Annotated in this window: 97 protein-coding genes and 3 tRNA genes (1 of these 100 running past the window's edge); 59 read left to right on the top strand and 41 right to left on the bottom strand. The window is 69.1% G+C overall.

What is annotated here, in order from left to right:
• Positions 1–103: 103 nt before the first annotated feature.
• Together rfbD and rfbA are read left to right on the top strand one after the other, a co-directional pair.
• Positions 104–994: a dTDP-4-dehydrorhamnose reductase gene (rfbD, locus tag ACPCJR_RS00005; RefSeq protein ID WP_391515005.1), complete on the top strand. Its 891-nt coding sequence runs from the start codon at positions 104–106 to the stop codon at positions 992–994.
• A 15-nt stretch (positions 995–1,009) separates the two neighbouring features.
• Positions 1,010–1,900: a glucose-1-phosphate thymidylyltransferase RfbA gene (gene rfbA / locus ACPCJR_RS00010; RefSeq protein WP_391515006.1), complete on the top strand. Its 891-nt coding sequence runs from the start codon at positions 1,010–1,012 to the stop codon at positions 1,898–1,900.
• A 9-nt stretch (positions 1,901–1,909) separates the two neighbouring features.
• Here rfbA and ACPCJR_RS00015 read toward each other — a convergent pair whose 3' ends face one another.
• From ACPCJR_RS00015 to ACPCJR_RS00025, 3 genes are all read right to left on the bottom strand, one after another.
• Positions 1,910–2,545, bottom strand: coding sequence for a hypothetical protein (locus ACPCJR_RS00015; RefSeq protein ID WP_391515008.1), 636 nt, complete (start codon positions 2,543–2,545; stop codon positions 1,910–1,912).
• Positions 2,546–2,682: 137 nt separating this feature from the next.
• Positions 2,683–3,213 (bottom strand): GrpB family protein, encoded by a 531-nt coding sequence (locus tag ACPCJR_RS00020; protein WP_391515010.1) that lies wholly within the window; start codon positions 3,211–3,213, stop codon positions 2,683–2,685.
• A gap of 14 nt (positions 3,214–3,227) precedes the next feature.
• Positions 3,228–4,682 carry a multicopper oxidase family protein gene (locus ACPCJR_RS00025; protein WP_391515012.1) on the bottom strand — a complete coding sequence of 485 codons (1,455 nt, stop codon included), beginning with the start codon at positions 4,680–4,682 and terminating at the stop codon, positions 3,228–3,230.
• Between the two features lie 167 nt (positions 4,683–4,849).
• Between ACPCJR_RS00025 and ACPCJR_RS00030 the strand changes: the two genes are divergently transcribed.
• From ACPCJR_RS00030 to fdhF, 10 genes are all read left to right on the top strand, one after another.
• A tRNA-Leu gene (locus ACPCJR_RS00030) sits at positions 4,850–4,934 on the top strand.
• Positions 4,935–5,076: 142 nt separating this feature from the next.
• Positions 5,077–6,513, top strand: a complete 1,437-nt coding sequence (gene tig / locus ACPCJR_RS00035) for a trigger factor (protein WP_391515014.1) — start codon at positions 5,077–5,079, stop codon at positions 6,511–6,513.
• Between the two features lie 131 nt (positions 6,514–6,644).
• The gene (locus ACPCJR_RS00040) at positions 6,645–7,271 is read left to right on the top strand and encodes an ATP-dependent Clp protease proteolytic subunit (RefSeq protein WP_108940305.1); all 627 of its coding nucleotides are present in this window, start codon (positions 6,645–6,647) and stop codon (positions 7,269–7,271) included.
• Positions 7,272–7,527: 256 nt separating this feature from the next.
• Positions 7,528–8,799 (top strand): ATP-dependent Clp protease ATP-binding subunit ClpX, encoded by a 1,272-nt coding sequence (gene clpX, locus ACPCJR_RS00045; protein ID WP_060769918.1) that lies wholly within the window; start codon positions 7,528–7,530, stop codon positions 8,797–8,799.
• A 267-nt stretch (positions 8,800–9,066) separates the two neighbouring features.
• The gene (gene lon / locus ACPCJR_RS00050) at positions 9,067–11,490 is read left to right on the top strand and encodes an endopeptidase La (RefSeq protein WP_391515016.1); all 2,424 of its coding nucleotides are present in this window, start codon (positions 9,067–9,069) and stop codon (positions 11,488–11,490) included.
• A 138-nt stretch (positions 11,491–11,628) separates the two neighbouring features.
• A tRNA-Val gene (locus tag ACPCJR_RS00055) sits at positions 11,629–11,704 on the top strand.
• 267 nt (positions 11,705–11,971) lie between these two features.
• Positions 11,972–12,769, top strand: coding sequence for an FkbM family methyltransferase (locus ACPCJR_RS00060; protein ID WP_391515018.1), 798 nt, complete (start codon positions 11,972–11,974; stop codon positions 12,767–12,769).
• Between the two features lie 540 nt (positions 12,770–13,309).
• Positions 13,310–13,621, top strand: a complete 312-nt coding sequence (locus ACPCJR_RS00065) for a hypothetical protein (protein WP_391515019.1) — start codon at positions 13,310–13,312, stop codon at positions 13,619–13,621.
• A gap of 60 nt (positions 13,622–13,681) precedes the next feature.
• A complete protein-coding gene (locus ACPCJR_RS00070; RefSeq protein ID WP_391515021.1) occupies positions 13,682–15,400 on the top strand; it encodes an NAD(P)H-dependent oxidoreductase subunit E in 1,719 nt (572 codons plus the stop codon).
• 49 nt (positions 15,401–15,449) lie between these two features.
• Positions 15,450–18,419 (top strand): formate dehydrogenase subunit alpha, encoded by a 2,970-nt coding sequence (gene fdhF, locus ACPCJR_RS00075; RefSeq protein WP_391515023.1) that lies wholly within the window; start codon positions 15,450–15,452, stop codon positions 18,417–18,419.
• A 271-nt stretch (positions 18,420–18,690) separates the two neighbouring features.
• Here fdhF and egtD read toward each other — a convergent pair whose 3' ends face one another.
• From egtD to ACPCJR_RS00095, 4 genes are all read right to left on the bottom strand, one after another.
• The gene (gene egtD / locus ACPCJR_RS00080) at positions 18,691–19,629 is read right to left on the bottom strand and encodes an L-histidine N(alpha)-methyltransferase (RefSeq protein ID WP_391515024.1); all 939 of its coding nucleotides are present in this window, start codon (positions 19,627–19,629) and stop codon (positions 18,691–18,693) included.
• Positions 19,626–20,642: a class I SAM-dependent methyltransferase gene (locus ACPCJR_RS00085; RefSeq protein ID WP_391515026.1), complete on the bottom strand. Its 1,017-nt coding sequence runs from the start codon at positions 20,640–20,642 to the stop codon at positions 19,626–19,628. Before ACPCJR_RS00085 ends, egtD begins: the two co-directional genes overlap by 4 nt.
• A gap of 2 nt (positions 20,643–20,644) precedes the next feature.
• Entirely contained in the window at positions 20,645–21,400 is a 756-nt protein-coding gene (gene gntA / locus ACPCJR_RS00090; protein WP_391515027.1) for a guanitoxin biosynthesis heme-dependent pre-guanitoxin N-hydroxylase GntA, read from the bottom strand.
• Between the two features lie 275 nt (positions 21,401–21,675).
• Entirely contained in the window at positions 21,676–22,272 is a 597-nt protein-coding gene (locus ACPCJR_RS00095) for an urea carboxylase-associated family protein (protein WP_331286640.1), read from the bottom strand.
• Between the two features lie 183 nt (positions 22,273–22,455).
• On the opposite strand from ACPCJR_RS00095, the gene ACPCJR_RS00100 reads away from it, so the two are divergent.
• Positions 22,456–24,507 carry an OPT family oligopeptide transporter gene (locus ACPCJR_RS00100; RefSeq protein ID WP_391515029.1) on the top strand — a complete coding sequence of 684 codons (2,052 nt, stop codon included), beginning with the start codon at positions 22,456–22,458 and terminating at the stop codon, positions 24,505–24,507.
• A gap of 193 nt (positions 24,508–24,700) precedes the next feature.
• Positions 24,701–24,776: transfer RNA gene (locus ACPCJR_RS00105), tRNA-Ala, on the top strand.
• 537 nt (positions 24,777–25,313) lie between these two features.
• Here ACPCJR_RS00105 and ACPCJR_RS00110 read toward each other — a convergent pair.
• From ACPCJR_RS00110 to ACPCJR_RS00150, 9 genes are all read right to left on the bottom strand, one after another.
• Positions 25,314–25,982 (bottom strand): hypothetical protein, encoded by a 669-nt coding sequence (locus tag ACPCJR_RS00110; RefSeq protein WP_391515031.1) that lies wholly within the window; start codon positions 25,980–25,982, stop codon positions 25,314–25,316.
• 40 nt (positions 25,983–26,022) lie between these two features.
• Positions 26,023–26,244: a hypothetical protein gene (locus ACPCJR_RS00115; RefSeq protein WP_391515033.1), complete on the bottom strand. Its 222-nt coding sequence runs from the start codon at positions 26,242–26,244 to the stop codon at positions 26,023–26,025.
• Between the two features lie 101 nt (positions 26,245–26,345).
• Positions 26,346–27,302, bottom strand: coding sequence for a hypothetical protein (locus tag ACPCJR_RS00120; protein WP_391515034.1), 957 nt, complete (start codon positions 27,300–27,302; stop codon positions 26,346–26,348).
• The gene (locus ACPCJR_RS00125; protein WP_391515036.1) at positions 27,302–27,706 is read right to left on the bottom strand and encodes a hypothetical protein; all 405 of its coding nucleotides are present in this window, start codon (positions 27,704–27,706) and stop codon (positions 27,302–27,304) included. Before ACPCJR_RS00125 ends, ACPCJR_RS00120 begins: the two co-directional genes overlap by 1 nt.
• 38 nt (positions 27,707–27,744) lie before the next feature.
• A complete protein-coding gene (locus ACPCJR_RS00130) occupies positions 27,745–28,026 on the bottom strand; it encodes a hypothetical protein (protein ID WP_391515038.1) in 282 nt (93 codons plus the stop codon).
• Positions 28,027–28,297: 271 nt separating this feature from the next.
• Positions 28,298–28,972: a recombinase family protein gene (locus tag ACPCJR_RS00135; RefSeq protein WP_391515040.1), complete on the bottom strand. Its 675-nt coding sequence runs from the start codon at positions 28,970–28,972 to the stop codon at positions 28,298–28,300.
• Between the two features lie 624 nt (positions 28,973–29,596).
• Positions 29,597–29,935, bottom strand: coding sequence for a hypothetical protein (locus ACPCJR_RS00140; RefSeq protein ID WP_391515042.1), 339 nt, complete (start codon positions 29,933–29,935; stop codon positions 29,597–29,599).
• A gap of 1,045 nt (positions 29,936–30,980) precedes the next feature.
• A complete protein-coding gene (locus ACPCJR_RS00145; RefSeq protein ID WP_391515043.1) occupies positions 30,981–32,357 on the bottom strand; it encodes a DUF6538 domain-containing protein in 1,377 nt (458 codons plus the stop codon).
• 401 nt (positions 32,358–32,758) lie between these two features.
• Entirely contained in the window at positions 32,759–33,505 is a 747-nt protein-coding gene (locus tag ACPCJR_RS00150) for a glucose 1-dehydrogenase (protein WP_391515045.1), read from the bottom strand.
• Positions 33,506–33,612: 107 nt separating this feature from the next.
• Here ACPCJR_RS00150 and ACPCJR_RS00155 point away from each other — a divergent pair, with 107 nt between their 5' ends.
• The gene (locus ACPCJR_RS00155) at positions 33,613–33,969 is read left to right on the top strand and encodes an ArsR/SmtB family transcription factor (RefSeq protein WP_391515047.1); all 357 of its coding nucleotides are present in this window, start codon (positions 33,613–33,615) and stop codon (positions 33,967–33,969) included.
• Positions 33,970–34,009: 40 nt separating this feature from the next.
• Here ACPCJR_RS00155 and polA read toward each other — a convergent pair whose 3' ends face one another.
• Positions 34,010–37,150, bottom strand: coding sequence for a DNA polymerase I (gene polA, locus ACPCJR_RS00160; protein WP_391515049.1), 3,141 nt, complete (start codon positions 37,148–37,150; stop codon positions 34,010–34,012).
• A 478-nt stretch (positions 37,151–37,628) separates the two neighbouring features.
• Between polA and ACPCJR_RS00165 the strand changes: the two genes are divergently transcribed.
• Positions 37,629–38,009, top strand: a complete 381-nt coding sequence (locus ACPCJR_RS00165; RefSeq protein ID WP_391515050.1) for a hypothetical protein — start codon at positions 37,629–37,631, stop codon at positions 38,007–38,009.
• Between the two features lie 178 nt (positions 38,010–38,187).
• Positions 38,188–38,694 (top strand): cupin domain-containing protein, encoded by a 507-nt coding sequence (locus ACPCJR_RS00170; RefSeq protein WP_391515052.1) that lies wholly within the window; start codon positions 38,188–38,190, stop codon positions 38,692–38,694.
• A gap of 24 nt (positions 38,695–38,718) precedes the next feature.
• Here the strand turns inward: ACPCJR_RS00170 and ACPCJR_RS00175 are convergent, their stop codons facing one another.
• Positions 38,719–39,903 (bottom strand): YihY/virulence factor BrkB family protein, encoded by a 1,185-nt coding sequence (locus ACPCJR_RS00175; protein WP_391515053.1) that lies wholly within the window; start codon positions 39,901–39,903, stop codon positions 38,719–38,721.
• Positions 39,904–40,114: 211 nt separating this feature from the next.
• Here ACPCJR_RS00175 and ACPCJR_RS00180 point away from each other — a divergent pair, with 211 nt between their 5' ends.
• The gene (locus ACPCJR_RS00180) at positions 40,115–40,831 is read left to right on the top strand and encodes a hypothetical protein (protein ID WP_391515055.1); all 717 of its coding nucleotides are present in this window, start codon (positions 40,115–40,117) and stop codon (positions 40,829–40,831) included.
• Between the two features lie 123 nt (positions 40,832–40,954).
• Here ACPCJR_RS00180 and nfi read toward each other — a convergent pair whose 3' ends face one another.
• The 4 genes from nfi to ACPCJR_RS00200 form a co-directional block, all read right to left on the bottom strand.
• Positions 40,955–41,617 carry a deoxyribonuclease V gene (nfi, locus tag ACPCJR_RS00185; protein WP_391515056.1) on the bottom strand — a complete coding sequence of 221 codons (663 nt, stop codon included), beginning with the start codon at positions 41,615–41,617 and terminating at the stop codon, positions 40,955–40,957.
• Between the two features lie 22 nt (positions 41,618–41,639).
• Positions 41,640–42,737: a redox-regulated ATPase YchF gene (gene ychF, locus ACPCJR_RS00190; RefSeq protein WP_391515058.1), complete on the bottom strand. Its 1,098-nt coding sequence runs from the start codon at positions 42,735–42,737 to the stop codon at positions 41,640–41,642.
• A 79-nt stretch (positions 42,738–42,816) separates the two neighbouring features.
• Positions 42,817–43,458: an aminoacyl-tRNA hydrolase gene (gene pth / locus ACPCJR_RS00195; RefSeq protein ID WP_391515060.1), complete on the bottom strand. Its 642-nt coding sequence runs from the start codon at positions 43,456–43,458 to the stop codon at positions 42,817–42,819.
• A gap of 106 nt (positions 43,459–43,564) precedes the next feature.
• Entirely contained in the window at positions 43,565–44,251 is a 687-nt protein-coding gene (locus ACPCJR_RS00200) for a 50S ribosomal protein L25/general stress protein Ctc (protein ID WP_391515062.1), read from the bottom strand.
• 219 nt (positions 44,252–44,470) lie between these two features.
• Here ACPCJR_RS00200 and ACPCJR_RS00205 point away from each other — a divergent pair, with 219 nt between their 5' ends.
• Positions 44,471–46,012 carry a phosphomannomutase/phosphoglucomutase gene (locus ACPCJR_RS00205; RefSeq protein ID WP_391515063.1) on the top strand — a complete coding sequence of 514 codons (1,542 nt, stop codon included), beginning with the start codon at positions 44,471–44,473 and terminating at the stop codon, positions 46,010–46,012.
• 15 nt (positions 46,013–46,027) lie between these two features.
• Here ACPCJR_RS00205 and ACPCJR_RS00210 read toward each other — a convergent pair whose 3' ends face one another.
• Positions 46,028–46,507: a pilus assembly protein N-terminal domain-containing protein gene (locus ACPCJR_RS00210; RefSeq protein WP_391515065.1), complete on the bottom strand. Its 480-nt coding sequence runs from the start codon at positions 46,505–46,507 to the stop codon at positions 46,028–46,030.
• A 353-nt stretch (positions 46,508–46,860) separates the two neighbouring features.
• Between ACPCJR_RS00210 and ACPCJR_RS00215 the strand changes: the two genes are divergently transcribed.
• The 9 genes from ACPCJR_RS00215 (at position 46,861) to ACPCJR_RS00255 (ending at position 55,964) form a co-directional block, all read left to right on the top strand.
• Entirely contained in the window at positions 46,861–47,043 is a 183-nt protein-coding gene (locus tag ACPCJR_RS00215; protein ID WP_391515067.1) for a Flp family type IVb pilin, read from the top strand.
• A 171-nt stretch (positions 47,044–47,214) separates the two neighbouring features.
• Positions 47,215–47,754, top strand: a complete 540-nt coding sequence (locus tag ACPCJR_RS00220) for an A24 family peptidase (protein ID WP_391515069.1) — start codon at positions 47,215–47,217, stop codon at positions 47,752–47,754.
• 216 nt (positions 47,755–47,970) lie between these two features.
• Complete coding sequence (cpaB, locus tag ACPCJR_RS00225; protein WP_391515070.1) at positions 47,971–48,753, top strand: Flp pilus assembly protein CpaB; 783 nt, start codon at positions 47,971–47,973, stop codon at positions 48,751–48,753.
• 11 nt (positions 48,754–48,764) lie between these two features.
• On the top strand, positions 48,765–50,255 hold the full coding sequence (locus tag ACPCJR_RS00230; protein ID WP_391515072.1) for a type II and III secretion system protein family protein: 1,491 nt from the start codon (positions 48,765–48,767) through the stop codon (positions 50,253–50,255).
• Positions 50,256–50,293: 38 nt separating this feature from the next.
• A complete protein-coding gene (locus tag ACPCJR_RS00235; RefSeq protein ID WP_391515073.1) occupies positions 50,294–51,040 on the top strand; it encodes a CpaD family pilus assembly protein in 747 nt (248 codons plus the stop codon).
• A 149-nt stretch (positions 51,041–51,189) separates the two neighbouring features.
• Positions 51,190–52,434, top strand: a complete 1,245-nt coding sequence (locus ACPCJR_RS00240) for an AAA family ATPase (protein ID WP_391515074.1) — start codon at positions 51,190–51,192, stop codon at positions 52,432–52,434.
• A gap of 47 nt (positions 52,435–52,481) precedes the next feature.
• Positions 52,482–53,936, top strand: a complete 1,455-nt coding sequence (locus ACPCJR_RS00245) for a CpaF family protein (RefSeq protein ID WP_391515075.1) — start codon at positions 52,482–52,484, stop codon at positions 53,934–53,936.
• The gene (locus ACPCJR_RS00250) at positions 53,933–54,904 is read left to right on the top strand and encodes a type II secretion system F family protein (RefSeq protein WP_391515076.1); all 972 of its coding nucleotides are present in this window, start codon (positions 53,933–53,935) and stop codon (positions 54,902–54,904) included. Before ACPCJR_RS00245 ends, ACPCJR_RS00250 begins: the two co-directional genes overlap by 4 nt.
• Before the next feature lie 88 nt (positions 54,905–54,992).
• Positions 54,993–55,964, top strand: a complete 972-nt coding sequence (locus tag ACPCJR_RS00255; RefSeq protein WP_391515077.1) for a type II secretion system F family protein — start codon at positions 54,993–54,995, stop codon at positions 55,962–55,964.
• Positions 55,965–56,016: 52 nt separating this feature from the next.
• Here the strand turns inward: ACPCJR_RS00255 and ACPCJR_RS00260 are convergent, their stop codons facing one another.
• The gene (locus ACPCJR_RS00260) at positions 56,017–57,135 is read right to left on the bottom strand and encodes an acyltransferase family protein (RefSeq protein WP_391515078.1); all 1,119 of its coding nucleotides are present in this window, start codon (positions 57,133–57,135) and stop codon (positions 56,017–56,019) included.
• A gap of 276 nt (positions 57,136–57,411) precedes the next feature.
• On the opposite strand from ACPCJR_RS00260, the gene ACPCJR_RS00265 reads away from it, so the two are divergent.
• The 3 genes from ACPCJR_RS00265 to ACPCJR_RS00275 all read left to right on the top strand — a co-directional run bounded on the left by ACPCJR_RS00265 (position 57,412) and on the right by ACPCJR_RS00275 (position 60,235).
• Positions 57,412–58,401 (top strand): MaoC family dehydratase, encoded by a 990-nt coding sequence (locus ACPCJR_RS00265; protein WP_391515079.1) that lies wholly within the window; start codon positions 57,412–57,414, stop codon positions 58,399–58,401.
• 7 nt (positions 58,402–58,408) lie between these two features.
• Positions 58,409–59,671 (top strand): MFS transporter, encoded by a 1,263-nt coding sequence (locus tag ACPCJR_RS00270; protein ID WP_391515080.1) that lies wholly within the window; start codon positions 58,409–58,411, stop codon positions 59,669–59,671.
• Between the two features lie 138 nt (positions 59,672–59,809).
• On the top strand, positions 59,810–60,235 hold the full coding sequence (locus ACPCJR_RS00275; RefSeq protein WP_391515081.1) for an organic hydroperoxide resistance protein: 426 nt from the start codon (positions 59,810–59,812) through the stop codon (positions 60,233–60,235).
• Between the two features lie 122 nt (positions 60,236–60,357).
• Here the strand turns inward: ACPCJR_RS00275 and ACPCJR_RS00280 are convergent, their stop codons facing one another.
• A complete protein-coding gene (locus ACPCJR_RS00280) occupies positions 60,358–62,412 on the bottom strand; it encodes an ATP-binding protein (RefSeq protein WP_391515082.1) in 2,055 nt (684 codons plus the stop codon).
• Between the two features lie 293 nt (positions 62,413–62,705).
• A complete protein-coding gene (locus ACPCJR_RS00285) occupies positions 62,706–63,269 on the bottom strand; it encodes a CoA-binding protein (protein WP_391515083.1) in 564 nt (187 codons plus the stop codon).
• Between the two features lie 43 nt (positions 63,270–63,312).
• Here ACPCJR_RS00285 and ACPCJR_RS00290 point away from each other — a divergent pair, with 43 nt between their 5' ends.
• A complete protein-coding gene (locus ACPCJR_RS00290) occupies positions 63,313–63,744 on the top strand; it encodes a PaaI family thioesterase (RefSeq protein ID WP_391515084.1) in 432 nt (143 codons plus the stop codon).
• A gap of 9 nt (positions 63,745–63,753) precedes the next feature.
• Here ACPCJR_RS00290 and ACPCJR_RS00295 read toward each other — a convergent pair whose 3' ends face one another.
• From ACPCJR_RS00295 to ACPCJR_RS00305, 3 genes are read right to left on the bottom strand one after another with little or no spacing between them, the layout of a single operon-like run.
• Positions 63,754–64,686 (bottom strand): DMT family transporter, encoded by a 933-nt coding sequence (locus tag ACPCJR_RS00295; RefSeq protein ID WP_391515086.1) that lies wholly within the window; start codon positions 64,684–64,686, stop codon positions 63,754–63,756.
• A 10-nt stretch (positions 64,687–64,696) separates the two neighbouring features.
• Positions 64,697–65,968 (bottom strand): arsenic transporter, encoded by a 1,272-nt coding sequence (locus ACPCJR_RS00300; protein WP_391515088.1) that lies wholly within the window; start codon positions 65,966–65,968, stop codon positions 64,697–64,699.
• 56 nt (positions 65,969–66,024) lie between these two features.
• The gene (locus ACPCJR_RS00305; protein WP_391515090.1) at positions 66,025–67,341 is read right to left on the bottom strand and encodes an MFS transporter; all 1,317 of its coding nucleotides are present in this window, start codon (positions 67,339–67,341) and stop codon (positions 66,025–66,027) included.
• 344 nt (positions 67,342–67,685) lie between these two features.
• On the opposite strand from ACPCJR_RS00305, the gene ACPCJR_RS00310 reads away from it, so the two are divergent.
• The gene (locus ACPCJR_RS00310) at positions 67,686–69,209 is read left to right on the top strand and encodes a sensor domain-containing diguanylate cyclase (protein ID WP_391515155.1); all 1,524 of its coding nucleotides are present in this window, start codon (positions 67,686–67,688) and stop codon (positions 69,207–69,209) included.
• Between the two features lie 40 nt (positions 69,210–69,249).
• Here ACPCJR_RS00310 and ACPCJR_RS00315 read toward each other — a convergent pair whose 3' ends face one another.
• Both ACPCJR_RS00315 and ACPCJR_RS00320 read right to left on the bottom strand, forming a co-directional pair.
• Positions 69,250–69,678 (bottom strand): BA14K family protein, encoded by a 429-nt coding sequence (locus tag ACPCJR_RS00315; RefSeq protein ID WP_391515092.1) that lies wholly within the window; start codon positions 69,676–69,678, stop codon positions 69,250–69,252.
• A 145-nt stretch (positions 69,679–69,823) separates the two neighbouring features.
• Positions 69,824–70,156 carry a CsbD family protein gene (locus ACPCJR_RS00320; protein ID WP_391515094.1) on the bottom strand — a complete coding sequence of 111 codons (333 nt, stop codon included), beginning with the start codon at positions 70,154–70,156 and terminating at the stop codon, positions 69,824–69,826.
• Positions 70,157–70,449: 293 nt separating this feature from the next.
• On the opposite strand from ACPCJR_RS00320, the gene ACPCJR_RS00325 reads away from it, so the two are divergent.
• The 10 genes from ACPCJR_RS00325 (at position 70,450) to bchI (ending at position 79,180) form a co-directional block, all read left to right on the top strand.
• Positions 70,450–70,809, top strand: a complete 360-nt coding sequence (locus ACPCJR_RS00325; protein WP_391515095.1) for a ComEA family DNA-binding protein — start codon at positions 70,450–70,452, stop codon at positions 70,807–70,809.
• Between the two features lie 138 nt (positions 70,810–70,947).
• Positions 70,948–71,577, top strand: coding sequence for a ribonuclease D (locus ACPCJR_RS00330; RefSeq protein WP_391515097.1), 630 nt, complete (start codon positions 70,948–70,950; stop codon positions 71,575–71,577).
• Positions 71,578–71,793: 216 nt separating this feature from the next.
• Positions 71,794–72,561 (top strand): lipopolysaccharide-assembly, LptC-related protein, encoded by a 768-nt coding sequence (locus tag ACPCJR_RS00335; protein ID WP_391515098.1) that lies wholly within the window; start codon positions 71,794–71,796, stop codon positions 72,559–72,561.
• Complete coding sequence (locus tag ACPCJR_RS00340; protein ID WP_391515100.1) at positions 72,558–73,343, top strand: LptA/OstA family protein; 786 nt, start codon at positions 72,558–72,560, stop codon at positions 73,341–73,343. Before ACPCJR_RS00335 ends, ACPCJR_RS00340 begins: the two co-directional genes overlap by 4 nt.
• A 17-nt stretch (positions 73,344–73,360) precedes the next feature.
• On the top strand, positions 73,361–74,218 hold the full coding sequence (lptB, locus tag ACPCJR_RS00345) for an LPS export ABC transporter ATP-binding protein (protein ID WP_391515157.1): 858 nt from the start codon (positions 73,361–73,363) through the stop codon (positions 74,216–74,218).
• Between the two features lie 504 nt (positions 74,219–74,722).
• The gene (gene rpoN / locus ACPCJR_RS00350) at positions 74,723–76,282 is read left to right on the top strand and encodes an RNA polymerase factor sigma-54 (protein WP_391515102.1); all 1,560 of its coding nucleotides are present in this window, start codon (positions 74,723–74,725) and stop codon (positions 76,280–76,282) included.
• Positions 76,283–76,398: 116 nt separating this feature from the next.
• Positions 76,399–77,016, top strand: a complete 618-nt coding sequence (hpf, locus tag ACPCJR_RS00355; protein ID WP_391515104.1) for a ribosome hibernation-promoting factor, HPF/YfiA family — start codon at positions 76,399–76,401, stop codon at positions 77,014–77,016.
• 211 nt (positions 77,017–77,227) lie between these two features.
• Positions 77,228–77,695, top strand: coding sequence for a PTS IIA-like nitrogen regulatory protein PtsN (gene ptsN / locus ACPCJR_RS00360; protein WP_110352719.1), 468 nt, complete (start codon positions 77,228–77,230; stop codon positions 77,693–77,695).
• Between the two features lie 2 nt (positions 77,696–77,697).
• A complete protein-coding gene (locus ACPCJR_RS00365; RefSeq protein WP_391515106.1) occupies positions 77,698–78,027 on the top strand; it encodes a hypothetical protein in 330 nt (109 codons plus the stop codon).
• Between the two features lie 139 nt (positions 78,028–78,166).
• Positions 78,167–79,180 (top strand): magnesium chelatase ATPase subunit I, encoded by a 1,014-nt coding sequence (gene bchI / locus ACPCJR_RS00370; protein WP_391515108.1) that lies wholly within the window; start codon positions 78,167–78,169, stop codon positions 79,178–79,180.
• A 9-nt stretch (positions 79,181–79,189) separates the two neighbouring features.
• Here the strand turns inward: bchI and ACPCJR_RS00375 are convergent, their stop codons facing one another.
• The 4 genes from ACPCJR_RS00375 to ACPCJR_RS00390 all read right to left on the bottom strand — a co-directional run bounded on the left by ACPCJR_RS00375 (position 79,190) and on the right by ACPCJR_RS00390 (position 82,326).
• Positions 79,190–79,828 (bottom strand): 2,3-bisphosphoglycerate-dependent phosphoglycerate mutase, encoded by a 639-nt coding sequence (locus tag ACPCJR_RS00375; protein ID WP_391515110.1) that lies wholly within the window; start codon positions 79,826–79,828, stop codon positions 79,190–79,192.
• A gap of 140 nt (positions 79,829–79,968) precedes the next feature.
• Positions 79,969–80,772, bottom strand: a complete 804-nt coding sequence (dapB, locus tag ACPCJR_RS00380) for a 4-hydroxy-tetrahydrodipicolinate reductase (protein WP_391515112.1) — start codon at positions 80,770–80,772, stop codon at positions 79,969–79,971.
• Positions 80,773–80,863: 91 nt separating this feature from the next.
• Positions 80,864–81,553: a MarC family protein gene (locus tag ACPCJR_RS00385; protein ID WP_391515114.1), complete on the bottom strand. Its 690-nt coding sequence runs from the start codon at positions 81,551–81,553 to the stop codon at positions 80,864–80,866.
• Between the two features lie 38 nt (positions 81,554–81,591).
• Entirely contained in the window at positions 81,592–82,326 is a 735-nt protein-coding gene (locus ACPCJR_RS00390) for a class I SAM-dependent methyltransferase (protein ID WP_391515159.1), read from the bottom strand.
• A gap of 196 nt (positions 82,327–82,522) precedes the next feature.
• Between ACPCJR_RS00390 and gloB the strand changes: the two genes are divergently transcribed.
• The 6 genes from gloB (at position 82,523) to ACPCJR_RS00420 (ending at position 90,380) form a co-directional block, all read left to right on the top strand.
• Positions 82,523–83,302, top strand: coding sequence for a hydroxyacylglutathione hydrolase (gene gloB, locus ACPCJR_RS00395; RefSeq protein WP_391515116.1), 780 nt, complete (start codon positions 82,523–82,525; stop codon positions 83,300–83,302).
• A 388-nt stretch (positions 83,303–83,690) separates the two neighbouring features.
• Positions 83,691–85,307 (top strand): hypothetical protein, encoded by a 1,617-nt coding sequence (locus tag ACPCJR_RS00400; RefSeq protein ID WP_391515117.1) that lies wholly within the window; start codon positions 83,691–83,693, stop codon positions 85,305–85,307.
• Between the two features lie 213 nt (positions 85,308–85,520).
• Positions 85,521–85,673: a histidine kinase gene (locus tag ACPCJR_RS00405; protein WP_391515119.1), complete on the top strand. Its 153-nt coding sequence runs from the start codon at positions 85,521–85,523 to the stop codon at positions 85,671–85,673.
• Complete coding sequence (locus ACPCJR_RS00410) at positions 85,670–86,659, top strand: site-specific tyrosine recombinase XerD (RefSeq protein ID WP_391515120.1); 990 nt, start codon at positions 85,670–85,672, stop codon at positions 86,657–86,659. The genes ACPCJR_RS00405 and ACPCJR_RS00410 overlap by 4 nt, the downstream gene beginning before the upstream one ends.
• A gap of 182 nt (positions 86,660–86,841) precedes the next feature.
• Positions 86,842–88,026: a GGDEF domain-containing protein gene (locus ACPCJR_RS00415; protein WP_391515121.1), complete on the top strand. Its 1,185-nt coding sequence runs from the start codon at positions 86,842–86,844 to the stop codon at positions 88,024–88,026.
• Between the two features lie 122 nt (positions 88,027–88,148).
• Entirely contained in the window at positions 88,149–90,380 is a 2,232-nt protein-coding gene (locus ACPCJR_RS00420) for a glycoside hydrolase family 3 N-terminal domain-containing protein (protein ID WP_391515123.1), read from the top strand.
• Between the two features lie 106 nt (positions 90,381–90,486).
• On the opposite strand, the gene ACPCJR_RS00425 is transcribed toward ACPCJR_RS00420, so the two are convergent.
• The 3 genes from ACPCJR_RS00425 to ACPCJR_RS00435 form a co-directional block, all read right to left on the bottom strand.
• Positions 90,487–91,689, bottom strand: coding sequence for an ABC transporter permease (locus ACPCJR_RS00425; RefSeq protein ID WP_391515125.1), 1,203 nt, complete (start codon positions 91,687–91,689; stop codon positions 90,487–90,489).
• A 37-nt stretch (positions 91,690–91,726) separates the two neighbouring features.
• Positions 91,727–92,164 carry a DUF4112 domain-containing protein gene (locus ACPCJR_RS00430; RefSeq protein WP_110352772.1) on the bottom strand — a complete coding sequence of 146 codons (438 nt, stop codon included), beginning with the start codon at positions 92,162–92,164 and terminating at the stop codon, positions 91,727–91,729.
• Positions 92,165–92,245: 81 nt separating this feature from the next.
• Complete coding sequence (locus tag ACPCJR_RS00435) at positions 92,246–93,406, bottom strand: aminotransferase (RefSeq protein ID WP_391515126.1); 1,161 nt, start codon at positions 93,404–93,406, stop codon at positions 92,246–92,248.
• Between the two features lie 378 nt (positions 93,407–93,784).
• On the opposite strand from ACPCJR_RS00435, the gene ACPCJR_RS00440 reads away from it, so the two are divergent.
• The 6 genes from ACPCJR_RS00440 to zwf all read left to right on the top strand — a co-directional run bounded on the left by ACPCJR_RS00440 (position 93,785) and on the right by zwf (position 105,741).
• Positions 93,785–94,006, top strand: a complete 222-nt coding sequence (locus tag ACPCJR_RS00440; RefSeq protein WP_391515128.1) for a hypothetical protein — start codon at positions 93,785–93,787, stop codon at positions 94,004–94,006.
• 172 nt (positions 94,007–94,178) lie between these two features.
• On the top strand, positions 94,179–95,573 hold the full coding sequence (locus ACPCJR_RS00445; RefSeq protein WP_391515130.1) for an MdtA/MuxA family multidrug efflux RND transporter periplasmic adaptor subunit: 1,395 nt from the start codon (positions 94,179–94,181) through the stop codon (positions 95,571–95,573).
• A gap of 190 nt (positions 95,574–95,763) precedes the next feature.
• Positions 95,764–98,901: a multidrug efflux RND transporter permease subunit gene (locus ACPCJR_RS00450; RefSeq protein WP_391515131.1), complete on the top strand. Its 3,138-nt coding sequence runs from the start codon at positions 95,764–95,766 to the stop codon at positions 98,899–98,901.
• A gap of 187 nt (positions 98,902–99,088) precedes the next feature.
• Positions 99,089–102,394: an efflux RND transporter permease subunit gene (locus tag ACPCJR_RS00455; protein ID WP_391515133.1), complete on the top strand. Its 3,306-nt coding sequence runs from the start codon at positions 99,089–99,091 to the stop codon at positions 102,392–102,394.
• Positions 102,395–102,407: 13 nt separating this feature from the next.
• On the top strand, positions 102,408–104,063 hold the full coding sequence (locus ACPCJR_RS00460; protein WP_391515135.1) for an efflux transporter outer membrane subunit: 1,656 nt from the start codon (positions 102,408–102,410) through the stop codon (positions 104,061–104,063).
• A gap of 169 nt (positions 104,064–104,232) precedes the next feature.
• Positions 104,233–105,741 (top strand): glucose-6-phosphate dehydrogenase, encoded by a 1,509-nt coding sequence (gene zwf / locus ACPCJR_RS00465; RefSeq protein WP_391515136.1) that lies wholly within the window; start codon positions 104,233–104,235, stop codon positions 105,739–105,741.
• A gap of 111 nt (positions 105,742–105,852) precedes the next feature.
• Here the strand turns inward: zwf and leuB are convergent, their stop codons facing one another.
• The gene (gene leuB, locus ACPCJR_RS00470; RefSeq protein WP_391515138.1) at positions 105,853–106,962 is read right to left on the bottom strand and encodes a 3-isopropylmalate dehydrogenase; all 1,110 of its coding nucleotides are present in this window, start codon (positions 106,960–106,962) and stop codon (positions 105,853–105,855) included.
• Between the two features lie 125 nt (positions 106,963–107,087).
• Positions 107,088–107,408 carry a hypothetical protein gene (locus ACPCJR_RS00475; protein WP_391515139.1) on the bottom strand — a complete coding sequence of 107 codons (321 nt, stop codon included), beginning with the start codon at positions 107,406–107,408 and terminating at the stop codon, positions 107,088–107,090.
• Positions 107,409–107,670: 262 nt separating this feature from the next.
• Between ACPCJR_RS00475 and ACPCJR_RS00480 the strand changes: the two genes are divergently transcribed.
• From ACPCJR_RS00480 to ACPCJR_RS00490, 3 genes are all read left to right on the top strand, one after another.
• A complete protein-coding gene (locus ACPCJR_RS00480) occupies positions 107,671–109,182 on the top strand; it encodes a hypothetical protein (RefSeq protein WP_391515140.1) in 1,512 nt (503 codons plus the stop codon).
• 116 nt (positions 109,183–109,298) lie between these two features.
• The gene (locus ACPCJR_RS00485) at positions 109,299–110,987 is read left to right on the top strand and encodes a thiamine pyrophosphate-binding protein (protein ID WP_391515141.1); all 1,689 of its coding nucleotides are present in this window, start codon (positions 109,299–109,301) and stop codon (positions 110,985–110,987) included.
• Positions 110,984–111,436: a thiol-disulfide oxidoreductase DCC family protein gene (locus ACPCJR_RS00490; protein ID WP_391515142.1), complete on the top strand. Its 453-nt coding sequence runs from the start codon at positions 110,984–110,986 to the stop codon at positions 111,434–111,436. The genes ACPCJR_RS00485 and ACPCJR_RS00490 overlap by 4 nt, the downstream gene beginning before the upstream one ends.
• Before the next feature lie 263 nt (positions 111,437–111,699).
• Here the strand turns inward: ACPCJR_RS00490 and ACPCJR_RS00495 are convergent, their stop codons facing one another.
• Positions 111,700–112,662: a polyprenyl synthetase family protein gene (locus ACPCJR_RS00495; protein ID WP_391515144.1), complete on the bottom strand. Its 963-nt coding sequence runs from the start codon at positions 112,660–112,662 to the stop codon at positions 111,700–111,702.
• A 36-nt stretch (positions 112,663–112,698) separates the two neighbouring features.
• Here ACPCJR_RS00495 and mtgA point away from each other — a divergent pair, with 36 nt between their 5' ends.
• Positions 112,699–112,814: the start of a monofunctional biosynthetic peptidoglycan transglycosylase gene (gene mtgA / locus ACPCJR_RS00500; RefSeq protein ID WP_391515146.1), read on the top strand. The gene runs 643 nt beyond the window's last position; only the first 116 of its 759 coding nucleotides appear in the window; the start codon lies at positions 112,699–112,701; its stop codon lies off the right edge, out of view.

A 112,814-nucleotide genomic window follows, 5' to 3' on the forward strand; every position in this document is an offset into this window, starting at 1 on the left:
TGGTACCTCGACAACGCGGCGTGGTGGCGCCCGATCCGCGAGGGACGCTATTCCGGAGAGCGCCTCGGGCTCGCGGGCAAGAGCGCGTGAGGGGCGCCTGAGCATGGATATCCTGATCCTCGGCGGCGCTGGACAGGTCGGCACGGAGCTTCAGGCTTTTTCCTGGCCCGATGAGGTGCGGGTGCACGCCCCCGATCGCCAGAGTCTCGACATCACCGACGAGGCGGCGCTCGTGGCCGCGCTCGACGCGCGGGCCTACGCGGCGGTGATCAACCCGGCGGCCTACACGGCGGTGGACCGGGCCGAGAGCGAGGTGGCGGCCGCGTGGCGGCTCAACGCGCTCGCCCCGGCGATCCTCGCCGCCGAGACGGCCAAGCGCAACGTCCCGCTCGTCCACGTCTCGACCGACTACGTCTTCGACGGCGCGAGCGAGGGCTTCTACGCCCCCGATGCAGCAGTGAACCCGCAAAGCGTCTACGGCGCCAGCAAGGCCGCGGGCGAGATGGCGGTGCGCACGGGCAACCCGCGCCACGCGATCGTGCGCACCGCCTGGGTGGTCAGCCCCCACCGGGGCAACTTCGTCAAGACGATGCTGCGGTTGGCAAACGAGCGGGACAAGCTGACGGTCGTGGACGACCAGCACGGCTGCCCGACCTCGGCCGCCGACCTCGCGGGCGCCCTCGCCAACATCGCTCTGCGGCTGGCCCGTGACGAGGCCGCGCCGACGGGCAGCTTCCACTACGTCAATGAGGGCGCCACCACGTGGTGCGGCTTCGCCCGCGCCATCGTCGCCGGTTCGGCCGCGCGCGGCGGGCGCTCCGTCCCCGTCGAGGGCATCCCGACCTCAGCCTATCCGACGCCGGCCCGACGCCCGGCCAATTCCCGCCTCTCGACCCGGAGCCTGAGCGACGCCTTCGGCATCGCCCCCCGGCCCTGGGAGGCGGCGCTCGACGACATCCTCGACCGGCTGGTCGGGCCGGTTCGCTCCCACTGACCAGGACGTGTTCGCATGAAGGGCATCGTGCTCGCCGGCGGCTCCGGCACAAGGCTGCATCCGGCCACGCTGGCGATCAACAAGCAGCTGCTGCCGGTCTACGACAAGCCGATGATCTACTATCCGATCTCGGTGCTGATGCTGGCCGGCATCCGCGAGATCCTGATCATCTCGAGCCCTGAGCACCTGGGCAACTACCAGCGCCTGCTCGGCACCGGCGAGCAGTTCGGCTTGCAATTCTCCTATGCGGTGCAGCCGCGGCCCGAGGGTCTGGCCCAGGCCTTCCTCATCGGGCGCGAGTTCGTCGGCGGCGACGACGTGGCCCTGGTGCTGGGCGACAACCTGTTCTTCGGCAACGGCATGAGCGAGCTGCTGGCCAAAGCGCGTGCCCGGGAGAGCGGGGCGACGGTGTTCGCCTACCACGTCGATCACCCCGAGGCCTACGGTGTGGTCACGCTGGACGCTGAGGGCCGCCCGCTGCGGCTGGTGGAGAAGCCCAAGACCCCGGAGAGCCCCTGGGCGGTGACGGGCCTGTACTTCTACGACAATCAAGTGCTCGACATCGCCGCCGCGGTGAAGCCCTCGGAGCGGGGCGAGCTGGAGATCACGAGCGTGAACCAAGCCTATCTGGAGCGCGGGCAGCTGCATGTGGAGCGGATGAGCCGGGGCTACGCCTGGCTCGACACGGGCACGCATGACAGCCTGCTGGAGGCGGGCGAGTTCGTGCGGGTGCTGCAGCATCGGCAGGGACTTCAGGTCGCCTGTCTGGAGGAGATCGCTTACCTTCAGGGCTTCATCGGCCGCGAGCAGCTGCAGGCGCGCGGCGAGCTGTTTGCCAAGACCAAGTACGGCCAGAACCTGCTGCGGCTCGCCCGTGAGGGCCGCAAACCCGACCAGGATTTTTGAGACGACGCTTCAGCGCCCGCCCGGGATGAGCACGGCGCCGGTATAAGTCTCGGCAACCTCGCAGAAGGGGATGCCGCCGGCCGAGAGCACCGCCTCGACGGAGAACAGGGGCTCGCCGGGACCCGGAAGCCCGCCATTCTCCGACGGCCACAACATCGTCAGCGACAGGTTGCGCCGGCTCGGCCCCAGCGGGCGCACGACGTGGCCGAACGGCGCCTGCGAAGTGTCCAGGGCGGCGTTCATCGCCGGTGTCAGGCGCGAGGGCACGTACCAGTTGTCGGCCTCCGAGAGGACGTGGCTGCCGCAGGTGAGCCGCACCCGGCGGTAGCGGACGGGCTCGTCCGCTCCCACGGCCAGCCGTTCACGCCGCGCCGCGCCGGGGGGCTTGTCCGGTCCGGGGACGCGCACGGCGACGATCCGCGGGTCGGGCGCGAGACCCCGCTCGGCGCACCACGCTTCGAGCACGGCGGTGGCGCTCGGCGCGGCGAGGAGGCGGGCGCTCAAGGTTTCGATCAAGGCGCGCGCCCCGGACCCATTCTGCGCCTCCCGGCTCGTCTCGACGGCTCCGGCCGCCTGCGCACGGGCTCTGCCGGCGTCACCCGGCGGCACGGCGGCGCCGAAAGCCGCGAGCCCCACCGTCAGCATCCGTGTCGCCGCCCTGTCCATCCTGCAGCGCAATACGTCGCCGGCCCGGAAAGGTCTACCGCGGCGGCCTTCCGAGCCCCGGTTCTTGTCTCGGCACCGGGGACATTGTCGATCGCTTTCGGGGCCAACGGGGCCCCTCATTCGACCGATCGGAGAACCTCGGCCACGAACGCATCCTTTTGCGCCCTGTAAAGGGCCATCGATCGCGTGTGGTGCCTGAGTTTGAGCGCGTTGTAACGCTCCACGAGGTCACGATCGGCGCGCAGGGCTTGCGCGAAAAGATGGAAGATGTCGAAGGCACCACCCTTTGCCGTGAGCTGAAGTCCGAGGTGCGGGTGAAGGTCCTGATCTTCGAAAGCCGCGAAATCGTCCGTGTGGATCGAGCCCGCGTTGCGGTCGAACGACGCGGCAAGGCGGCCGTTGACCGTGGTGAAGTGCGAAGGATCGACACGCACGACGATGTCGAGATCACCCTTCGTGAGACAGCCGGGAATGGCGGTTGCTCCGATATGCAGCACCTCGGCCGATGCCGGCAGGATGGCGGCGAGCTGAGCCCGCACGCTCTGGAACAGCGCGGTCGCCGCCTGCCGCGCCGCTTCCGGATCGTGGGCCAGAACGAACAGCTCCGTTCGATGCAAAACGCCCCTCGAAACGCCGCTGGGTCTCACCCCACCTCTCGGTCTCACCCCACCTCGAAGCTCGTCCACAGCCCGGTGTCGAACCGCTCCAGCACGGTCGCGCTCAGCAGCCAGCGGCCGGGATTGTCGGCGACGAAGGCGATCTGGGCGCTGCGGCCTTCCGGAATCTGCACGGTGTCGAGCCAATAGGGCTCCCAGCCGTCGTCGAGTTGGTGCAGCAGGCGGAAGACGTGCCCGTGCAGGTGCAGGCTCTGGATGAAGCCGGTATCGTTGCGGATCGCCAGCACCACGACCTGACCGCGCTTGACCGAGAACAGCGGCGCCGCACCCGCCGCACCGCTCGTGCCGTTGACCTGCCAGACCTTGGCCTGATCACCCTGATAGGGCGTCTCGGCGCCCGGCTTGGCCTTGTCCGGCCGGATGCCACCGGTCAGCGCCAGTTCGCGCCGAAGGGCGCTCTGGAGGCGGATCTCGGCGGGCAGGCGCTTGTTCTCGGGGATCGAGCCGATCGGTACCCGGCCGGCCTGCGCCACCGGCTCGCCCGCGGCGGTCAGGGTCGCCAGCGGCAGGCCGGGGCCGATCAGCGCCGTGATCGTGCCCGCCGGGCCGGCCTGGGGTGGCAGGTCGAGCAGAACGTCGTAGCGCGTGCCCGGTGCGAAGGGCAGGGTTGCCTTCAGCGGCTCGAAGGTGTCGGTCGGCTGCCCGTCCACTGCCGCGACATAGGCCTTCAGGCCGTCGAAGCGGATGCGCAGGCTGCGGGCGTTGCAGGCATTGGCCAGGCGCAGGCGCAGGCGGCTGCCCGGCCGCGCCTCGATGCCCTGCGGGATCGGACGCCCGTTGAGCGTCACCACGCTGCCCAGACGCCCGGCCGAGGCGGCGAAGGCGACCTGCCCGAAGGGCTGGAGCGACCCCGCCTCGTCGAGGCGCCAGTCCTGCAGGATCAGCGCCAGATCCTGATCGACCGGGGGCGGGGAGGGCTCCTCCACGATCAGCATGCCGGCGAGCCCCCGACCCGACGGCTCGCTCGATCCGCCGACCACCAGCGGCCGGATCAGGAAACTGCCGGCATCGGGCGGCGTGAACTCGTAGGTGAAGCTCTGGCCGGGCTGGATCGGCTCCTGCGTGACGCCGCCGACGCCGTCCATGGCGTTGCGATTGCGTACGCCGTGCCAGTGCAGCGAGAGCGGCTTGTCGGTCCCGTTCTCGACCCGCAGCCGCACCGCCTCGCCGAGCTTGACCCGCACGACCGGCGGCGCCTCCGCCTCGCCGAGGCGCCACACCGCGGTCTCGGGCGCGGGTTCGGGCTTCAAGCGAATCCGGGCCGGCGCGGCCTTGAGGGGTCTCGGTTCCGGCGACGCCTTCCGGTCGGCCGAGGGAGGGGCGAGCGCCTGGGCCCCCGCAACCCCGGGCATCAGCGCGAGGGCGGCGCTGCCGGCGAGGAGGCCCCGGCGCGAGACGGCGCCCGGCTCGCGCGGGGCCGTCGGGTCTGGCTTTCGCATGGCGTCTCGCGTCCCGGTCCTCATGTGCGGATCGCGTTGTAGACAGCCCCGGCCCCCGCCGCCACCGGGCGCGGCTCGTCGCAAGTTTTTTGCTGCGGGCTCGGACGCACATGCTATAGACGCGCGCTTCGACGGCTCGGGAACCCGAGCCCGTGTCGATGGCGCTCGCGGGCGTGGCGGAACTGGTAGACGCGCTGGATTTAGGTTCCAGTGTCGCAAGACGTGGGGGTTCGAGCCCCTCCGCCCGCACCAAGTCCGCATCAGGATCGGCGCTCCGGAACCCGAATCGGTTCCCGCCGAGGTCCCGCGATCGGGCTGTCCGAACCGGATCAGTCCGAGGCGTCCCGGCACGCGAAGACGAGATTGCGGTTTAAAGAACAGCGGACGAACGACCATGCAGGTGACCGAGACGACCTCCGAGGGGCTGAAGCGCGAGTTTCAGGTGCTCCTCCCCGCGACCGAGCTTGAGGATCGCCTCAACACCGAGCTCTCGAACATAAAGGGCAAGGTCCAGATCAAGGGCTTCCGCCCCGGCAAGGTGCCGGTCGCGCATCTGCGCAAGGTCTACGGCAAGTCCGTGATGGCCGACGTGCTGCAGAACGCCGTCAACGAGGCCAACCAGCAGATCGTCGCCGACAAGGGCCTCAAGCTCGCCCTCGAGCCGCAGATCGAGTTCCCGAAGGACGAGGAGCAGAACATCATCGAGCGCGCGCTCGATGCCAAGGGCGACCTCGCCTTCAAGGTGAAGCTCGAGGTGCTGCCGAGCTTCGAGCTGGCCGACCTCTCCGATGTCTCGATCAAGAAGCTCGTGCTGAAGCCTTCCGACGAGGAGATCAACGAGACCCTGGAGCGCATGGCCAAGGACGGCCGCTCCTTCGAACCCCGCGAGGAGGGCGCCGAGGCGCAGTCCGGTGACCGCGTCACCATCGACTTCGTCGGCCGCATCGACGGCACCGAGTTCGAGGGCGGCAAGGGCGAGGACGTCGATCTGGAACTCGGCTCCAACACCTTCATCCCCGGCTTCGAGGACCAGCTCGTCGGCGCCAAGGTCGGCGACAGCCGTCTCGTGAAGGTCGCCTTCCCGGCCGACTACCAGGCCGAGCAGCTCGCCGGTAAGGACGCCGAGTTCGACGTGACGGTGAAGGTCGTGGCCGCGCCGGGCGAGAGCAAGATCGACGACGAACTCGCCAAGCGTTTCGGCATGGACGACCTGGAGAAGCTGAAGGAAGCCGTCTCCAAGGCCGTCGGCGCCGATTACGAGGCCCAGTCGCGCCGCAAGCTCAAGAAGGAGCTGCTCGACGCGCTCGACGGCAAGTACGCCTTCGAGCTGCCCCCGAGCCTCGTCCATCAGGAGTTCGCCGCCGTGTGGGCGCAGGTCGAGCAGGACCTGAAGAACCGCGGCAAGACCTTCGAGGACGAGGGCACCACGGAAGAGGCCGCCCAGGCCGATTACCGCAAGATCGCCGAGCGGCGCGTCCGCCTCGGGCTGGTGCTTGCGCAAGTCGGCGAGACCGCCGATATCAAGGTCTCGGACGATGAGGTCAACCAGGCCCTGTTCGCTCGGATCCGGCAGTTCCCGGGTCAGGAGAAGCAGGTCTACGACTTCTACCGCAACAATCCGCAGGCGCTCGCCGAGCTTCGCGCGCCGCTGTTCGAGGAAAAGGTCGTCGACCACGTCCTCGGTCAGGTCCAAGTCGTCGAGGAACCCGTCTCCAAGGAGGCGCTTTTCGCCGAGGACGACGAGGGCAACGCCGCGACCGGCGGAGCCGCGACGGACGAGAAGTCGGGCGAGTCCAAGAAAGAGGCGGCGGCCGAGCAGGCTGCCGGCTGATCGCCACCCACCCCCGGCTCCGTGGGCGGGCGGCGATCTGATCAGGCGGCGTTAACGGTCGCCATGTTCGCTGTAACCTTCCGGTGCCCGAGCGATTCGCTCGGGCCCGGATCCCGGAGCCGAGGGCTGATATGAGAGATCCGGTCGACTACTTCCACAATTCGCTCGTGCCCATGGTGGTCGAGCAGTCGAGCCGCGGCGAGCGGGCCTTCGACATCTATTCGCGGCTGCTGCGCGAGCGGATCATCTTCCTCACGGGTCCCGTCGAGGACCAGGGCGCGTCGCTGATCGTCGCCCAGCTGCTGTTCCTCGAAGCCGAGAACCCGAAGAAGGAAATCTCCTTCTACATCAACTCGCCCGGCGGCGTGGTGACCTCGGGCCTGTCGATCTACGACACGATGCAGTTCATCCGCTGCCCCGTCACGACGCTCTGCGTCGGTCAGGCGGCGTCGATGGGCTCGCTGCTGCTCGCCGCCGGCGAGCCCGGCCACCGCTTCGCCCTGCCCAACGCCCGGATCATGGTGCACCAGCCCTCCGGCGGCTTCCAGGGCCAGGCCACCGACATCCTGATCCATGCGCGCGAGATCGAGGCGCTCAAGAAGCGCCTGAACGAGATCTACGTGAAGCATACCGGCCGCGACTACGAGACGATCCATCAGGCGCTGGAGCGCGACAACTTCATGACCGCCGACGCGGCCAAGGAGTTCGGCCTGATCGACGACATCCTCCACAAGCGTCCCGAGCCGGCCGCCGCCTGACCTGAGCGAGGAGCGGGCCGCTGCGGCGTGCGGGGCACGCCGCCGCAGGATGAGGGATCATGCGTCCTTTCGGCGCCCGTTCCGCCCGCCAGGCCGGTTGATCCCGAGGCGGTCGCGTGATTGCATCGGGATTCGAGCGCCTCAATCCCGACGCATCCGCCCGGTGTGACTGTTTCTTTAGGCGGATGCGCTTACATTCCAAGATCGATGCGCGTGCCCTGCTGGCTGGGGCCGCGCCCGCGAACCGGAGACCGATATGAGCAAGACAGGCGGCAACGACTCGAAGAGCACGCTGTACTGCTCGTTCTGCGGCAAGAGCCAGCACGAGGTTCGCAAGCTCATTGCGGGCCCGACGGTGTTCATCTGCGACGAGTGCGTCGAGTTGTGCATGGACATCATCCGCGAGGAATCGAAGTCCTCGCTGGTGAAGTCCCGCGACGGGGTGCCGACCCCGAAGGAGATCCGGCGGGTCCTCGACGACTACGTCATCGGGCAGGACTTCGCCAAGAAGGTTCTCTCGGTGGCGGTGCACAATCACTACAAGCGGCTCGCGCACGCGACCAAGCACAACGACGTCGAACTCGCCAAGTCCAACATCATGCTGATCGGGCCGACGGGCTCGGGCAAGACGCTGCTCGCGCAGACGCTCGCCCGCATCCTCGACGTGCCCTTCACCATGGCGGACGCGACCACGCTGACGGAAGCGGGCTATGTCGGCGAGGACGTCGAGAACATCATCCTCAAGCTGCTCCAGGCCTCCGACTACAACGTCGAGCGGGCGCAGCGCGGCATCGTCTACATCGACGAGATCGACAAGATCTCCCGCAAGTCGGACAACCCGTCGATCACCCGCGACGTGTCGGGCGAGGGCGTGCAGCAGGCGCTCTTGAAGATCATGGAGGGCACCGTGGCCTCCGTGCCTCCGCAGGGCGGCCGCAAGCACCCGCAGCAGGAGTTCCTGCAGGTCGACACCACGAACATCCTGTTCATCTGCGGCGGCGCCTTCGCCGGGCTGGAGCGCATCATCTCCCAGCGCGGCAAGGGCACCTCGATCGGCTTCGGCGCGAGCGTCCAGGCGCCGGACGACCGCCGCACCGGCGAGGTCTTCCGCTCGGTGGAGCCCGAGGATCTGCTGAAGTTCGGCCTCATCCCCGAGTTCGTCGGCCGTCTCCCCGTGCTCGCCACGCTGGAGGATCTCGACGAGGAGGCCCTGAAGAAGATCCTGCAGGAGCCCAAGAACGCGCTGGTCAAGCAGTACCAGCGCCTGTTCGAGATGGAGAACGTCGAGCTGACCTTCCAGGACGAGGCGCTGAGCCTCGTCGCCCGCAAGGCCATCGAGCGCAAGACCGGCGCCCGCGGCCTGCGCTCGATCCTGGAGACCATTCTCCTCGACACGATGTACGACCTGCCCGGCCTCGATTCGGTCGAGCAGGTGGTCATCGGCCCGGAGGTGGTCGAGGGCAAATCGAGGCCGCTCTTCATCCACGGCGACCGCAACAAGGAAGCACCGGCCAGCGTCAGCGCCTGATCGGTCAAGCCTAAGGGCCGCCCGGTTTCGAGCCGGCGGCCCTTTTTCGTTCCGGGGGGCGACCGCGCTTGAAAGCGCCCCCCGCAACGACCACTTCAGGCTCAACGCAGGGCCCTACGCTTCATCCCCCAAAAGGTGCGGGCCCGCGCCACCAGCCGCAAACGATATTCTCCGCTTCCGACCCTTCGCGGCCCGGTCGGCACCTGGCAGGATGCTTGCTCCCCGTGAGGAGCGAATGCCCGGCGTCAACACATAAGGGAAGAACCCATGACCCAGTCGAAATCGCGCCAGCCGGTCGTTCCCGGTTCGACGGGCTCCTATGCCGTCCTGCCGCTGCGCGACATCGTCGTTTTCCCGCACATGATCGTGCCCCTGTTCGTGGGCCGCGAGAAGTCGATCCGTGCGCTCGAGGAGGCGGTGCGCTCGGACCGGCACATCCTGCTCGCGACCCAGATCAACGCCAGCGACGACGATCCGGCCACCGACGCCATCTACACGATCGGCACGCTGGCCTCCGTGCTGCAGCTCCTCAAGCTGCCCGACGGCACCGTGAAGGTGCTGGTCGAGGGCGCCGGCCGCGCGCAGATCGAGTCTTTCGTGCGCTCGGACGAGTATTACGAGGCCCAGGCCCTCACGCTCACCGACGATCTCGGCGACCGCGTCGAGGCCGAAGCGCTCGCCCGCTCGGTGATTTCCGAGTTCGAGAACTACGTGAAGCTCAACAAGAAGATCTCGCCCGAGGTCGTCTCCGCCGTGACGCAGATCGACGAGCCCTCCAAGCTCGCCGACACCGTCGGCTCGCACCTCGCGGTCAAGATCGCCGACAAGCAGGCGATCCTCGAGATCCCCACGGTGGCGCAGCGCCTGGAGCGCGTGCTGTCGCTGATGGAGAGCGAAATCTCCGTTCTGCAGGTGGAGAAGCGCATCCGGACCCGCGTCAAGCGGCAGATGGAGAAGACCCAGCGCGAGTACTACCTCAACGAGCAGATGAAGGCGATCCAGAAGGAGCTCGGCGACAGCGAAGATGGCCGTGACGAGCTGGCCGAGCTGGAAGAGAAGATCGAGAAGACCAAGCTGACGAAGGAGGCCCGCGAGAAGGCCACCGCCGAGCTGAAGAAGCTGCGTCAGATGTCGCCGATGTCAGCCGAGGCCACGGTCGTGCGCAACTACCTCGACTGGATGCTCGGCATCCCGTGGGGCAAGCGCTCGAAGATCAAGAAGGACCTGCTGGGCGCCCAACAGATCCTCGACTCGGATCACTTCGGCCTCGACAAGGTCAAGGACCGGATCGTTGAGTACCTCGCCGTGCAGCAGCGGGCGAACAAGCTTACCGGCCCGATCCTCTGCCTCGTCGGCCCCCCCGGCGTCGGCAAGACCTCGCTCGGCAAGTCGATCGCGCGGGCCACCGGCCGCGAGTTCGTCCGGATGTCGCTCGGCGGCGTCCGGGACGAGGCCGAGATCCGCGGTCACCGCCGGACCTATATCGGCTCGATGCCCGGCAAGATCGTCCAGTCGATGCGCAAGGCCAAGACCTCGAACCCGCTCATCCTGCTCGACGAGATCGACAAGATGGGCATGGACTTCCGCGGCGATCCGTCGGCGGCCCTGCTCGAGGTTCTGGATCCGGAGCAGAACGCGACCTTCAACGACCATTACCTCGAGGTCGATTACGACCTGTCGAACGTGATGTTCGTGACGACCGCGAACACGCTCAACATCCCCGGGCCGCTCATGGACCGCATGGAGGTGATACGTATCGCCGGCTACACCGAAGAGGAGAAGCTGGAGATCGCTCGCCGCCACCTGATCCCCGAGGCGGTCAAGAAGCACGGGCTCGGCGCCGACGAGTGGTCGATCACCGACGACGGCTTGATGATGCTCATCCGCCGCTACACGCGGGAGGCGGGCGTCCGCAACCTGGAGCGCGAGATCTCCAACCTGATCCGCAAGGCGGTCAAGGAGATCCTGATCACCAAGGTGAAGCAGGTCGAGGCCAATCCCGAGACGCTGCCGGAATTTCTGGGACCCCCGAAGTTCCGCTACGGCGAGATCGACGCGGACGATCAGGTCGGCGTGGTGACGGGTCTGGCCTGGACCGAGGTCGGCGGCGAGTTGCTGACGATCGAGGGTGTCATGATGCCCGGCAAGGGCAAGATGACGGTCACGGGTAACCTGCGCGACGTGATGAAGGAGTCGATCTCGGCGGCTGCCAGCTACGTCCGCTCGCGGGCCATCGATTTCGGCATCGAGCCGCCGCTGTTCGAGCGTCGGGACATCCACGTCCACGTTCCGGAAGGGGCGACCCCGAAGGACGGTCCGTCGGCCGGCATCGCCATGGCCACCGCCATCATCTCGACGCTCACCGGAATCCCGGTGCGCCGCGACGTGGCGATGACGGGCGAGGTGACCCTGCGCGGTCGCGTCCTGCCGATCGGCGGCCTGAAGGAGAAGCTGCTCGCGGCGCTGCGCGGCGGCATCAAGACGGTGATGATCCCGGAGGAGAACGCCAAGGACATCGCCGAGGTGCCCGACAGCGTGAAGAACGGCCTGGAGATCATCCCCGTCTCGCGGATGGATCAGGTGCTGCAGCACGCCCTCGTGCGTCAGCCCGAGCCGATCGAGTGGGACGAGCCGCTTCCCTCCAAGACGCCCAAGCGCGACGAGGACGGTGCGGCGGTGATCGCCCACTGACAATCATCCTTCCCGCACTCTGACAGAGCCCCCGGAGCCCCGCTCCGGGGGCTTTTTCACGCCGAGATTCCGCGCGAGGCGCGCGCCCCGGCCTTGCGCAGCCGCGCGCCGTTCCGTAACGCTGCACGGCACCGGTTCGGGCGGTTAGCTCAGTTGGTAGAGCGTCTCCTTTACACGGAGAGGGTCGGGGGTTCGAGTCCCTCACCGCCCACCAACGAGAACAAGGGCTCGCCGTCGGCACGGCTTGCCAGAAGGCTTCGCCCCTCAAGGAATTCGCGTGGAAGCGCTGAGCAGCGCTCTCAAACGCTGTCAACTTGCGCTGACGATTAGCCGACGGATAAGACTTTCCCCCTGCCGAGCAATAAAAGGGGCTGGCTGGGGCTTCCGAGCGTCCCGCTTCTGGCATGCTCTGTCGCCAGGCCACATTTTGTTACGATCAATCTCTGTGTGACAAAAATTTGGTGGATGCAGAAGGCCGATCATGAACACGATCCAAGTCAACTTTGCTGGACGCTCCTTCAGGCTCAACGACCGTGAGGGCGCAGATCTCGTTGCACGTCAGATTGCAGCTGGATCCTACGAGCCTCCGCTGCCGATGTTGATGATGGCAACCCTTCTTCGCGTCGAGGGAATCTTCGTTGATGTTGGTGCGAATTCGGGAGTCTATTCGGTTATGGCCGCGGCAGTCGTGCCGGGGCGTCGCATCGTCGCGTTCGAACCTCTTCCAGATGCGCTTTCTGTTCTCAAGAGCAATTTCGAAATCAATGGTATGGCGGATCGAGTTGAGCTACATGAATTGGCATTGAGCGAAGCTTCGGGCACGGCGAAATTTTACCTGCCAGACCCAGGTCACGGCTTGGTTGAGACGAGCGCGACATTAGAGCCGGATTTTCAGCCGTCGCACTCGACCGTCGAGGTGCCTATCGCTCGATTCGACGATATTTCCATTCCGGACACGATTGGGGTCATCAAAGTCGACATCGAAGGGCATGAATACGCCTTTCTTCGAGGAGCGCGGGAGACCATCTTACGAGACCGTCCCATCATCTTTGCAGAGGTGGTCGGTCCATCGAAGCGTGCGGCCCTCGGCGCGTTTCTGCACGGTGTCGGCTACCTCGATTTCCGTCTCCGTCCAGACATGGCAATCCATGACGGAGAAGTCCTGTTCGACAATGCCGCTTGGAACCATGCTTTTGTTCCGTCCGAAAAGCTGAGTACTTTCAAAAACATTTGTGACTCTTGCAATTTGCAGATGCTCCGGCGCTTTCAGCTTGCTTGAGACATGTGCGTGGCATTCCTGCGAGATGGTTGTATAGCGCGATCGGTATAGGAGTCTGTGACAAGCAGTTTTCTGAGTTGGATCGATGCGCGATAGTTTAGCCAATGATACAAGAAAAATGAAGTTACAGGGTCGGTGCGGGGGTCATGCGACCTCCCGCCTTCCATGGTCCATCCGCGGAATAGCCGGTGTGACCTTACGATGCCTCGCAGGCGGCTATCTCCGGTCATGCTAAGATCCAGACAGCCGTAGCCTGATCGGCGGCCGGACGCGTCGCCGCCAAGCCGGTTTCGCCTTGCGAGCCCGAAACGTACGATCATGGGCTCCGCAGACTCGCACGCCGCGAAAAAACAGGTTTCGGCAGGACCGCCCCGGCTCGGTCCGTCGCGCCGCGCTGGCGGGGTATGTCCTGCGTGCAGATTGATATCATGACAAAGAGGGCTAAAAGCTGCATTATATCGCCTGATCGAAGGCGCTGCACGACAACAATCAGAGCGTGTGCAGCGCGCACGGCTTCATTCATCGAGCGATCGCGTGGGCATGAACATGGACGTGACTCGTTGGGCATCCGCCGTTGTCGACGCCTACGCCGCGGAGGCCAAGCCGCCGCTGACACAGGATCTGATCGATCAGGTCCGCGGCGTCCTTTCGCAGGTCTTGGAGTCCGAGGCCGATCGGCCCTCGCCGGCTCAATGCCTGGAGCGGCTGAACGCAGCGCTCGATGCCTTCGAGGCGGAGCTGCGGGCCGTCGTCGGCCCCCGGGTCGCGTCGCTGGACGATGCGTCGGGGGCGGTGACGATGCGCCATCGCTCCGAGGCCGGGCAGCCCCTGCGTGCCTTCGGCGGCCAGTAGCGGTTCGCGCTGCGCCAATCCCTTCGCCCATCTGCCCCCTTTTGAAAGACAGGTCGCGTCATGAGTGAGGATACGGGGACAGTCCGGCGCTTCGCGCACCCGGGTCGGGGGCGCAATGTCAGCCGCGCCGTGCCCAAGGGACGCCAGGTCGATCCGCAGGCGAAGGTCGAGATCGAAGAGCTGCTCGGCGCCCGCTCGCGCCAGCGCGACCTGCTGATCGAGCATCTGCACCTGATCCAGGACACCTACGGCCAGATCGGTGCCGACCATCTCGCCGCGCTCGCCGACGAGATGGGTCTCGCCTTCGCCGAGGTGTTCGAGACCGCAACCTTCTACGCGCATTTCGACGTGGTGAAGGAGGGGGATGCCGACATCCCCCGCCTGACGGTGCGGGTCTGCGACAGCATCACCTGCGCGATGTTCGGTGCCGACGAGCTGCTCGAAACGCTGCAGCGCGAACTCGCCTCGGATGCGGTGCGGGTCGTGCGCGCCCCCTGCGTCGGCCTGTGCGACCACGCCCCGGCGGTCGAGGTCGGCCACAACTTCCTGCACAGGGCCGATCTGCCCTCGGTGCGTGCCGCGGTCGAGGCCGAGGACACCCACGCCCACATCCCCACTTACGTCGATTACGACGCCTACCGGGCGGGGGGCGGCTACGCCGTGCTGGAGCGGCTGCGCAGTGGCGAGCTGCCGGTCGAGGACATTCTGAAGGTGCTCGACGACGGCGGCCTGCGCGGTCTCGGTGGCGCCGGCTTCCCCACGGGCCGCAAGTGGCGCTCCGTGCGCGGCGAGCCCGGTCCGCGCCTGATGGCGGTCAACGGCGACGAGGGCGAGCCCGGCACGTTCAAGGACCAGCTCTACCTCAACACCGACCCGCATCGCTTTCTGGAAGGCATGCTGATCGGCGCCCACGTCGTCGAGGCGGCGGAGGTCTACATCTACCTGCGCGACGAGTACCCGATCTCCCGCGAAATCCTGGCCCGCGAGATCGCCAAGTTGCCCGAGGGCGGCACCCGCATCCACCTGCGCCGGGGTGCCGGCGCCTATATCTGCGGCGAGGAATCCTCGTTGATCGAGTCGCTGGAGGGCAAGCGCGGCCTGCCGCGGCACAAGCCGCCCTTCCCGTTCCAAGTCGGCCTGTTCAACCGCCCGACGCTGATCAACAACGTCGAGACGCTGTTCTGGGTGCGCGACCTGATCGAGCGCGGCGCAGACTGGTGGAAGGGCCACGGCCGCAACGGCCGCGTGGGCCTGCGCTCCTACTCGGTCTCGGGCCGGGTGCGTGAGCCGGGCGTCAAGCTGGCGCCGGCCGGCCTCACCATCCAGGAACTCATCGACGAGTATTGTGGCGGCATCTCCGAAGGCCACAGCTTCGCGGCCTACCTGCCGGGCGGGGCGTCGGGGGGCATCCTGCCGGCCTCAATGAACGACATCCCGCTCGATTTCGGCACGCTGGAAAAATACGGCTGCTTCATCGGCTCGGCCGCAGTCGTGGTCCTGTCCGATCGGGACGACGTGCGCGGTGCGGCGTTGAACCTGATGCGGTTCTTCGAGGACGAGTCCTGCGGGCAGTGCACGCCGTGCCGCTCGGGCACGCAGAAGGCCCGCATGCTGATGGAGAACGGCGTGTGGGACACCGAACTGCTGGGTGAGCTGGCGCAGTGCATGCGCGACGCCTCGATCTGCGGTCTCGGGCAGGCGGCCTCGAACCCCGTCAGCTCCGTGATCAAGTATTTTCCGGATCTCTTCCCGGAGCCGCGGGCCGTGGCGGCCGAGTAGGCCCCCGGATGACGCCTCCTTCCCCGATGCCAACGCCTGGAGCGGACGCATGAGCAACGGCCCCCAACAGCACGGCAACAAGGTCGAGCAGCCCGAGATCCGCGCCGACGGCCGGCAGGATGCCGGCGGCCCGGCCAATGGCGCGCAACCGAATGCCGGGGGCGCCTACTCGCAGGGCGCCAAGTCCGGCGGTCAGGCCGCACCCGAGCCCTCGGGCCTGTTCGGCATCAAGGATCGCCCGACCGCGCCCGCGACCATCGCCTTCGAGTTCGACGGTCAGCCCGTCGAGGCGCAGCCCGGCGAGACGATCTGGGCGGTCGCAAAGCGCCTCGGCACGCACATTCCGCACCTCTGCCATAAGCCCGAGCCCGGCTACCGCCCGGACGGGAATTGCCGCGCCTGCATGGTCGAGATCGAGGGCGAGCGCGTGCTCGCCGCCTCGTGCAAGCGCACGCCCGCGATCGGGATGAAGGTGAAGTCGGCCACCGAGCGCGCCACGAAGGCCCGCGCCATGGTGCTCGAACTGCTCGTGGCCGATCAGCCCGAGCGCGCGACCTCGCACGACCCGTCCTCGCATTTCTGGGTGCAGGCCGACGTCCTCGACGTGACCGAGAGCCGCTTCCCGGCGGCCGAGCGCTGGACCAGCGACGTCAGCCACCCGGCCATGAGCGTCAATCTCGACGCCTGCATCCAGTGCAATCTCTGCGTCCGCGCCTGCCGCGAGGTTCAAGTCAACGACGTGATCGGCATGGCCTACCGCGCCGCGGACGCCAAGGTCGTGTTCGACTTCGACGATCCGATGGGCGCCTCGACCTGCGTCGCCTGCGGCGAGTGCGTGCAGGCCTGCCCGACCGGCGCCCTGATGCCGGCCGCCTATCTCGACGCCAACCAGACCCGCACGGTCTATCCCGACCGCGAGGTCAAGTCGCTCTGCCCCTATTGCGGCGTCGGCTGCCAAGTCTCCTACAAGGTCAAGGACGAGCGCATCGTCTACGCCGAGGGCGTGAACGGACCGGCCAACCAGAACCGGCTCTGCGTGAAGGGCCGGTTCGGCTTCGACTACGTCCACCACCCCCACCGCCTGACCGTGCCGCTGATCCGCCTGGAGAACGTGGCCAAGGACGCCAACGATCAGGTCGATCCGGCCAACCCCTGGACGCATTTCCGCGAGGCGACGTGGGAGGAGGCGCTGGAGCGCGCCGCCGGCGGCCTCAAGGCGATCCGCGACACGAACGGGCGCAAGGCGCTGGCGGGCTTCGGCTCGGCCAAGGGCTCGAACGAGGAGGCCTACCTCTTCCAGAAGCTCGTGCGCCTGGGCTTCGGCACCAACAACGTCGATCACTGCACCCGGCTGTGCCACGCCTCGTCGGTGGCCGCGCTGATGGAGGGGCTGAACTCGGGCGCCGTCACCGCGCCGTTCTCGGCGGCGCTCGACGCCGAAGTCATCGTCGTCATCGGCGCCAACCCGACCGTGAACCATCCGGTCGCCGCGACCTTCCTCAAGAACGCGGTGAAGCAGCGCGGCGCCAAGCTGATCATCATGGACCCGCGGCGCCAGACGCTCTCGCGCCATGCCTATCGGCACCTCGCCTTCCGCCCCGGCTCGGACGTGGCGATGCTCAACGCGATGCTCAACGTGATCGTCACGGAAGGGCTCTACGACGAGCAGTACATCGCCGGCTACACCGAGAACTTCGAGGCTCTGCGCGAGAAGATCGTCGAGTTCACGCCGGAGAAGATGGCCCCGGTCTGCGGCATCGATGCCGAGACCCTGCGCGAGGTCGCGCGGCTCTACGCCCGGGCCAAGTCCTCGCTCATCTTCTGGGGCATGGGCGTCAGCCAGCACGTCCACGGCACCGACAACTCGCGCTGCCTGATCGCGCTCGCCCTCATCACCGGCCAGATCGGCCGTCCGGGCACGGGCCTGCATCCCCTGCGCGGCCAGAACAACGTCCAGGGCGCTTCCGACGCCGGCCTGATCCCGATGGTCTATCCGGACTATCAGTCGGTCGAGAAGGACGCGGTGCGCGAGCTGTTCGAGGAGTTCTGGGGGCAGAGGCTCGATCCGCAGAAGGGCCTGACGGTGGTCGAGATCATGCGCGCGATCCACGCGGGCGAGATCAAGGGCATGTTCGTCGAGGGCGAGAACCCGGCGATGTCCGACCCCGACCTCAACCACGCCCGCCACGCGCTGGCGATGCTCGACCACCTCGTGGTTCAGGACCTGTTCCTGACCGAGACGGCCTTCCACGCCGACGTGGTGCTGCCGGCCTCGGCGTTTGCCGAGAAGGCCGGCACCTTCACCAACACCGACCGGCGCGTGCAGATCGCCCAGCCGGTGGTCGCCCCGCCCGGCGACGCGCGCCAGGATTGGTGGATCATCCAGGAGCTGGCCCGGCGCCTCGGCCTCGACTGGAACTACGGCGGCCCGGCCGACATCTTCGCCGAGATGGCGCAGGTGATGCCGTCCCTGAACAACATCACCTGGGAGCGCCTGGAGCGCGAGGGGGCGGTGACCTATCCGGTCGATGCCCCGGACCAGCCCGGCAACGAGATCATCTTCTACGCCGGCTTCCCGACCGAGAGCGGGCGCGCCAAGATCGTGCCCGCGGCGATCGTGCCGCCGGACGAGGTGCCGGACGACGAGTTCCCGATGGTGCTCTCCACCGGCCGCGTGCTCGAACACTGGCACACCGGCTCGATGACCCGGCGCGCGGGCGTGCTCGACGCGCTGGAGCCGGAGGCGGTGGCCTTCATGGCACCCAAGGAACTCTATCGCCTCGGCCTGCGGCCGGGTGGGTCGATGCGGCTGGAGACGCGCCGCGGCGCCGTCGAACTGAAGGTGCGCTCCGACCGGGACGTGCCGGCGGGCATGATCTTCATGCCCTTCTGCTACGCCGAGGCCGCCGCCAACCTGCTGACGAACCCGGCCCTGGATCCGATGGGCAAGATCCCCGAGTTCAAGTTCTGCGCGGCGCGCGTCGTGCCCGTGGAGGCAACCCCGATGGCGGCGGAGTAGCCGCCGCTTTCCGTGGATGGACGGTGCGTCATAGCGCGCCGCCCGTCCGCGTGTCGGCCGCCGAGTTGCTCAGTTCCACGCGTTCGGAGCGGAGCCGGGCTCTTACGATTTCCGTCTGATCGCCTCGGGCTCTTTCGTCGTCCTTGCGAGGCGAAGCCGAAAGCAATCCAGGGCTCCGTACCTTCCGGACGGGTCGCGCTCTGGGTCGCTTCGGCTCCGCCTCGCGATGACGCAGAGGGGCGAAGGCCGAGGCGAGCAGCCGGAGATGATCTCACGCCTTCAGCAGGTGAAGGCTGAAGCCGCTGTCGTCGTCGACCCAGAGGCGAACCGGCTCCCAGCCGGCCGCGGCGGCGAGCGCCTGGAACGCCTCGGGCGCGTATTTGTGCGAGGTGTCGGTGCGGATGCTCTCGCCGGCCTCGAAGGTGATCGTCTGCCCGCCGAGCCGGTAGCGGGCCGGCACGCTCGCCACGAGATGCGCCTCGACCCGGAAGGGATCGCCGCACAGGCGCGCCTCATGCCGGAAATTGGTCCGGTCGAAGTCGCTGCCGAGTTCTCGGTTCATCCGCTCGATCAGGTTGAGGTGGAAATCCGCCATCAGGCCACCTGCCTCGCCGTAAGCCCGGAGCAGGCGCGGCGCGTCCCGCGTCGGGTCGGCACCGATCAGGAAATGGCTCGGCCCCAGCGTCTCCCGCGCGCGTTCCAGGAAGTCGCGGGCTTGCTCCGGAACGAAATTCCCGATGGTGGTGCCGGGAAAGAAGCCGAGAAGCGGCCGGGGGGCGGCCCCGTGCGGAAGCTGCACCGGTTTCGAATAATCGGCGCAGACCGGCGTCATCGCCACGCCGGGATAGTCGGGCGCGAGGCGGGCCACGGCCGCCTCGAGATAGGCCCTCGAGATGTCGAGGGCGACGTAGGCGGCCGGCGCGTCGAGGGCATCGAGCAGGGTGCGGATCTTGCGGCTCGCCCCGCTTCCGAATTCCACCACGCTGACCCGCGGCCCGACGAGGGCGGCCACCTCCGTCGCGACCCGCGGCAGCAGCGTCATCTCACGTCGGGTCGGATAGTAGTCGGGATGCGAGCAGATGCGGTCGAACAGGTCCGAGCCGGTCTCGTCCCAGAGGTATTTTCCGGGCAGCGTCTTCGGGCGCCCGGAGAGGCCGCCGAGCGCATCCCGCAGGAACTCGGCGCGCTCGCTGTGGTCCGCGCCGCTCATCGTGCGGCGGGACGGGTGGCGGTGAGGATCACCAGCGCGATGCGCTCGGCCTCGGCATAGCCCGGATCGTCGAGTTCCTCGCCGTACTCGTCCGGATCGAACTCGCGGTAGGACGCGTCGAGCCCGGCCCGGGCGCAGATCGTCTCCGCTTCCGCGCGGAAGCCGTCCTCGCCCTCCACGATCGCCGAGCCGGTGAAGAGGACGAGGCTTCCGCCGGGCGCCAGCCGCTCGGCCGCCGCTTCGACGACGCGCAGGGACAGACCGGCCCCGAGGGGACCGCCGCCGTGGCGATAGGCGCGGCCCCCCGCATCCACCATGAAGGGCGGATTGGAGGTGATCAGATCGAAGGAGCCTTCGACGCCGCGCAGCATGTCGCTGTGGAGGGCCGTGACGTTGTCCACCCCCGCGAGCCGGGCATTGGTCCGCGCCGCCTGCAGGGCCGCCGGATTGATGTCGACGAGGACGATTTCCGCCTCCGGCAGTCGCTTGGCGACCAGGATGCCGGCCGCGCCCGAGCCGCAGCCGATATCGACGATCCGCCGTGGCGCCGGCTGCCCGGCGCGCGTCCGCTCCTCCAGATGTTCGAGCACGGCGCCGGCATAGCGCATGGTGTCGGGGCCGAAGAACACGGCGTCGGCGGCGAGCGGTGGGTAGGCCGCGTGCAGGAACAACTCGTCGTCGAGGCTGGAGAGGCGGATGCGCGCCTTCAGGAGGGGGCCGTCGGAGTCCTCCGACCGGTCGAGCGCGCCCGCCCGCTCCATCAAGGCGGTCAGTTCGGCCGGGATCACGCCCTCGCGGAACGGCCGACTCCAGCCCAGGACGTCCCGCAAGGAGCGCGCGGCTGCGTTCTGGGGTCGCGCATTGACCCGGGCATGGGTCGCCGGCGTCACCGTGGTGAAGCGATAGCCGCTCTCGCGCACCGCGCGGACGAGGGCGAGAAGCGCCTCCTCGCGGCTTTGCGGCTCGGCCTCGTCGCGGTAGGAAGGGCGGGTCCGACGCTCGGCCACGCTCATCCTCAACCCTCCATCTGTCCGGCGACGAACGCGCCCGAGCGCAGGTCGGCGGCGACCTGCTGCGCATCCCATTCGCGCACCTCCTCGCGGCGGTGATAGGGGCAGACCCAATCGTCGGGCACCGCACGGCCGCTGAACTGACGTGCGGCGGAGCGCTCGCCGTGCTGCGCGAGCATCGGGTTGGGCGAGCCGGCCCAGGCCACGTCCCGCTCGACGATCGAGTCGCGCAGGCGTTCGTAGCGCCCCTCCGCCCGCAGGCGTTCGAACTGGTCGTGCAGGTTGAACACCAGGACCGGGCTCTCGAAGCGGCGCGCCTTCCGGCTCGCGCCCGGATGCAGCCCGACGATGAAGAAGCCCTCGCCGCCGAGGCTCATCGAGAAGTGGGAATCGTCCGGGTTGGCCGAGACGCGGGGATCCTGGGAATGGCCGAGAACGCTGTCGCGGTCGGACAGGGACTGCATCCGCTTCCACAGGGCGGCCTCGAACGCCTCCTCGCTGAGGCGGCGCGGGCCCTCGAACACGACGGCGAAGCTCTGAAACAGGTCGCGGCGGGCGCGGTAGCGGCAGATGAAGGCGAGCAGCGCCGGGTAGATCCGCGCATCGTCCCGCTCGGAGGCGATGTCGCCGGCGACCAGAACCTTCATCTGACCGCGGGAAAGGGCGGATTTGGCGCCGACGCAGGGGAAGGGCTGTTGTCGGATGAAGTGCCGGAACCGTTCAGCGAGCGGATGACCGGTGTCGTCGGTAGGCAGCAGCATGACACCTCGTGCGGAGCGGACGAGCGGAGACCGGGCGCCGGACCCTGTGTCCGGTGCCGTGGCGCCCGTGAGAGGAAAGCCGGCTCTTCGGCTGTCGAGCCGGCCCTCGATGAAGATGAACTGCGCGGGGAACCGCATCGCGGTGCCATTGTTCCGCTGGAGCTGGGGATATCCGGAAAGCTACGGTGACGCGCTCATCTGCGCATCTTCTTGATTTGCCGCGACATCGTAGCGCGGACTTTCCCGTGACTCTCCCGGCACCGAAGCTGATGCCGTCAGGACTCGATCTCGTACTGGATCGGCTTGAAGGAGAAGTTGTTCGATTGCGGCGCCGAGCAGGCCGTCAGGCCAATGATGAGATCGGTCTCGGCCACGAAGCTTACCCGGTCGCCGGCCCGGCTCAGCGGCGGCTTCACGGCGATCTCGCCGCTCGTGCCGTCGACGGTGACGTGCATGAAGACGTTGAAGGCGACCGGAATCCGGTCGGGTCCGATGCCGTAGGGCGCGAGTGCCTCGGCGAGGTTGCCGAAGCAGCCCCGGTGCGGGTGTTCCTCGCCGTAGATGATCCGGAAGGTATCGGCCGAGCAGGGCGTGAGCAGGAAATCGTGCCGCCCCACCGTGTCCTCGACGATGCGCAGGAGCACGGTCGAGCGGTTCGAGTAGATCGGGTCGCCCGCCGTGAGGAAGATGCGCGAGGCGTAGTCGATGGTCCGGCCCGAGGAGATCACCTCGTCGAGGTCGTCCCGGCGGAAGGCCACGAGGTCGGCGACCTGCTCGCCCAACGGATCGATGACGGTGAGGCGCTGCCCGCGATCGAGGGTGAAGGCGGCCCCCGAGCGCGGTGGGATCTCGTGGCGCACCGTCTGGCTCATGCGTCGTTCGCTCCTGTTGGATGGCGGGATCGCGCCCGCCCCGTGTCGCGCCGATCCCGGCCGTCAGGCGCGGGACAGGCTTGGCCGCAGATGGCGGCGCGACAGGGGATCGGATGAACCCGCCCTCGGGTTCCCGACAAATGCGAGCGTCCCGCCCCGGGGCGAGACCGGAGAGTTCCGCCCTTGGACGCCCGACCCGACGAACGCTCCTGCCCGCAGGCCGAGGCCGGCCCGAAATCCGGCCGGGATGCGCCGGATTCCTCCCGTCACGGCGCGGAACTGACCCTGCGGGGCCTCCTGCTCGGCGCGGTCATCACGGTCGTGTTCATGACGGCCAACCTCTATATGGGGCTGAAGACCGGCGTCACCTTCTCGACCTCGATCCCCGCGGCGATGCTGGCCATGGGCCTGCTGCGGCTGTTCGGCGGCTCCGGCATCCTCGAGAACAACATCGTCCAGACGCAAGGGTCTGCGGCGGGCACCCTGTGCAACGTCATCCTGGTCCTGCCGGGCCTCGTGCTGATCGGCCACTGGCACGGCTTCCCCTTCTGGGAGACGACGGCGGTCTGCCTCGTCGGCGGGCTGATCGGTCTCGTCTACTCGATCCCGCTGCGGCGCGCCCTGGTGATGGGGGCGGGCCTTCCTTATCCCGAGGGTACGGCCGCCGCCGAAGTGCTGCATGCGGGCGAGGCGGGTGACCGCGGCGGCCTGCGCATCCTGCTCGGCGCGGTGGGCGCGGGCGGGGCGATCGGGCTGGCCACCACCGGCTTCCGGTTGCTGGCCGACGGGCTCCACACCACGCTGGCCGCGGGCCCGGCCCTGTTCCGCCTCGCCACCGGTTTCTCGCCCGCGCTCGTCGGCGTCGGCTACCTCGTCGGCCTCGGCGCCTGCCTCGCCCTGCTCGTCGGCGTGGGTCTGGCCTGGGGCATCGCCGTGCCGTTGCTCACGGCTTTGGGCGACGGTGCGGGCGGGGAGGGGGCGGAGGCTGCGGCCCGGGCGGTCTGGTCGGACAAGGTCCGCCTGATCGGTGCCGGCATCATCGCCGTCGGCGCGATCTGGACGGTGGCCTCCCTCGGCCGCTCGATCCTCGGGAGCATTCGCTCCGCCTTCGGCGCCGCGCAGGGCGGTGGGCACGCCCTGCGGCAGTTGCCGCGCCAGGAGCGCGACCTGCCGATCACCTGGATCGCGGGTTCCTCCCTGCTGCTCGCCCTGCCGCTGGCTTGGCTCTTCTTCCACTTCAGCGCGGGCGCGGAGCTGGGCGGCCTGCGCTTCGCGCTGGTGGCGGTGGCCACCCTGTTCACCGTCGTCTTCGGCTTCCTGATGGCGGCGGCCTGCGGCTACCTCGCCGGCCTGCTCGGCTCCTCTTCCTCGCCGATCTCCGGCATCGGCATCCTGACGACGCTGCTTGCGGCCCTGCTGCTGCCGCTCCTGCTCGGCCGCGCCGCCGGGCCCGAGGGCGAGCGCTTCGTCGTCGCCGCCGCCCTGCTCCTGGCCTCCGTCGTCGTGACGACAGCCTCCATCGCCAATGACAACCTTCAGGATCTCAAGACCGGCCAGCTCGTCGATGCCACGCCCTGGCGCCAGCAGGTCGCGCTCGGGGTGGGCGTCGGCGTCGGCGCCCTGGTGATCGCCCCGCTCCTCGGCCTGCTCTACAACGCCTACGGCTTCGTCGGCGCCCTGCCGCGTGAGGGCATGGACGCCGCCGCGGCGCTGCCGGCGCCCCAGGCCGCCCTGATGACCCAGATCGCCGGCGGCATCGTGCGCGGCGAACTGCCCTGGTCGATGGTGGCGACCGGCGCCGTGCTCGGCGCGCTGCTCGTCGCCCTGGAATCGCGCTTGCGGCGCAGCGGACGCTCCTTCCCGGCGCTGACCGTCGGGATCGGCATGTATCTTCCGCTGGAGGTTGTGGTCACCATCGCCTTCGGCGGGCTCGTCGGGCGCCTCGCCGAGCGCCGCCTGCGCGGAGCGGACGACGAGGCTCGGGCGAGCGGACGGCGCCGAGGCGTTCTGCTGGCCTCGGGCTTCCTCGTCGGCGAGAGCGTCGTCGGCGTGCTGCTCGCCGCGGCCGACACCCTGAGCGGCCGCAGCGCCTCGCTGGGCTTCGCCGGCGGCGCGCTCGGCGGGGCGACGCCCTGGCTCAGCCTCGCCGTCTTCGCGCTGGTGCTGGCCGCGTTCTACCGCATCGCCTCGCGCCCGGACCCGGCCGACGCCCATACGAAGGGCCGCCGTGCCTGAGCTCCGGATCGCGGTGCGCGGGCCGCCGCGACGACGCGCCCGGAGCCGGATGTCGAGGCGGCTCAAAAAGTCGATCGGCCTCGCGAAAAGGGGTTGAGTCCCGCCGATCCTCCGCTTATAGAACCGCCCATCGACGCGGCACACAGCACCGACGCCGACGCCAGAGACCGGAGACGGTCACGGCCAAAATGATGGGGCCTTAGCTCAGCTGGGAGAGCGCTTCCATGGCATGGAAGAGGTCATCGGTTCGATCCCGTTAGGCTCCACCATCATACTTCCCGAGGTAGAATGAGCAGTTGCTAGAGCGACTTAGCTAATACCTCATGGGCGTTGCGTACCTAGCTTCGTACCTGCGCTGCGTACCCCTCAGAAAATCTTCTTAACCATCTGGAACCGCTTCCTGACGTGCACGTTTGATGCGTGAATGGCCGCGTGGAACTCTGGCAGGTAACCCAGAACACTCCCGCCGCCCTTCGTAACGTTGTGCCTGATACTCATGCGGCGATAACCACGGCCTCGCCCCCGACAGTGAGTTAGGGAATACCCGCAACGACATCCGCAGCGTCACGCGAACGTTGCCGATGCCCGGTGCCTACATGAACGGCGGGTGATCCGTTCGGTGTTGCGCGTCCCTTTCCTCGAAGGGAAGCGACCGGTCGCGACCCGGGAGAAGGCTTCGATGCCCCTTCCCAAGGTCACCATCGCAATTAGGGTCGATGTAGGAAACTGCCTCTTCGGCTTCGCTGCGGTCCTGTACGGTCTGGCTGCGATCCTACAGCTACTCCTCTAACCGAGCGGGGCGTCGTTCATTCGGCGCCCCGTTTCGTTGTTCTTACCAGCCGTGGCGCTGTCACCGGAATGTTCGCGAGGATGCGGGTGAACGGGTCGAGCATGACCAGGGCACCGTCCTCACGGAACATCCAGTTGTGCGGAGCGGGGTCCATGTGGAACCTCGGGAACGCGGCTGCGAGTGCGCGGAGGAAACCCGACACGTCGCTCAATCCCACCTTCGCACACCGCTTCGCAAGCGAGTGAGTGAGCCGAGCATCCTGCGCTTCGCCTCTCCAATCCCTACGGTCGATGCCTCGCGCGAGGTTGGCCTTGTACCAGCCGTCCAGGGCACCGTTGAGCCGCACCACAACGTCCAGGCTCTTGGCCCTGATGATGCGCTCACGCGCCCCCTGCGGTGGCTTGTCGAAGCCCGACATGGGTGCGTGAAGGCGGTCCATGGTGGCGACGAAGAACCTTGCCATCCCCTGTCCGTACCAGCGCAGAGACCGCACCACAGGCTTGAACGGCCCCGGCCGGTGGAAGCACCACGCGGCATAGACGGGCCAGGGGTCACCATCAGGGTTCACCCCGACCTTCACCACATGCGGTGAGCCGGGTTTGGCCAGGACGTAGGTGGACGCCACCGCGAGGTCGTCGCTTCCACCGTGTCCGATCAGGTCGAAGCCGCGCCGCTGAAGGCGCATGACGTATCCCAAGGGGCCGAAGCGGGAGACGGGTCCAAACTCAGACATGAGCCTGCCCCTTCCGGCCGTGCTTCGCGCCACGCCATTGGCTGACACCCCGAGCGATCACGGCTCGAAGGGTGGCAGGTACGGTGTCGATCCCCGCAGCGGCTAACATGGCGTCCACCTTCACGGAGGGCGTGATCGGGGAGCCATCCGGCATGGTGGCGAAGAGGATTTCGTGAACGGCCGCGTCAGTGAGCGCGGTGTGGTCGGTGCTCATGGGTGAGGCTCTCTAGATGGAACGGAAAACGGCCCCCGTGAGGGAGCCGCTGGAAGGGGTCGGTGAGTGTCGAGTGGATCGACACTGATCAGCGCGGGCTGTTACCGCCTGCGGCCCATGTCAGAGACCTTGATCAGGCCGGACTTCACAGCCACGCCGTAGGGGATTTCGCCCTTGCCGGGGATGTTCAGGAGGACCGCACCGCGCTCCTGTCGGGCCGTGATGCCGCCCCCGAACTCGGCCTCAAGGATCGAATGGGGGTCGTGAAGCTCCATCGAACCGATGAAGGTTTGATAGAGGGGCACATAGGCCTTGGTGGACCGCTCAAGGCCGTGCTGCTGCATCGCTTCCTTCAGCCCGTTGGGTGCGTGTTCTTGTGCCCATTCAAAGAACCCTTCCGGGTCGGCAGAGCCGAGGCCTGCAACGGCTGAGATCGCTTGAGCGCGGAATTGCGCCATCGTGGCGTCCACTCTCGCCTGCATCTCGCCCGGCTCGATACCAGCCTCCGACGCCGCACGGTTGATGGTGAGCGGGTCAACGGCTCCGGTGCGCACCACGTCCGCGACCGCGCCCACCTGAAGGGACGGCGAGACGGTCTGGGACAGCTCCATCAGGGCAGCTTCAGCCTTCGGGTCGGAGAAGCCTTCGGCGTCATCAACCGGGGCTTCCTGCTCTGGCTGGCGGGACGCGGCATCAACACCGCCCTGCACCTCGACGTAACGGCCATTGCCGTCGAGATGGACCATCCCAAGCTGCTCGGCCATGGCGACAGACACCTCCATACCGTTTGGAAGCGTGATGATGTCTGACGCCTTCACGCCGCCCGTGGACGGGGCGCCGACAGGTGTGCGGGCGCTCGACAGGATGCCGGCACTACCGGACTGCCACTCGGCCGTGTTGAGCCCGTTGGGGCGGGTGGTGACGGCGGGGCCTTCACCGTTGACGGACACCACACCCGGCTGATGCCGGACGGACGGCGGAATGAAGCCCTCGGGAGCGGCGTTGGAGGTGCCGCCCTCGGGAACGGACATGGCTTGGAAGGTGTGAACGGTGGCCATCAGACGGTCTCGATACGGGGCTGGGATGAGGTGATGCGGAAGGCGGCACGACCCTTCAGGCGCTTGCGGCAACGGCCGCCGCCTGGAGCGTGAGTGAGGTTCGTGCTGCGAAGGTTGAGCGAGTTGCCGTCCTTGAACTGGACAGCCGTCCGCTCGAAGTCGCCCGCGATCAGACGGGCCACGTAGATGCTCGGAGAGCCGTCTCCGCTGCCACGGATGCGGACGTAATTGCGCTTCCCGCCTTCGAGCGAGATGAGGCTCCAAGGCGAAACCGGATAAGCCTTCAGGATGCGTGTGAAGTCTTCAAGGTAGAGCCAAGCGGTGACGGGACGGTTAGTGAGAAGGACACCAACGACTTTGCGTCCATCGGGGTCTCTGGTGAAGGTCAGTTCATTGCGTTTCATGGGTAAAGCTCGATTGGTTGTTGCAGGATTGAGGGACGTTATTCGGGACGAGCGAACGGAGACGGCCGATAGGGACGAAGGAGTGGGCCGCTGTCTTTGCCTTCCTCGACGCGGAAGCCTGCGGCCTCGCCTACTGTGGAGGTCAGGCACACCACGTCGGACCCTTCGTGGGTCATGGTAATCGGCTGCTGCGGGAGCACACCTTCGCCCTGGAGGACGCGGGCGGCTGAGAAGAATGGAGTGTAGGAGGTCGTGAGAAGGCGGCCGTCGAGGCGCGCGTGATAGCGCCCCCGTTCAGCCGGGCTGACGGTGATGTTCATGGTCTCGATTGTTGTGTGCGGTGGTGCCCGTAGACGGGCGTTTAGGTGGCTCCGGTAGTCAGGGAGCCGGGAAGTGCTCACGGCCGTTCTTGGCCGTCACCGCACAGACGGAAACAGGGTCTGTGGAGCGGTGGTGATGTGTTCAGGCAATGAGACGCTGAAAGCGGCTAATCGAAAAAGGAAACGCGCCCCTGCGATGATGCAAGGGGCGCGCTGAAACGGCTAATCCTGAAAGCTCTGACACCCTGACTGACGCCAAGATGTCTGGATTTTAAGCAGCGAGCTTCGCCACTACGCGAGAAACCTGCATGGGTGACCACGCGCCACCCTTCGCGGTCGGGATACCGCGCTCGTTCAAGGCGCGTGCAAGGGCACCGAACGAGGTAACACCGGCTCCCTGAAGCTCTGCGATGATCGGGGCGAGGTCATCAGCCCGTGATGCGGCCCGTGCTGCCTGGACGGCTCGACCGGCCGTGCCCTGCTCCTGGGATGGGACATACCCACGATGCCCGCCGAGCTTGGTCCCACGGGCCTTAGCTGCTGCGAGGGCGGCCTTGGTGCGGGCAGAGATCGCAGCGGCCTCATGCTCTGCCACGGCTGCAAGGATGTGGATGGTCAGTCGGTTCGCCTGCGGGAAGTCCACGGCCGTGAACTCGACCCCGCTCTCCATCAGCGACGACACGAAGTGGACGTTGCGGGCGAGGCGGTCGAGCTTCGCAATGATCAGGGTCGCACCGTGGAGACGACAGAGGCGTTGGGCTTCCTTGAGCCTGGGACGGTCGTTGCGCTTACCGCTCTCGACCTCGACCACTTCAGCGACAAGCTGCCAGTTGCCTCCGTTGAGGTACGCCCTGACGGCTTCCCGTTGGGCCTCAAGGCCGAGACCACTCGCACCCTGCTTCGCGGTGCTCACGCGGTAGTAGGCGACGAATTTGCCTTGGATCATCACACCTGCCTCGATGTTCGTTGAGGCGGATGTTATGGCTATGATGTGCCTCGGGTCAAGCGGTAGGTGTCCTCAAAACTGAGGAGACCCCCGCGAGGCACTGGCTCCAAATCTGGATTCAGCGACGTGCATCACGCGCGTGCCACTACCGCGCGCCTGGGCGATACCGTGCGAGCGCCCCCACGCGATACCGCGCGTGCGGCTCATCCGACCCCCGAGGGGGAAACGGGGAAGGCCTAGATCGGAAAGACCCTCTCACATTTTTTCCCCGTACATTCCGACCCCTCATTTCCAGATGTGGGGATGCGTGCCGTTCAGCCCGTTGACCACGGCAATGAGGACGAGGACGCCCAAGGCGATCAGGATGTGACGGAGGGAGATGGAGTTCATTGGGGCGACCCTTGAGCACCGCTGATGTAGGTGGTCGTCATAGGTCCACCTAAAGTGGCTAGTTAACAAGGTACTCTAGGGGTTATGATGATAAGGGTATCAACCTAACAAACTCGTTGAGTGTCTCGTTAAGTAGCAACTTTGGGGGAGCTTCTCCTAGTGGTCCGAGGAATTGGCCACCGGAGCAAAAAGCCCCGGTAGCGTATGCGGTTAGCCGATCCGTGTTCGTTTGGTTCAGTTGAGAGAGGCGGGTCGTTCGAGCCGGCGCAGTGCTCTAGCTCCTCTGATTTCAGCCAAACGGCTCGAAGTGCGCGTGATCTCCTCTGCCGACAACTCTCCCCCTACGGCCTGTTGAGCCATTTCGTTGAGCGCATCGAGTTCGGCCTCTGCCCGATCCAGCTCAGTGTCGTAGTCTTCCAGTTCGATACCCAGCTCATGCGCGTCTGATGTCTGAAGCCCCAAACAGGTCAGAAAGGTTCGCACTCCATTGGTGAACGCTCGCCCTTCGTTGATTGAAAGGCGCACTTCGCCCACCACCTCGTCCAGCACCCTGCTTGTGTCGCTGCCGCTCATAGTTCTGCTCCCATGCGATGGTGAAAAAGCTGCGTTCGCTAGTGGTCCGGGGAATTGCCGTTCCCGGTGTACGGTGACGGCCAAGAACGGCCGCCAGCACCTCGCGGGTAGTTCGGGAGCCGCCAGAGCTTAACGGCCGCTGGCGGTCGCTACCGCACAGCTTCAAGCGGCGTCCAAAGGAGCGAGAGGCTTGCGGGTGAGCCACGCACGCAGGTCGTCCCAATGCCAGTAGCGTTCACCCTGCGGTCCCCGAAGGAAGAACCCGATGGGCTGTACCGTCACAGCGTATGACCCGACACTCACCTCAAGATCGTTCGTGTGGGCGATTACGCCACAACCAAAACCCTGAAACTCAAACCCCCAAAAGCCGCGCTTCGTGTTCATCTGGATTGGCTCCAACCGCCGCTCTCTAGGTTTCGGAGCGTTGCGGTATGAGCAAAGTTATGGCTCGCAAAGGCCTGCGTTTCAATTTCATTGTTTTGTTGACATCACCTCCTGTGTAGAGTTTTATAGAGGCAACAACTATGCATCAGTGAGGAGATAGTCACCTAATCAACGGCAAATCCGACATGTGAGCTGATTATAGGAATTTCTGGCCCCAAGCCACCGCCTAAACATTCGTCCCTGCCGAGTGCGGGCACCGGAGAGGAAGCGGGCCAAGTCGTCCACTGCGACCAGCATCATCATCGCCGGCCTACCGTTCTTGTCGGGTATGGTGGCGTAACCCCATGCCGAGCCACCGAGGTTGCTCTGGCACCGCTGGCGAAGCGAGTTGATGGAGGTTCCGAGCGCCTTCGCGGCGTCCGCTGCTAGGAGCCACACGCGGCCTTGGAAGCTGACAGCACGGAGTTTGAAGCTGCGCTGTGAGCCCCTGATGCCGGGGCTGAAGGTGATAAGGGAGACCGTGAAGGCTCCCGTGTTGTCGGCTGCGCGGAGGATGAGAAACGCTACGTGGGTCGAGCCCGCTTAGCCCTCCCTGCCGGTCGTCCCATGGTCGCCGCCTCGGAGAGCGACTAAGTGCTTTCGAGGCACGTAGCTCCGCCCCTCACTCCTCTTTGAGGTTCGGGAGCGTCACGGCCTCGACGCACAGCCTAGCTTGGGCGATCAGCGGCCCTGCCGAATAACGCCCGAAGGTCATCCCCTTGCGCTTGTGTCCGACCACAGCGGCAATGATGTTCTCGGGTTGTCCGGCTTGCTCGGCCTTCGTGATGAACCAGCGTCGGAAGCTGTGGAAGTTCACCAGGGCGCGACGCTTCCCAGGCACCGTCTCGTCCACGCCCACCTTGCGTCGGTAGAGCGTGAAGGCATTAGAGGCCTTGAAGGACCGCTCACGCTCAGACGTGCCTTTCGAGGGCGGCCATTCGGGGAAGAGGTCATCCTCGGATGCCTTGTCCTTCGTCCTCCGCTCCACGATCTCGGCCAAGGCCGGGTGGATCGGCACTGCCCGCTCCTTCGTCTCCTTCTTCTGCGGCTTGAACACGAACAGTCCGCCCGCGCAGTCCTTCACCTTCAGGTCCACGATCACGTCCAGGCGGGCGCCCGTGAGCGCGCCGATGCGCATGAGGTCGTGGAGCTTCTGCGGTGCCTCCCCCTTCAGTAGCCGGGTGACTTCAACGTCGGTGAACGGGCGCTCTTCCGGTCCCTTCGCGGGTGGCGGGAGGAGCTTGTAGGAGCCGGCCCACACGTCCGTGGTGGTGAGTTCCTGGGCCTCAAGCCACTTCCAGTAGATCGACAGGCGGTTGAGATACTTCCGCAGGGTGGTGGCGTCGCGCCCCTCCGCGAGCTTCGGGAGGTCGTTGGTGAACCGGACGGCCGTCTTACGGGTGAAGGCTTCGATGTTCGGCGGGACGCGGTTCGCCTCGCACCACGTAAGCAGGTACTTCAACGCCCGGTGATCGTCGGCCTTGGTCCGTGCCTTGTTGCCGGACATGGCGACGAAGCGGTCATGGTGGACCGCCACAGGCGTGGCCTCGCCCATCGCCAGGGATCGGAATTGTGCCGCCTGGGCGATCCGTTCGGGTGCGTAGACGGGTTCGGCATCTTCTCCCGGAAGCTGCTCAACCGCGACAGGTCGCCCGAGTAGGACGGCAGCGCGCTCCTCCATGGCGTGGTCGAGGTCGGACACCTCCTCATGTGTCTGTGCCCGCGCTCGCTGTGCGGCGAATGCCAGCGCCTCGCGTGCCAAGGCGTCACCCTTCGTGGCCCCTCCCGCGCCACGTCGAGCCGCGTCAATCTCGGCCTTCAATTCCCCGATCACCTGCCACTTGATCTGGTTCGCTACCGCAAGGCTGTCCGTGTGCAGGGACCGCTTCAGGCGTGTGCCGAGCTTGCCTTGAAGGTCGCGAGGGACGGCAATCGTCACCCGCCACTTGCCACCGTTCTGCTCAAGATACCGCTTGTCCGAGGATGACGGGCGGGGCATCGAAATGGCCTCTGCGTACCTAGGTTCGTACCTAAGATGCGTACTGCCATGTCACTGGAATGTCGATGCTTTGTTGTGGATCAACGGCTTAGGGGGTGCCTTTTGGAGTTCCCGTTAGGCTCCACCATCATACTTTCCCAACTTTGAAGCGAACGCGGTTCGGCATCGTTCATGGAACGATGCGGCGTGACGCTGTCTGCTGCCGAAACGTGCGGCGGGCCTCTGCCATCTCTCGATCATCCTGTACCGTACCGAACGCTGGAACCGCCGGAACGGAAGTGCGTCCGCGATCCGGAGCGCTCGCGCCCCGGACCGAATGCGGCCTTTCGCCGGGCCCGCTCTTCGAGGCGGGGCACGCCCCCGCCCCAGGCGCGTCCCCGCGTTTCGATCGGGCGCCTGCGTCAGCGCAGGCCGCCGCCGACGTTGATGTCCTCTCCGGTCACCCAGCGGGCGTCGTCGGAGGCAAGGAAGGCGACGACCCCGCCGATGTCGTCAGGCTGGCCGGCGCGGCCGAGCGGGGTTTGGGCGACCATCCCGGCCTCCATCTCCGAGCCGGCGATGCCGGCCGTGTGCGTGCCCTCGGTCACCACGTAGCCCGGACTGACCACGTTGACCCGGATCTTGCGCGGGGCCAGTTCGTTGGCCAGCACGCCCGAGATCACGTTCACGGCGCCCTTCGTGCCGCTATAGACCGCCGAGGCCACCGGCTGCACGCTGGCGGCGACCGACGAGATGTTGATGATGCTGCCGCCTTCTCCCAGATGTGGCGTCGCCGCCTGAGTCGTGAGCAGGACGCCGAGCACGTTCACGTCGAAAAGGCGCCGGTAATGCGCCTCCGTTACCTCCTCGATGGATGCGAACTCGTACACGCCGGAATTGTTGACCAGCACATCGAGCCGGCCGAACTGCGCCACCGCCGCCTCGATCAGTCCGCGCGCCTCCGCAGCCTTGGAGACATCGCCCTGCACCGCGACGGCCCGGCCGCCGGCCGAGGTGATCGCGTCGACGACGGCGTCCGCGCCGGCCCGGCTCGACGCGTAATTCACCACGACCGCCGCGCCGTCCCGCGCCAGCGCCTTGGCGATGGCCGCGCCGATGCCCTTCGATGCGCCGGTCACGACCGCGACCTTCCCGTCAAGCTTTGCCATCTGTGCTATCCTGAACTCCGGGACGGCACCGGAATGGCTGCCTTGGTCCCATAGTTCGGGATTTCGGAACTAGCGGAGCGTGCTTCAAGCCCCCACATGGTTGAAAGATGAGGCCACTGGTTCACCCCGCGATTGAGGATGTTCGCCCGGAAGCGATCCTGCACGCGCTGTCCGATCCGTCCCGCGCGGCGATCTTTGCGCGGATCTTGGGCGCGGGCAGCGTTCAGGCCTGCGCGTCCGTCTCCGCGCTCGGCGACCGTGTGATCCCGAAATCGTCGCTGTCGAGCCACTTCAAGGTGCTGCGCGAGGCCGGGTTGATCCGCTCGGAGCGTCAGGGCGTGGAGATGCGCAACCATTCCCGCTGCGCCGAGGTGGAGGCCCGCTTTCCGGGCCTGATCGGCGCGATCATGAGCGCCTACGCCTCGCAGGGATGCGGGGCTGCGGGCGAGACGGAAGGGACGTAGCCGCAGGCCGATCCGTACCTTCAGAGCCGGCGAACGCCGCTCAGTGCGCCTCTTCCCAGTTCCCTGCCGCCCGCGCCTCCACCACCAGCGGCACGCTCAGGGTGAGGGCCGGGGCGGGGGCCTCTTCCATGACGTGCGAGATCACGGGGATCGTCGCCTCCACCTCGTCGTCGGGCACCTCGAACACGAGTTCGTCGTGCACCTGCAGCAGCATGCGCGCGGTGAGCTTCTTTGCCGCGAGCGCGTCCTCCATCCGCACCATGGCGCGGCGGATGATGTCGGCGGCGGTGCCCTGGATCGGGGCGTTGATGGCTTGGCGCTCCACGCTCGCCCGTTCCGACGGGTTGTTGGAGCGGATCTGCGGATAGTGGCAGACGCGCCCGAACAGGGTGGTGACGTAGCCCTTCTCGCGGCAGGAGCGCTTCGTGGTGTCGATGTAGTCGCGGATGCCCGGAAACCGCTCGAAATACTGCTTGATGAAGGCGGAGGCCTCCTCCCGGCCGATGCCGAGCCGGTCGGCTAGGCCGAAGGCCGAGATGCCGTAGATGATGCCGAAATTGATGGTCTTGGCGCGCCGCCGCAGATCGCCGGTCATCTGGTCGAGCGCGACGCCGAACATCGCCGAGGCGGTGGCCGCGTGGATGTCGAGCCCCTGCTCGAAGGCCTCGCGCAGCTGCGGGATGTCGGCCATGTGGGCGAGCAGGCGCAACTCGATCTGGCTGTAGTCGGCCGAGACCAGCTTGTGCCCGGGCGGGGCCACGAAGGCCCGGCGGATGCGCCGGCCTTCCTCCGTGCGCACGGGGATGTTCTGCAGGTTCGGGTCCGAGGAGGAGAGTCGGCCCGTCGTGGTCGCGGCCAGCGCGAAGGAGGTGTGGATGCGGTTGGTCTCGCGGTCCGCATGCACCTGCAGCGAGTCGGTGTAGGTGGATTTCAGCTTGGAGAGCTGGCGCCAGTTCAGGATCTTCTTCGGCAGGTCGTGGCCGGTCTGGGCCAGCTCTTCGAGCAGCGTGGCGGGGGTGGCCCACTGGCCCGAGGGCGTCTTCTTGGCACCGGGCAGGCCCATCTTGCCGAACAGCACGTCGCCGATCTGCTTCGGGGACGAGACTTGGAATTTCTCGCCCGCGTCCTCCTGGATCTCCTCCTCGAGGCGGGCCAGAATCTGCGAGAAGTCGCCCGAGAGCCGGCTCAGCATCTCGCGGTCGATGCGGATGCCCTCCCGCTCCATTCGGGCCAGCACCGGCACGAGCGGGCGCTCCAGCGTCTCGTAGACCGTCACCCGCCGCTCGGCGACGAGGCGCGGCTTCATCATCCGCCACAGGCGTAAGGTGACGTCGGCATCCTCGGCCGCGTAGGCCGTCGCCTTGTCGATCGCCACGCGGTCGAAGGTGACCTTGTTGCGGCCGGTGCCGGCCACGTCGGCGAAGGTGATGGGCTGGTGGCCGAGATGGCGGCGGGCCAGCTCGTCCATGCCGTGCCCGCCTTTTCCCGCGTCGAGCACGTAGGAGATCAGCATCGTGTCGTCGAAGGGCGTCACGTCGAGGCCGTAGCGGCGCAGCACCGAGAGGTCGTATTTCAGGTTCTGGCCGACCTTGAGCGTGCCGGGATCGGCCAGCAGCGGCTTGAGCAGCTTGAGCGCGGTGTCGAAATCGATCTGGTCGGGCTGCCGGTCCGAGGCGTCCGCCTCCGCGCCGCCCCCGCCGAACAGGTCGCCGCCCTTCACCTCCGGCTTGACGTGGGCCAGCGGAATGTAGGCCGCCCGCCCCGGCGCCGTGGCGAGCGAGACGCCGACGAGGCCGGCCTTGGCCGCATCGAGCGCGTCGGTCTCGGTGTCGACCGCGATCACGCCGGCCTCGTAGCTTTCGGCGATCCAGGCTTCCAGCTGCTCGACCGTGGCAATCGTCTCGTAGGCCGCCGTGTCGAACGGCTTCACGGCCTCCGCCGCGCGGGCGGCCACCAGCATCGAGGGGGTCGGCTCGGTGGGGCCGCGCTTCTTCGGCGCCTGATCCGGTAGGTCGAGATCGGCGAACGGGTCGACCTCGCCGGCCTCGGGCGGCGCGGCGCCGTCGGCGCGCTCGGGGGCGGCCGCCGTCTCCGGATCGAGCGGCACGGCATCGCCGAAGAACGGCACCGCATCGCTGCCGCCCGCCGCGTTGGTGTAGGCGTGGGGCTGCGCACCCGGCAGCAGCGCCGGATCGGGTTTCACCGCCTCGGGATCGACGTGGAGCATCTGCGCGATGCGCCGCGTCAGGGTGTTGAACTCCATCGCCTTGAGGAAGCCGACGAGCTTCTGCGGATCGGGCTGCGGCACGCCGAGCTCGTCGAGCGGCACGGGGACGGGCACGCTCTCTTCGAGCGCCACGAGGCGGCGCGAGAGCTTGGCCTGGTCGATGTTGGCGAGCAGCATCTCCCGGCGCTTGGGCTGCTTGATCTCGCTCGCCCGCTCCAGCAACTGCTCCAGGCTGCCGTATTCCTTGATGAGCGCGGCGGCCGTCTTCAGGCCGATGCCGGGCACGCCGGGCACGTTGTCGGAGGTGTCGCCGATCAGCGCCAGCGCATCGCCGATCTGCTCCGGAGTGAGGCCCTCCCACTTGGCGATGATCGCCTCGCGGTCGAGGTTGCGCTCGGGCCGGTAGCCGGGCTTGCCCTTGGCGCCCGATTCGAAGTCGTAGAACCGAATCCTGTCCGAGACGAGCTGCATCAGGTCCTTGTCGGAGGACACGATGATGACCTCGGCGCCCCGCGCCTCGGCCTGGCGCGCGTAGGTCGCGATCAGGTCGTCCGCCTCGTAGCGCTCCAGCTCCACCGCGTGCAGGCCGAAGGCGCGCACCGCATCGCGCATCAGCGGCATCTGGCGCTTGAGGTCGTCCGGCGCGTCGGGGCGATGGCCCTTGTAGTCCGGGAACAGTTCCTTGCGGAACGAGCCCTCGGACTTGTCGAAGACGATGCCGAGGTGGGTGGGCTTCACGCCCGCCGCGCCGTCCTGAAGGAACTGAGCGATCTTGGTGCAGAACAGGCGCACGGCGCCGGTGGGCAGGCCGTCGCTCGGTCGCGTATTGTACTTCTGGTCCTGATTGATCGACTGGAAGTAGGCCCGGAAGATGAAGGACGAGCCGTCGACGAGGATCACCCGGTCCTCGGCGCCCACGGGGGCGGCGGGCTGCGCTTGCGTCTCGTCGGTCATCGGTCGAACAGCCATCGGCGAATACGGAAGGCCCTCGGCAGGGCCCAGGCCGATGCATAGAGCATTTTGGCCCGCCCGGGACATCGCTCCGGCGCCGGGAAATGCCGCAGGTCCCCGGTTCTCTTCGTCCTCCATCGGCCATCCTGCGGGTGGCGCCGCCGAGGAAAGGCCGGACGCGGCGCGGAAATCGGGCCGCATGTGCGATGGTGCACTGCACGGGTCGAGGGTGCCATCGCGTCGGAAACCCGTTGATGCCACAGCCTGATTCGTGGTGCGCATGATGTCGCTGAAACAAATTTCAGGCAAATATCGATCAGTTCGAACTATATCGATGCTGCGCTGCGACAAACTGTGTGTTGTCCCGCGCAGGATCAGCCCCAGATCAGGTCCATCGAAAGACGGGTGGCCGCCGCACCGAGCCGAATGACTGGTTCGGATCTGCCGCTGCATCACCCGCACATCGGAAAAAGGATCGATCATGACGAACCGCAGCAAGCTCACCGCAGCTCTCGCCCTGGCGCTTGGCCTCGCCGCGACCCCGAGCCTCGCCCAGAGCGTCTATTCCGACAGCGCCAGCTACAACCGTGACGGCACGCTCAACGTCTGGGGCGCGCATATCGACCCGCCGCGCGAGCGGGGCGGCCTTCTCGGCGGCGTGGGCAATCTGGTCGGCGGCACCGTCAATGCGACCGGCACCATCGTCGGCGGCACCGTGAACGCGGCGGGCAACGTCGTGGGCGGCGTGGTCGGCGGCACCGCGGGTGCGGTCGACGACGTGGTGACGGGTTCGGTCCGTCGCCCGGCCGGCTACACCGCCTATCAGGAGCGCCCGGTCAGCTACGGCCGCACGGCCTACTGAGATCGGCTTCACCGTTGAGGACGGCCGGACGGCGGGGTGCGAGCCCCGCCGTTCGCTTTTGCGCGCGGCTCGCATCCATTGGCGGACGGAAGGCTGATTTTCACGGCCCGGACAGGTGCGGTAGGATGCGAAGCCGCATGCCGGAGAAGCGTTGCGGCTCTTCAAGGAAGGGACGGAGATGACGCTCGCATCACGCCTGGGCGCCGCGGCGCTCACCCTTGCTCTCGCCGCATCCGTCACCGCTGCCCGGGCGGCGGGCGAAGCGCATGGCGACGGTCCCGGCGCGGTGACGCTACCGGACGGCGCTGCCGTCAAATGGGAGAAGGGGCCTCCCAACCTGCCCGAGGGCACGGAGATCAGCGCGCTTGCGGGCGATCCTGCGAAGCCCGGCCCGTTCGTGCTGCGGATCCGCTTTCCCGCCGACACGGTGATCGCCCCCCATACCCATTCGAAGGCCGAGACGCTGACGATCCTGTCGGGCTCCATCTTCCACCAGCACGGCAGCACGATCGACAGGTCGAAGGGCGCCGAGCTGCGGGCCGGCGGCTTCGTCTTCCTGCCCGAGAAGATGCCGCACGCCCTCTGGACGACGGGCGAACCCGTCGTCCTGCAAGTCAACGGCAGCGGCCCGTTCGGGGTCGATTACCTCGACCCGGCCGACGATCCGAGCAAGGCGAGACACTGAGCGGCAGGGGAGGGGGCGCCGCCGTCAGGCGGAGGCCCCCACCGTGTCGGCCATGCGGGCGTCGCGGGTGCCCAGCGGCTGCGGTTGCCCCACGGTGGTGTCCTCGGCGGTCTGGTGCTCGGTCTCGGCGTTGAGCTGCGCGCCGAGCAGCACGATCGTGGTCGAGAGCCAGATCCAGGTCATGAAGCCGATGGCCGCACCGAGCGAGCCGTAGGTCTTGTCGTAGCTGCCGAAATTCGAGACGTACCACGAGAACAGCAGCGAGCCGGCCAGCCACAGGAACGCGGCCACCGTGCCGCCCGGCGTCACCCAGCGCCAGCGCGGCGCGTCGCGGCTCGGGCCGTAGCGGTAGAGCACGGCCAGCATCACGATGACGATCACGAACAGGATGGGCCAGCGCAGCAGCGCGAGCCACCACGCATCCGCCGAGAGGCCGATGGTCTGGATCGCCACCGGCACCGCGACGATGCCGACCAGCGCCAGCACCACGAAGAGCAGAGCCCCCGCCGTGAAGGCCAGCGAGACGATGTTGAGCTTGAAGAAGCCCCGCCGCTCGCGCTCGCCGTAGACGAGGTTGAGCGCGTCGAAGACGTGCTTGACGCCGCCATTGGCGCTCCAGACCGAGAGGACGATGCCGAACAGGGCGGTGAGGCCGAGGGTGGTGTCGCCCTTCTCGGTGAGCCGCTTCACCTGCTCGGCGACGATGTCGACGCCGCCCGAGGGCAGCACGCCGCGCAACGCATCGATCTGCTGGTTGATGGTCGAGACGTCGGCGATCAGCCCGTAGACCGAGACGAGCGCCGCGATGGCGGGGAAGATCGCCAGCAGCACGAAGAACGTCACACCCGCCGAGACGAGGGTGAGGCGGTTCTCGCCGATATCCGCGTAGGTGCGCTTGAGGATGTCCTTCCAGCCCGCCGCCGGCATCTCCGTCGGCGAATCCGCGGCCCGGCCGCGATGCTGCTCCGTCCGCGCGACCCGGTGGGCGTCGCCGCCCTCGTGGGAGGGCGATTCCCGGCGCGCGCCGTCGCCGCCCGCCCCGTCGCCCTTCGCAGGCCGTGCCGACCCGGTGGAAACCGGCACCCCCTGCCGCCGCGGCAGGGCGACGAGACCGATCAGGGCAGCGCTGAGCGTCAGCGCCCACAGGGTGGGATAGCGCAGATCGGGCGGCGGGGTCGGGACGGGGAGGGCGGACTCGGGTTGGGGCATTGATGGGTCGGCTCCGGCCGCCGCGGGAAACCGCGACACGCTTCAGCAACCGACCGGCCCGACCTGAGGTTCACACGAGCGTGAGCAGCGAGGCTTCGGATTCTTCATGAAAAATCCACATTCGCGCCAAGCTCCCGTCGGAACCGCCCCGTTCGGCCCCTTGTTGATAGCGCATCGGTCGAACGCGACCGCCTCGCTTCAAGAGCCGTCGATGCCTTCGACCCCGCCCCGCTCCGGACGTCGCTTCGCGCTCGTCCTGGCCTCGTCCGCTCTCATCTTCTCCACCGCCGCAGGCGTCCAGGCGCAGGAGGGCGGCTTCGGCGGCCTGTTTCAGCAGCTCTTCGCCCCGCAGCAGGCCGTGCCCGCCCCGGTCGCACCGATTCAGAGTTACGGCGGCGGCGAGGTGAACGAGCGCTACCGCTGGAAGCGGCATCGCAGCGGGGTCGAGCGCAGCCGGCCGAAGGTCCGCTACGCCGCCCTGCCGAAGGCGGGCGCCTTGCCGAAGGACGATGGCAGCGGGATCAGCGGCAAGCAGCCGGTCGATTCCAAGGCGATCGCCGCCAATCCGACGGCCGCACTCCTGCGGGACGAGACCCTGCGCCCGGGCGACATCGTGGTGATGCCCGGAGGCCCCAAAGTGTTCACCGGAAGCGAGGCGAGCGGTCGCGGAGCCAAGCGGGCCCGGCACCGCATGGCCGATTTCGAGGATGTGAAGCAGGCCCGCTCGATCGATGCGAAGACCCGGCGCCAGTTGCTGGCGATGATGGTGCCGCACGGCGCCATGCCGGCCGACGAGGCGCGCAAGGTACTGGCCAAGGCCCGCCGCCTCGCCCCGCGCGAGGATATCGAGGCGCTGAGCCGCCAGGCGCGCGCCGAGACGGGACCGATGCCGACCCGGGTGATTACGCCCTGGCAGACGGCGCGCTGAAACCGGCTCGGATCGTCGCCTCGTAGACCCAGCCGTCATCGCGAGGCGAGGCCGAAGCGATCCAGGTCGCCGCGCACTCCGAAGAGGTCGCTGACGCTCGCGAAGCCGCCGGGGCCGACCCTGTCAGAAATCGCCCGCGGCCCGGTGAGCCAGCCGGATCGGTTCGGGCAAGCGGAACTTCGGGGCGCAGGCCAGCACCAGCGCCACCGCACTCGGAATATCGGCCAGATGGCCCGGCGAGATGAAGAGCGGGTGCTTGGCCGTCCGCGTGCGCACGACCGCGCCGATCGTCTCGCCGCGGTGGACGAGCGGCACCTGCGCGCCCTTCGCCTCGGAAAGCGGCGCGTTGGTGCCCACCAGCCGGGTCTTGCCGACCCCGACCGTCGGGCGCTCCAGCCAGAGACCCATATGGCTGGCGATGCCCATGCGGCGCGGATGGGCCGTGCCCATGCCGTCGAACAGGAACACGTCAGGTTCAGCGCGCAGGCGGCCGAACGCCTCCTCCAGCACCGGGCCTTCCCGAAAGCTCAGGAGACCCGGGATGTAGGGAAACGGCGTCGGCCGCTCGGCCGTGGCCGTCTCGACCACGCGGAAGTCCGGAAAGGTCGCCACCACGATGGCGGCGCGCGAGCGCTCGTTCTTCACGCTGACATCGACGCCCGCCACCAGCCGCACCCCGGCGAGATCGATGGGCCGGTCGGCCACGATTTCGCCGCGTAGCACGCGCTGCAGGTCAACCGCCGCCTCCGGCGTCAGATCCCAGGCGTGGCGCGGATGCAGCTCCAAGCGGCGCGGCCCCGGCTGCCCGTCAGTTGGCGAAGCGGAAGTGCAGCACGTCGCCGTCCTGCACCACGTAGTCCTTGCCCTCCAGCCGCAGCTTGCCGGCATCGCGGGCGCCGGCCTCGCCGTTCAAAGTGGTGTAGTCCTTGAAGGCGATGGTCTCGGCGCGGATGAAGCCCTTCTCGAAGTCGGTGTGGATCACCCCCGCGGCGGTCGGTGCCCGGGTGCCCTTGGTGATGGTCCAGGCGCGGGCCTCCTTCGGGCCGACGGTGAAGTAGGTCACGAGGCCGAGCAGGTCGTAGCCCGCGCGGATCACCCGGTTCAGGCCCGGCTCGGTCAGCCCGACGGCTTCCAGGAAGTCGCCCTGGTCGGCCGCCGGCATCACCGCGATCTCGCTCTCGATCTTGGCCGAGACCACAACGGCGACCGCGCCCTCGGCCTTCGCCCGTTCGAACACCGTCTGCGAGTAGGCGTTGCCCTTGTCGGCATCGCCCTCGTCCACGTTGCAGACGTAGAGCACGGGCTTGGCCGTCATCAGGCCGAGCTGCTGGAACAGCCGCTCCTCGTCGGCCTTCCGCTCCACCAAGCGCGCCGGCTTGCCGTCGCGCAGGAGCGGCAGAGCGCGGTTCACGAGGTCGAGGAACTCCTTGGCCTCCTTGTCCGCCCCCTTGGCGCGCTTCTCCAGCGCCACGACGCGCTTTTCCAGGCTGTCGAGATCGGCCAGCATCAGCTCGGTCTCGATGGTCTCGATGTCGGCGATCGGATCGACCTTGCCCTCGACATGGGTCACGTCGCCGTCGGTGAAGCAGCGCACCACGTGGGCGATGGCATCGACCTCGCGGATGTTGGCGAGGAACTGGTTGCCGAGACCCTCGCCTTTCGAGGCGCCGCGCACGAGGCCGGCGATGTCCACGAAGGTCAGCCGCGTCGGGATGATTTCCTTGGAGGAGGCGATCCGGGCGAGGTCATCGAGCCTGGGATCGGGCACGGCGACCTCGCCCACATTCGGCTCGATGGTGCAGAACGGGTAGTTCGCGGCCTGAGCCGCGGCCGTCTGCGTGAGCGCGTTGAAGAGGGTCGACTTGCCGACGTTCGGCAGGCCGACGATGCCGCATTTGAAGCCCATGGCTGGTCCTAGCTGTCCGTGGTGATCGGTCGGGAGCCGCGCCCGGAAACCCGCTCCATCGGGGTCCGGTGGGCTCGTGTCAATTCGCGTCGCGCGCGTCCTTGGCCTTGGCCTTGCCGGCCTCGGCGGGCGTCTTCACCGCGTCCCAGCCGCGTCCGGCCATGGCGAGATGCACCTTGTTCTGGAAGCTCGCATCCTCGCCCGCCGCGAGCAGGGGGGCGTGGTCGGCGCTGGCCCGACAGAGATCCTCGACCCAGGGCTCCTCCGACTTGGCGAAATCGTTGAGCACGTAGGAATGCACCAGCACCTTGTCGCCGGGATGGCCGATGCCGAGGCGGACGCGGCGGTAATCGTTGCCGCAGAGCGCCGTGATCGAGCGCAGGCCGTTATGCCCGGCATTGCCGCCGCCGAGCTTCACCCGGAGCTTGGCCGGGGCCAGATCGAGTTCGTCGTGCAGCACGATCACGTCGGCGAGCGGAATCTTGAAGAAGCGCTGCGCCTCGCCGACCGAGCGGCCGGATTCGTTCATGAAGGTCTGGGGCTTGAGCAGGATGGCGCGCTCCGACCCCAGCGTCACCTCGGCGGCCTCGCCCTGGAAGCGGCGGCGGAACGGGCTCGCCCGGTGGACGCGGGCGATCTCGTCCACGGCCATGAAGCCGATGTTGTGGCGGTTGCGCGCGTAGCGCGAGCCGGGATTTCCCAAGCCGACGATGAGCCGCATCCGCGCCCCCGATCCCATGCCCCGACAAATGGAAATGCCCCGGCCGGGCGGCCGGGGCATCGATGGATGCGCAAGGAGCGGGCGCCGGGACGGCGCCCGCCGCGGCTCACGCCTCGGTCTCGTTCTTCTCGTTGGTGGCCTCGGCCTCGGCGTCCGCCTTCTCCTCGGCCGACTCGGCGGACTGCGCCTCGGCGATCGCGGCCTCCTCGGCCTCGACCTCGGCGCCGAGCACCGTCGGCGGCAGGACGTTGGCGACCGTGTCGGTCGGCTCGCCGGTATAGGTGCCGGCCGGCAGGCGCAGGTCGGAGGCGTGGATCACGTCGCCGATCTCGCGACCGGTGAGGTCGACCTCGATCGCGTCCGGGATCTGGTCGGGGGCCACGTCGAGGGCGACCGTGTGCAGCGCGACGTTGAGCGTGCCGCCGTTCTTCTTGATGCCCGGCGCCGCGTCCTCGTTCACGAAGTGGACCGGAACGTCGACCGTGACGGTCTGGCCGGCGACGACGCGCAGGAAGTCGACGTGCAGCGGCACGCCGGAGACCGGGTCGAGCTGGTAGTCGCGCGGGATCGCGCGGGTCTTCTTGCCGCCGGCGGTGATCTCGAACACGGTGGTCTTGAAGCCACCGGCGTAGATCAGGGTGCGGGCGCGGATGAGGTCGATGGCGATGGCCTGCGGGGCCTGGTTGCCGCCGTAGATGACGGCGGGAATCTGGCCCTGGCGACGAACGGCCCGGGCGGCCCCCTTGCCGACCCGGTCGCGTGCCACGGCCTCAAGCGTCTTGGTGGCGCTCATGGCGTGATCCTTTTCGAAATGATGGCCTGGGCCAACGACAAAGGCCGCCCGAAGCGGACGGCCCGACCGTTCCCCAGCGCGCCCGTGCCTCCAAGGGTGTCTCGAGGGCGCGAGGCGGCCCATACAGGCAATGGCCCGGCATGGCAATGGTTTTGCGTCCCTGCGCGGGAGGGCTCGTCCGGCCAGGCTTCCCCTGCGTGGCCGGCACGGATAGGACGGATGGCCCACCCCGCCGCGAAGGACCCCACGATGTCCCAGGTGTTTCCCAAGCCGGTTGCGAAGCTTGAGCCCAACACCTTCGCCTTCGAGCAGGGGCCGATGGTCAAGCCCACCGGCTTTCGCGAGTACGACGCCCGCTGGCTCTTCCCGCAGGAGATCAACCTGATGGGCGTGCAGGCGCTGGGGCTCGGTCTCGGCACCCTGATCTTCGAGCGCGGCGTGCGCCCCGACATCGTCACCGGCCACGATTTCCGGGCCTACTCCTCCTCCATCAAGCTCGCCCTCATCGCCGGCATGCAGGCGGCGGGTCTGCGGGTGAAGGATATCGGGCTCGCGCTCTCGCCCATGGCCTATTTCGGCCAATTCGCCCTCGATTGTCCCTGCGTGGCGATGGTCACCGCCTCCCACAACGACAACGGCTGGACCGGCGTGAAGATGGGCGCCGAGCGCCCCATGACCTTCGGCCCCGACGAGATGACCCGCCTCAAGGAGATCGTCACCCGGGGCGAGTTCCGCTACCGCGAGGGCGGCTCCTACGAGTTCGTGGCCGGTTTCGCGCAGACCTATCTCGACGATCTGGTCGCGCGCGCCAAGCCGATCACGCGGAAGCTCAAGGTCGTGGCCGCCTGCGGCAACGGCACCGCGGGCGCCTTCGCGCCCGCCCTTCTGGAGCGGCTCGGCGTCGAGGCGATCCCGCTCGATGTCGAGCCCGATCACAGCTTCCCGCGCTACAATCCCAACCCCGAGGACATGGCGATGCTGCACGCCATCGCCGCCAAGGTGCGCGAGACCGGCGCCGATGTCGGCCTCGGCTTCGACGGCGACGGCGACCGCTGCGGCGTGGTCGACGACGAGGGCGAGGAGATCTTCGCCGACAAGATCGGCGTCATGCTGGCCCGCGACCTGTCGCGGCTGCACCCGAACGCGACCTTCGTGGTCGACGTGAAGTCGACCGGCCTGTTCGCGGCCGATCCGGAGCTGCAGGCGCGGGGCGTGCGCACCGATTACTGGAAGACGGGCCATTCCTACATCAAGCGTCGCGTGAACGAGTTGTCGGCCCTCGCCGGCTTCGAGAAATCGGGGCATTTCTTCTTCAACGCACCGGTGGGGCGCGGCTACGACGACGGCCTGCTGACCGCCATCGCCGTGCTCGAGATGCTGGACCGCAATCCCGGTCAGTCGATGGCCGACCTCTACCGGGCGCTGCCGAAGACCTGGGGCTCGCCGACCATGTCGCCGCACTGCGCCGACGAGGTGAAGTACGGCGTGGTCGAGGCGGTCACCGAGCGCTTCCGGGTGCTTCAGGCGGCGGGCGAGCCGGTGGGAGGCCACGCCATCACCAGTCTCGTGACCGTGAACGGGGTTCGCATCACCACCGACGACGGCACCTGGGGCCTCGTGCGGGCCTCCTCGAACAAGCCGGAACTGGTCGTCGTCGTGGAGAGCCCGGTCTCGGAGGCGCGGCTGCGGGCGATGTTCGCGGCGGTCGACGCCGTGCTGCGCGAGCACCCGGAGGTCGGCGCCTACAACCAAACGATCTGAGGGCCGCGGCGCGCCCTACTTGTTGGCGGTCGCCATGCTCTGGCGCGCCTCGGCCTGCTTGCTCGTTTCCTCGAAATACTTCGTCGCGTCGCCGAGTTGCACCGAGGGCTGGCAGTTCGGCGTGCAGGAGTAGGAGGCGCGATCGAGGCCGCGCTGCACGGTGATGATCGCCGCCTGCGGCGCCTGCACGCTGATGGTCGATTCGGCGAGCATGGCGCCCTTGCCGTCGAGCGCGATCAGGTTGGTGCTGCCGAAGCTCTTTCCCGTCAGCACCACGACGCCGTTCTTCTGCAGGGTGATGTCGGCGATCATCGGATTGCCCACCACCACGGTCTGCGTCTTCTCCGGCAGGCGGATGACCTTGGCGTTGTCGACGAGCACCGAGACGGTGCCCTGCGCCACGGCCTCGTTGGACCGCGCCGGGCCGGCGAGGGCGAACACGGCCACGGCCGCCGAGACGGCCGCGGAGAGAAGGGCAGGGCGCAGGCGGGGCATGGGCGGTCGGTCCGGTCGCGCGGGTGGGTGCGGCGGGCCGCCCCGCATCCCGGAGGCGGTTCCGGAGGCGAGACGGTTATGGTTTCCCGAATGATGCAGGAAAGGGGTGAAGGAAGCGCTAACCGGCCGGTGTTCGGCCGGGCGCGCATGGCGGTCGAACATGCCACAACAAGTCGAGGGAGCCGAGAAACCGACCATTAACCCATGCGCACAAACCCGAAAGCGAGGCCTTGGCTCCGGTATCGGTTTAACCCAAACGCAACGCGTCGGGATTACACCTGAACCCGTCGCCGATCGGGGCCTTTACAGACTTCCGACGGTCACCCAGCATAATCTAGCAAGTGGAGATCATCGTGAAGAACATCACCAAGCGCTTCATCGCCGACGAGTCCGGCGCCACCGCTATCGAGTACGGTCTGGTTGCCGCTATGATGGGCATCGCCGTCGTTGCCATCTTCACGGTGTTCCAGGGTAAGCTGACGAGTGCCTTCACGAAGATGGGTACCGCGCTGGATACCAAGGCTGGCGGAATCTAATAAGGACGGGGATGTCGCTGGCGATAAATCAAGCCGGTGACTGAGGCCAATGGCGGGGGATCGTGCCGGTCGTGCAGTATTAGAAGGACCGGTATGTTGCCCCGCTTTTTTCCGAGCGGTATTTGAATTGTATTCAACCTATGACAAGCAGGTTGAAGCGGATTTGCTCAGGTGGATATCGCGAGGTTTGACGTGTTGAGTTTTGCTGCTTACGGCCTCCTCTGCGTCGTCTTTCCTTTTCTCATGGCCTATGCTGCTGCCAGCGATCTCCTAACAATGCGGATCTCGAACCGCATCACGAGCCTCGTGGTTGTAGGATTTCTACTTCACGCACTCGTATCGGGTATGCCCCTGAACGAGTTTGGGCTCCACCTCGCGGCAGGCCTCTTAACGTTGGTCGCCACCTTCGCCATGTTCGCACGCGGTTGGATCGGTGGCGGCGACGCCAAGCTTGCCGCGGGAACAGCTCTCTGGCTTGGAATCGAGTATCTGGCGGATTATCTCGTCGTAGCCTCCGTTCTCGGAGGCGTATTGACCCTCGCCATTCTCTATGCCCGTAGCTATCCGCTCCCGGCGGTCACGCTCCGGCTGCCCTTTGCTGTGAAACTTCACGATCACCGAACCGGTATTCCGTACGGCATCGCGTTAGCCATTGCCGCCTTGATCGTGCTGCCGAATGCAGTGGGGTCGGAGCAACTTGTCATGATCTGACAAGCTTTCATCACGCACAATACGGCGCAAGGGCTGCCTGTGGGCAGCCTTCTTGCGCTTGCACGCTGGCGTCGAGGCACATCGGCGCCACAGTTCCAGACCGAGAGACAAGGCCGAAATGGGCACGGTGACACAGTATTAACCCTAACTTGACGATTGCCGGTCAAAAGTCGGGATCGGACGGCGACGAAGCCGTCGCCACGGTTCCCACCCGCCATGAAACCAGCCCGTCTCGCCGTCCTAGGCATCGCGATCTTCGCGGGCTGCGGCGCCGCCCTGCTGATGAGCGGGGAAGAGAAAGCACCTGAGCCGGTCGCCCGGGTCGAGCCCGCCGTCACGCCGATCCCGATGAGCGAGATCCTCGTCGCCGCCGCCGAACTGCCCATGGGCCAGACCCTCAAGCCCGAGGATTTGCGCTGGATGCCCTGGCCGGAGCAGGCGATCTCGCCCGGCCTGATCGATCGCCGGGCTGCGCCGAAGGGCCTCGACGAGGCGGTCGGATCGATCATCCGCACGAATTTTTCCGCCAACGAGCCGATCCGGCCGGAGCGTCTGGTCAAGGCGGGCAGCGGCTTCATGTCGGCGATCCTGCCGGCCGGGATGCGGGCGGTCGCGATCACCACCGATACCCGCGGGTCGAGTTCGGCGGGCGGCTTCATCCTGCCCAACGACCACGTGGACGTCATCAAGACCAGCAACGAGGGCAGCGAGCAGTTCGCCGAGACGCTGCTGACGGACATCCGGGTGCTCGCCATCGGGCAGATCGTCCAAGAGAAGGGCGGCGCCAACGTCGTCACGGCCGAGACCGCGACGCTGGCCCTGACCCTCTCCCAGGCCGAAACCGTCACGCTGGCGCAGAAGGTGGGCCAACTCGCCCTCGTGCTGCGCAGCATTCAGGATTCGAACCGCACGGCCTCGGTTACCGAGGAGGAGGACGTGCGATCGGACGGGGCCATGACCGTGGTGCGCTTCGGCGTCGCCCGTCAGCAGCGCCGGTGAGGACAGGACCGATGATGCCCGACAATCGCTTTCGCGGGATCACTCTCGCCCTTCTCGCCGGTGCCTGCCTCGCGACTGCCACACTCACCGGCCCGGCGCTTGCCGAGACCGGACCCTCCGGCGCCTCGCCGGTGCTGACGATCGGTCCGAACGAGGCGGCGGTGTCGCGCCGAGTCGAGCTGAGCAAGGGCCGCTCGCTCATCGTGGATCTGCCGCGGGACGCCAAGGAGGTGTTCGTCGCCAATCCGGCCGTGGCCAACGCCGTGGTCCGGTCCAGCCGCAAGCTGTTCCTGATCGGCATCGACAACGGCGCGACCTCGATCTTCGTGATGGATGGGGAGGGACGCCAGATCGCGGCCCTCGATGTCACCATCGCCCGCGACATCAACATCCTGCGGCAGTCGCTGCTGCAGAGCCTGCCCGGCGGCCGTTTCGACGTGAAGGCGGTCGGGGATTCGCTCGTGCTCTCAGGCAGCGTGAACTCGGCCTCGGAGGCGCAGCAGGCGATTGATATCGCCAACGCCTTCGTTGGTATCGCTTCTGGGGCGGCAACCCGCGGGGCCGTCATCAACAACCTGACGATTCGCAACAGGGATCAGGTGATGATCCGCGTCACCGTCGTCGAGGTGGCGCGCACGGTGCTGAAGCAATTCGGCATCAGCACGAGTGGGAATTGGTCGGCCCTCAATCCCCTTGATCCGACCGGCAACTTCCTCACCAACAACACGGGTTTTCCTCTAACCGGTGCTTATTCACCGAACGGAAACGCGCTCACGGCCTCGGTCCGCTCCGGCAATTTCTCGCTTCAAGCGACGTTGCGCGCCTTCGAGCAGGCCGGTGTTTCGCGAATCCTCGCCGAACCGACTCTGACGGCGATCTCCGGCGAAGCCGCCAAGTTCACCGCTGGCGGCGAGATCCCGGTTCCCTCGAACTGCTCGGTCGGTGCCGTCGCCAGCGCGGCCTGCACCGTTTCGCTCACCTATAAGCCTTATGGCGTCAGCCTCTCGTTCACGCCGGTGGTGCTCGCCGAGAACCGGATCTCGATCCGGGTTGCCACCGATGTCACGGAGCTCGATCCGCAAAACGCCTTCAGCTACAGCCTGAACGGCCGGGTCGTGCCTGTCCCCGCCACGACCCGACGCAACTCGGAGACGACGGTCGAACTCGCCTCCGGCGCGACCATGATGACCGCCGGCCTGATCCAGCAGAAGAGCAAGGGGACGGTCAACGGCCTGCCCGGCCTGATGAACCTTCCCATCCTCGGTGCCCTGTTCCGCTCCCGCGATTACCAGCGCGACGAGACCGAACTGATGATCATGGTCACCCCCTACATCGCGCAGCCCATGGAGGCGCGCCAGGTGCAGCGGCCCGACGACGGCTTCGTCGACGCGCCCGACGGGCAGGCGGTGCTGCTCGGCCGGCTGAACAAGATCTACGGGACGGTCGGCGGCGGCACGCTCGGACCCTCCTATCGCGGCCGCGTCGGCTTCATTGCCGACTGACGACCGACCGACGGCGCCCGAACCAGGATCGAAGTCCGATGTCCAGTCCCTCCCACAGCCGCGCCTCGCGCTTTCGCCCGGCGGTCGCCGTCCTCCTCGTCGCGGGGCTCCTCGGAGCCTGCCGCGCGGACCGCGTCGCCACCACCGGCTCGACCTACCCGATCGACGTGCGCACCCGTCATCCGATCGTGCTGGCCGATGGCGAGCGCACGCTCGACATCTTCCCCACCGGCATCGGCCACATCGATCCCCGGCAGCGCGCCGATCTCGAGGCCTTCCTGACCCAGTACCGCCGCTACGGCCGGGGCGTCCTCCTCGTGGAGATGCCCCGCGGCGTCTCGCCCGGACTGGCCGGCCCGGTCGAGCGTACCGGCGCGGCGATCCGCCACCTCGCCGCCGAGATGGGCGTGCCGGCCCGCGGCCTTCAGCTCACTGCCTACCCGATCGCCAACCCGACCCTGGCCTCGCCTCTGCGCCTGAGCTTCCAGCGCATGCAGGCGAAGGTCGCCGACAAGTGCGGGCTCTGGCCCCGCGATCTCGGCGTCAGTGACGTGCGCGCCGACTGGTCGAACGAGCCAACCTGGAATCTCGGCTGCGCCACGCAGGCGACGCTCGCCGCCCAGGTCGCCGATCCGATCGACCTCGTGCGCGGAAGGCCGGAGGGGCGCATCGACTCGGTTCGCCGCACCCAGGACATCGGCCAGCTGCGCGAGGGCAAGGATCCGTCAACCCAATGGCGGCAGGATGGTCAGACGAACGTCAGCAACTCCGTGAAGAGCAACTGATCCATCGACCCGAGGATCGGCTCCCGGCGCGTCCGACCGAGGATGACGGGCCGGGGCACCATTCCTCTCCGATCGCAACGGGAGCCTGCCCGGCTCTCCCGACCGATTCCCTCTCTGCCGTCACGGCCCCGAACCGGAAGCCACGCGTCATGCCGGATACTCCTGAGGCCCCAGAGCGCATCATCGCACCGGTGCCCCGGATCACGATCCAGGCCTTCTGCGAGGCGCCGGAGACCGCCGCGATGATCGAGGGCGTCGCCACGGACCGGCGGCTGCAGAAGGCGCACGTCAAGGTACAGATGGGCGGCGGTGCCGCGGCCGTCGAGGCCTACCGGCACGCGCCCACGCCCAACGTCATCCTGATCGAGTTCGTGGCCCTGAAGTCGCGCCCGCTCGAATGCCTCGACCAGCTCGCCGAGGTCTGCGACGAGGGCACGAAGGTGCTCGTGATCGGCCACGTCAACGACGTTCTGCTCTACCGGCAGTTCATCCAGCGGGGCGTGAGCGAGTACCTGATGGCGCCGGTCGCGGCCGTGGACCTGATCGCGGCGGTCTCGGACCTGTTCACGGCGCCCGGCGCCAAGCCGGTCGGCCGGACGATCGCCGTCTACGGAGCCCGGGGCGGCAGCGGCAGTTCGACGGTCGCCCACAACCTCGCCTGGACGGTGGCCCGCGAGCACGGCACCGCCACGGTGATCGCGGATCTCGACATCGCCTTCGGCACGGCGAGCCTCAACTTCAACCAGGACCCGCCCCAGGGCATCGCCGAGGCCGTGTTCGCGCCCGAGCGCCTGGACTCCAACCTGCTCGACCGCCTGCTGTCGAAATGCGCCGACAACCTCGCCCTGCTCTCGGCGCCGGCCACCCTCGACCGCACCGTCGACCTGACCGAGCCGGCCTTCGACGCGCTCATCGACCTGCTGCGCCTCGCCGTGCCCTGCATCGTCCTCGACGTGCCGCACCACTGGTCGGCCTGGAGCCGCCGCGTCCTCATCGGCGCCGACGAGATCCTCATCGTCGCCTCGCCGGACCTCGCGAGCCTGCGCAACGTCAAGAACCTGCTCGCCCTGCTCCAGCAGCAGCGCCCCAACGATGCGCGGGCGCGGGTGCTTCTCAACGGCGTCGGCGTGCCCAAGCGTCCGGAGATCGCCGCGGCCGAGTTCGCCAAGGCGCTCGACGTGCCGCTCCAGGCGGTGATCCCCTTCGAACCCGCCCTGTTCGGCACCGCGGCCAATAACGGCCAGATGATCGCCGAGGTCCAGGCCGGCGCCAAGCCCGCCGAGATCTTCTCGGAACTCGCCGCCGCGGTGACCGGCCGGGCCGAGATCCGGCGCGCCCGGGCCAACCTGCTCGAGCCGCTGCTCGCTCGTCTGACCCGCAAGAAGGCGTCCTGACCGTGCGTCCCGATCCTTCCCCTCGATCCCGCTGAGGCTGCGGCGCCATGTTCGGTCGACGCTCCACCGCCGCATCGGCCCCCGCTCCGGTCGTTCCGGTTGCCGGCCCCGCGGTCAAAGCCCCTCCGCCGGTCCTCCAGCAGGAGGTGGAGCGCGCGCGGCCGGAACCGCCGCCGAGCCGCCCGGCCCCGGTGGTGGCGCAGCCCCGGTCGGAGGAGTATTTCCGCACCAAGAGCATGATCTTCGGCGCACTGATCGAGGCGATCGACCTCGCCCAGCTCGCCCGGCTCGACGGCGAGGCGGCGCGCGAGGAGATCCGAGACATCGTCTCGGAGATTATCGGGCTCAAGAACATCGTCCTGTCGATCGCCGAGCAGGAGGAGCTGCTCGACGACATCTGCAACGACGTGCTCGGCTACGGGCCGCTGGAGCCGCTGCTCGCCCGCGACGACATCGCCGACGTGATGGTGAACGGGGCCGACCGGACCTTCATCGAGGTCGGCGGCAAGATCCAGCTCACCTCCGTGCGCTTCCGCGACAACCAGCAGCTGATGAACATCTGCCAGCGCATCGTCAGTCAGGTCGGCCGGCGTGTGGACGAGGCCTCGCCGATCTGCGACGCGCGCCTGCCCGACGGCTCCCGCGTCAACGTGATCGCCCCCCCGCTCGCCATCGACGGGCCGGCGCTGACCATCCGAAAGTTCAAGAAGGACAAGCTCACCCTCGACCAGCTCGTGCGCTTCGGGGCGATCTCGCCGGAGGGCGCGAAGATCCTGCAGATCATCGGCAAGGTCCGCTGCAACGTCGTGATCTCGGGCGGCACCGGCTCGGGCAAGACGACGCTGCTGAACTGCCTCACCGCCTTCATCGAGAACGACGAGCGCATCATCACCTGCGAGGACGCTGCCGAGCTGCAACTCCAGCAGCCCCACGTGGTGCGGTTGGAGACCCGGCCCCCGAACTTGGAAGGCCAGGGGCAGGTCACCATGCGCGACCTCGTGAAGAACTGCCTGCGCATGCGGCCCGAGCGGATCATCGTCGGCGAGGTGCGCGGACCGGAGGCCTTCGACCTGCTTCAGGCGATGAACACCGGCCATGACGGCTCGATGGGCACGCTGCACGCCAACTCGCCGCGCGAATGCCTCGCCCGCATCGAGTCGATGATCACCATGGGCGGCTTCTCGCTGCCCTCGCGGACGCTGCGCGAGATGATCACCGGCTCGGTCGACGTGATCATTCAGGCGATGCGCCTGCGCGACGGCTCGCGCCGCATCACCCACGTCACGGAGGTGATGGGTATGGAGGGCGACGTCATCATCACCCAGGATCTGCTCGTCTACGACGTGCTCGGCGAGGACGCCAACGGCCGCCTGATCGGCTGCCACCGCTCCACCGGGATCGGCCGTCCGCGCTTCTGGGAACGGGCGCGCTACTACGGCGAGGAGCGGGCGCTCGCTGCCGCCCTCGACGCCGCCGCGGCACCCGCGGAGGAGGCCCCGTGAGCGCGCTCAACGCGCCGCTGGCGGCGGGGCTCGCGGCGATTGCCGCGGGCGCGGTCGCCTACGTCTTCCTGCTTCCCCACCTCTCGGGAGAGAAGCGGGCCGAGCAGCGCCGGAAGGCCCTGGGCCAGCCCAAGGTGAGCTTGGCCGAGCGCGGCGCGGCCGCCAACCGGCGCGAACAGGTCGCCAAGAGCCTGAAGGAGATCGAGGCGAAGAAGGACAAGACCAAGGTCACCCTCGAATTGCGCCTCGCCCGGGCTGGGCTCGATTGGACGCGCCGGAAGTTCTACCTCGTTTCCGCGATGACCAGCGTCATCCTCGCCTCCGGGATCTTCGTCGTCTCGGAGAGCCCCTTCATCGCGCTCCTCGCCCTGTTCGCCGGCGGGTTCGGTCTGCCCGCCTGGATGCTCAAGCACCTGCAGAAGCGGCGCATCGCCGCCTTCATCGAGGAATTGCCCAACGCCATGGACGTGGTGGTGCGCGGCCTGCGCTCCGGCATCCCGCTGGGCGACTGCCTGCGCATGATCTCCCGCGAGGCGAAGGAGCCCCTGAAGAGCGAGTTCCGGGTCGCGATCGAGGCGCAGACGCTCGGCATTCCGATGGGAGACGCGATCCTGCGCATGTACGAGCGGGTGCCGGTGACCGAGGTGAACTTCTTCGCCGTCGTCATCGGCATTCAGCAGAAGGCCGGCGGCAACCTGTCCGAGGCGCTCGGGAACCTGTCGCGGGTGCTGCGCGAGCGCAAGAAGATGTCCGGCAAGATCAAGGCGATGAGCATGGAGGCCAAGGTCTCCGCCTACATCATCGGCGCCCTGCCGTTCTTCGTGGCCTTCACCACCTATCTGTCGAGCCCGGATTACACCGCGCTCCTGTGGACGACCGCGATCGGCAAGATCGCCCTCGTGGTCTCCGGCCTATGGATGCTGGTCGGCATCCTCGTGATGAAGAAGATGATCAGCTTCGATATCTGAAGCACCCTCTGCGGACGCACTTTTGGCCGACGATGGCGGGCCGGCTCTCGGCAGCCGGGCCGCGATGGACGGGCGGAATCGAACACCGATGCTGGATGATGTCGTCAACGCCGCGCTCAGCCCCCGCAGCCTCGCGACGGTGCTGATCGGCATCGCCGCGGCGGCCACGGTCTTCACCCTGGTCCAGCCGCTGATCGAGACCGATCAACTCGGCAAGCGCATGAAGCTCGTCAGCGACGAGCGCGAGCTGATCCGCCAGCGCGAGCGCGAGCGGCTCAACAACCGCGTCTCCCTGCGCTCCGAGCCGAAGGCCTACATGAAGCGGGTCGTGGAGCAGCTGGCCCTGAACCGCTGGCTCGGCACGAACACCGCCAAGACCAAGCTGACCATGGCGGGCTATCGCGGCGCCGGGGCGGAGACGGCATTCCTGTTCTTCCGCCTCGTAATGCCGATCGTCCTGACCCTGGGCGGGCTCTTCTACATGTTCGTGCTGGAGGTGCTCGATCAGCCCGTCATCGTCCGGCTCGGCATCGTCCTCGTCGCGGCCTTCGTCGGCTTCAAGCTGCCGGAGGTCTATCTGTCGAACCTCACCTCGAAGCGGCAGGCGGAGATCCGGCGCGGCTGGCCCGACACGCTCGACCTGTGCCTGATCTGCGTCGAATCCGGCATGTCGATCGAGAACGCCTTCCGTCGGGTCAGCATCGAGATCACGAGCCAGTCGGTGGCGCTGGGCGAGGAGTTGGCGCTCCTGACCGCGGAACTGTCCTACTTGCCGGAGCGCCGGGTGGCCTACGAGAACCTCGCCCTGCGCACCGGCCTCGACATCGTGAAATCGCTCACCACGGCGCTGATGCAGGCCGAGCGCTACGGCACGCCGCTGGGACAGGCCCTGCGCGTGCTCGCGCAGGAGAGCCGGGACCACCGCATGACGGAGGCCGAGAAGAAGGCCGCCGCCCTGCCGCCGAAGCTCACGGTGCCGATGATCCTGTTCTTCCTGCCGGTGCTGTTCGTGGTGATCCTCACGCCCGCCGGCATCCAGGCCTTCTCCATGATGAAGTGAGGCGGGCCGGCGCGCCTGCATCGCGCGAGAGGCGCCTCACGTCGGATCGCCGTCAGGGGCGGTTGAGACCGGGGGCGGCCACGCCCGCGACGGGCTCGACGGCCCGGGCCGGGCCGCGCGAGAACAGCCGGTCTCGCAGCCGCATGAAGGGCTGTTCGATCGCGAGCCCGATGACGATCGCGAGCCCGATCGAGAGCGCGTATTTCGCGATCACCACGAGATCCGGGCTGGTGATGCCCGCCATCTCGGCCAGCCGCGGCGTGATCCGGTTGCCGATGCCGTTGTGCCATATGTACATGGGATAGGAATAAAGGCCGATGATCGCCAGGAGCCGCGCCGGCGGCGAGGCGAAGAACCGGTTCCGGCTTCCGTGGATGGCGAGGATCGCGAAGGCGGAGCCGATCGCGGCCAGCGTATAGCCGAAAGCGGCGCGGGCGAGGTCGTCGGTCAGCCAGAATAGGGCGGTGAAGGCCGCCAGCGCCGCGGCGAGGTTGAGGAGGCGCGGGCGCGCGAGCCGGGCGTAGCGGTCCGGAAAGCGCTGCGCCAGGAGCGCGAGGGCGACGCCGAGGGCGAGACCGTCGAGCCGGTACTGCGTCTGGACCTGGAGCGCGTGCGGATCGATTCCCGCGAGCGCCGCGAGGGGACGCAAGAGCCACGTCACCAGAACGATGGCGAAGAGTCCCGCCAGGACGTGCCGGGCGGTCAGGCGCAGGCGCGTCAGGAAGGGCAGGGACAGACCGATCAGAAGGTAGAACTGCTCCTCGACGGCGAGCGACCAGAGGTGGAGCAGCGGCGTCTCGAAGTAGTTCTGGACGTGCAGGAAAACCTGGGGAACGAAGCTCGTCCACGAGCGGTCGGTCAGCACCACCTGCACCGCGAGATAGACGTAGAGGACGGGCCAGAGCCGGAAGGCGCGACGGATCAGGAAGCGCCGGTAGTCGAAGGCCCGCGTCGCGCTCACTTCGCGGATGACGAGGCCGCCGACGAGGAAGCCGCTCAGCACGAAGAACAGGTCGACGCCCGCCCAGCCCATCACCCGGCCCGGGTGCAGCCAGACGTCGCTGACGGCCAGAGTCATGCTGCCACCGTTGAGGTGCCAGCCCATCGCCAAGAGGATCGCGACGCCGCGGATGACGTCGAGCTGGATTTCCCGTGCCTTCCGGTCGAGCATGATCGTCCCTGACCCGGATCCTTCGGCGTCCGTGCGGCGGCGGACGCGCGGGGATCGCCGTTCGCCGTCAGTGTAACGGATCGCGCGCGCCCTTCGCCGAGGGCCACACTACGCATCCTGGCGCAGGGTTAATGGCCGCGCCCCGGTGGGTGGTGTGAGGCCTGGGACGACGACCGGCAAGCCGCCGCCGTCACGGCTGGCCGGCGCCGGCCCGGGATGCGCGCCCGCGTCCGATGCTGTAGCCACGCTCGTCTCCTCTCGCGACGCGCGCTTTCCATGGCCCTGCTCACCCTCGACGATCTCTCCCCCGGCCAGACCTACGAGGCCGGACCAATCCGCGTGACGCGCGACGAACTCGTGGCCTTCGCGCTCGACTACGATCCGCAGCCCTTCCACCTCGACGAGACGGCGGCGAAGGACACCTTCGTCGGCACGCTGATCGGCTCCGGCTGGCAGACGGCGGCGCTCGGCATGCGCCTGCTCGCGCAAGCGCTGATCGCGCGCTCGACCTCGATGGGCTCGCCGGGCATCACGGCCCTGCGCTGGGTCCGGCCGGTCCTGCCGGGGGATTCGCTGAGCGCGACGATCCGGGTCGAGGAGGTGCGCCCTTCCGCCTCGAAGCCCGACCGCGGCATGGCCCGCCTCGCCATGACGCTGGAGAACGGGCGCGGCGAGACGGTGATGACGCAGGACTTCGCCGTGCTGTTCGCCCGGGCGGACGCGGTGCCGGCCCCGCGCACCGTGGAACGGGCGACGGAATCGGGATCGGTGCCGGAGCCCGCGGATGCCGAGCGGCTGCCCTTCCTCGGGCAGGCGGAGATCGGCATGACCCGCGATCTCGGCGCACACCGCTTCGAGGCGGAGGCGATCGTCGCCTTCGCGCGCGCCTACGATCCGCAGGTCTTCCATCTCGATGCCGAGGCCGCCCGCGCCACGCATTTCGGTGCGCTCTGCGCCTCGGGCTGGCAGACCGCCGCCGTGTGGATGAAGCGGCTCAACGCGACCTTTGCCCGGGACATCGCCTTCACCGCCCGTTCCGGACCCGTGCCGCAGCTCGGACCCTCGCCGGGCTTCAAGGACCTGCAATGGCTGCGCCCGGTCTATGCCGGCGACACGATCCGCTACGCCAGCCGCCTCGTGGACCGCCGGGCGTCCGCCTCGCGGCCGGGCTGGGGCATCGCCACCCACCACAACACGGCCCAGAACCAACGCGGCGAGCCGGTCTTCGCCTTCACCGGCTCGGTCTTCTGGCAGTGGGAGCCGTGACGCGCCGATGAACCCGCCTTCCGCCCGCCGCATCCTCACCGCGAGCTTCGTCGGCACCGCGATCGAGTTCTACGACTTCTACATCTATGCCACCGCCGCCGCGCTGGTGATCGGCCCGATCTTCTTCCCCCAGGGCGAGCCCGGCGTGCAGACGCTCCAGGCCTTCGCCACCTTCGCCATCGCCTTCCTGGCGCGCCCTGTCGGCGCCGCGGCCTTCGGGCATTTCGGCGACCGGGTCGGGCGCAAGGCGACGCTGGTCGCCTCGCTGATGATCATGGGGCTCTCCACCGTCCTGATCGGGTGCCTGCCGGGCTACGCGGCGATCGGCTGGTGGGCGCCGGCCCTGCTCTGCCTGCTGCGCTTCGGCCAGGGCGTCGGCTTCGGCGGCGAGTGGGGCGGGGCGGCGCTGCTCGCGGTCGAGAACGCCCCGCCGGGGCGCCGCGCCCTATACGGCATCTTCCCGCAACTCGGCGCGCCGATCGGCTTCATCGCCGCCAACCTGCTGTTCCTCGGACTCAGCGTGTCCTTGAGCCCAGCGGATTTCGAGGCCTGGGGCTGGCGGCTGCCCTTCCTGGCTTCCGCCGCCCTCGTCGGCGTCGGGCTCTACGTGCGCCTCAAGCTGACCGAGACCCCGGCCTTCCGCGCCGCGCTCGAACAGGCGCCGCCGGAGCGGGTGCCGCTCGCCACGATCTTCTCCGCGCATCTCAGGGCGACGCTGCTCGGGACGCTGGCCATGGTGGCGGCCTACGCCGTCTTCTACCTCTCGACCGTGTTCGCGCTGAGCTACGGCACCGCCACGCTCGGCTACCCGCGAAAGACCTTCCTGCTGTTCGAGTGCGTCGCGATCCTGTTCATGGCGCTGGCGATCCCGCTCTCGGGGCTGGCCGCCGACCGCTTCGGGCGAAAGCCCGTCATGCTCTCGGGCCTCCTCGTCACGGCGGGCCTCGGGGCGGTGCTGGGGCCGATGCTGGGCAGCGGCGAGCCCGCCCTCGTGCTCGGCTTCCTCTGCCTCGCGCTCTTCGCCATGGGCTGGATCTTCGGGCCGATGGGCGCGCTGCTGCCCGAGCTGTTCCCGACCCGCGTGCGCTACACCGGCGCTTCCGTAACCTACAACCTCGCCGGCATCGTCGGTGCCTCGGGTGCGCCGCTCGCCGCGCAATGGCTGGTTGGCTGGGGCGGCATCGGCTCCGTCGGGCTCTATCTCGCTCTCGCTGCCGGGATCAGCTTCGCCGCGGTCGCGGCCATGCCGGAGACGGGTCGGGACGGCTGATCGGGCCTCGCGACGCGCCCTGTAAGGAGGCTATGCCAGCGGGCGTCGATATAGATTGCGCACAATTCACATGCGCGCTATCTCTGCCCTACGCCGAACCGATCGGCCGCGTTCGAACCCCGATCACAAGGACAGCCCATGACCGTCGATGTGAAGTACCGCACCACCGCCTCCGCCACGGGCGGCCGCGACGGCTCCGCCCGCACCGAGGACGGCAGCTTCCAGGTTCAGCTCTCGACCCCGAAGGAACTCGGCGGCGCGGGCGGCCCCGGTGCCAACCCGGAGCAGCTCTTCGCGGCAGGCTACTCCGCTTGCTTCCTCGGCGCCCTCAAGGTGGCCGGCGGCCAGCTCAAGCTGAAGGTGCCCGCCGACACGACCGTCACCGCCACTGTCGGCATCGGCCCGCGCTCCGAGGGCGGCTTCGGCATCACCGCCGACCTCAAGGTCAGCCTGCCCGGCCTTGAGCGCGCCGACGCCGAGCGCCTCGTCGAGGCGGCGCACCAGATCTGTCCGTATTCCAACGCCACGCGGGGAAATGTGGATGTCGGGCTGACGCTGGCGTGACGCCCGATCGATGATCGCGGGAGGCCCTCCGTCCGAGGGCCTCCTCTCGCGAGTGACGACAGGGCATCGGATCGCTTGTCGAAGGTGGCGATCCGGGATCGATCGGCCGCGTGTCGGCGAAGCTACGGGGCACCGATGTCTTTGCGGCGGCCTGGCTTGGCCACCGCTTGTAAGGTGCGTGAGAGCTGTTCGACGGAGTAGGGCTTCTGCAGAAGCTCGAAGCCGCTGGTGCCGGTCTGGGCCAGAACGTGGCTGTAGCCGGAAGTCAGCACGACGGGCAGATCGGGATGAAGCCGCCGGATCTCGCGGGCGAGATCGACGCCGTTCATCCCGGGCATCATCACATCGGTGAACACCACGTCGAAGCGATCCGCGTCCTTGGCCAGCTCCCCCAGGGCTTCCGCGGCATTCGCCGCCCAGACCGTGCTGAAGCCGAGTTCCGCCAGGGTCTGCGTGGCGAAGGTGCCGACCTCGACATTGTCTTCGACCACGAGCACGCAGGTGCCGTGACCGTCCAGCACGAGCGTCGGCTCGCTTCCCACCGTCGGCTGGATCTCGCCGGGCGCGCGGGGAAGATAGAGCGTGAAGGTCGAGCCTTGTCCGACCACGCTCTCCACCACGACCTCGCCATGCGACTGCTTGGCAAAGCCGAACACTTGGCTGAGCCCGAGGCCCGTGCCCTGCCCGACCGCCTTGGTGGTGAAGAACGGCTCGAAGATTCGCTCCAGCATCTCCCTCGCGATGCCGCAGCCTGTGTCGCTCACCGAGACCGCCACGAAGGGCCCGGGGACCGCGGGGTGAGCGCGAACGGAGGGCATCTGCTCGACGGCCGCGACGCGAATGGTAAGTTGCCCCTCGCCCTCCATCGCGTCGCGCGCGTTCACCGCCATGTTCACCAGCGCGGTGTCGAACTGGTTCGGATCGGCGTTCACGAGGCATGGGGTTTCGGGCAGCTCGGTCACGACGGTGATGCGCGAGCCGGTGAGCGTACCGAGCATGTCGGAGAGCGCCCGGACGCTGTCGCAGGCTGCGAAGACCTTGGGTTTCAGGGCCTGCCGCCGGGCGAAGGCGAGGAGCTGGCCCGTCAGCTTGGCGGCGCGATCCACGGTGTTGGAGATCGCCTCGATGTAGCGGGCGCGCCGCTCCTCGGCGAGACCGGGGCGCTTGAGGAGATCGGTGGACGACTTGATGACCGTGAGGAGGTTGTTGAAGTCGTGCGCCACGCCGCCAGTGAGCTGACCGATCACCTCGAGCTTCTGCGACTGCCGCAGCACATCCTGTGCATCCCGAAGCTCGGCCTCTGCCTTGAGACGCGCGCTGATGTCGTGCGCTTGGTGGTAGGCGCCGAAGATCGCACCGGCTCCGTCGCGGAGCGGCGTGTAGGTGATCTCCCAGCACGGCTGGCCGAACTCGGCCCGCCCGAACACGGCTTCGACCTTGTACGCCTCGCCAGCCAGCGCCCGGCCCATATTGGCGCGCATCAGGGTGGCCTGCTCCGGGATGAACAGATCGGGAAAGACGTCGCCGATCTTCGTGTAGAAGCCGTTGACCCGGGAGAACTCGTCGTTGTGCGCCTTGTTGAAGGCGATCAGCCGATAGTCCTTGTCGAAGACGCAGATCGGCTCCGCGTGGGACTGAACGATGTTCTCGTAGAGGTCGCGCTCGGCCGTGCGCGACGCGAGTCGCTGATTGGCATCGAGATGGAAGCCGATCAGGTCGGCGAACATCTTGAACAGGCCCACAACCGCGGGTGTGTTCAGCTTGGCGGGCTTCGGATCGATGGCGCAGAGCGTTCCGAAGAACGTGCCGTCTGGCAGCACGATGGGCATCGAGATGTAGCTCTGGAAGCCGTACTTGGCGGGGGTGTGATGTTCGCAGAAGGCCGGGTCCTCGGCGACGTGGTCGATGATGACCGGGACCCCGCTCTGCCGGATCTCGTGACAGATGGTCGTCTCGAGCTCCAAGGCGCCGCCGGGCTTGAGGCCGAAGGCGATGTCGTCCTTGACGGCGCAGGCGACCCAGCGATGCTCGGTGACACGCGCGATGGCGGCAAAGCCCATGCCGGTGCTGCGACACACCACGTCGAGAATCGTGGGCACGGCCGCGATGCTCTCGATCGCGACGATGTCGTTGAGGATGCCTTGAGGGAGCGCCGAAATCGATCTGGGGGTGGTCATGCGGATCAGCGGCCTGAACGATGATCCGCGCGATTCGTCGTGCGGGCCGGCGGGCATGCGGGAAGGGTGAGCACCCCACTCGCCGTCGCGTCGTCGCCTGAAGCGGCCAGAGCGTCGAAGCTGGTCGATTCGGCCGTGCGGGAGCCGTTGCGGGTCGGCGTGTCGGACATGCCGGAGATCTGTCACGCTCGGACGGCACCGTCAAAGGTCGTCGACAGCACAGGCCGGCGCGGTGGCAGCGCTGTGGCGCCGTCGCTGCGAAGGTCCGAAGGAGGCCGGACTTCAGGCGCGGCTCACGTCCCCTCGATCGTCCGCTTCTGCACCCCGCCCCTGGCCATCTGCGGCTTCTTCGCGCTGAGGATGCGGGAATTGACGCCGGTCCAGCCGATCTCCCCGGAGAGCCGGCCGTACTCGATCTTCGGGCAGCGGTTCATGATGACCGTGAGACCCGCCGCCTCGGCCCGGGCGGCGGCCGCGTCGTCGCGCACGCCGAGCTGCATCCAGATCACCGTCGGCGGTTGCGCGAGCGCCAGCGCCTCGTCCACCAGCGGCCCCGCCGCGGCGGAATTGCGGAAGATCTCGACCATGTCGACCGGACCGGCCAACTCGGAGAGCCGCGCCACCACCGGGCGCCCGAGCAGGGTCTGGCCCGCAAGTCCCGGATTGACCGGCGTGACCGCGTAGCCACGCTCGGAGAGATACTTGAAGACGATGTAGCTCGGCCGGGCCGGGTTGGCCGAGGCGCCGACCAGGGCGATGGAGCGCGCCTGCTTCAGGATCGCGCGGATCTGCGCGTCCGGGTAGCGGTCGTGCCGGGTGGCGATTCCATCGGGGGCGCCGTCGAGGGTCGGGATCATCCCGCTCTTGTCCGCCAAGCGCGGGCGTGCTGCAAGGCGCAGCATGAGCGAGACCGTGATGAGCCTGGAGGAGACCGTCGCGTTCCTGGAGCGCGAATTCCCGCAGATGAATGCGGACGGTCGGCACTACCATCTGGAGGCGGTGGGACCGCTCTGCGCGCGGATGCGCCTCGACCATCACGAGCGCCACCTGCGCCCCGGCGGCACCGTCTCCGGTCCGTCGATGATGGCGCTGGCCGATTACGCGCTCTACGCGGCGATCCTCTCCAATATCGGGCCGGTGGCGCTCGCGGTGACGACGAACCTGAGCTTCAACTTCCTGCGCCGACCGGGCCAGGGCGGGCTGATCGCCGAGTGCCGTCTGCTCAAGATCGGGCGCCGGCTCGCCGTCGGCGACGTGGCGATTCGCACCAAGGGTTCCGACGAGATCGTTTGCCACGCCACCGGCACCTACTCGATCCCGCCGGGGCGGTGAGCGGTCGGCTCACGCCACCGAGATCAGCAGGATGCCGCCCACCATCAGCCCGGCTCCGACGAGCCGCCCCGTCCGGGCGCGGCAGACCGGCATGCCGAGCCAGCCGAAATGGTCGATGGCGATCGAGGTCAGGAGGTTGGCCGTGATCAGCAGCCCGTTGAAGGCGCCGGCCCCGACTTTGTCGACGAAGAGCAGCCCGCCGAACACCGCCACCGCGCCCGCGAGCCCGCCGAGCGGCGCCCACCACGGCATTCCGGAGAGATCCTCGCGGGTCGGCAGGGGCCTCGGCCGGATCGCGAAAACGGTCAGGAACACGAAGACGATCGGCACGAAGGAGACGGCTGCGGCGAGCCAGGGATTGACCAGGGCGCCGCGCAGCTGCGCGTTCCAGACGACGCCGAGGGCCTGCAGCGCGCCCGCGCCGAGGACGAAGGGGTAGAGCAGCCGGCCGCTGAGGCCGTGGCCGTCTCCCCCGTCCCGGTCGGGCTCGCCGCGGCTCGCGCGGGCGATCAGGACGATGCCGCCGACCATCAGCAGGCCGCCGAGCCAGGGCAGCGGCTTCCACCCCCCGCCCTTCAGGCCGAACAGGCCGAACGCGTCCAGCGCCAGCGAGGTGAGGATGTTGCCGGTGATGAGGAGGCCGTTGAACGGGCCCGCACCGACCTTGTCGACGAGGGCGAGACCGCCGAACACCGCCACGGCGCCGGCCAGACCGCCGAGCGGCGCGTACCACGGCATCCGGGCGAGATCGTCCGGGGTCGGCAGCGGTACCGGCATCGTCAGGAACAGGATGACGAAGGCGAACACGATTGGCGCGAAGGAGGTCGCCGCCGCGAGCCAGGGATTCACCAGGGCCCCGCGCAGCCGAGCGTTCATGGAATTGCCGAGCGCCTGGAGCGCACCGGCCACGAGGATGAAGGGATAGAGCAGGGCTGCGGTCACGGTCCGTGCCTCAGGGAACGAGCAGGAGGCCGGCGAGCGCCAGCACGAGGGCCGGCGGCATCACCAGCGCGCCGAGTTTCAGGAAGCGCCAGAAGCTCACGTCGATGCCCTCGCGGCGCAGGGCGGTGAGCCATAGGATCGTGGCGAGCGAGCCCGTCACCGAGAGGTTGGGTCCGAGATCGATGCCGATCAGCACCGCTCCGGCGACGCGCTCGGGCACTCCGGCGGCCTGGACGGCGGCGCCCGCGATCAGGCCGGCGGGCAGGTTGTTGACGAGATTCGAGAGCACGGCCACCAGCGCGCCGGCGCCCCAGGCGGTCGCCTCCGGCGCGGCGCCGACGGCGGCCTTGAACCCCTCGGCGATCCGGCCGAGCAGGCCGGTCTTCTCCAGCGCCTCGACCAGGACGAACAGTCCGGCGACGAGCGGCAGCACGCTCCAGGACACGTCGCGCATCACCGTCACGAGTCCGCCGCGCCGCATCAGGAGCACGATCAGCGTCGTGGCGAGGCCCGCGGCGAAGGTCGGCAGGCCGAGATCGCGCCCGAGGGCCGAGGCGGCGATCAGCACGGCGCCCGTCGCGACGATGCCGAGCCCCGCCACGAGCCCGGTGCGGGAGAGGGGCGCGCCCTCGACCTTGGTCGCCACGCTCTGCGCGCGCAGGGTCGGGCCTTGCCTGATCCGCAGCACGGCGTAGGTGGCCGCGATGGCGAGCACCGAGGGCAGGGCGAACAGCGCCAGCCAGCGCGTCAGCGGCGGCATGGCCTCGGCGAAGACGACGAGGTTGGCCGGGTTCGAGATCGGCAGGACGAAGCTCGCCGCGTTGGCGATGAAGGCGCAGATGAAGAGGTAGGGCAGGGGATCGCGCACCTTGGCGGCCCGCGTCGCCGCGTAGACCGCGGGCGTCAGCACCACCGCGCAGGCATCGTTCGAGAGAAACACCGTCACGAGCGTGCCGACGGCGTAGACCAGGGCGAACAGCCGGGTCGCCGAGCCCCGGGCCGCGTGCACCGCGAGGCCGGCGAGCCAGTCGAACAGGCCCTCCTTCCGGGCGACCTCGGACATCAGCATCATGCCGACGAGGAAGAGGTAGACGTCGCCGCCCTTGAGCACCCCCTCCCAGGCGGCGCCGACGGGCAGGAGGCCGAGGAGGACGAGGGCGGCGGCCCCGAGCACGGCCCAGACCGCCTCCGGCCAGCCCATCGGCCGGGTGATGACGCCGAGCGTGGCCAGCGCCGCGATCCCCCAAGTCGCGAGGTGGGGAGTGAGCGCGAAGCCGCCCATCGTCGTCCGGTTCCTGTGGAGGGGTTTTCGCGAGCGTCAGCGGGTGTCGCCGACGGCTACTCGGCCGGCACCGCGAGCGGCGAAGCGGGCGTCGGCGGCTGCGCGTCGGTCGGACGGGGCTCGTAGCCGAGTGTTTCGGGCATGAACAGCAGGTAGAGGGCAAAGCCCGCCCCCGCGACCGCGGCGAGCACGAGGAAGGCCGCCGAATAGCCCACGGCGACGATGATGACGCCGGCCAGCGTCGCGCTCAGCGCCGCGCCGAGGCCCTGGGCGGTCGCCGCCGCCCCCTGCGCGACGTTGAAGCGGCCGGTGCCGCGGGTCAGGTCGGCCACGACGATCGGGAACAGCGCGCCGTAGATGCCGGCGCCGACCCCGTCGAGGCACTGCACCGCCACGAGGTAGAAGGGGTTGTCGGAGAAGGTGTAGAACACCCCGCGCAGGGCCAGCACGCCGAAGGCGGCAAGGAAGATCGGCTTGCGCCCGAAGCTGTCGGCCTTGGCGCCCACCAGCACCGCCATCGGCACCATCACGCATTGCGCGGCCACGATGCAGACCGCGATGAGCGAGGTCGCGTTGTCCTTGCCGACCACCTTCGTCAGCAACTGGCCGACGGAGGGCAGCATCGCCGCGTTGGCGAGGTGGAAGGCGGCGCAGAGCAGCGCGAACAGCATCAGGTGGCGGTTGCGCAGCAGCAGGCTCAGGCCCGAGGGCTGCTCGCAGGTCTGGTCTTCCCGGCAGTCGAGGCCGCGGGCGAGGTCGTCGTCGATCGCCTGCGCCGGCACCATCAGCATCGCGCCGATCGAGCAGGCGGCCAGGATTCCCATGAGCCAGAACACGACGATGGGGCCGAACAGGTAGGCCAGCCCGCCCGCGAGCATCGCCGAGACCGCGTTGCCGGCGTGGTTGAAGCCCTCGTTGCGGCCGATGCGCTTGGAGAACAGCTTTGGGCCGACGATGCCCAGGGTGATGCCCGTCAGCGCGGGCGCGAAGATCGAACCGGCCATGCTGGCGAGCGCCTGCGTGCCGGCGACGAGATAGAAATTCGAGATCCAGGGCAGGACGAGACAGCTCGCGGTGACGGCCAGAGCCGCGGCGATGACGACCCCGCGCTTGTTCCGGGTGCGGTCGATCAGGGCACCCGCCGGCGTCTGCGTCAGCAGGCCGGCAATGCCGGCGATCGTCATCACGAGACCGATCGTCGCCTCGTTCCAACCCTGCTCCGGACCGCGCACGGCGAGCAGGTAGATCGCGAGATAGGGCCCCAGCCCGTCGCGCACGTCGGCAAGGGTCAGGTTGAGCAGATCGAGACCGCGTCGTGCGGCCTGCGACGGCTGCCGCTCGGGATCGGAGGACGGGCGCGCTTCGACTCGCATGGCCGAAATCTCTGGGACGTGGGTCGACGGCCGTCGTCGCTCCGCCGCAAGAATACGGGCAGCCGGACGGCCACGGCGCTAAGTTGCTGCGGCAACCTTCGTTCCTGGCTCGGGCGTTCTTAATCCCGGCCCCTCGATCACGTCTGCGTGCGACGATCGCCGCCCCGTTTCCAGCGGGAGGGTCGCGTTAACCGAGAAGCGTGAGGGGAGGGAGCGTACCGTAGCGGACAAAAGGATCTTTTAGCGCCTTTCGCGGAAGAACGACCCGAGGCGAGGTGGGCGGGACGATGCGCGGAGCGGGCGTCGACGGTGAGGGAGCGGCCGATCGGCTTTGCCTGCCCGACATGCGGGCGCGCCCGGCCCGGACCTGGCTCGTCCTGGGCATCCTCGCGCCCCTCGGCATGCTGGTGCTCTCGGGCCTGATGCTGCTCGACCTGAGGCGGGACGCCTGGGACAAGGCCGAGCAGACCTCCAAGAACCTGCTTCAGGTGATCGAGCGGGACATCGCCCGCAACATCGAGATCATCGATCTTTCCCTCGGCGCGGTGATCGACAACCTCAAGGCCACGGGTGTGGTCGATCTCGATCCGGGCCTGCGCCAGCTCATCCTGTTCGATCGGGCGGCCACGGCGCGGGACATGGGCGTGATGCTCGTCGTCGATGCGAACGGCGACACGGTGATCGACTCCCGCGCCCTGCCCGCCCGCCGCATCAACAACGCCGATCGCGCCTATTTCCAGGCCCACAAGGCGCGCAGCGATCTCGGACTCACCATCAGCCCGCCGCTGGTCTCGCGTCTGCTCGACACGCCGGTGATCGTGCTGAGTCGCCGCATCGACCGACCGGACGGGTCCTTCGGCGGCATCGTCTCGGCGAGCCTCAAACTCTCCTATTTCAGCCGCCTGTTCGACCAAATCGGGCTCGGCCGGGACGGCGGGATCAACCTCTACCTGCGCGACGGCACGCGCCTGATGCGCCACCCGTCCGTGGAGGCCGATATCGGCGCCAACATCGCCGGGGCGCCGACCTTCGAACGTTTCGTGGCGCAGCGCAGCGGCAGCTTTACCGGGCTCTCGGTCCGCGACGGCGTCGAGCGCTACTACGCCTTCACGCAGGTCGGATACTTCCCGCTCGTGCTCAACGTCGCCCTCTCGGCCGCCGAGATCGAGGCGGAGTGGCGGGAGAAGGCCCTGGTGATCGGCTTCGCGGTCCTGTTCCTGTGCGGATTGACCATTCTGCTCTCGCTCCTGTTCGGGCGCGAACTCGGCCGCCGCACGGCGATGCAGGCGGAACTGGCGCGCCTCTCGCAGACCGACGCCCTCACCGGCCTGCCGAACCGGCGCCACTTCGAGGAGGCGTTTTCGCCTGCCTGGAGGACGGCCCAGCGGACGGGCCGGCCGCTGGCGCTCCTCGTGGCCGATGCCGACCACTTCAAGCGCTACAACGACGCGCACGGCCACATCGTCGGCGACGAGGTGCTGAAGGGGCTCGCCGAGGCGCTGAGAAAGAGCTTGCGCCGGCCCACCGACTTCGCAGCCCGCGTCGGCGGGGAGGAGTTCGTCGTGCTGCTGCCGGAGACAGACCGGGAGGGAGCCCTGCAACGCGCCGCGGCGATCCACGCGGCCGTGGCCGGGATCGCCGTTCCGTCGGCCGGAATTCCGGCCGGTTCGGTTACCGTCAGCATCGGCCTCGCCGTCGGGCGCGGCAGCGGGACGATGCACGATCTCTATCGAAGAGCCGACGCGGCGCTCTACGCCGCCAAGGAGGCCGGCCGCGACCGCACGATCTGTGCGCCCGTCGTCGGAGCCGTCGAGGGTGCCCCGGAGGCGTTCGGGCTGCCGACGGCGGCCGGCTCACCCGCACGATGAGGCTTGTGCCGCGCGGATGAGCCGGCCTTGGAGGACTGCGTTACGGGCAGGGATGCCGTGCGCCGTCGTTGCCGAGATACGTCCCGCTGCGCGCATCGTAGGAGCGGAAGCGGCGGGCGCAGGCGGCGACCGCTTCGGGACTCGGGCCGCCCTGCACCACGACCGGAGCGGCCTGCGCCTGCGAATTGGCGATCGCGCCGCCGAGGATGGCGCCGGCCGCCAGACCCGCCACGCCCGCGCCGACCGCGGCGCCCACGCCCGGCCCCCGGCGATAGCCGCCGCGCCAGCCCCGCCCGTAGCCGTGGCGGCCGTAATGGCGGTGCCCGTAGCGGCGGTACTGGCTGTAGCCGGTCGGCAGGTCACCCTTGACCAGAGCCTCGATCGGGCTCTGCGGAGCGGGCGCGGCGGAGGCCGGCGCGGCCGCGAGGAGGGCGGTGACGGTGGCGGCAAGCGCGAGGGTCAGCTTCATCGTGTCGTCGATTCCTTGGTGATCGCCGCCGGTCGGCGGAAGGAGTGGGGACCCGGCCGCTCGACCGGCTCCCCAAGGAACAACGCGCGACCGGCCGGTTCGCATCCGGCGACGTGAGGTCGCCGGATGCGGCGTGCGCCGCGCCTCAGTTGCGCCCGCGCACGAGCAGGCCGAGCCCGAAACCGATCAGTCCGGCCACGAGCAGCGAGGCGTGCGGCCACTCGACGGAGCGCTCATGGCCCTCCTTCAGGGTCCGGCGGCCGCGATCGTAGGCTTCTTCCGCAACGTCGTAGGCCTCGTCGGTGGCGTGGCGCACGGCGTCCTTGGCCTGACCGTAGACGGTCTCCGCGCGGCCCGCCGCCTCCCGCAGCCGGCCCGCCGCCACGTCGTCGCGCGAGCCGCTCAGGCTGCCGACCGCACCCTGCACCTTGCCGCCGAGTTCCCGCGCGGCGCCCGTGATCCTGTCGCTGTCGACCATGGCCTCGATCCTCTCTCGTCCGAAACGTGTTCTGGCGTCCGCCGCGTTCGAGAGGGCGGAGCATCGGCGCGGTCGGCCCTTCGGAGCGGACCGGCAGCGCAGCGGACCACGAACGGATCGCGGGCGAGCTTGTTCCGGGAAAGAATTGCGCAGTCCGTGCATTTCACGGGGGCGCGGTTGCAGCCTGGGGCGTGGCCGGTCTGTTTGCAGGCCGTTCAAACGCGGTTCAAGCGGCCCGCCCTACCCCTAGGATGCCGGTGCGGCGCCCCGCCGCCCGCTGTCGGGAGATCGACATGCGTGCTTCCCTGATCCCCACCCTGACCCTGCTGTTCGGCCTCGCCGCCGCGCCCGCCCTCGCCCAGGCGCCGAGCCCGGCCACCCCGCCGGCCGCGAGGCCCCCGGCCGCTGCCCCGTCGACGGCGCCCGCCGCCACCCCGGATGCGGCCAAGCCGGACGCGAAGGCGGCCCTCATCGACATCAACTCGGCCAGTGCCGAGGAGCTGAGCCAGCTCAAGGGCATCGGGGAGGCACGCTCCGCCGCCATCGTCAAGGGCCGGCCCTACCGGGGCAAGGACGAGTTGTTGCGCAAGAAGATCCTGCCCGAGTCGGTCTATGCTGAGATCAAGGACCGGATCATCGCCAAGCAGAAATAGGCGGGCCGTGCGCCGGGCGCTCCCGCGAGCGCCCGGTTGCGGAGGCGGCCTTTCCGGCCGGGCCCCACGGTGCTACCGCGGGCGCTCACGTCCGTTTGCGTGCCCCCTGCCCGACCCTTCGAAAGCGCCCGCGCGAGAATGTCCGCCGCCAGCCACCGGATCCGCCTCCATCACGGCGACCTTCCCCCCGATTTCGAGCCCGGCGCGGCGATCGCCATCGACACCGAAACCCTGGGGCTCAACCCGCACCGCGACCGGCTCTGCGTGGTGCAGGTCTCGCGCGGCGACGGCAGCGCCGACGTGGTGCAGATCCGACCCGGCGATCCGGCGCCGGAACGGCTGAAGGCGGTTCTGGCCGACGCGGGCGTCGTCAAGATCTTCCACTTCGCCCGCTTCGATCTCGCGGCGCTGTTCAACGCCTTCGGCGTGATGCCCGCGCCGGTCTACTGCACGAAGGTCGCCTCGAAGCTGGCCCGCACCTATACCGACCGGCACGGCCTGAAGGACGTGGTGCGCGAACTCGTCGGCGTCGATCTCTCCAAGCAGCAGCAATCCTCGGATTGGGGCGCGGATACGTTGAGTCAGGCGCAGATCGAGTACGCGGCCTCCGACGTGCTCCATCTCCACGCCGCCCGCGAGCGCCTCGACGCGATGCTCGCCCGCGAAGGGCGCACCGAGATCGCCGGAGCCTGCTTCGATTTCCTGCCCACCCGGGCGAAACTCGATCTCGCGGGCTGGCCGGAGGTCGATATCTTCGCTCATTCCTGACGCGAAACCCGCGACTTCGATCGGGAAACGATGCCGGCTTGCAACGGGGGCGGGAAATGTCTTTGCAGGCAGGATGATTCCGGCCGCTCTTCGTGCGGGGGCGCACGCGGGCGCCGTTGATCCCGGCCGCGAGACGAGGCCATAACTTCGCCACCGCACCGGGGCATCCGGCCGGCAGGGCGCGACCGCAGGTGCGCCGACCCCCTCAGGAACGCGATGCAGGCGGCGGACACCATCCAGACGGAGACGGATCTCCTCGCGCTCGCCGCGAACGAGAACGCGCGCCGCAGGCGGGCGCACGGGCGCGCACGCCGGCACAGCGCGCAGGTGCGGACGCTGCGCCGGGTCATTCCCGTCGTCGCCGGCCTCGCCCTGTTCGGGCTGGCCGCGATCGTGCTCTACGGCCCGCTCTCCGGCAGCATCCCCAACGTCTCGATCGGTCCGATCAGCGTCTCGGGCACCAAGGTGACGATGGAGAACCCGCGCCTGTCCGGCTTCCGCAAGGGTGAGCGCGGTTACGAGGTGATCGCCGACGCCGCGCAGCAGGACGTGCGCAAGCCGAGCATCATCGAATTGCAGGCCATGAAGGGCCACGTCGCCACCGACGACAAGGGCGGGCGCGCCTATCTGGAGGCGCGCGGCGGCGTGTTCGACTCCACCCGTGAATCGCTCAACCTCGAGAACGACATCCGCCTCTGGACCGACAAGGGCGAGGAGATCCGCCTCTCCGTCGCCACCGTCGATTTCAAGAGCGGCAGCCTGCGCTCGTCCAAGGCGGTCACCGTCACGGTCCCCGCCGGGTCGATCGTCGCCGACAGCCTCGACGTGGTCGAGAGCGGCCGGGTCGTGTCCTTCGTCGGCGGCGTGCACGCCGTGTTCCACGGCGAGGAGCCGGGGACGAAGGGGGATGCGAAGGTCGCCGCGAAGGCGGAGTCGGAGCGCATCCGCACCTCCGCGGCCGAACCGTCGGAGCAGGCCCGATGAGCGCCCATTCCGGCCTGACCCGCGGCCGCACCCTCGCGCTCGCCTTCGGCCTCGTCCTCGGCCTGATCCATCCCGGCGCCGGCGCCACGGCGCAGCAGCCGGCCAAGGACGTGGCCAAGGACGCGTCGAAGGAGAAGTCCGCGCCGCTCGGCACCGTCGGCGGCGGCAAGGGCCCGATCAAGATCGACGCCGACCGGCTCGACGTGTTCGACCGCGAGAACAAGGCGATCTTCGCCGGCAACGTCGTGGCGGTGCAGGGCGACAGCACCATCCGCTGCTCGGCGATGACGGTCCACTACAAGCGCGACAAGGACAAGGATCCGGGTAAGGACGCGGCCAAGACCGAGTCCGAGGCCTCGGACGACGCCAGGGCCAAGGCGGTCGATGCGCTCGGCGGCAACGGCATCCGCAAGGTCGAGTGCGCCGGCCCCGTCACGGTGGCCCAGAAGGATCAGGTCGCCACCGGCGACAACGCGGTGTTCGATCAGGTCGCCAAGCGTATCGTGCTGACCGGCAACGTCGTGCTCAGCCAGTGCCAGAACGTGACCCGCGGCTCGCGGCTCGTCTACGACATGGCCAGCGGCCGGGCGAACATGGACCCGGTGGCCGGCGGGCGCGTCTCGGCGATGTTCGTGCCCGGCGAGGGCGGCGACAAGGCGGCTGCCAAGGGCAGTCAGCCGAAGGGCTGTGCCGCGCCGGCGGTGGCGGCCAAGCCCGGTTCCAAGACGACCGAGAAGACGACCGAGAAGCCCTCGATCAAGACGCGGGCGCAGGCGAACTGATCGTGACGCCCTCGGGAATGCCCACGGGCGTGTCGCTCCAGGCGGGCGCCGAGCCGCCGCGCGGCCGGAAGGGCTCCTGGCTCGGTCGCGTGCTCGGCCGCAATCGGACGACCGCGCAGGCCGCCGGGAGCCTCGCCGCCGAGGGCGGCGGTCCGGGCGTCCTGCACGTGCGGGGGCTGCGCAAGAGTTACGGCGCGCGCACCGTGGTCCACGAGGCCGGCCTCACCGTCCATAACGGCGAGGCGGTCGGGCTGCTGGGCCCCAACGGCGCGGGCAAGACCACGATCTTCTACATGATCACCGGCCTCGTGCCGGCCGACCGCGGCTATATCAGCCTCGACGGCCTGGAGATCACGAACCTGCCGATGTACCAGCGCGCCCGGCTCGGCATCGGCTACCTGCCGCAGGAAGCCTCGATCTTCCGTGGGCTCTCGGTCGAGGACAACATCCGCGCCGTGCTGGAGGTGGCCGAGCCCGACCGCAAGGCCCGCGAGCGCAAGCTCGATTCGCTGCTGGAAGAGTTCGACATCGCGCGCCTGCGCAAGTCGCCCTCCATCGCCCTGTCCGGCGGTGAGCGGCGGCGCTGCGAGATCGCCCGGGCGCTCGCCTCGTCCCCGAGCTACATGCTGCTCGACGAGCCCTTCGCCGGCATCGACCCGATCGCGGTCGGCGACATCCAGGATCTCGTGAAGCACCTGAAGCAGCGCGGTATCGGCGTGCTCATCACCGACCACAACGTGCGCGAGACCCTGGGTCTGATCGACCGGGCCTATATCGCCCATTCCGGCCGCATCCTCACAGAAGGCACGCCCGAGCAGATCGTGGCGAACGAGGATGCGCGGCGGCTCTATCTCGGCGAGGATTTTCGCCTCTAGACCATCGTGCTGGATATCGTATCCGGCACGATGGTCTAGCCTCTTGTTTCGCATCGTCTTTTTCCCGAAAGCCGGCGGCCACCTTTCGGGACGATGCTCGAGGCTTCCATCGAAGCCATCCCTTCGCCTGCCTGAGCACGATTCCGGCCGTCCGCCGCCGGGTCGGGAACGCCCGCCGCGTAAAACGCGCGCCGCCGCGATCACCGCTTCTGAACCATGATGGCGGCCGCCCGATACCGCGCAAGGGATTCTTGATCCTGGCGATGGCACGGATCGGAACCGGCTCACGCGGGGCGTGTGGGCCGGCCGGGCCGCATCCGGCGACGACTCTGTGACAATGCTGCCGGCTTGCACGGATTTCGGAGCGGGTGCCACCAATCACGCTTTGACGGAAGGCTCGGCCGGGTCTACACCGGTTCTAGGAGGAAGCAAGAAGCGTGCCGATGCGGCCGGGTGGCTTGCGGCTGGCAGTTCCTTCAGGCTTGTCAGGGGTTGAGCGTCGCCATGAGTTTGATGCAGCGCCTCGAGATGCGCCAGGGTCAGGCCCTGGTGATGACGCCGCAACTGCTGCAGGCGATCAAACTGCTGCAGCTCTCGCAGCTCGATCTGGCAGCCTATGTCGATGCCGAGCTGGAGCGCAATCCGCTGCTGGAGCGCATCGAGGGCGAGGGTGCCCCCGAGCGCGAGGCGCCGGAGGCGTCGTCGGACGGTGACGCCTACGACGGCGCCGGCGAGGGCTACGAGGGCGGCGACGCGCCCGAATCCGAGGCTTGGCTCGCCTCCGAGATGACGCCGAGCCGTGGCGAGATCGAGGGCGACCTCGATACCCGCCTCGACAACGTCTTCGCCGACGAAAACCCCACCCCCCGCGATACGGGCAGCGGCGACATGCTCTCGCTGACGCCCGCGCCCTACGGCAACACCGGCGGCAGCTTCGACGGCGAGCTTCCCGATTTCGAGGCGACGCTGACCGCCGAGACCTCCTTGCGCGAGCACCTCGCGGCGCAGCTCGACCTCGCGACGCAGAACCCCACCGACCGGCTGATCGGCAGCTTCCTGATCGATGCGGTGGACGAGGCCGGCTACCTGCGCGAGGAGATCGATCTCGTGGCCGAGCGGCTCGGCGCCGCGCTCGACGACGTCGCCCGCGTGCTGAAGCTGGTCCAGACGTTCGACCCCCCGGGCGTGGCCGCGCGCGACCTCGCCGAATGCCTCGCGATCCAGCTGCGCGAGCAAGATCGCTTCGACCCGGCCATGCAGGCGCTGGTCTCGCGCCTCGACCTCGTGGCCAAGCGGGATTTTCCGGCTTTGCGGCGCCTCTGCGGCGTGGACGACGAGGATCTCGTCGAGATGCTGTCCGAGATCCGCCGCCTCGACCCGAAGCCCGGCCGGGCCTTCGGCGCCCACGCCGTCGAGGTGCTGATCCCCGACGTGTTCGTGCGCGCGGCCCCCGACGGCTCCTGGCTGGTGGAGCTGAATTCCGAGGCGCTGCCGCGGGTGCTGGTCAACCAGAGCTACTATGCCCGCGTCTCGAAGGGCGCGGTCGCCGACGGGGACAAGGCGTTCCTCTCCGAATGCCTGCAGACCGCCAACTGGCTCACCCGAAGCCTGGAGCAGCGCGCGCGCACCATCCTCAAGGTCGCCACCGAGATCGTGCGCCAGCAGGACGCCTTCTTCCTGCACGGCGTCGCCCACCTGCGGCCCCTGAACCTCAAGACCGTCGCCGAGGCGATCGGCATGCACGAATCCACCGTCTCGCGGGTGACCTCCAACAAGTCGATCGGCACGAGCCGGGGCACGCTGGAGATGAAGTACTTCTTCACCGCGGCGATCCCCGGTGCGGCGGGGGCGGCGGCCCATTCCTCCGAGGCCGTGCGCCACCGCATCAAGCAGCTCGTCGATGCGGAGGCCGCGGACGTGCTCTCCGACGACGCGCTGGTGCAGCGCCTGCGCGACGAGGGCGTCGACATCGCCCGCCGCACGGTCGCCAAGTACCGCGAATCCCTGCGCATCCCCTCGTCGATCGAGCGCCGCCGGGCGCGGATGGCCTCGGCCGCCCGCTGAGCCCCGGGATTTCCGGCGTCGGGCGGTGGGGAGGCCCTGCGCCGGCTCGCCTTCGCGTTGACTTGCCCCGCCCTCTGTCTAACTCTCGGTGTTCGGGAGAGAAAACGGAGACGTCGATGGCGGGTTTGCGGGTGACGGGGCATGGCCTCGATCTCGGTACGGCTTTGCGCGGCCGGGTCGAAGACCGCATGGCGGCGACGCTCTCGAAATATCTCGACCCGCACATGAGCGAGACCTGCACGGGCCACGTCACCCTCCGCCGCGACGGCACGGCCTACCGGACGGATTGCGTGCTTCATCTCGTGACCGGCCTGACGCTCGAAGCCTCGGGCGCGGCGCACGACGCCCATGCCAGCTTCGAGCAGACCGCGGACCGGCTCGAAAAGCGGCTGCGCCGCTACAAGCACAAGCTGAAGGACCACGCCGCATCAGGCCATAACGGCGCCGGCATCGAGGCGGCCTACGCCGTCTTCGCCGCGCCGGCCGAGGAGACCGGCGACGATCTTGAGGACGACGGAGTCGAGGCCGAGGAGGAGGGCGATCACCCGCCGGTCGTGGCCGAGAGCACCCGGACCCTGAAGCGGCAATCCGTCAGCGAGGCGGTGACCGCCCTCGACCTCACGGGCGCGCCGGTCATCGTCTTCGTTCACGCTGGCACCGGGCGCATCAACGTCGTATATCGGCGCAGTGACGGTGCGATCGGGTGGGTCGATCCTCCCGGCGACCGTGGCTGAGGCACGGCCCTCCTTCGGGCCGCCTCGGGCGGGGACAGGGCGTCCTTCATGAAATGCCGGCCGCACCCTTGCGGCCGGGGAAGGCATCCCCGAGATCTTGGAGATCTCGGAATGTCGTGAGGCGCTCTGAGCCGGGGTGTGCACTCCGGAGCCCGCGCCGGGGAACGCGGGACCGCTGGATGGAATCCCGCCGACGAGGCGTTTAGTTTTCATGCCCATGCTCGAATTCCTGAGTCCGGACTCCGTGGTCCCGTCCCTGCGCGTGCGGGACAAGAAGCACGTGCTCCAGGAACTGGCCGCCCACGCCGCCCGCCACCTCACCGGGCTGTCGGAGCGCGACATCTTCGAGACGCTGCTACAGCGCGAGCGCCTGGGATCGACGGGCATCGGCGACGGGGTGGCGATCCCTCACGGCAAGCTCGGCCAGCTCGACCGCCTGTTCGGCCTCGTCGCCCGGCTCGAGAAGCCGGTGGATTTCGATGCCCTCGACGGCCAGCCCGTCGATGTCGCCTTCCTGCTGCTCGCTCCCGAGGGCGCCGGCGCCGAACACCTGAAGGCGCTGGCCCAGGTGGCGCGGCTCCTGCGCGAGCCGGGCATGCTGGAGCGCATCCGCAGCGCCCGGGATGCCACCGCCCTCTACGCCCTGCTGGCCCACGGGCCGACGACGCAGGCGGCCTGACCATGACCGCGTACGGATTGCGCGCCGCCCTCCTCGCGGCCGCGCTCCTCACTCCCGGCAGCCTGCGGGCGCAGAGCGAGGCGGCCTGCGCCCGCGACGTGCTCGTGGCGGGGTCGATGCAGCGGCAGGCGGTCGAACAGCTCGAAGGCGGCGGCGACGACGATGCGAGCCGCTGCCGGGTCTGGCAGCGCCATGTCGAGACGATGCGCCGGATCGCGGGCGTCTACGGGCGCTGCCTGTCCGGCCCCGAACGCACCGAGCGCCTGGGTCAGGTCCAGAGCTCGGAAAAGGAATTTTCGGGTCTGCTGCGCACCCGCTGCCGCGGGATGTGAGGCGAGGGCCCGCGGCGTCGAGCGATTGTCCCGGTTGTGAGAGCCGCGCGGCTGTCCGCGCCGTTCGAATCGTGCATGATCCGCTGATCCTGCCCGCGCGCCGCGTCCGGGCCCATCCGGCCACGGAAGCTGATCGAGCGTGCCTCCCTTTCCCTTCACTGCCATCGTCGCCCAGGAGGAGATGAAGCGGGCGCTGCTGATCGCGGCGGTCGATCCGTCGATCGGCGGCGTCCTCGTCTTCGGCGACCGGGGCACCGGCAAGTCCACGGCGGTCCGGGCGCTCGCCGCCCTACTGCCGAAGATCCGCGCGGTGGCCGGCTGCCCCTATTCCTGCTCCCCCGAGGCACCCGCCGCCGATTGCCCGCATTGCGCGCGGGGGAGGGGCAAGAGCCACATGATCCCGGTGCCGGTGGTCGATCTGCCGCTCGGCGCCACCGAGGACCGGGTCGTCGGCGCCCTCGATCTGGAGCGGGCGCTGACGAAGGGCGAGAAGGCCTTCGAGCCGGGCCTGCTGGCGCGGGCCAATCGCGGCTTCCTCTACATCGACGAGGCGAACCTGCTGGAGGACCACCTCGTGGATCTCCTGCTCGATGTCGCGGCCTCGGGCGTCAACACGGTCGAGCGCGAGGGGCTGTCGCTGCGCCATCCGGCCCGCTTCGTGCTCGTCGGCAGCGGCAACCCGGAGGAGGGGGAGTTGCGCCCGCAGCTCCTCGACCGCTTCGGGCTCGCCTGCGAGGTGACGACGCCGACCGACATCGCCACGCGCATCGAGGTGGTGCGGCGGCGCGACGCCTACGAGCGCGATGCGGACGGGTTCTGCGCCGCGCAAGGAAAGGCCGAGAAGGCACTCCAGAAGACGATTCTGTCCGCCCGCGAGCGCCTGAGCGAGGTGAGCGTGCCCAATGCGGTGCTGGAGAGCGCGGCCCGGCTCTGCCTCGCGCTCGGCACCGACGGCCTGCGGGGCGAACTCACGCTGATGCGCACGGCCCGGGCGCTCGCCGCCCTCGAAGGCGCGGATGGCGTGACGGTCGCGCATCTGCGGCAGGTCGCCCCGAGTGCGCTCCGCCACCGCCTGCGCCGCAATCCGCTCGACGAATCCGGCTCCACGGCGCGCGTGGCGCGGGCCGTGGAGGAGGTTCTGGGGGCGGGCTGAGGCCGGCCCTCAATCGTCCTGGTCGATGTCCTTGTCGAGGACGAGCTTCGACTCGACGGTGGTGTCGGCCTTGAGCTGGTAGACCAGCGGGATGCCGGTCGCGATCTCCAGGCTCGCGATGGTCTTGGTGGTCATGCCGTCGAGGACCATCACCAGCGCCCGCAGGGAATTGCCGTGAGCCGCTACCAGCACGCGCTGGCCGGACATCACCCGCGGCAGGATCGACTGGATGTAGTAGGGCAGCACCCGGGCGGCGGTGTCCTTGAGGCTCTCGCCGCCGGGCGGGGGCACGTCGTAGGAGCGGCGCCACTCGTGGACCTGGGCGTCGCCCCAGCGCTCGCGGGCATCGTCCTTGTTGAGGCCCGAGAGATCGCCGTAATCGCGCTCGTTGAGCGCCTCGTTGCGGATCGTCTCCAGCCCGCTCTGGCCCATCTCCTCGAGGATCAGCGAGCAGGTGTTCTGGGCGCGGCGCAGGTTGGAGGTGAAGGCCACGTCGAACTGCGTGCCCTGGCTCTTGAGCCAGCGCCCGGCGCGGCGGGCCTCCTCGATGCCGAGGTCGGTCAGCTCCGGGTCGCGCCAGCCGGTGAACAGCTTCTTGAGGTTCCACTCGCTCTGGCCGTGCCGAGCGAGGACGAGCAGGCGCTCCATGGGATCGATCTCTCCGGAGGATGGCTGTGCGAGGCCGCCGCCTTGGCCTCGGGACACATGCGCCCGGCCTCTACCAGAGGCCTCGCCGCGCCCCAAGCCCGAGCCTGACGTTCCGCCGAATTCGTTATTCGCAGAGAAGTCTAATCCCGAAGCCCCAGCACGTCGTCCATACCGTAGAGGCCCGGCGGCTTGTCGAAGGCCCATCGCGCCGCCCGCAGGGCGCCGCGGGCGAAGATGGCCCGGTCCTCGGCGTGGTGCGAGAGCGTGATGCGCTCGGAGGGCCCGGCGAAGATCACGCTGTGATCGCCGACCACCGATCCGCCCCGCAGGGTGGCGAAGCCGATATCGCCGGGTCGGCGCGCGCCGGTATGCCCGTCGCGGGTCGAAACCCGGGTCTCGGCGAGCGCGACCCGGCGGCCCTCGGCCGCGGCCTCGCCGAGCAACAGGGCGGTGCCGGAGGGCGCATCGACCTTCATGCGGTGGTGCATCTCCAGCACCTCGATGTCGAACTCTTCGCCCAACGTCGCGGCGACCCGGCGCACGAGGCCGGCCAGCAGGTTGACGCCGAGCGACATGTTGCCCGAGCGCACGAGGCGGGCGTGGTAGCTCGCCGCCTCCAGCCGCTTCAGGTCCTCTTCGGAAAACCCCGTCGTGCCGATCACGTGGACGATGCGGGCCTGGGCGGCGAGTTCGGCGAAGGCGAGCGTCGCGGCGGGCGCGGTGAAGTCGAGCACGCCGTCGGCGGCCACGAAGAGCGGCAGCGGATCGTCCGAGACCGGCACGCCGAGTTCGCCCACCCCCGCGAGCAGCCCCGCATCCCGGCCGAGGGTCGGCGAGCCCGGACGCTCGATGGCGCCGTGCAGGGTGCACCCGTCCGCCTCCGCCACGGCGCGGATCAGCATCCGCCCCATGCGCCCCTCGGCGCCCACGACCACGAGCTTCATGTTGATCTACTTTCCGCTGCGATGGATGGCCGGCTGCAGCCGGGCGCTTGTAGCGCATTCGGCCGCCGGTGGAGCGTCCCGCGCATGACCGTCAGGCCCGGTGCGAGGCGATCAGCGGTCCGAGCACGTCCGACACGCCGCTGACGGTGATCTGCGTGCCGACGCACAGCAGAAGGAAGGCCGAGAGGCGCCCGAGCACCCGTGCCCGCACCGGTCCGATCAAGGTCACGACCCGGTCCGCCGAGCCGTAGGCGAGACGGATCAGGCCGGCGATGGCCATGGCCGCCAGGGAGGCGCCGAGGAAGAAGCCGGCCAAGTCACCCGGCTCGGAGGGGCGGTTGGCGCCCAGAGCGATGGCGACCGCGATGGTGCCGGGCCCGGTGGTGAAGGGCAGGGTGAGGGGGAAGAACGCGACCTCGGCGAGGTTTTCGCCGGCCTCCGGCTCGGCCTCGGCGTGCTTGCGGGCCTCCCGCGCCTCGGGTGCGTTGAGCAGGGTCCAGGCGAAGGCGGCCACGAACAGGCCGCCGGCGATGCGAAGGGCCGCCAGCGACACGCCGAAGAAGTTGAGGATCGGGGCGCCGGCCCACAGGGCGGCGAGCATGACGAGGGCGGCATAGAAGCCGATCCGCCGCGCCAGCTCCGCCCGCTCGGCATGCGAGCGGTCGGCGGTGATCTGCGCGAACATCAGTGCCGAGCCGACCGGATTCACGATCGAGAACAGGCTGGACAGCGCGAGCAGGAAGCTCGTCAGGACGGTCTCGAATCCGATGGATGCCAGCATGCGGGCGCGGCTCGGCAATGTCTGAAGGCGAGGCGGCTTTAGCCCGGCTGACCGGCCGGCACCAGCACCCGGGCGGGCGCCCGGCTCGGCAGGCGGCGCACCTGCCGCACCGCGACCGGCCGGTAGAGCTGCTTGGTCGCGTCGACCACGTGCAGGCCGGCAAACGGCATGGCGAGCCCGGTGCCGAACCGCTCCCAGGCCGCCGCGGTGCCGAGCCAGAAGCGGCTGCGGATCGGCGGCATGTACAGCGTCTCCGCCCAGCCCTCCGGCGAGAACAGCGTGTCGCGCATCAGCCGGGAGAGCTGCGAGCGGCTGTAGGGCTGGCCGTGCCCGAAGGGCGTCGCGTCCCGCCGCGCCCAGACGCCGGTGCGGTTGGGCACCACCAGCACGAGCCGCCCGCCCGGCGTCAGCACGCGCCACACCTCCGAGAGCAGTTCGCTCGGGCTCTCCACGGCTTCGAGCCCGTGGACGAGCACGACCCGGTCGACCGCCGCCTCCGGCAGGGGCAGCATGGTGAGGTCGGCGAGCGCGGTGACCGAGCGCCCGCTGGAAGGCCAGTTCACCACGCCCTGCGTCGCCGGCATGAAGGCCAGGGTGCGCTCGGCGATGACGTGGACGGGACCGAGATAGGGCGTGACGAAGCCGAGCCCGAGCACGCGCAGGCCCGAGACCGAGCCGAGGAAGCCGTGGATCGCCCGGCCGACGACGCGGTGCGTGACGATGCCGAGCGGGCTGGCGTAGAACGCGCGCAAGTCCGTCACGTCGAGGCGCATCGGATGGGGGGCCGGCACGGCTCAAAAGTCCTCCGCGAGGCAGATTTCCGCATCAATGGGGATCGCGGGCGCGTCCGGCAAGCGTTTCCAGCGGACGGGGCGTTCGCGCCGACGCGCATTCCGACCGTTGTCGTCCTAGATGTCGTATCGTTCCCGCCGAGCCGGGCGGGCCGCATTCTTCGCGAAAGGCTCATCGATGGCGAGCGTCAAACCCGAGATCCGTACCTTCCTGTGCCGGAGCGACAACATCGGCGTGCTGATCCGCGATCCGGCGAGCGGCGCCTGCGCGGCGATCGACGTGCCGGAGGCCGCGCCCGTCCTCGCCACCCTGGAGGCCGAGGGCTGGCAGCTCACCGACATCCTCGTGACCCACCGCCACGCCGACCATATCGAGGGCATCCCCGAGGTGGTGGAGCGCACGGGCGCGCGGGTGACGGCGCCGGAGAGGGCCCGCGAGGCTGTCCCGGGTGCCAAGCGCTACGTCGCGGAGGGCGACACCGTGACGGTCGGCGACCTCGTCGCCAAGGTCTGGGAGACGCCGGGCCACTGCGCCGACCACGTGACCTACCACTTCGCTCAGGCCGAGGTGGTCTTTGCCGGCGACACGCTGTTCACCCTCGGCTGCGGGCGCGTGATGGAGGCCGAGCCGCAGGTGCTGTGGCGCTCGCTCAAGCGCTTCCTCGACCTGCCCGACGCCACCGCCGTCTATAGCGGCCACGATTACGTGCTCTCCAACGGCCGCTTCGCGCTGGCCGCCGAGCCGGACAACCGGAATCTCAAGGACCGCGTGGCGCAGGCCGAGCGGCTCGCCGAGCAGGGCGGCTTCCTGATCCCCTCGACCATCGGCGAGGAGAAGGCGACCAACCCCTTCCTGCGCGTGGGCGAGCCGGCGCTCGCCCGGGCCGCCGGGCTCGAGCCGGGAAGCGATCCGGCGGCGGTGTTCACCGCGCTGCGGGCCTGGAAGAACCGGTTCTAGAGCGCTTTCCGACGAAGTGGACACCGGTTCGTCGAAAGAAAGCGCTGCACAACAAAGGCTCAGAGACGCGCCCCGACCCAACGTGGTCGGGCGCAGCTCTAGGGTTCGCGTCCCGGGCCGCGGCTTCATCCGCCTCGGCTCCGGGAACGGGCCGCAGCGGGGGCGGGCGACGCGGCCCGATCCCCGTGATCCGGTCGGGTTCCCGCGGCCCGTCCGATCCCGCGGCGCCCGGGCCTGGAACCGCTGTCGGGGCCGGGTCGGGACGATCATACATTTGATTATGTCACCGGCGGCGATGCGGAAGACTGTCTTCGGCGCGACGCGCGAATCATAAACACCCGGAGGTGCCGAACAGGCAGGCTGATTCTTGAGACGGGACGAGTTGCGGATGTCGTCGGACACCATGGTGGAGCATTTCCGTCACATCCTGCTCTGGCCGCTGCAACTGGTCCCGACGGGCCGGGAACCGATGGCCTGCCACTGGCAGAAGCTCGGGCCGCCCTGGCGCAACCTCGATGACAGGTTCGCCCGCGAGCCCGGGCGATTCCAGGAGCGCCACTACCGGGAATTCGTCTCCTTCCTCCCGCACGTCCAGCACTTCCTCTACGGCGAGGCCTACGAGCGCGAGGCCGGCCGGGGCTACGGCGAGTCGCCGATCCACATCGTCCGCCGCGAGGACGTGACGTCCGCCCGCGTCACGCTCGACGAGGACAGGCCGCCGATCGACCTCGATGTCGTGCACATCGACCTCTACTTCTTCCACGACCTGGACATCGCGCTGCTCTACGTCGAGCTGGCGGCGGAGGGGCTTCCGCTCGCCGTCGCGCAGGATCTCATGTTCCGCATCGGCCGCACCTACCCGTCCGGCTGGGACGAGCAGGGGCGGGCGCTCCATTGCCCGCGGCGCATGGAGTGGCTGGGTGCCGGCGGCGAGACCCTCGCGGCCTCCGATTTCGATCATCGCGAACCCTACCTCGCCGCCGTGTGCCGCGACCGCTCGGCGCGTGTCGCGGCCCACTGGGACTTCCTGATCGCGCCGATCGTCCCGCATCACTCGAAGGCCGCCGGGGCGCTCCGCTACCGGCATCTCGAGGATTACCGGATTCCGGGCATGGGCTTCTTCGCCACCCGAGATCCATCGCAGATCACGCGCACCGACTACGTCCGCCTTGGCCTCAACACCGGTCCCGACCCGTCCGAGGAGCTGCCCTATTCCGACGCCTACCTCGCGCGTTTCGAGGAGGATTACTGCCACGACCGGTTCTTCGATCCGGGGCGCGGCGTGGCCTCGGGCATGCGGCTGACCTGCAGCGGCTGGGGGCTGACCATGGTGACCGGGACGTCGAAGGCCGCGATCGACCCCGAGCGCGGGCTGCTCGGCGAGTTCCGGCACCGCTACTTCCAGCTGTTTCTCATGGCGCGCTTTCAAAAGGCCGCGCTTCTGATGATGGCCGACCGGCTGGCGGTCGCGGTGAACGCCCTCGACATCACCGATCGCCGGAGCGTGGGTCGCTTCGCGCAGGACATGCGCCTGTCGATGGAGAGCTTTCTGCGCTTCAACCACCGCTACTGGTTCCATCAGGCCTCGAACCAGACCCAGGCCAGCGAGATCTTCGGGCTGCTCACGACCAAGATCGGCACGGACCGTCTCTACGAGGATGTCCGGCAATCCCTGGGCGCCATGTCGACCTATCTCGACAGCGAGTCGCTGCGGCGCCAGTCGCGCTTCTTCCTCAAGCTCACCGTGGTGACGATCTGCTTCATGGTGGGCGCGATCACGGCGACGGTGCTGGGCATGAACGTGCTCGATTTCGCGCACGCGACCCATCTCGAAAAGCTCGTCGCCGTCATCGTCGTGTTCGTCGGGGTGCTGCTGCTCACCACCTACACGGTCGTAAAGTCGCGGCGCCTCGCCGCCTTCGTCGATGCCCTCTCGGACGAGCGCATGGCCCTGACGACGAAGGCCCAGGCGTTCCTCGACATCTGGCGCCGGGAGCAGCGCTAGGGCGGAACCGGCCACGCGGGAGACACCGAGGCCGCGCGCAAGCATCGCAGCCGGCGCATGGATGGGGTGCGGCCGACCCGTCGTTCCATTTCCATCGCCGCCTGTGCTCCGGCGGACCTTGCCTTCGGGCCGGTGCCATGGGATCGAGGCCCACGGTTTGCGCATCGCAACACGACCCGCTCGTCCGCGTATCTCGGCGAAAGGCCGGTTCCCTTGCCCACCCTCTTCCGCTTCCTTGCCACGATCGCGATCCTCGCGGGCCTCGTCTTCGCCGGGATGTTCGCCCTGGCGACCTTCGTCGAGCCGACGCCCCGGGAGATGAGCGTCAACATTCCCAGTTCGAAGCTCCAGCCGGGCGGCCGATGAGCGGGGGCGGGTCTCCGCTCCCGCCCGAGCCCCCATCCGGTCCGGCGGAGGATCCGGCGCAGGCCTTCCTCGACATGCTCGCCGCGGAGCGCGGCGCGGCCGCCAACACGCTCGCGGCCTACCGGCGCGATCTCGACGACTATCTCGGTGACCTCGCCCGGCAGGGCGTCGATCCGCTGGAGGCGGAGGCCGAGCAGGTGCGGGCCTACATCGCCTCCCTGGAGCCGCGCGGCTTGAAGGCGTCGTCGGCGGCCCGGCGGCTGTCCTGCATCCGCGGCTTCCACCGCTTCCTCTACGCGGAAGGGTTTTCGGACACCGATCCGACCGCACCGGTCGCCGCCCCGCGCCGGGCCAAGGGCCTGCCGAAGATCCTGTCCGTGGCCGAGGTCGACCGCCTGCTCGCCGTTGCCCGAGAGCGGGCCGAGGCGGCGGGCGAGAACCGGGCCGAGGCTCGCGTCGCCGCGCGGATGCTGTGCCTGCTCGAACTGCTCTACGCCACGGGTCTGCGCGTCTCCGAACTCGTCGCCCTGCCGCGCTCGGCCGCGGCCACGCGCGAGCGCTACCTCGTGGTCAAGGGCAAGGGCGGGCGCGAGCGCCTCGTGCCGCTCACCGACCTCGCCCGCGACGCGATGCGCGCCCATGCCGGCCATCTGCCCGCCGACGGGCCCTGGCTGTTCCCCGCCGAGAGCGAGAGCGGCCATCTCAGCCGGCAGGTCTTCGCCCGCGACCTGAAGGCGGTCGCCGCCGCCGCGGGCCTGCGCGCCGACCGGGTCAGCCCGCACGTCCTGCGTCACGCCTTCGCGAGCCATCTCCTCCAGAACGGTGCGGATCTGCGCATCGTGCAGGAACTGCTCGGCCACGCCGACATCTCGACGACCCAGATCTACACCCACGTCCTCGACGAGCGGCTGAAGGGCATGGTGCGCGACCTGCACCCGCTGAACGATCAGCCGGACATGATTGCGAAGGATGAAAGACAACTATAGAAACCGCCCGAACGGTATCGCCGACCGCTTTATCGGCGGACCGCGAAACGCAATTTTATTCGTTTTGCATTTGAATGCCGACCATTGCCTTTCGCATGCAAGTCGGGTCCCGGTTCGATTTGAGCGGGGTCCGGTGCGGAGGAGACGGCGCGATCTCTTGAGCCCTCCGATCCAGGATCGTCATGCGCCTCGACCTGCCCACGCTCTTCATGATGACGGTCGCCATCGTCGTCACCGTGGGCATTCTCTTCCTGCTGTCGTGGAGCCAGACCCGCCGGGAGCGCGCCCTGGCGATCTGGGGCGTCGCCCATCTGATCGGCGGCATCGCCTCGCTGATGCTGGCCCTGCGCGGCCAGATTTCGGACGCTGTGTCGATCGGTGTCGCCAACGCGCTGATGATCGCGAGCTACGGCCTGATCTGGAGCGGGGTGCGCGCCTTCGAGCGCCGTCCGCCGCTGCTCGGCTGGGCCGCGGCCGGCGGGCTGGTCTGGCTCGCGGCCTGCCTCGTGCCGCCCTTCTTCGCGTCGATCGTGGCGCGCGTCATCCTCGCCTCGGCCATCGCCGGGATCTATTGCGCCCTCGGTGCCGGGACCGTCTGGCGCGGGCGCGACGAGCCGCTGGTCTCCCGCTATCCCGCCTTGTTGCTGCTCGCGACCTATGCCGGCCTCTACTGGATGCGGATTCCGCTGGCGCTCACGGTGCCGCTGCCCAGCTCCGTCTCGATGAACTCACCCTGGTTCGCCATCCTGTGCTTTACCGGCACGCTGTTCTCGGTGGCCATCGCCTTCGTGTTCATGGCGCTGACCAAGGAGCGGGCGGAGCGTGAGCAGCGCCTTGCCGCCGAAACCGATTCCCTGACCGGCATCGCCAACCGGCGCGCCCTGGTCGATCAGGCCGAGCGGCACCTCGCCCTCGGCCCGGCGGCCCTGCTCCTGTTCGACCTCGATCACTTCAAGACGATCAACGACCGCTACGGCCACAATGTCGGCGATGCCGTGCTCTCCGCCTTCTGCCACGTCACGGTGCCGCTCCTGCCGCCCGGCGCGGTGTTCGGGCGGATGGGCGGCGAGGAATTCGCCTGCCTGCTGCCGCGGCACGACGGACGGGCGGCGGCCCGCATCGCCGAGCGGGTCCGCTCCGCCGTGGCCGGTTTCACGCATCCCGACTATCCCGATCTCAAGCTCAGGGTCAGCGTCGGCACGGCGGCCGAGAGCCAGATCGGCGGCAGCCTCGACTACCTGCTCCGCCGGGCCGACGAGGCGCTCTACCGGGCCAAGGATGCCGGGCGCGACCGCGTGATGTGCGACGACGGAGTCGCGGTGCCGACGCGCCGGATGGGACGCCAGGGGCGGGCGACCGCGCGCTGAGCCGTCCACACGAAGCGCCGGGCTCGGGACGCGGGGACGGTCGACGGCCCCGCTTCGTTTCGGGCATGGTCCTCGCCGGCAATCGAGGACGGAGCGGACCGTCCCGAGCGGGGGCGGGTGCGATGCGACGGCTGGTGTCGGGGATGGTCCGAGCGCTCGCGGCCGGCGCCTTCGCCCTCGCCGCGGGGGCGGCCGCAGCCGAACCCGTCGAGAGCCGGATCGAGACGCTCATCTCCCGCATGACGCTGGAGGAGAAGGCCGGCCAGCTCAACCTGATCTCGCACGAGCCGATCCTCGACCTCGACAGCCTCCGCCGGGGCGAGGTCGGGGCGGTCATCAACTTCAACAATGCCGGGCTCGCCGCGCAGGCCGACCGCCTCGCCCGCGCCTCGCGCCTCGGCATCCCGTTGCTCGTCGGTCTTGACATCGTTCACGGCTACCGCACCGTCTTCCCGCTGCCGCTGGCCATGGCGGCGAGCTTCGATGCCGGCCTGCTGCGCCGCGCCGCCGCCGCCCAGGGCCGCGAATCGGCGGCGGTGGGCATCAACTGGACCTTCGCGCCGATGGCGGACGTGGCCCGCGACCTGCGCTGGGGCCGGGTGGTCGAGGGGCTGGGCGAGGATCCGTGGCTGACCGGACGCCTCGCCGCGGCGCAGGTGGAGGGATTCCGCGACGGCGGGATCGCGAGCACGCTCAAGCACTTCGTCGGCTACGGCGCGGTGCTCGGCGGGCGCGACTACGACGCCACCTTCGTGGCCCCGACCGAGCTGCACGACCTGCACCTGCCGCCCTTCCGCGACGGCATCCGGGCGGGCGCCGACGCGGTCATGACGGCGCTGACCGCGCTGAACGGCCTGCCCGCCACCGCCGATGCGAGCCTGATGACCGGTCTGCTGCGGCGGCAGATGGGCTTTTCCGGCCTCGTCGTGGCGGATTGGCAGGCGGTGGCCGGCCTCGTGAAGCACGGCGTCGCCCGCGACGACGCGGAGGCCGCGCGCAAGGCGCTGCTCGCGGGCGTCGACATGGACATGACCAGCGGCCTGTTCCTGCGCCACCTGCCCGAGGAGGTGCGGGCCGGGCGCATCCCCGAGACCGCTCTTGACGCGGCCGTGCGCCGGGTGCTGCGGCTGAAGTTCGGGCTCGGCCTGTTCGACCGCCCCGTCCTCGATCCGGCGGGCGCCGAGGGACGATTGCTGCGTCCCGAGACCCGCGATCTGGCCCGCGCCGCGGCGCGCGCGAGCCTCGTGCTGCTCCAGAACCGCGGCGACGTGCTGCCGATCGATCCCGCCCGCGTGCGGCGCATCGCCGTGGTCGGGCCGTTCGCCGATTCCGCCTGGGATCAGGTCGGGCCGCACGAGGGTGCGGGGCAGGAATGGGACGCGACGAGCGTCCTCGCGGGCCTGCGCGCGCGGGGTGCCGCATCCGGGGTCGAGATCGCGTTCGCACCCGGCTGCGGGCGGGTCTGCGACGGCGGCGACGGCTTTCCCGCCGCGGTCGAGGCGGCGCGCAGGGCCGATCTCGTCGTGGCGGTGATGGGCGAGCCCCGCGATCGTTCGGGGGAGGGCTCGTCGAGCGCTTTCCTGTCCTGGCCCGGCCTGCAGCAGGAGTTGCTCGCGGCGGTCGCGCAGACCGGCACGCCCGTGGCGCTCGTCGTCTTCGGCGGGCGGCCGACCGAACTCGGCCCGGCGCTGGATCGGGCGCAGGCCGTGCTGATGGCCTGGCTTCCCGGCACGGAGGGCGGCCCGGCGATCGCCGAGACGCTGTTCGGCGATGCCAACCCCTCGGGAAAGCTGCCGGTCTCCTGGCCGCGCACCGTCGGGCAGATGCCGCTCACCTACGACACCCTGCCGGGCGGGCGCCCGCACGTTCCGGGGACGCGCTGGAGCATGGGCTACGCCGACGCCTCGCCGCTGCCGCTGTTCCCGTTCGGCTACGGCCTGTCCTACACCCGCTTTGCCTACGGCGAGCCGGAGATCGCGACCCCGCGTCTCGGCGTGGGCGACCGCTTCGAGGCGGTGCTGGAGGTCCGCGCGCCCGTGACCAATCACGGAACCCGGGCGGGGCGGGCGGTGGTCCAGCTCTACCTGAGCCAACCGGTGGCGGCCCGCAGCCGCCCCAGGCGCCTGCTCAAGGGCGTCGCCCTGCTCGACCTCGCCTCGGGCGAGACCGGGATCGCGACCTTCCGCGTCCCGGCGCGCGACCTCGGCTACCACGAGCCGGACGGCACCCTCGTGGTCGAGGCCGGCGCCTACCTCGCCCATGTCGGCGGCGATTCCGTCGCCACCCACAGCGCGGGCTTCACGGTCGAGACCGGCTGGCGCGGCCCGCCGGGTAGCGACGAGGCGCGGCGCTAGACCATCCTGCCGGATATCGTATCCGGCACGATGTTCCAGTCTCTTGTTTCACATCGTCTTTTTCCGAAAGCCGGCGGCCACCGTTCGGGATGATGCTCCGGCGCCTCTACCCGAAGGTCTTCCTCGGATCGAAGGCGTCGCGCACCGCCTCGCCCGCGAAGACGAGCAGGCTCAGCATCAGGGCCACCACGGCGAAACCGGTCAGCCCGAGCCAGGGCGCGTTGATGTTGTCCTTGCCCTGCGCCAGCAGCTCGCCGAGCGAGGGCGAGCCCGGGGGCAGGCCGAAGCCGAGATAGTCGAGGGAGGTCAGCGTCGTGATCGAGCCGTTCAGGATGAACGGCAGGAAGGTCAGCGTCGCCACCATGGCGTTGGGCAGGAGGTGGCGAGTCATGATGCGGATGTTGGACAGGCCGAGGGCACGGGCGGCGCGCACGTATTCGAAGTTGCGCGCGCGCAGGAATTCCGCGCGCACGACGCCCACCAGCGCCGTCCACGAGAACAGGATCAGGATGCCGAGCAGGGTGAAGAAGCTCGGCACGAGGAAGGCCGACATGATGATGATGAGGTAGAGCGTCGGGATCGCGCCCCAGATCTCGATGACCCGCTGGAAGATCAGGTCGGTCCAGCCGCCGAAATAGCCCTGCACCGCCCCGGCGATCACGCCGATGACCGAGGAGAGGGCGGCGAGCACGAGGCCGAACAGAACCGAGATGCGGAAGCCGTAGATGATGCGGGCCAGCACGTCCCGGGTCGCGTTGTCGGTGCCGAGCCAGTGCCACTCGATGTCGCGGCAGCCGAGTTCGCGCCCCTCCGCCTTGACGCCGGCCCGCTCGGCGACCGGGCGGCATTGCGCGTCGTCCAGCATCCAGGTCGGCGGGGAGGGGGCTGCAGTCGGCAGATCCCGCATGAAGGTGTTGTCGGCGTAGGGGATCGGCGGCCACAGCACCCAGCCGTTCGACTCGATCTCCTGGCGCGTCAGCGGATCGCGGTAATCGGTCCGGGCCAGGAAGCCGCCGAACTTCTCGTCCGGGTAGTCGATCAGGACGGGAAACAGCCACTCGCCCTTGTACTGCATCACGATCGGGCGATCGTTGGCGATGAACTCGGCGAACAGGCTCAGCACGAACAGGGCGACGAAGATCACCGCCGACCAGGAGCCCCGCCGGTTGGTCCGGAAGTTCGCGAGCCGCCGCCGGTTCAGCGGCGAGAGGCCGCGGCGGGTGGCGGTCGGCAGGACCTGCATCTGCGGCGCGTTGCCCGGCGCGGTGACGGGCACCGCGTCGAGTTCGGGTCGCAGGTGCTCGTTCATCGGCTCAACCCTCCCGCTCGGGCGGCCGGTGCACGGCTCAGTCGAGCCGGACTGCGGTGCCCTCGATCTCGCTCGGCCGCAAGTTGCCCTTGCGCTCCAGATGGCGGCGCAGCAGGCGCACGTTGCGACGGTTCGCCTTGAAGGCGGCGTCGAGCAGGTCGCCGGCCAGCGGCACCGAGCCGACGGCGCCGTCGAGGGCGACGTTGGCCATCATGCGCCAGACCAGCCAGCGCGGCGCGCCGAGCCGCTTTGCCTCGTAGACGATGTACGAGGCGATCGCCATGCCCGCGATGTCGCCGATGATGGGGACGAGACCGATCACCGCGTCGAGGCCGACGCGGCGGTTGATGCCCGGCAGGAGGAAGGCCGAGTCCATCAGGTGGGCGAGCTGCTCCAGGCGCTGGAGGCTCGCCTCCGTGCCCGTATCCGTGAAGCGGCGGATCTGTGCCGCGCCCTCGGACTCGCGAAAGGCCATGCGGGGTGTGTCGGCGGACGTGCTCATGGGACAGGATGTGGCCCCGCCTTTCCCGTTCCACAAGGAACAGCCGGCCGCGCGCTACCCCGCGCGCACGAGGCCGGCGAGGCGCTCGATCGCCGCGTCGAGGGTGTCGTCGTTCTTGGCAAAGCAGAGCCGGACGAGGTTCGTCACGCCGCCCCGCTCGTAGAAGGCGCTGACGGGGATGCCCGCCACGCCGTGCTCCCGCACCATGCGCTCGCAGAAGGCGGTGTCGCCCTCGCCGAACCCGGCGATGTCGATGCTGAGGAAGTAGGTGCCCGCGCTCGGCAGCACCGTGAACCCGAGGTCGGACAGGCCGCGCGCCAGCCGGTCGCGGGAGCGCCTGAGCCCGGCCCGCATCGCCGCGAAGAAGCTCTCGTCCTTGGCAAGGCCGTAGGCGACCGCCTCCTGAAGGTTGGGCGGCGTGGTGAAGGTGAGGAATTGATGCGCCCGTGCGAGTACGCGCATGAGGGGCTCGGCCGCCATGACGAAGCCGACCTTCCAGCCGGTCAGGCTGAAGATCTTGCCCGCCGAGCCGATCTTGACCGTGCGCTCGCGCATCCCCGGCAGGGCCATCAGGGGCACGTGGCGCCTGCGATCGAAGATCACGTGCTCCCAGACCTCGTCGCAGACCGCGACCGCGTCGTGGCGGCGGCAGAACGCGGCCACCAGCGCGAGGTCCGCCCCCGCGAAGACGGTCGCGCTCGGGTTGAGCGGGTTGTTCAGGAGAACGAGCCGGGTGCGCTCGGAGAAAGCCTCGGCCAGAGCCGCCTCCTCGATCCGGAAATGCGGGGGCTTGAGCGTGACGAAGCGCGGCACGCCGCCCGCGCGGCGCACCAGCGGCAGGTAGGCGTCGTACATCGGCTCGAACAGCACGACCTCGTCGCCGGGCCGGATCAGCGCCATCAGCGCGCCGGCCAGGGCCTCGGTCGCGCCCGAGGTGACCATCACCTCCCGCTCCGGATCGAGATCGAGGCCCTGATGCGCCCGGTAATGCGCGGCGACCGCCATGCGCAGGGAGGGCAGCCCCATCATCGGCGGGTACTGGTTGCTGACGCTCTCCAGCGCCCGGGCGGCGGCGGCCCGCACGTCGTCCGGCCCCTGACCGTCGGGAAAGCCCTGTCCGAGATTGATGGCGCCGTGTTGCCGGGCCAAGCGCGACATCGTCTCGAACACGGTTTCCGGCAGGTCGGCGAAGACGGGGTGCGCGAAGTGATTCATGAAGCTGTCTTTGCCCGCCGGTCGTGCGGCGTCGAGGCTCGGCGCAAGACGGGAGCCGCCACAAGAACTTGGCGCTGCATGGCATCGTCATGGCCCCAGGCAAGAGGCGTCTTGCAGAAACTTGCCGAGGCTCTCGCGGGATGCTTCCTGTAAGGTGCGCTCACGCACATGAGCTTGCGGAATGGGCAGGAAAGCCGGGATTTGCGGGCGAAGCAGGGGGTGACGAATGTTGACGATCATCAGTCGTAAGCGCATGTTCTGACCACGGTCGGACCGGCCGCCGCACTTGAGGGACTTCGCCCCCTCGTCTCGCGAGTGTGGCTGGCCGGTCCGGTCGCAGAATGAAAAAGGCCGCCGCTCGACTCGGCGGCCTTTTTCATGTCCGATCGCGGCCGGCGCGGCGAACGGGCTTGGCATCGGCGGAACATGCGTCTGGGAACCTGTCTGCTTCTCGCGCTCGGCTGCGGCGTCTTCGGCCTGGGCCTGCGTCTCGCGCTGCCGGTGACGCCGGTGGATGCCTCGTTTCGCGAGGTGATCCGCCTCTATCAGCCGCAGGGCGCGGCGGGATCCAGCAATACGCCGGAAACGTCGTCGCCCTAGGAACACCGTATTACCCGGTCAGCCTCGCGGCCGGCTCCGCTTCGGCCCGGCCTCCGTCCGCGAGCGCGCGTCGGCCGGGATCGCTTCACCGCCAAGCCGGGAACGGAGCCACGGGGCTCCCCACGAGCGGGTCCGCGTTTCGGGCTCGGACTTCTGTCGACGAGTGTGAGGGATGAACGAGAGTTCGCCGATACGCAGGGAGACGGCCCGGGAATACAGGGTCGCCGATCCCGTGCCGGCCTCGGTGCCGGTCCGTCGGCGCCGCCGGCTGGGCCGTTGGATGCTCGCGCTCCTGATCCTGGGCGGGGCCGGCGCGGTCGCGCACCGCACCTACGACGCGAGACAGAAGCCCGCCGAGGAGACGGCCCGCGCGCCGGGCCAAGGTGGTCCGGGTCGCGGCGGGCGCCCGGCCGACATGAAGCAGGCGGTCGGCATCGCGCCGGTCACGACCGGCACCATGCCGGTGGTGCTCCAGGGGCTCGGCACGGTGACGCCGCTCGCCACCGTCTCGATCCGCTCGCAGATCAGCGGCTACCTCACCAAGATCGGATTTCGCGAGGGCCAGATGGTGAAGGAGGGCGACTTCCTCGCCCAGATCGACCCGCGCCCCTACGAGGCCCTGCTCGCGCAGTATCAGGGCCAGCTCGCCCGCGATCAGGCACTGCTGCAGAACTCCAAGCTCGATCTCCAGCGCTACCAGACGCTGAACCGCCAGGATTCGATCTCCAAGCAGAACGTCGACACCCAGGCCGCCCTGGTGAAGCAGAACGAGGGCACGGTCGCCGCCGACCAGGCGCTGGTCGATCAGCAGAAGCTGAACCTCACCTACGCCCGCATCGTCTCGCCGATCGAGGGGCGGGTGGGCCTGCGTCAGGTCGATCTCGGCAACTACATCACCGCCGGCTCGACCAACATCGTAGTCGTGACGCAGCTGCGGCCGATCTCGGTGGTGTTCACCCTGCCCGAGGACGACGTGGCGCGGGTGATGCGCCGGGTGCGCGCGGGCGCCACGCTCACCGTGCGCGCCTACGACCGCAGCGACCAGCACGAGATCGCCACCGGCCGGCTCGACACCGTCGACAACCAGATCGACACCACCACCGGCACGGTGAAGCTGCGGGCGATGTTCGAGAACGGCGACGAGACCCTGTTCCCGAACCAGTTCGTCAACGCGCGCCTCACGGTGGAGACCATCGAGAACGCGCCGCTCGTGCCCAACGGCGCGATCCTGCGCGGCACGCCGGGCACCTACGTCTACCTCATGGACGGCGACGAGAAGGTCACCGTGCGCCCGATCAAGACCGGCGAGACCGACGGCGTGAACACGGTGGTGCTGTCGGGCCTGAACGCCGGCGACCGCGTCGTCACCGACGGCACCGACCGCCTGCGCGAGGGCGCGCCGGTGCGGGTCGTCGGGCACACGGCCGGTCCTCAAGCCGCGGGTCCGGCGGCCGTCGCGCCCGGTTCGACGCTTCCCGGGACGCCTGCGGCAGGGGCGACGACGGAGCAGACCGGCAGCGCCGAGGGCAGCCACGAGCGCCGTGGACGCCGGCGGCCGGCGCCGTGATGCGCGAAACGATACACGCAGCGAGAAACCCTCCCCCCCCTGCGGGGGAGGGTGCCCCGTGGATGCGGGGCGGGAGAGGAGCCGGCTCCGAACTCTCCGGTAGCGGCGCTCCCCTCACCCGACCCCCTCCGGGGGCCACCCTCTCCCGCGGAAGGGAGAGGGATGATGTAGCCAGTGCGGAACCGCGGCCATGAACCCGTCCCGCATCTTCATCCTGCGGCCCGTCGCGACCACGCTGTCGATGCTGGCGATCCTGATCGTCGGCGCGGTCTCCTATCTCAACCTGCCGGTCTCGGCGCTGCCCGCCGTCGATTACCCGACGATCCAGGTGCAGACCTTCTATCCGGGCGCGAGCCCGGAGGTGATGACCTCGGCCGTGACCGCTCCGCTGGAGCGGCAGTTCGGCCAGATGACCAACCTCAACCAGATGTCCTCGCAGAGTTCGGCGGGGGCTTCGGTCATCACCCTACAATTCAACCTCGACATCCCCCTCGACATCGCCGAGCAGTCGGTCCAGGCGGCGATCAACGCGGCGGGCAACCTGCTGCCGACCGACCTGCCGGCGCCGCCGATCTACGCCAAGGTCAACCCGGCCGACGCGCCGGTGCTGACGCTGGCGCTGACCTCCGCCACGATGCCCCTCACACAGGTCCGGGATCTGGCCGAAACGCGGCTTGCGCAGAAAATCAGCCAGATCGCGGGCGTCGGCCTCGTCAGCATGGGCGGCGGCCAGCGGCTGGCGGTGCGGGTGCGCTTCAACTCCATGGCGATGGCCGCATACGGCCTCAACATCGACGACCTGCGCACCACGATCGCCAACCTCAACGTCAACACGCCCAAGGGCAACATCGACGGGCCGACCCAGTCCTACGCCATCAACGCCAACGATCAGGTCCGCGACCCGGCGGTCTATGCCAGCGCCATCATCGCCTACCGCAACGGCGCCCCCGTGCGCCTGACCGATGTGGCCGACGTGGTGGAGGGCCCTGAGAACACCCGGCTCGGCGCCTGGGCCGACCGCACCCCCGCGGTCATCCTCAATATCCAGCGCCAGCCCGGCGCCAACGTCATCGACACGGTGGACCGCATCAAGCGGCTGCTGCCGCAGCTCGAGGCGACGATGCCGGCCTCGGTCTCGATCGCCACGCTGACCGACCGCACGACGACGATCCGCGCCTCGGTGCACGACGTGCAGTTCGAGCTGATGCTCGCCATCGCGCTCGTCGTGATGGTGATCTTCCTGTTCCTGCGCAGTTTCTCCGCGACGCTGATCCCGAGCCTGTCGGTGCCGCTTTCGCTGATCGGCGCACTCGCGGCCATGGATGCCTGGGGCTTCTCCCTCGACAACCTCTCGCTGATGGCGCTCACCATCGCCACCGGCTTCGTCGTGGACGACGCCATCGTCGTCATCGAGAACATCGCCCGCCACGTCGAGGAGGGCGACGACCCGTTCGAGGCGGCGCTGAAGGGCTCCCGCGAGATCGGCTTCACCATCATCTCGCTCACCGTCTCGCTGATCGCGGTGCTGATCCCGCTGCTCTTCATGGCCGACGTGGTGGGACGGCTGTTTCGCGAATTCGCGATCACGCTCTCGGCCACCATCGTCATCTCGGCGGTAGTCTCGCTGACGCTGGTGCCCATGATGTGCGCGCGGCTCCTGAAGCCCGTTGCCCACGGCGCCGACACGCCCGCCACCCGCCGCGAGGGCCCGATCGCGCGCATGGGCCGGCGGCTCAACGACGGGGTCATCGCGCTCTACGGCCGGGCGCTGCGGGTCGTGCTCGCGCATCAGGGCCTGACGCTGCTGGTGACGCTCGGCACCGTGGCGCTCACCGCCTGGCTGTTCGTGGTGATCCCCAAGAGCTTCTTCCCCGTGCAGGACACGGGCGTGATCCAGGGTATCTCTCAGGCCGACCAGAGCGTCTCCTACGAGGCCATGGCCGAGCGCCAGCAGGCGCTTGCCGACGTGGTGCTGAAGGACCCGGACGTGGCGAGCCTGTCCTCGTTCATCGGCGTGGACGGGCAGAACGTCACGCTCAATTCCGGCCGCTTCCTCATCAACCTCAAAGCCCGCGAGGCCCGCAGCGCGGATGCGAGCACGATCATCCGCCGCCTCAACGCGGCGACCGCCACGGTGCCCGGCGTGCGGCTCTACATGCAGCCGGTGCAGGATCTGACGATCGACACGGCCGTCTCCGCCACGCAGTACCAAGTGATCCTCGAGAACCCGAATCTCGGCGATTTCGAAACCTGGGTGCCGCGCTACGTCGAGGCGCTTCGCCGCTCGCCGCTGCTCGCCGACGTCACCAGCGACTACCAGGGCAACGGACTGGCCGCCTACGTCACCATCGACCGCGCCACCGCGGGCCGCTACGGCATCACGCCGGCCACGATCGACAACGTGCTCTACGACGCCTTCGGCCAGCGCATCGTCTCGACCATCTTCACCCAGTCGAGCCAGTACCGGGTCATCCTCGAAGCGGACCCGAAGCTGCACACCTCGCTCGCCTCCCTCGAAAACCTCTACCTGCCGTCCTCCACCGCGCCCTCGGGGCAGGTGCCGCTCTCGGCGGTGGCGAAGATCGAGGAGCGCCGCGCGCCCCTGCTGATCGGCCATCTCGGCCAGTTCCCGGCCACCACCGTCTCGTTCAACCTCGCCCCGGGCGTCGCCCTGGGACAGGCGGTGGACGCGCTCGACGCCGCGCGCAAGGCCATCGACCTGCCGGCGAGCTTCAACGTGGTGCCGCAGGGCTCGGTCATCGCGTTCCAGACGGCGCTCTCCAACGAGCTGTTCCTCGTCTGCGCGGCGATCATCACCGTCTACATCGTGCTCGGCGTGCTCTACGAGAGCTTCATCCACCCCATCACCATCCTCTCGACCCTGCCGTCCGCCGGCATCGGCGCGCTGCTCGGATTGATGTGGTTCGGGCTCTCGCTCGACATCATCGCGATCATCGGCATCGTGCTCCTGATCGGCATCGTGAAGAAGAACGCGATCATGATGATCGACTTCGCGCTCCAGGCCGAGCGCGAGGAGGGCAAGACGCCCCGCGACGCGATCTACGAAGCCTGCCTGCTGCGCTTCCGCCCGATCCTGATGACGACGCTCGCCGCCCTGTTCGCGGCGGTGCCGATGATCGTCGGCTCCGGCGTCGGCTCGGAGCTGCGCCAACCGCTCGGCATCGTCATCGCCGGCGGCCTCATCGTGAGCCAGGTTCTGACGCTGTTCACCACCCCCGTCATCTATCTCGCCTTCGACCGGCTGGAGCGGCGGATCACGCGGCGGCGGGAGCGGGACGGGCTGGCGCCGGGCGGGGCGGTGCCGTGACGGTGCGGACAAGAGGTGAGGCGCACAAACCCTCCCCCCTCTGCGGGGGAGGGTGCCTGCGGAGCAGGCGCGAGAGGGGAGCGCCGTTTCCGGAGGGTGCGGAGTCGGCCCTTCTCCCGACCCCCTTCGGGGGCCACCCTCTCCCGCAGAGGGGGGAAGGTAGCGCTCGTCTTGAGATGTTCATGCCATGAACCTCTCCGAACCGTTCATCCGCCGCCCGGTCGCGACGACGCTGCTGACCATCGGCCTGCTCCTGGCCGGCATGTTCGCCTATGTCCGCCTGCCGGTGGCGCCGCTGCCGCAGGTCGACTTTCCGGTCATCCTCGTCCAGGCGCAGATGGCCGGCGCCTCGCCCGAGACCATGGCCACCACCGTGGCCGCGCCGCTGGAGCGGCGGCTCGGGGCCATCGCCGACGTCAACGAGATGACCTCGACGAGTTCGACCGGCACCGTGCGGATCGTCCTGCTGTTCGGCCTCAACCGCGACATCGACGGCGCCGCCCGCGACGTGCAGGCGGCGATCAACGCCGCGCGCGCCGACCTGCCGACCTCGCTGCGCACCAACCCGACCTACCGCAAGTTCAACCCGGCCGATTCGCCGATCCTGATCCTGGGGCTGACCTCCGGCACCCTGACGCCGGGCCAGCTCTACGATTCCGCCGCGACCATCGTGCAGCAGCGGATGAGCCAGATCGAGGGCGTCGGCAACGTCGATATCGGCGGCTCGTCGCTGCCGGCGGTGCGGGTCGAGCTCGATCCGACCGCCCTGTTCCACTACGGCATCGGCCTGGAGGGCATCCGCGCAGGGCTCGCCTCGGCCAACGCCAACTCGCCCAAGGGCGACATCGTGGCCGGCGAGCGCCGCTACCAGCTCTACGCCAACGACCAGGGCCGGCAGGCCTCCGACTACCGCGACATCGTCGTGGCCTACCGCAACGGCGCCGCCGTGCGGCTGGCCGATGTCGGCGAAGTCGTCGACTCGGTCGAGGACAAGCGCAATCTCGGCCTCGTCGACGGCAAGCCCGGCGTGATCCTGTTCATCTACAAGCAGCCGGGCTCGAACGTCGTCGAGACGGTGGAGCGGGTGCGCGCGGCGATCCCGCAGGTGAAGGCGGCCCTGCCCGGCGACATCGACCTCAACATCTCCGGCGACCGCTCGGCCACGATCCGCGCCTCGCTGGCGAGCACCGAGGAAACGCTGGTCATCGCCATCGGCCTCGTGATCTTCGTCACCTTCATCTTCCTGCGCTCGTGGCGGGCGACGCTGATCCCGGCGGTGGCCGTGCCGATCTCCATCGTCGGCACCTTCGCGGCGATGTGGCTGCTCGGCTACTCCCTCGACATCCTCTCGCTGATGGCCCTCATCATCGCGACCGGCTTCGTCGTGGACGACGCCATCGTCGTGCTGGAGAACATCCAGCGCCACATCGAGGCCGGCATGCCGCGGGTCGAGGCGGCGCTGACCGGCGCCCGCGAGGTGGGCTTCACCGTGGTCTCGATGAGCCTGTCGCTCATCGCCGTGTTCCTGCCGATCCTGCTCATGGGCGGTATCGTCGGCCGCCTGTTCCAGGAATTCGCGGTCACGCTGTCGATGGCGATCCTCGTCTCGCTCGTGCTCTCGCTCACGACGACGCCGATGATGTGCGCGCTCCTCCTCAAGCCCGAGGCGCAGGCGCACGAGGGCAAGCGCCCGAACTGGCTGCTGCGGGGGCTGGAGGGCGGCTTCGAGGCGCTGCTGCGGGCCTACGAGCGGACCCTGCGCATCGCGCTCCACCATCGCCGCCTGACCGCGCTCAGCGTCTTCATCGCGATCGGGCTCACGGTCTACGGCTACGTCATCGTGCCGAAGGGCTTCTTCCCCGATCAGGATACCGGCCAGCTCATGGGCGGCATCCAGGCCGACCAGCGCATCTCGTTCCAGTCGATGAAGGACAAGCTGGAGCGGGCGAGCGCCATCGTGCAGGCGGACCCGGCGGTGGAGAGCATCGTCGGCTTCACCGGCGGGCGCGGCACCAACTCGGCCAACGTCTTCGTCGGGCTCAAGCCCCTCGGCCAGCGCGATTCCATCGAGAAGGTGATGAACCGGCTGCGGCCCAAGCTCGCCCAGGTGGCGGGCGCGCGCCTGTTCCTCTTTCCCCGCCAGGATCTGCGCATGGGCGGCCGGCAGAGCTTCGCCCAGTACCAGTACACGCTCCAGGGCGACACGGCGGAGGAACTCTACGCCGCCTCGCCGAAGCTGCTCCAGGCGCTTCAGAAGCGCACCGACATCTTCGCCGACGTGACCTCCGACCAGCAGGAGGGCGGGCTGGAGAGCCGCCTCGTGATCGACCGGCCGACCGCCTTCCGCTACGGCATCACGCCCGACCAGATCGACAACACCCTCTACGACGCCTTCGGGCAGCGTCAGGTCTCGACGATCTACAACCCTCTCAACCAGTACCACGTGGTGATGGAGATCGCGCCGCGATACCTGCAGAACCCGGAGGTGCTGAAGACGATCTACGTCTCGACCACGGGCGGCCGGGCCCGGGGCTCGGCCACCACCAACGCGGTGGCCGGCACGGTCGAGGGGGGTGGCACCACGACGGAATCGACGACCGCGACCTCCACCACCGACACGGCGGCGACGCTCGCCGCCGATTCGGCGCGCAACGCCGCCGCGAACGCCATCGCCGCGAGCCGGGGCAGCGCCTCGTCGAGCGCGCCGGTGTCGAGCGCCCGCGAGACCATGGTCCCGCTCTCGGCCTTCGCCCGCTTCGAGACCGGCAACGCTCCGGTCCAGGTCTCGCACCAGGGCCTGTTCGTGGCCACCACGATCTCCTTCAACCTCGTGCCGGGCAAGAGCCTGGGCGAGGCCACGGCCGTGATCGACCAGACCATGCTCGATCTGCAATTGCCGCAGACCATCCACGGCGAATTCGCCGGCGCGGCCAAGAGCTACCAGGACTCGGCCTCGCGCCAGCCGCTCCTCATCCTCGCCGCCCTGCTCGCGGTCTACGCCGTGCTTGGCATCCTCTACGAGAGCTACATCCACCCGCTCACGATTCTCTCGACGCTGCCCTCGGCGGGCATCGGCGCCATCGTGGCCCTGCTCGCCACCGGCACCGAATTCACCATCGTCGCCCTGATCGCGGTGTTCCTCCTCATCGGCATCGTGAAGAAGAACGCCATCCTGATGATCGACTTCGCCATCGATGCCGAGCGGCACCGGGGGATGAACCCGCATGAGGCGATCTTCGAGGCCTGCATCCTGCGCTTCCGCCCGATCATGATGACGACGCTGGCCGCCATCCTCGGCGCGGCCCCGCTCATCGTCGCGGGCGGCGAGGGGGCGGAGCTGCGCCGGCCGCTCGGCATCGCCATCGTCGGGGGATTGGTCGTCAGCCAGATCCTGACCCTCTACACGACACCGGTCGTCTACCTGTATCTCGACCGTCTCCGGCTCTGGGCCAAGCGCCGCCGGGGCGGAGCGGCGGCCATGCCCGCCGAGTGAGGATGTTCGTTTCGTGAGACGTGACGCGCGCCATAACCCTCCCCCCTCCGCGGGGGAGGGTGCCCTGCGGATGCAGGGCGGGAGAGGGGAGCCACGTTTCCGGACGTCGCGCTGCCCCTCACCCGACCCGCTTCGCGGTCCACCCTCTCCCGCAGAGGGGAGAGGGGTAAGGTCCAGGCTGCTGTTCCGCCTCGCCACCGCCTCGGCGGTCGCCGCGCTGACCTCCGGCTGCCTCGTCGGCCCCGACTACACCCGCCCCTCCGTCGAGACGCCGCTCGGCTTCAAGCAGGGCGGAATGCGCGAGGACAGCCTCGCCACCGTCCAGGCGCAGAAGGGCTGGCGCCCGGCCAATCCCAACGACGCGGCCGAGCGCGGCGACTGGTGGCGCGTCTTCAAGGACCCGACCCTCGACCGCCTGATCCGCTCCATCGACGTGGACAACCAGAATCTCCGCGCCCAGATCGCGGTCTACGATCAGGCCCGTGCTGTCGTGGCGCAGGCGCGGGCCGCCCTGTTCCCCACGGTGATCGGCGCACCGAGCATCGTCCGCTCCCGGGCGCTCGGGGCCGAGCGCACCACCGTCTCGCTCCAGGGGCAGGCGAGCTGGGAGCTCGACCTGTTCGGCGGCATCCGTCGGCAGATCGAGAGCGACGTCGCCTCGGCCCAGGCCTCGGCCGCCGACCTCGCCCTGGTCCGTCTCAGCCTCCAGGCGGAACTGGCGACGAACTATCTCCAGCTCCGCTACCAGGATGCGCTCAAGCGCGTGCTGGAGGAGAACGTCGAGGGCTTCAAGCGCAGCCTCGCCATCGCCGAGAACCAGTACGCGGCGGGCGTTGCGGCGCGCTCCGACGTCATCACCGCGCAGACCCAGCTCCAGACGACGCAGGCCTCGCTGATCGCCGTCGATCTCCAGCGGGCGACCTTCGAGCACGCGGTGGCGATCCTCACCGGGCGCCCGCCCTCCGAGGTCAGCCTCGCCTTCGCGCCGCTGCCGGTGCGCCCGCCCGCCGTGCCCGTCGGCATCCCCTCCGACCTGCTGGAGCGGCGCCCCGACGTGGCCGGGGCCGAGCGGCTGGTGCAGGCGCAGAGCGAGCAGATCGGCGTGGCCGTCTCCGCCTTCTACCCCACCGTGACGCTCTCGGCCTCGGGCGGCATCTCGGGGGCGACGAGCAACGGGGTGTTCTCGGCGGTCAACCGCGTCTGGTCGATCGGCGCCTCGGGCAGCCAGGTCTTCTTCGACGGCGGCGCCCGCGGAGCGGTGCTGCAGGCGGCGCGGGCGGCCTACGAGGCGGCGGTGGCCAATTACCGCCAGACCGTGCTGACGGCCTTCGGCGAGGTCGAGAACGGCTTGGCCGGCGTGCGCATCCTCGCCCGGCAGCAGGCCAAGCAGGACGAGGCGGTGGCCTCGGCCCGCCGCGCGGTCGAGATCGCGCTGAACGAGTACCGGGCCGGCACGCAGAACTACACCACGGTCGTCACCGCCCAGGCGCTGCTCATCAACAACGAGATCACCGCACTGCAGGTGCGGCTCACCCGCTTCACCACCGCCGTGGCGCTGATCCGCGCGCTCGGCGGCGGCTGGGACGCCCGCGCCCTGCCGACCGGCGAGGAGCTGAAGGGTCCGCGCCTGCCGATCGACCGGGGCACTGCTCTGCGCACCGACGAGTAGGATCGCTTCGCTCCCGCTCGCGACGACGGGGAGAACGGGCTTCGGCCGTGTGAGCGCGCGCGATCACGGCCGGCCGACCCGCGATCCCGGAACATGGGCCGCCCGGTGCTGTTGAAACCGCGTTTCCCGCGGTCAGGCTTCGGCCCGGCCGGCAGCTTCCGGATCGTCCATGCCCGACGCCTGCGTCCACGACACGCCCGACACGCCGCAGGCCCCGCCCTGCACCCTCGTGGTCTTCGGGGCCGGCGGCGACCTCACCAAGCGGCTGCTGATGCCGGCCCTCTACAATCTCGCCGGCGGCGGTCTCCTGGCGGACGGCTTCTCCGTGCTCGGCGTCGATCACAACCCCCTGACCGACGAGGGCTGGCGCGACGATCTCAGTGCGACGATGGAATCCTTCACCAAGGATTCCTCGGCCGAGTTCCACGCCAAGCGCATCGAGCCGAAGGCCTGGGACTTCGTGCGGGACCGCCTGCACGTCACGCAAGGCGACTTCACCGACGAGGCCACCTACCGCGCGCTCGCCGGGCGTTTGAAGGGCAACGTCGTGTTCTATCTGGCGGTGGCGGCCCGCTTCTTCGGCCCCGTGGTCGAGGGGCTGGGCCGGGCGGGTCTGCTGAAGGAAGCGGAGGGTGCCTTCCGCCGCGTCATCATCGAGAAGCCGTTCGGCTCCGATCTCGAATCGGCGCGCGCTCTGAACAAGACGATCCTGGCCCAGGCCGAGGAGAGCCAGTTCTACCGGATCGACCACTTCATGGGGAAGGAGACGGTCCAGAGCCTCCTGGCGATCCGCTTCGCCAACCGGATGCTGGAGCCGATCTGGCGTCATGAGCACGTCGATCACGTCGAGATCACCGCCGCCGAGACCATCGGCGTCGAGGCGCGCGGCGGCTTCTACGAGCCGACGGGCGCGCTGCGCGACATGGTGCCCAACCACCTGTTCCAGTTGCTCTGCATGGCGGCGATGGAGCCGCCCGCGAGCTTCGACGCCGAGGACGTGCGCGGCGAGAAGACGAAGCTCGTCAAGGCGATCCGGCCCGTCACCCCCGAGAACGCCGTGCGCGGCCAGTACCGAGCGGGCGAGGAGGGGGGCAGCGATGTCGCCGCCTACCGCGACGAGTCGAACGTGGATGAGGCCTCGCGCACCGAAACCTACGTTGCCCTGAAACTTGAGATCGAGAACGAGCGCTGGGCCGGGGTCCCGTTCTACCTGCGCACCGGCAAGCGCCTGGCCGGCCGGCGCACGGAGATCGCGGTGCAGTTCAAGCCGCCGGCCTTCCCGCTCTTCCAGAGCAAGGACGCGCCCGAACTCGACGCGAACGTGATGCGGCTTCGCATCGACCCGGAGCCGGGCTCCGCCACCCGCCTAAACGTGAAGCGCCCGGGCCCGCAGATGCATCTCGCCGCGATCGAGACGGGTTTCCGCTACGGCGACTTCTTCGATCCGGCCCCGACGGTCGGCTACGAGACGCTGCTCTACGATTGCATGAGGGGCGACACGACCCTGTTCCAGCGCGCCGACACCATCGAGGCGGCCTGGGCCGCCGTGGAGCCGCTGCTGAAAGCTTGGAAGGACGCACCCGTGGCGCCCTACGCGGCGGGCAGCGAGGGACCGAAGGCGGCGGACGACCTGCTGGCCCGCGACGGCCGGGCGTGGCTGCCGCTCGGAGAGGGATAGACTGACACGCCGTCATTGCGAGCGAAGCGAAGCAATCCAGCCTTTCCGGAGATGTCGCGGCCCAGGATCGCTTCGCTGACGCTCGCGATGACGGTGAGGGGCTCCGGCCTCTCAGCCCGCTCGCGTCTCCAGCTCGCGCAGGATCGCATCGCCCATCTCGGCGGTGCTGACGGCGGTCTGGCCCTCGCCGGCGATGTCGCGGGTGCGGGTGCCCGCGGCCAGCGTGCGGGTGATCGCGCCCTCCACGAGGTCGGCCGCCTCGCCGAGGCCGAAGGAGTAGCGCAGGCACATGGCGAGCGAGCCGATCATCGCGATGGGGTTGGCAAAACCCTTGCCGGCGATGTCGGGAGCCGAGCCGTGGACCGGCTCGTAGAGCGCCTTGCGGGTGCCGCGCGCGTCCACCGCGCCGAGCGAGGCGGAGGGCAGCATGCCGAGCGAGCCGGTGAGCATCGCCGCCACGTCCGAGAGCACGTCGCCGAAGAGGTTGTCGGTCACGAGCACGTCGAACTGCTTGGGGCGCCGCACCAGCTGCATGGCGCAGTTGTCGGCGAGCACGTGCTCCAGCTCGACCTGCGGGTAGTGCTCGGCATGCACGCGCGTGACGACCTCCTTCCAGAGGACGCCGGTCTTCATCACGTTGTTCTTCTCGGCCGAGGCGACCCGGCCGGAGCGCTTGCGGGCGAGGTCGAAGGCGACATGCGCGATCCGCTCGATCTCGGCCGTGGTGTAGACCTGCGTATCGACCGCCCGCTTCGAGCCGTCGGCGAGCGTGGTGATCTCCTTCGGCTCGCCGAAATAGACGCCGCCGATCAGCTCGCGCACGATCATGATGTCGAGGCCCTCGACCAGCTCGCGCTTGAGCGCCGAGGCGTCGGCGAGCGCCGGGTAGCAGATCGCCGGACGCAGATTGGCGAACAGGCCGAGATCCTTGCGCAGGCGCAGCAGGCCCGCCTCGGGGCGGATGTCGTAGGCCACGCCGTTCCACTTCGGCCCGCCGACGGCGCCGAGCAGGATCGCGTCCGCCGCGTCGGCCCGGGTCAGCGTCTCGTCCGCGAGCGGCTTGCCGTGCACGTCGATGGCCGCGCCGCCGACGAGATCGCGCTCCATCTCGAAGGAGCCGAGACCGGCGCGCCCGAGCCAGCCGACGACCTTCTCCACCTCGGCCATCACCTCGGGGCCGATGCCGTCGCCGGGCAGGAGCAGAAGCTTGTAGGTGGTCATCGGGCTGCCTCCGGGATGATCGCGCGCGGTCTCGCGCGCGGATGCGGCGCGTCGCTGATCGAGCCCGCGGCTCTATCGGGGCGGATGGGCGGCTGCAAGTCCACGAATCTCCGTGAGGTTCGCCCTCAGCTCGTCCGCTTGGAGGAGCGGAACGGGCGCAGCATCCAGGCCATGCGCCCGACCTCGTCCTCCTCCGGGCGCCGGCCCGGGCGCGCCGGCTTGGCGGAGGCGGCGGTGCCGATCTCGTGCACGATCTGCCCGAGCAGCGGCGGCAGCTCCTGGCCGTACTCGTCGAGAAGCAGGGCGGCCTCCATGAGCGCGCGGATCTGGTCGTCGGGAATCGGACGGCTCATGATCTGCGCGTCGAGCGCCTGATCGGCCAGCAGCGTCGCGAGGCGGGAGACCTCCGACAGGCCGGCGGGTGGTGCTGAGAGACCGCTACGCATCGATGAATGCCCTCTCGATCGATCGAACGCGCAGGCTAATCCCCGTTGGTGAGCCAATCCTTTCACGAGGATCATGCCCTTGACGACGATCGAGGTTCGCGGGTCGCGATCGGTTCGATCGCGCGGGGGAAGCCGTGCGCGACCGCTTCCGCAAGCGTGGCCGCCGCGCTAAGGTTCCGCCGTGTATCGGACGCGCCCTTCCCAGACCCCTGTCGCCGCCGGATGCGGCTCCCCGAGGCCCGGAGCCGGATGGTCGGCGCGCGTGCTGGCGGGCGGCGCTCTGCTCCTGGCCGCGTCCGCCGGACCCTCCGAGGCCGGCGCAGCCCGTGCGGGCGGTGGCAGCTGCTATCTCACCGGCGGGGGCGCGCTCGAAATCTGCCGCTCGTCGAACGAGGCCGAGGGCGTCTATGCCGTCCCGCCGCCCTGCCGCTTCGTCCACGACGTGCAGATCCTGCGCCTCAAGGACACCGGCCCGCCCGGACCGCTCCAGGTGATCTACCGGGCCGAGCCGCCCCGCCGCGAGGGACGGCGCGGCGAGGAGAGCTGCCCGGCGGACCTGCGCGCCACCGATGCGGCGGCGGGCGGCGCCGTGCGCATCGGCCGGCAGGTCGAGGCCCTGGCCACTACGCTGCCGCTCGCCGATCCGCGCTTCTGGAACGAGGCTCAGGCCGGGGCCGGCCCGGGCACCGCCCGGGCGGCGCAGGCCGCGTCCCCGCGCCGCCGCAGCCGGGCGAGCCGGCAGGCGCGGCGGGAAGCCAGGCGCGCGGAGCGGGAGGCGGGCGAGCGGGGCAAGATGACCTTCCAGCCCCAGACCGTCGCGCCGGAGAACGACCCTTCCGGCAGCGCCATGATGGTGGCCGGGCGCGACTGGGCGGGTGATCCCTATTACGCCATCCTCACCACGGCGACGGAGCCCGCGCCGGAGGGGCATCGCCGGGTACTGGTGCAGGCGCGGACCTACGATTTCCAGGGGCTCGACCTGCGCGTGGAGGCCGATCCCGGCACGGCGTGGAAGCCCTTCGGCGCGCCGCCTCAGGCGGAGGGCCGGCGCCGCGGCCGCGGCCGGCCGGAGGCGCAGAAGCCCGCGCCGGTGCTCGACGAGACCGGCAAGCCCATCGTCGGCCACTGCGCCGCCCCGGGCCTGGAGGCCCGCGGCCTGACCGGCTCGATCGCCATGGTCGATCGGACCTACCATTACTTCTACACCGACGTGCTGCCCTCCGATTGCGGCGCGGCGCCGGCCAAGCGGCGCATGGGGCTCTACCTGCGCACGAGCCGCGACCCCCTGGCGGAGCGCGCATGGTCGGCGCCCGTCACGCTGATCGAGGGCCTACCCGCCGACACCACCATGCGGGTGGCCAAGGCGCGGGGCATGGACCGCTGGGCGGTGGCCTATACCTGCGCGCGGCCGGTCACCGCCTCGGGCGGCCCGGTCGCCGACATCTGCCTGCACTACACCGCCGATCTGTCGCCCGGCAGCATCACCGCCCTGTCGCTCTATTCCGAGCCCGTCGCGGCGGGCCATTCGAGCGCCTATCTCGGCCTGCGCTCCGGCGGCGATGCCCTCGGGCGCTTCACCCGCGACGGCTTCGGCTGGATGACCGACCGCTACGGCAATCTCGACGCCCCCGCGATCTATCCCGACAAGGGCGGCTTTCTGACTTGGCTCGACCGCCGGGCGCCGCGCGTCGACGGCAGCGACGCCTCCTCCCTCTACGGCCGCCCGGTCTTCTGGGCGACCTGGACGGTGCAGCCGCGCCCCGCCGCGCCCTGACGCGTCGGCCTTTTCGCGGATCTCTGCACGACGAGGTGGGCGCTTGCGCGGGACGAGGGAGCCGGCCTGCCGCGTTGACAGGGCATGAGGCCGTCCTCGGGCGGCGGGAGGCGCGCATGACGGTTGCGAAACTCGAAAGTTTGGCCGAGCGGCGCGGGGCCGACGTACTGGTCGAGGTCTTGCGCAGCGAGGGCGTGGCCTACGTCTTCGGCAATCCGGGCACCACCGAGCTGCCCCTCATCGACGCGCTGACGGACGCCACCGACATCGCCTACGTTCTGGCCCTGCAGGAGGCCAGCGCCGTCGCCATGGCGGACGGCTATGCCCAGGCCGCGCGCCGGCCGGGCTTTCTCAACCTGCACACGGCCGGCGGCCTCGGCCACGGCATGGGCAACCTGCTCAACGCCCAGATCTCCGGCACGCCGCTGGTCGTGACCGCGGGGCAGCAGGATTCCCGCCACGTCGTCACCGATCCGCTGCTCTTCGGCGACCTCGTCACCCTCGCCGGCCCCACCGTGAAATGGGCCCGCGAGATCACGCATGCCGACCAGTTGCCCGTGCTCCTGCGCCGCGCCTTCCACGATTGCGCCGCCGCCCCCTCCGGCCCGGTCTTCCTGTCGCTGCCGATGGACGTGATGGAGGCCAGGACCGCGGCGCCGCTGGGCGAGATCTCGACCATCGACCACCGCGCCGTGGCCGGCTCCCTCGACCGGCTGGCGGAGCATCTTGCGGCCATCGCCCCCGGCCGCCTCGCCCTCATCGCGGGCGACGAGGTCGAGGCCAGCGACGCCTCGGCCCAGGCGGTGCGGCTCGCCGACCTCCTGGCCGCGCCCGTCTACGGCTCGTCCTGGCCGGCCCATATCCCGTTCCCGACCGCTCACCCGCTCTGGATGGGCAACCTGCCGACCAAGGCGAGCGCCATCGCGGAGATCCTGGGCCGCTACGACGCCGTCTTCGCGCTCGGCGGCAAGTCGCTGATCACCGTGCTCTACACCGAGGGCTCGGCGGTGCCGCCGGGGACGGAGGTGTTCCAGCTCTCGGTCGATGCCCGCGATCTCGGCCGCACCTACGCCACGCATCTCTCCACCGTCGGCGACATCCGCGCCTCCCTTGATGCGCTGCTGCCGCTGCTGGAGGCCCGTCTCGCGCCCCGGGCCGAGGCTTATGCCCGGCTGCGGACGGAAGCGGTCGCGGCCTACGACGCGCGCCGGGCGGCTCTGGCGGAGCGGGCGCAGGCGGCCTTCGCCGATCCGGTGATCCATCCCCTCGTCGCCGCCTGGGAGATCGCCCGAGCGGTCGGCTCGGACATCGCCATCGTCGACGAGGCGCCCGCGACGCTGGGGCACCTGCGCACGATCCTGCACAGCACCTGGACGCGGCAGTATTCCTCGATCCGCGGCGGCGTGCTGGGCTGGGGCATGCCGGCCTCGGTCGGCTTCTCGCTCGGCCTCGACCGGGCGCCCGTGGTCTGCATCGTCGGCGACGGCGCGGCGATGTACTCGCCCCAGGCGCTCTGGACCGCCGCCCACGAGGGGCTGCCGATCACCTTCGTGGTCATCAACAACGCCGAGTACAACATCCTCAAGCAATTCATGAAATCGCAGACGCACTACGCCTCCGTGCGCGCCAACCGCTTCATCGCCATGGACCTCACCGAGCCCCGCATCGACTTCCTGGCACTGGCCGCCTCCATGGGCGTGCCGTCGCGTCGGATCGAGCGCGCCGGAGACATCGCCGGAGCGATCGAGGCGGGCATCCGCTCCGGCGGACCGAACCTCGTTGAGGTGGTCGTCAGCGCGACATGAGCGACGCGTCCCTCCCGCGGCCGATGCCGCCGACCCTCGTCTTCGACACGGATTGCGTGCTCTGCGCGACGAGCGTGCGCTTCGTGCTGGCGCACGAGCGCGACGACCGGCTGCACTTCGTCGGCGCGTGGTCCCCGGACGGGCTCGCTGTGGCCGCGGCTCACGGCTTCACCCCCGAGGATCTGAACGGGACCTTCCTGTTCGTGCAGGACGGCCGGGCGCTGACCCATTCGGATGCCGGCCTCGCCCTGGCGCGCCACCTGCGGGCGCCCTGGCGCTGGCTGGGGCTGTTCGGCGTCGTCCCGAAGCCATTGCGCGATGCTGTCTACGCGTCTGTCGCGCGGCACCGCTATCGCTGGTTCGGGCATCGCGCCGATTGCGCCCGTGTGCCGCCGGAGCAGCGGCACCGCTTCCACGGCGTGCGGCCGGCGCAAAGCCAGCCTACCTGACCGATCGACGCCGGATCACACCGTCTCCGGTCGATCACGTTCGGATCGTGCCGAACTCCGTCATCGCGCGCGGAGGCGAAGCGATCCGGCGCGCGACCTCTCCGGAAGGTACGGAGCCCTGGATTGCTTTCGCTGAGCCTCGCAATGGCGGCAACGTCGACGAAGCCATCGTCCGGACGCCGTTTCGGCGCCCTGCATCCGTCCCGCACCTCCGGATGAGGCGGTGGAGGGGAGGGGGCCCATCGAGGGCCCCCTGGAGAAAATCAGGCCTTGCGGGCCACCGTGAAGCGGGCGGCGTCCTTCAGCACCTGTGCCCGCGCCCCCCAGGGAGCGACGGCGTCCTCGCACAGGGCGACCAGCCGGTCGCATTCGGCCCGCGCCCCGTCGAGGCCGAGGCGGTCGACGAGGGTGGCCTTGCCCGCGTCCTTGTCCTTGCCCGTGGCCTTGCCCATCGCCTCCGGAGAGGCCTCGCGGTCGAGGATGTCGTCGGCGACCTGGAAGGCCTGACCCAGAGCCTTGCCGTAGTTCAGTAGGGCCGACCGCTCCTCCGCGCTCGCCCCGCCGACCAGCGCGCCGGCCTCCACCGAGAAGGCGAGGATCGCCCCGGTCTTCATCGCCTGCATGCGCAGGGTATCGTCGATATCCATGCTCGCGGGGCCGAACCGCCCTTCGGCCGAGAGGTCGAGGAGCTGGCCGCCGACCATGCCGCCGAGGCCGGAGGCCCGGGCGAGACCGAGCACGAGTTCCGCCCGGATCGCCGGATCGGGCTGCCAGCGCGGATCGGCGGTGACCTCGAAGGCCAGCGTCTGAAGCGCGTCGCCGACGAGGATCGCGGTCGCCTCGTCGTAGGCCTTGTGGACGGTGGGCTTGCCGCGGCGCAGGTCGTCGTCGTCCATGGCCGGCAGGTCGTCGTGGACGAGGCTGTAACAGTGCACGAGCTCGACGCCCGCGCCGGCCGCCAGCGCCGCATCCTCGGCGCCGCCGAGCATCCGCGCGGTCTCGATGGCGAGGAAGGGCCGCAGACGCTTGCCGCCGCCGAGCACGGCGTGGCGCATCGCCTCCATCAGGCGCGGCGGCCGGGCGATCTCGCCGGCCTGCAGGCTCGGCCCGAGCAAATCCACGAGGAAAGTCTCGACGGTGTCGGCGACCCCCGCCAGCCTGTGGGTAAAGTCACCCGTATACGCGTCCGCCTTGACCGAGGGGTGGGGAGCCTGCGTTGAGGTCATCGGGACTGGCCTGGATCGGGGAGGGGCGGACGCGAGGTGGCGGTGCCGGAGGACAGCGAAGCCGGTTGGCGCGGGCGCGACCTGCGAAGGGTGTCCCCGTCGCGGAGAGCCGTTCCGGCGCGCCGGTCCGGGTTGCGGCGCGCCGCCACCCT

It is taken from the genome of Methylobacterium sp. NPDC097929 (assembly GCF_049543375.1).
In the GTDB taxonomy this organism is placed as follows: Bacteria; Pseudomonadota; Alphaproteobacteria; order Rhizobiales; family Beijerinckiaceae; genus Methylobacterium.

Bases quoted from the DNA above. Each gene is read 5' to 3' on its own strand.
- ACPCJR_RS00455 (WP_391515133.1), top strand. From the start codon at position 99,089: ATGAACCTCTCCGAACCGTTCATCCGCCGCCCGGTCGCGACGACGCTG.
- ACPCJR_RS00415 (WP_391515121.1), top strand. From the start codon at position 86,842: ATGCGCCTCGACCTGCCCACGCTCTTCATGATGACGGTCGCCATCGTC.
- ACPCJR_RS00265 (WP_391515079.1), top strand. From the start codon at position 57,412: ATGGCCCTGCTCACCCTCGACGATCTCTCCCCCGGCCAGACCTACGAG.
- rpoN (WP_391515102.1), top strand. From the start codon at position 74,723: ATGAGTTTGATGCAGCGCCTCGAGATGCGCCAGGGTCAGGCCCTGGTG.
- dapB (WP_391515112.1), bottom strand. From the start codon at position 80,772: ATGAAGCTCGTGGTCGTGGGCGCCGAGGGGCGCATGGGGCGGATGCTG.
- ACPCJR_RS00275 (WP_391515081.1), top strand. From the start codon at position 59,810: ATGACCGTCGATGTGAAGTACCGCACCACCGCCTCCGCCACGGGCGGC.
- ACPCJR_RS00255 (WP_391515077.1), top strand. From the start codon at position 54,993: ATGCTGGATGATGTCGTCAACGCCGCGCTCAGCCCCCGCAGCCTCGCG.
- ACPCJR_RS00145 (WP_391515043.1), bottom strand. From the start codon at position 32,357: ATGCCCCGCCCGTCATCCTCGGACAAGCGGTATCTTGAGCAGAACGGT.
- ACPCJR_RS00140 (WP_391515042.1), bottom strand. From the start codon at position 29,935: ATGAGCGGCAGCGACACAAGCAGGGTGCTGGACGAGGTGGTGGGCGAA.
- ACPCJR_RS00280 (WP_391515082.1), bottom strand. From the start codon at position 62,412: ATGACCACCCCCAGATCGATTTCGGCGCTCCCTCAAGGCATCCTCAAC.
- ACPCJR_RS00290 (WP_391515084.1), top strand. From the start codon at position 63,313: ATGAGCGAGACCGTGATGAGCCTGGAGGAGACCGTCGCGTTCCTGGAG.
- ACPCJR_RS00235 (WP_391515073.1), top strand. From the start codon at position 50,294: ATGTCCAGTCCCTCCCACAGCCGCGCCTCGCGCTTTCGCCCGGCGGTC.
- ACPCJR_RS00315 (WP_391515092.1), bottom strand. From the start codon at position 69,678: ATGAAGCTGACCCTCGCGCTTGCCGCCACCGTCACCGCCCTCCTCGCG.
- ACPCJR_RS00310 (WP_391515155.1), top strand. From the start codon at position 67,686: ATGCGGGCGCGCCCGGCCCGGACCTGGCTCGTCCTGGGCATCCTCGCG.
- ACPCJR_RS00400 (WP_391515117.1), top strand. From the start codon at position 83,691: ATGTCGTCGGACACCATGGTGGAGCATTTCCGTCACATCCTGCTCTGG.
- pth (WP_391515060.1), bottom strand. From the start codon at position 43,458: ATGCGGCTCATCGTCGGCTTGGGAAATCCCGGCTCGCGCTACGCGCGC.
- zwf (WP_391515136.1), top strand. From the start codon at position 104,233: ATGCCCGACGCCTGCGTCCACGACACGCCCGACACGCCGCAGGCCCCG.
- ACPCJR_RS00440 (WP_391515128.1), top strand. From the start codon at position 93,785: ATGTCCGATCGCGGCCGGCGCGGCGAACGGGCTTGGCATCGGCGGAAC.
- rfbD (WP_391515005.1), top strand. From the start codon at position 104: ATGGATATCCTGATCCTCGGCGGCGCTGGACAGGTCGGCACGGAGCTT.
- ACPCJR_RS00095 (WP_331286640.1), bottom strand. From the start codon at position 22,272: ATGAGCCAGACGGTGCGCCACGAGATCCCACCGCGCTCGGGGGCCGCC.
- ACPCJR_RS00200 (WP_391515062.1), bottom strand. From the start codon at position 44,251: ATGAGCGCCACCAAGACGCTTGAGGCCGTGGCACGCGACCGGGTCGGC.
- ACPCJR_RS00320 (WP_391515094.1), bottom strand. From the start codon at position 70,156: ATGGTCGACAGCGACAGGATCACGGGCGCCGCGCGGGAACTCGGCGGC.
- ACPCJR_RS00070 (WP_391515021.1), top strand. From the start codon at position 13,682: ATGAGTGAGGATACGGGGACAGTCCGGCGCTTCGCGCACCCGGGTCGG.
- ACPCJR_RS00065 (WP_391515019.1), top strand. From the start codon at position 13,310: ATGAACATGGACGTGACTCGTTGGGCATCCGCCGTTGTCGACGCCTAC.
- ACPCJR_RS00490 (WP_391515142.1), top strand. From the start codon at position 110,984: ATGAGCGACGCGTCCCTCCCGCGGCCGATGCCGCCGACCCTCGTCTTC.
- ACPCJR_RS00240 (WP_391515074.1), top strand. From the start codon at position 51,190: ATGCCGGATACTCCTGAGGCCCCAGAGCGCATCATCGCACCGGTGCCC.
- clpX (WP_060769918.1), top strand. From the start codon at position 7,528: ATGAGCAAGACAGGCGGCAACGACTCGAAGAGCACGCTGTACTGCTCG.
- rfbA (WP_391515006.1), top strand. From the start codon at position 1,010: ATGAAGGGCATCGTGCTCGCCGGCGGCTCCGGCACAAGGCTGCATCCG.
- ACPCJR_RS00025 (WP_391515012.1), bottom strand. From the start codon at position 4,682: ATGCGAAAGCCAGACCCGACGGCCCCGCGCGAGCCGGGCGCCGTCTCG.
- ACPCJR_RS00130 (WP_391515038.1), bottom strand. From the start codon at position 28,026: ATGAACATCACCGTCAGCCCGGCTGAACGGGGGCGCTATCACGCGCGC.
- ACPCJR_RS00325 (WP_391515095.1), top strand. From the start codon at position 70,450: ATGCGTGCTTCCCTGATCCCCACCCTGACCCTGCTGTTCGGCCTCGCC.
- ACPCJR_RS00285 (WP_391515083.1), bottom strand. From the start codon at position 63,269: ATGATCCCGACCCTCGACGGCGCCCCCGATGGAATCGCCACCCGGCAC.
- ACPCJR_RS00340 (WP_391515100.1), top strand. From the start codon at position 72,558: ATGAGCGCCCATTCCGGCCTGACCCGCGGCCGCACCCTCGCGCTCGCC.
- ACPCJR_RS00300 (WP_391515088.1), bottom strand. From the start codon at position 65,968: ATGGGCGGCTTCGCGCTCACTCCCCACCTCGCGACTTGGGGGATCGCG.
- ACPCJR_RS00450 (WP_391515131.1), top strand. From the start codon at position 95,764: ATGAACCCGTCCCGCATCTTCATCCTGCGGCCCGTCGCGACCACGCTG.
- ACPCJR_RS00040 (WP_108940305.1), top strand. From the start codon at position 6,645: ATGAGAGATCCGGTCGACTACTTCCACAATTCGCTCGTGCCCATGGTG.
- ptsN (WP_110352719.1), top strand. From the start codon at position 77,228: ATGCCCATGCTCGAATTCCTGAGTCCGGACTCCGTGGTCCCGTCCCTG.
- ACPCJR_RS00260 (WP_391515078.1), bottom strand. From the start codon at position 57,135: ATGCTCGACCGGAAGGCACGGGAAATCCAGCTCGACGTCATCCGCGGC.
- ACPCJR_RS00230 (WP_391515072.1), top strand. From the start codon at position 48,765: ATGATGCCCGACAATCGCTTTCGCGGGATCACTCTCGCCCTTCTCGCC.
- ACPCJR_RS00475 (WP_391515139.1), bottom strand. From the start codon at position 107,408: ATGCGTAGCGGTCTCTCAGCACCACCCGCCGGCCTGTCGGAGGTCTCC.
- ACPCJR_RS00425 (WP_391515125.1), bottom strand. From the start codon at position 91,689: ATGAACGAGCACCTGCGACCCGAACTCGACGCGGTGCCCGTCACCGCG.
- ACPCJR_RS00335 (WP_391515098.1), top strand. From the start codon at position 71,794: ATGCAGGCGGCGGACACCATCCAGACGGAGACGGATCTCCTCGCGCTC.
- ACPCJR_RS00485 (WP_391515141.1), top strand. From the start codon at position 109,299: ATGACGGTTGCGAAACTCGAAAGTTTGGCCGAGCGGCGCGGGGCCGAC.
- ACPCJR_RS00175 (WP_391515053.1), bottom strand. From the start codon at position 39,903: ATGCCCCAACCCGAGTCCGCCCTCCCCGTCCCGACCCCGCCGCCCGAT.
- hpf (WP_391515104.1), top strand. From the start codon at position 76,399: ATGGCGGGTTTGCGGGTGACGGGGCATGGCCTCGATCTCGGTACGGCT.
- fdhF (WP_391515023.1), top strand. From the start codon at position 15,450: ATGAGCAACGGCCCCCAACAGCACGGCAACAAGGTCGAGCAGCCCGAG.
- ACPCJR_RS00445 (WP_391515130.1), top strand. From the start codon at position 94,179: ATGAACGAGAGTTCGCCGATACGCAGGGAGACGGCCCGGGAATACAGG.
- ACPCJR_RS00015 (WP_391515008.1), bottom strand. From the start codon at position 2,545: ATGCTGACGGTGGGGCTCGCGGCTTTCGGCGCCGCCGTGCCGCCGGGT.
- gntA (WP_391515027.1), bottom strand. From the start codon at position 21,400: ATGCTGCTGCCTACCGACGACACCGGTCATCCGCTCGCTGAACGGTTC.
- ACPCJR_RS00210 (WP_391515065.1), bottom strand. From the start codon at position 46,507: ATGCCCCGCCTGCGCCCTGCCCTTCTCTCCGCGGCCGTCTCGGCGGCC.
- ACPCJR_RS00410 (WP_391515120.1), top strand. From the start codon at position 85,670: ATGAGCGGGGGCGGGTCTCCGCTCCCGCCCGAGCCCCCATCCGGTCCG.
- ACPCJR_RS00165 (WP_391515050.1), top strand. From the start codon at position 37,629: ATGACGAACCGCAGCAAGCTCACCGCAGCTCTCGCCCTGGCGCTTGGC.
- ACPCJR_RS00365 (WP_391515106.1), top strand. From the start codon at position 77,698: ATGACCGCGTACGGATTGCGCGCCGCCCTCCTCGCGGCCGCGCTCCTC.
- ACPCJR_RS00205 (WP_391515063.1), top strand. From the start codon at position 44,471: ATGGCCCACCCCGCCGCGAAGGACCCCACGATGTCCCAGGTGTTTCCC.
- ACPCJR_RS00270 (WP_391515080.1), top strand. From the start codon at position 58,409: ATGAACCCGCCTTCCGCCCGCCGCATCCTCACCGCGAGCTTCGTCGGC.
- lon (WP_391515016.1), top strand. From the start codon at position 9,067: ATGACCCAGTCGAAATCGCGCCAGCCGGTCGTTCCCGGTTCGACGGGC.
- cpaB (WP_391515070.1), top strand. From the start codon at position 47,971: ATGAAACCAGCCCGTCTCGCCGTCCTAGGCATCGCGATCTTCGCGGGC.
- gloB (WP_391515116.1), top strand. From the start codon at position 82,523: ATGGCGAGCGTCAAACCCGAGATCCGTACCTTCCTGTGCCGGAGCGAC.
- ACPCJR_RS00155 (WP_391515047.1), top strand. From the start codon at position 33,613: ATGAGGCCACTGGTTCACCCCGCGATTGAGGATGTTCGCCCGGAAGCG.
- ACPCJR_RS00110 (WP_391515031.1), bottom strand. From the start codon at position 25,982: ATGCGCCTTCAGCGGCGCGGCTTCGACCTGATCGGACACGGTGGAAGC.
- ACPCJR_RS00245 (WP_391515075.1), top strand. From the start codon at position 52,482: ATGTTCGGTCGACGCTCCACCGCCGCATCGGCCCCCGCTCCGGTCGTT.
- ACPCJR_RS00390 (WP_391515159.1), bottom strand. From the start codon at position 82,326: ATGCGCCTCGACGTGACGGACTTGCGCGCGTTCTACGCCAGCCCGCTC.
- leuB (WP_391515138.1), bottom strand. From the start codon at position 106,962: ATGACCACCTACAAGCTTCTGCTCCTGCCCGGCGACGGCATCGGCCCC.
- tig (WP_391515014.1), top strand. From the start codon at position 5,077: ATGCAGGTGACCGAGACGACCTCCGAGGGGCTGAAGCGCGAGTTTCAG.
- ACPCJR_RS00430 (WP_110352772.1), bottom strand. From the start codon at position 92,164: ATGGCCTTTCGCGAGTCCGAGGGCGCGGCACAGATCCGCCGCTTCACG.
- ACPCJR_RS00180 (WP_391515055.1), top strand. From the start codon at position 40,115: ATGCCTTCGACCCCGCCCCGCTCCGGACGTCGCTTCGCGCTCGTCCTG.
- polA (WP_391515049.1), bottom strand. From the start codon at position 37,150: ATGACCGACGAGACGCAAGCGCAGCCCGCCGCCCCCGTGGGCGCCGAG.
- ACPCJR_RS00115 (WP_391515033.1), bottom strand. From the start codon at position 26,244: ATGAGCACCGACCACACCGCGCTCACTGACGCGGCCGTTCACGAAATC.
- ACPCJR_RS00125 (WP_391515036.1), bottom strand. From the start codon at position 27,706: ATGAAACGCAATGAACTGACCTTCACCAGAGACCCCGATGGACGCAAA.
- ACPCJR_RS00330 (WP_391515097.1), top strand. From the start codon at position 70,948: ATGTCCGCCGCCAGCCACCGGATCCGCCTCCATCACGGCGACCTTCCC.
- ACPCJR_RS00060 (WP_391515018.1), top strand. From the start codon at position 11,972: ATGAACACGATCCAAGTCAACTTTGCTGGACGCTCCTTCAGGCTCAAC.
- ACPCJR_RS00135 (WP_391515040.1), bottom strand. From the start codon at position 28,972: ATGATCCAAGGCAAATTCGTCGCCTACTACCGCGTGAGCACCGCGAAG.
- ACPCJR_RS00420 (WP_391515123.1), top strand. From the start codon at position 88,149: ATGCGACGGCTGGTGTCGGGGATGGTCCGAGCGCTCGCGGCCGGCGCC.
- ACPCJR_RS00150 (WP_391515045.1), bottom strand. From the start codon at position 33,505: ATGGCAAAGCTTGACGGGAAGGTCGCGGTCGTGACCGGCGCATCGAAG.
- egtD (WP_391515024.1), bottom strand. From the start codon at position 19,629: ATGAGCGGCGCGGACCACAGCGAGCGCGCCGAGTTCCTGCGGGATGCG.
- ACPCJR_RS00305 (WP_391515090.1), bottom strand. From the start codon at position 67,341: ATGCGAGTCGAAGCGCGCCCGTCCTCCGATCCCGAGCGGCAGCCGTCG.
- ACPCJR_RS00085 (WP_391515026.1), bottom strand. From the start codon at position 20,642: ATGAGCGTGGCCGAGCGTCGGACCCGCCCTTCCTACCGCGACGAGGCC.
- ACPCJR_RS00435 (WP_391515126.1), bottom strand. From the start codon at position 93,406: ATGAATCACTTCGCGCACCCCGTCTTCGCCGACCTGCCGGAAACCGTG.
- ACPCJR_RS00495 (WP_391515144.1), bottom strand. From the start codon at position 112,662: ATGACCTCAACGCAGGCTCCCCACCCCTCGGTCAAGGCGGACGCGTAT.
- lptB (WP_391515157.1), top strand. From the start codon at position 73,361: ATGCCCACGGGCGTGTCGCTCCAGGCGGGCGCCGAGCCGCCGCGCGGC.
- ACPCJR_RS00385 (WP_391515114.1), bottom strand. From the start codon at position 81,553: ATGCTGGCATCCATCGGATTCGAGACCGTCCTGACGAGCTTCCTGCTC.
- ACPCJR_RS00170 (WP_391515052.1), top strand. From the start codon at position 38,188: ATGACGCTCGCATCACGCCTGGGCGCCGCGGCGCTCACCCTTGCTCTC.
- ACPCJR_RS00375 (WP_391515110.1), bottom strand. From the start codon at position 79,828: ATGGAGCGCCTGCTCGTCCTCGCTCGGCACGGCCAGAGCGAGTGGAAC.
- ACPCJR_RS00120 (WP_391515034.1), bottom strand. From the start codon at position 27,302: ATGGCCACCGTTCACACCTTCCAAGCCATGTCCGTTCCCGAGGGCGGC.
- ychF (WP_391515058.1), bottom strand. From the start codon at position 42,737: ATGGGCTTCAAATGCGGCATCGTCGGCCTGCCGAACGTCGGCAAGTCG.